Source organism: Viridibacillus sp. NPDC093762, assembly GCF_050279675.1.
Taxonomy (GTDB): domain Bacteria; phylum Bacillota; class Bacilli; order Bacillales_A; family Planococcaceae; genus Viridibacillus.
Genome location: NZ_JBNNUK010000016.1, coordinates 1 through 88,359, shown reverse-complemented (window position 1 = coordinate 88,359; position 88,359 = coordinate 1). Strand labels below are relative to the sequence as shown.

General features: G+C 34.0%; 80 protein-coding genes, 4 pseudogenes and 1 other annotated feature. Of the genes and pseudogenes, 54 read left to right on the top strand and 30 right to left on the bottom strand.

Annotated features, from left to right (window positions below; genetic code table 11):
• From ACQKM9_RS17100 to ACQKM9_RS17090, 3 genes are all read left to right on the top strand, one after another.
• Positions 1-522: purine-nucleoside phosphorylase (locus ACQKM9_RS17100; RefSeq protein ID WP_427735569.1), on the top strand; the 522-nt coding region annotated here is incomplete at its 5' end.
• A 124-nt stretch (positions 523-646) separates the two neighbouring features.
• On the top strand, positions 647-1,984 hold the full coding sequence (locus tag ACQKM9_RS17095; protein WP_427735568.1) for an MFS transporter: 1,338 nt from the start codon (positions 647-649) through the stop codon (positions 1,982-1,984).
• A 169-nt stretch (positions 1,985-2,153) separates the two neighbouring features.
• Positions 2,154-2,894, top strand: a complete 741-nt coding sequence (locus ACQKM9_RS17090; protein WP_427735567.1) for a GntR family transcriptional regulator — start codon at positions 2,154-2,156, stop codon at positions 2,892-2,894.
• 103 nt (positions 2,895-2,997) lie between these two features.
• Here ACQKM9_RS17090 and ACQKM9_RS17085 read toward each other — a convergent pair whose 3' ends face one another.
• Together ACQKM9_RS17085 and ACQKM9_RS17080 are read right to left on the bottom strand one after the other, a co-directional pair.
• Positions 2,998-3,366, bottom strand: coding sequence for a formate/nitrite transporter family protein (locus ACQKM9_RS17085; RefSeq protein WP_427735576.1), 369 nt, complete (start codon positions 3,364-3,366; stop codon positions 2,998-3,000).
• 226 nt (positions 3,367-3,592) lie between these two features.
• A complete protein-coding gene (locus ACQKM9_RS17080; protein ID WP_427735566.1) occupies positions 3,593-5,017 on the bottom strand; it encodes a DHA2 family efflux MFS transporter permease subunit in 1,425 nt (474 codons plus the stop codon).
• A 166-nt stretch (positions 5,018-5,183) separates the two neighbouring features.
• Between ACQKM9_RS17080 and ACQKM9_RS17075 the strand changes: the two genes are divergently transcribed.
• Positions 5,184-5,738 (top strand): TetR/AcrR family transcriptional regulator, encoded by a 555-nt coding sequence (locus tag ACQKM9_RS17075; RefSeq protein WP_427735565.1) that lies wholly within the window; start codon positions 5,184-5,186, stop codon positions 5,736-5,738.
• 85 nt (positions 5,739-5,823) lie between these two features.
• Here ACQKM9_RS17075 and ACQKM9_RS17070 read toward each other — a convergent pair whose 3' ends face one another.
• The 5 genes from ACQKM9_RS17070 to ACQKM9_RS17050 form a co-directional block, all read right to left on the bottom strand.
• Positions 5,824-6,474, bottom strand: coding sequence for a hypothetical protein (locus ACQKM9_RS17070; protein WP_427735563.1), 651 nt, complete (start codon positions 6,472-6,474; stop codon positions 5,824-5,826).
• 12 nt (positions 6,475-6,486) lie between these two features.
• Entirely contained in the window at positions 6,487-6,885 is a 399-nt protein-coding gene (locus tag ACQKM9_RS17065) for a permease prefix domain 1-containing protein (protein WP_427735562.1), read from the bottom strand.
• On the bottom strand, positions 6,882-7,211 hold the full coding sequence (locus ACQKM9_RS17060; protein ID WP_427735560.1) for a PadR family transcriptional regulator: 330 nt from the start codon (positions 7,209-7,211) through the stop codon (positions 6,882-6,884). The genes ACQKM9_RS17065 and ACQKM9_RS17060 overlap by 4 nt, the downstream gene beginning before the upstream one ends.
• A gap of 197 nt (positions 7,212-7,408) precedes the next feature.
• Positions 7,409-8,746 carry a PLP-dependent aminotransferase family protein gene (locus ACQKM9_RS17055; RefSeq protein ID WP_427735559.1) on the bottom strand — a complete coding sequence of 446 codons (1,338 nt, stop codon included), beginning with the start codon at positions 8,744-8,746 and terminating at the stop codon, positions 7,409-7,411.
• Between the two features lie 217 nt (positions 8,747-8,963).
• Positions 8,964-9,548: a LysE family transporter gene (locus tag ACQKM9_RS17050; RefSeq protein ID WP_427735558.1), complete on the bottom strand. Its 585-nt coding sequence runs from the start codon at positions 9,546-9,548 to the stop codon at positions 8,964-8,966.
• Between the two features lie 117 nt (positions 9,549-9,665).
• On the opposite strand from ACQKM9_RS17050, the gene ACQKM9_RS17045 reads away from it, so the two are divergent.
• Complete coding sequence (locus tag ACQKM9_RS17045; protein ID WP_427735557.1) at positions 9,666-10,223, top strand: helix-turn-helix domain-containing protein; 558 nt, start codon at positions 9,666-9,668, stop codon at positions 10,221-10,223.
• 161 nt (positions 10,224-10,384) lie between these two features.
• Here ACQKM9_RS17045 and ACQKM9_RS17040 read toward each other — a convergent pair whose 3' ends face one another.
• The gene (locus tag ACQKM9_RS17040) at positions 10,385-10,870 is read right to left on the bottom strand and encodes a barstar family protein (RefSeq protein ID WP_427735555.1); all 486 of its coding nucleotides are present in this window, start codon (positions 10,868-10,870) and stop codon (positions 10,385-10,387) included.
• Positions 10,871-11,062: 192 nt separating this feature from the next.
• On the opposite strand from ACQKM9_RS17040, the gene ACQKM9_RS17035 reads away from it, so the two are divergent.
• From ACQKM9_RS17035 to ACQKM9_RS17025, 3 genes are all read left to right on the top strand, one after another.
• The gene (locus tag ACQKM9_RS17035; protein ID WP_427735554.1) at positions 11,063-11,974 is read left to right on the top strand and encodes a DMT family transporter; all 912 of its coding nucleotides are present in this window, start codon (positions 11,063-11,065) and stop codon (positions 11,972-11,974) included.
• 343 nt (positions 11,975-12,317) lie between these two features.
• Positions 12,318-12,689: a hypothetical protein gene (locus ACQKM9_RS17030; RefSeq protein WP_427735553.1), complete on the top strand. Its 372-nt coding sequence runs from the start codon at positions 12,318-12,320 to the stop codon at positions 12,687-12,689.
• A 3-nt stretch (positions 12,690-12,692) separates the two neighbouring features.
• Complete coding sequence (locus tag ACQKM9_RS17025; RefSeq protein WP_427735552.1) at positions 12,693-12,926, top strand: hypothetical protein; 234 nt, start codon at positions 12,693-12,695, stop codon at positions 12,924-12,926.
• 114 nt (positions 12,927-13,040) lie between these two features.
• Here ACQKM9_RS17025 and ACQKM9_RS17020 read toward each other — a convergent pair whose 3' ends face one another.
• On the bottom strand, positions 13,041-13,772 hold the full coding sequence (locus tag ACQKM9_RS17020) for a DUF4184 family protein (protein ID WP_427735551.1): 732 nt from the start codon (positions 13,770-13,772) through the stop codon (positions 13,041-13,043).
• Between the two features lie 253 nt (positions 13,773-14,025).
• Complete coding sequence (locus ACQKM9_RS17015; RefSeq protein ID WP_427735550.1) at positions 14,026-16,620, bottom strand: Ig-like domain-containing protein; 2,595 nt, start codon at positions 16,618-16,620, stop codon at positions 14,026-14,028.
• Positions 16,621-17,032: 412 nt separating this feature from the next.
• Between ACQKM9_RS17015 and ACQKM9_RS17010 the strand changes: the two genes are divergently transcribed.
• From ACQKM9_RS17010 to ACQKM9_RS16980, 7 genes and pseudogenes are all read left to right on the top strand, one after another.
• Positions 17,033-17,362 carry a hypothetical protein gene (locus tag ACQKM9_RS17010; protein ID WP_427735549.1) on the top strand — a complete coding sequence of 110 codons (330 nt, stop codon included), beginning with the start codon at positions 17,033-17,035 and terminating at the stop codon, positions 17,360-17,362.
• Positions 17,363-17,961: 599 nt separating this feature from the next.
• Positions 17,962-18,120: pseudogene (locus tag ACQKM9_RS17005) on the top strand (IS66 family transposase); the annotation flags it as partial.
• A 261-nt stretch (positions 18,121-18,381) separates the two neighbouring features.
• Positions 18,382-18,729 (top strand): annotated as a pseudogene (locus ACQKM9_RS17000) (DDE-type integrase/transposase/recombinase); the annotation flags it as partial.
• A gap of 198 nt (positions 18,730-18,927) precedes the next feature.
• On the top strand, positions 18,928-19,584 hold the full coding sequence (locus ACQKM9_RS16995) for a glycoside hydrolase family 25 protein (protein WP_427735548.1): 657 nt from the start codon (positions 18,928-18,930) through the stop codon (positions 19,582-19,584).
• A 161-nt stretch (positions 19,585-19,745) separates the two neighbouring features.
• Positions 19,746-22,331 carry an N-acetylmuramoyl-L-alanine amidase gene (locus ACQKM9_RS16990; RefSeq protein ID WP_427735547.1) on the top strand — a complete coding sequence of 862 codons (2,586 nt, stop codon included), beginning with the start codon at positions 19,746-19,748 and terminating at the stop codon, positions 22,329-22,331.
• Between the two features lie 129 nt (positions 22,332-22,460).
• The gene (locus tag ACQKM9_RS16985; RefSeq protein ID WP_427735546.1) at positions 22,461-26,420 is read left to right on the top strand and encodes a S8 family serine peptidase; all 3,960 of its coding nucleotides are present in this window, start codon (positions 22,461-22,463) and stop codon (positions 26,418-26,420) included.
• 5 nt (positions 26,421-26,425) lie between these two features.
• A complete protein-coding gene (locus ACQKM9_RS16980) occupies positions 26,426-27,940 on the top strand; it encodes a hypothetical protein (protein ID WP_427735544.1) in 1,515 nt (504 codons plus the stop codon).
• A gap of 289 nt (positions 27,941-28,229) precedes the next feature.
• On the opposite strand, the gene ACQKM9_RS16975 is transcribed toward ACQKM9_RS16980, so the two are convergent.
• Together ACQKM9_RS16975 and ACQKM9_RS16970 are read right to left on the bottom strand one after the other, a co-directional pair.
• Complete coding sequence (locus ACQKM9_RS16975; RefSeq protein ID WP_427735543.1) at positions 28,230-28,373, bottom strand: hypothetical protein; 144 nt, start codon at positions 28,371-28,373, stop codon at positions 28,230-28,232.
• Positions 28,374-28,710: 337 nt separating this feature from the next.
• Positions 28,711-30,336: a PASTA domain-containing protein gene (locus ACQKM9_RS16970; protein ID WP_427735542.1), complete on the bottom strand. Its 1,626-nt coding sequence runs from the start codon at positions 30,334-30,336 to the stop codon at positions 28,711-28,713.
• Between the two features lie 1,237 nt (positions 30,337-31,573).
• Between ACQKM9_RS16970 and ACQKM9_RS16965 the strand changes: the two are divergent.
• Positions 31,574-31,681 (top strand): annotated as a pseudogene (locus tag ACQKM9_RS16965) (purine-nucleoside phosphorylase); the annotation flags it as partial.
• Position 31,682: 1 nt separating this feature from the next.
• Here the strand turns inward: ACQKM9_RS16965 and ACQKM9_RS16960 are convergent.
• A complete protein-coding gene (locus ACQKM9_RS16960) occupies positions 31,683-33,857 on the bottom strand; it encodes a DNA topoisomerase III (RefSeq protein ID WP_427735541.1) in 2,175 nt (724 codons plus the stop codon).
• 197 nt (positions 33,858-34,054) lie between these two features.
• Between ACQKM9_RS16960 and ACQKM9_RS16955 the strand changes: the two genes are divergently transcribed.
• Positions 34,055-35,170, top strand: coding sequence for a DNA topoisomerase (locus tag ACQKM9_RS16955; RefSeq protein ID WP_427735575.1), 1,116 nt, complete (start codon positions 34,055-34,057; stop codon positions 35,168-35,170).
• Between the two features lie 208 nt (positions 35,171-35,378).
• Here the strand turns inward: ACQKM9_RS16955 and ACQKM9_RS16950 are convergent, their stop codons facing one another.
• The gene (locus ACQKM9_RS16950; RefSeq protein ID WP_427735540.1) at positions 35,379-35,951 is read right to left on the bottom strand and encodes a TetR/AcrR family transcriptional regulator; all 573 of its coding nucleotides are present in this window, start codon (positions 35,949-35,951) and stop codon (positions 35,379-35,381) included.
• Positions 35,952-36,091: 140 nt separating this feature from the next.
• On the opposite strand from ACQKM9_RS16950, the gene ACQKM9_RS16945 reads away from it, so the two are divergent.
• Positions 36,092-37,537, top strand: coding sequence for a DHA2 family efflux MFS transporter permease subunit (locus tag ACQKM9_RS16945; RefSeq protein ID WP_427735539.1), 1,446 nt, complete (start codon positions 36,092-36,094; stop codon positions 37,535-37,537).
• Between the two features lie 125 nt (positions 37,538-37,662).
• Here ACQKM9_RS16945 and ACQKM9_RS16940 read toward each other — a convergent pair whose 3' ends face one another.
• A complete protein-coding gene (locus ACQKM9_RS16940) occupies positions 37,663-38,124 on the bottom strand; it encodes a hypothetical protein (protein WP_427735538.1) in 462 nt (153 codons plus the stop codon).
• Between the two features lie 389 nt (positions 38,125-38,513).
• Between ACQKM9_RS16940 and ACQKM9_RS16935 the strand changes: the two genes are divergently transcribed.
• From ACQKM9_RS16935 to ACQKM9_RS16895, 9 genes are all read left to right on the top strand, one after another.
• Entirely contained in the window at positions 38,514-39,980 is a 1,467-nt protein-coding gene (locus tag ACQKM9_RS16935; protein ID WP_427735537.1) for an aminoacyl-histidine dipeptidase, read from the top strand.
• Positions 39,981-40,084: 104 nt separating this feature from the next.
• On the top strand, positions 40,085-40,528 hold the full coding sequence (locus ACQKM9_RS16930; RefSeq protein WP_427735536.1) for a hypothetical protein: 444 nt from the start codon (positions 40,085-40,087) through the stop codon (positions 40,526-40,528).
• Between the two features lie 170 nt (positions 40,529-40,698).
• Positions 40,699-41,193, top strand: a complete 495-nt coding sequence (locus ACQKM9_RS16925) for a DinB family protein (RefSeq protein WP_427735535.1) — start codon at positions 40,699-40,701, stop codon at positions 41,191-41,193.
• 583 nt (positions 41,194-41,776) lie between these two features.
• On the top strand, positions 41,777-42,769 hold the full coding sequence (locus ACQKM9_RS16920; RefSeq protein WP_427735534.1) for an HAAS signaling domain-containing protein: 993 nt from the start codon (positions 41,777-41,779) through the stop codon (positions 42,767-42,769).
• A gap of 186 nt (positions 42,770-42,955) precedes the next feature.
• Positions 42,956-43,170 (top strand) — a binding site (T-box leader).
• A gap of 49 nt (positions 43,171-43,219) precedes the next feature.
• Positions 43,220-44,308, top strand: coding sequence for a glutamate 5-kinase (gene proB, locus ACQKM9_RS16915; RefSeq protein ID WP_427735533.1), 1,089 nt, complete (start codon positions 43,220-43,222; stop codon positions 44,306-44,308).
• A gap of 18 nt (positions 44,309-44,326) precedes the next feature.
• Positions 44,327-45,574, top strand: a complete 1,248-nt coding sequence (locus ACQKM9_RS16910) for a glutamate-5-semialdehyde dehydrogenase (protein WP_427735532.1) — start codon at positions 44,327-44,329, stop codon at positions 45,572-45,574.
• A 68-nt stretch (positions 45,575-45,642) separates the two neighbouring features.
• Positions 45,643-46,041 carry a DUF4279 domain-containing protein gene (locus ACQKM9_RS16905; protein WP_427735574.1) on the top strand — a complete coding sequence of 133 codons (399 nt, stop codon included), beginning with the start codon at positions 45,643-45,645 and terminating at the stop codon, positions 46,039-46,041.
• 283 nt (positions 46,042-46,324) lie between these two features.
• Positions 46,325-46,768, top strand: coding sequence for a hypothetical protein (locus tag ACQKM9_RS16900; protein ID WP_427735531.1), 444 nt, complete (start codon positions 46,325-46,327; stop codon positions 46,766-46,768).
• A gap of 187 nt (positions 46,769-46,955) precedes the next feature.
• A complete protein-coding gene (locus ACQKM9_RS16895) occupies positions 46,956-47,507 on the top strand; it encodes a tubby C-terminal domain-like protein (RefSeq protein WP_427735530.1) in 552 nt (183 codons plus the stop codon).
• Positions 47,508-47,543: 36 nt separating this feature from the next.
• On the opposite strand, the gene ACQKM9_RS16890 is transcribed toward ACQKM9_RS16895, so the two are convergent.
• The gene (locus ACQKM9_RS16890) at positions 47,544-48,230 is read right to left on the bottom strand and encodes a DUF981 family protein (protein ID WP_427735529.1); all 687 of its coding nucleotides are present in this window, start codon (positions 48,228-48,230) and stop codon (positions 47,544-47,546) included.
• 195 nt (positions 48,231-48,425) lie between these two features.
• On the opposite strand from ACQKM9_RS16890, the gene ACQKM9_RS16885 reads away from it, so the two are divergent.
• The 4 genes from ACQKM9_RS16885 to ACQKM9_RS16870 all read left to right on the top strand — a co-directional run bounded on the left by ACQKM9_RS16885 (position 48,426) and on the right by ACQKM9_RS16870 (position 51,500).
• Positions 48,426-48,902: a hypothetical protein gene (locus tag ACQKM9_RS16885; protein ID WP_427735528.1), complete on the top strand. Its 477-nt coding sequence runs from the start codon at positions 48,426-48,428 to the stop codon at positions 48,900-48,902.
• A gap of 4 nt (positions 48,903-48,906) precedes the next feature.
• Positions 48,907-49,719, top strand: a complete 813-nt coding sequence (locus ACQKM9_RS16880) for a DUF1835 domain-containing protein (RefSeq protein WP_427735527.1) — start codon at positions 48,907-48,909, stop codon at positions 49,717-49,719.
• 329 nt (positions 49,720-50,048) lie between these two features.
• Entirely contained in the window at positions 50,049-50,591 is a 543-nt protein-coding gene (locus ACQKM9_RS16875) for a hypothetical protein (RefSeq protein ID WP_427735526.1), read from the top strand.
• 189 nt (positions 50,592-50,780) lie between these two features.
• Positions 50,781-51,500: a nucleotidyltransferase domain-containing protein gene (locus ACQKM9_RS16870; RefSeq protein ID WP_427735524.1), complete on the top strand. Its 720-nt coding sequence runs from the start codon at positions 50,781-50,783 to the stop codon at positions 51,498-51,500.
• A gap of 109 nt (positions 51,501-51,609) precedes the next feature.
• Here the strand turns inward: ACQKM9_RS16870 and ACQKM9_RS16865 are convergent, their stop codons facing one another.
• Both ACQKM9_RS16865 and ACQKM9_RS16860 read right to left on the bottom strand, forming a co-directional pair.
• The gene (locus ACQKM9_RS16865) at positions 51,610-52,032 is read right to left on the bottom strand and encodes a DUF4395 domain-containing protein (RefSeq protein WP_427735523.1); all 423 of its coding nucleotides are present in this window, start codon (positions 52,030-52,032) and stop codon (positions 51,610-51,612) included.
• A 120-nt stretch (positions 52,033-52,152) separates the two neighbouring features.
• Entirely contained in the window at positions 52,153-52,554 is a 402-nt protein-coding gene (locus ACQKM9_RS16860) for a hypothetical protein (RefSeq protein ID WP_427735522.1), read from the bottom strand.
• Positions 52,555-52,928: 374 nt separating this feature from the next.
• On the opposite strand from ACQKM9_RS16860, the gene ACQKM9_RS16855 reads away from it, so the two are divergent.
• The 3 genes from ACQKM9_RS16855 to ACQKM9_RS16845 all read left to right on the top strand — a co-directional run bounded on the left by ACQKM9_RS16855 (position 52,929) and on the right by ACQKM9_RS16845 (position 54,747).
• Complete coding sequence (locus tag ACQKM9_RS16855) at positions 52,929-53,585, top strand: DUF4085 family protein (protein WP_427735521.1); 657 nt, start codon at positions 52,929-52,931, stop codon at positions 53,583-53,585.
• Between the two features lie 186 nt (positions 53,586-53,771).
• Positions 53,772-54,113, top strand: coding sequence for a hypothetical protein (locus tag ACQKM9_RS16850; RefSeq protein ID WP_427735520.1), 342 nt, complete (start codon positions 53,772-53,774; stop codon positions 54,111-54,113).
• Between the two features lie 253 nt (positions 54,114-54,366).
• Entirely contained in the window at positions 54,367-54,747 is a 381-nt protein-coding gene (locus ACQKM9_RS16845) for a hypothetical protein (protein WP_427735519.1), read from the top strand.
• Between the two features lie 65 nt (positions 54,748-54,812).
• Here ACQKM9_RS16845 and ACQKM9_RS16840 read toward each other — a convergent pair whose 3' ends face one another.
• From ACQKM9_RS16840 to ACQKM9_RS16820, 5 genes are all read right to left on the bottom strand, one after another.
• Positions 54,813-55,724 carry an ABC transporter ATP-binding protein gene (locus ACQKM9_RS16840; RefSeq protein ID WP_427735518.1) on the bottom strand — a complete coding sequence of 304 codons (912 nt, stop codon included), beginning with the start codon at positions 55,722-55,724 and terminating at the stop codon, positions 54,813-54,815.
• Entirely contained in the window at positions 55,699-56,772 is a 1,074-nt protein-coding gene (locus tag ACQKM9_RS16835) for an ABC transporter ATP-binding protein (protein WP_427735517.1), read from the bottom strand. Before ACQKM9_RS16835 ends, ACQKM9_RS16840 begins: the two co-directional genes overlap by 26 nt.
• Before the next feature lie 14 nt (positions 56,773-56,786).
• A complete protein-coding gene (locus ACQKM9_RS16830; RefSeq protein ID WP_427735516.1) occupies positions 56,787-57,731 on the bottom strand; it encodes an ABC transporter permease in 945 nt (314 codons plus the stop codon).
• Complete coding sequence (locus tag ACQKM9_RS16825; RefSeq protein ID WP_427735515.1) at positions 57,731-58,660, bottom strand: ABC transporter permease; 930 nt, start codon at positions 58,658-58,660, stop codon at positions 57,731-57,733. The genes ACQKM9_RS16830 and ACQKM9_RS16825 overlap by 1 nt, the downstream gene beginning before the upstream one ends.
• A 133-nt stretch (positions 58,661-58,793) precedes the next feature.
• Positions 58,794-60,452, bottom strand: coding sequence for a peptide ABC transporter substrate-binding protein (locus tag ACQKM9_RS16820; RefSeq protein ID WP_427735514.1), 1,659 nt, complete (start codon positions 60,450-60,452; stop codon positions 58,794-58,796).
• Positions 60,453-61,336: 884 nt separating this feature from the next.
• Here ACQKM9_RS16820 and ACQKM9_RS16815 point away from each other — a divergent pair.
• The 4 genes from ACQKM9_RS16815 to ACQKM9_RS16800 all read left to right on the top strand — a co-directional run bounded on the left by ACQKM9_RS16815 (position 61,337) and on the right by ACQKM9_RS16800 (position 66,411).
• Positions 61,337-61,579 (top strand): hypothetical protein, encoded by a 243-nt coding sequence (locus ACQKM9_RS16815; RefSeq protein WP_427735513.1) that lies wholly within the window; start codon positions 61,337-61,339, stop codon positions 61,577-61,579.
• 340 nt (positions 61,580-61,919) lie between these two features.
• On the top strand, positions 61,920-63,605 hold the full coding sequence (locus ACQKM9_RS16810; protein ID WP_427735512.1) for a methyl-accepting chemotaxis protein: 1,686 nt from the start codon (positions 61,920-61,922) through the stop codon (positions 63,603-63,605).
• A 222-nt stretch (positions 63,606-63,827) separates the two neighbouring features.
• Entirely contained in the window at positions 63,828-65,531 is a 1,704-nt protein-coding gene (locus ACQKM9_RS16805; RefSeq protein ID WP_427735511.1) for a methyl-accepting chemotaxis protein, read from the top strand.
• A gap of 508 nt (positions 65,532-66,039) precedes the next feature.
• The gene (locus ACQKM9_RS16800; protein WP_427735510.1) at positions 66,040-66,411 is read left to right on the top strand and encodes a hypothetical protein; all 372 of its coding nucleotides are present in this window, start codon (positions 66,040-66,042) and stop codon (positions 66,409-66,411) included.
• Positions 66,412-66,432: 21 nt separating this feature from the next.
• Here the strand turns inward: ACQKM9_RS16800 and ACQKM9_RS16795 are convergent, their stop codons facing one another.
• The gene (locus ACQKM9_RS16795) at positions 66,433-66,654 is read right to left on the bottom strand and encodes a hypothetical protein (protein ID WP_427735509.1); all 222 of its coding nucleotides are present in this window, start codon (positions 66,652-66,654) and stop codon (positions 66,433-66,435) included.
• Positions 66,655-66,783: 129 nt separating this feature from the next.
• Here ACQKM9_RS16795 and ACQKM9_RS16790 point away from each other — a divergent pair, with 129 nt between their 5' ends.
• The 13 genes from ACQKM9_RS16790 to ACQKM9_RS16730 all read left to right on the top strand — a co-directional run bounded on the left by ACQKM9_RS16790 (position 66,784) and on the right by ACQKM9_RS16730 (position 80,329).
• Positions 66,784-67,602, top strand: coding sequence for a Cof-type HAD-IIB family hydrolase (locus ACQKM9_RS16790; protein ID WP_427735508.1), 819 nt, complete (start codon positions 66,784-66,786; stop codon positions 67,600-67,602).
• Between the two features lie 127 nt (positions 67,603-67,729).
• Positions 67,730-67,936, top strand: a complete 207-nt coding sequence (locus tag ACQKM9_RS16785; protein WP_427735507.1) for a hypothetical protein — start codon at positions 67,730-67,732, stop codon at positions 67,934-67,936.
• Between the two features lie 201 nt (positions 67,937-68,137).
• The gene (locus ACQKM9_RS16780) at positions 68,138-68,950 is read left to right on the top strand and encodes a hypothetical protein (protein WP_427735506.1); all 813 of its coding nucleotides are present in this window, start codon (positions 68,138-68,140) and stop codon (positions 68,948-68,950) included.
• A 147-nt stretch (positions 68,951-69,097) separates the two neighbouring features.
• Positions 69,098-69,370, top strand: coding sequence for a hypothetical protein (locus tag ACQKM9_RS16775; RefSeq protein ID WP_427735505.1), 273 nt, complete (start codon positions 69,098-69,100; stop codon positions 69,368-69,370).
• Between the two features lie 1,674 nt (positions 69,371-71,044).
• Positions 71,045-72,235 (top strand): methionine adenosyltransferase, encoded by a 1,191-nt coding sequence (gene metK / locus ACQKM9_RS16770; RefSeq protein ID WP_427735573.1) that lies wholly within the window; start codon positions 71,045-71,047, stop codon positions 72,233-72,235.
• Positions 72,232-73,731, top strand: coding sequence for an aminotransferase class I/II-fold pyridoxal phosphate-dependent enzyme (locus tag ACQKM9_RS16765; RefSeq protein WP_427735504.1), 1,500 nt, complete (start codon positions 72,232-72,234; stop codon positions 73,729-73,731). Before metK ends, ACQKM9_RS16765 begins: the two co-directional genes overlap by 4 nt.
• A complete protein-coding gene (gene speD, locus ACQKM9_RS16760) occupies positions 73,732-74,163 on the top strand; it encodes an adenosylmethionine decarboxylase (RefSeq protein WP_427735503.1) in 432 nt (143 codons plus the stop codon). It begins immediately after the preceding gene.
• Complete coding sequence (gene speE, locus ACQKM9_RS16755) at positions 74,163-75,017, top strand: polyamine aminopropyltransferase (protein ID WP_427735502.1); 855 nt, start codon at positions 74,163-74,165, stop codon at positions 75,015-75,017. The genes speD and speE overlap by 1 nt, the downstream gene beginning before the upstream one ends.
• Positions 75,018-75,027: 10 nt before the next feature.
• On the top strand, positions 75,028-75,867 hold the full coding sequence (gene speB / locus ACQKM9_RS16750; protein ID WP_427735572.1) for an agmatinase: 840 nt from the start codon (positions 75,028-75,030) through the stop codon (positions 75,865-75,867).
• Between the two features lie 409 nt (positions 75,868-76,276).
• Positions 76,277-76,507, top strand: coding sequence for a hypothetical protein (locus ACQKM9_RS16745; protein WP_427735501.1), 231 nt, complete (start codon positions 76,277-76,279; stop codon positions 76,505-76,507).
• A 68-nt stretch (positions 76,508-76,575) separates the two neighbouring features.
• Complete coding sequence (locus ACQKM9_RS16740; RefSeq protein ID WP_427735500.1) at positions 76,576-77,091, top strand: GNAT family N-acetyltransferase; 516 nt, start codon at positions 76,576-76,578, stop codon at positions 77,089-77,091.
• An 824-nt stretch (positions 77,092-77,915) separates the two neighbouring features.
• Positions 77,916-79,151, top strand: coding sequence for a chloride channel protein (locus tag ACQKM9_RS16735; protein ID WP_427735499.1), 1,236 nt, complete (start codon positions 77,916-77,918; stop codon positions 79,149-79,151).
• Positions 79,152-79,612: 461 nt separating this feature from the next.
• Positions 79,613-80,329 (top strand): MBL fold metallo-hydrolase, encoded by a 717-nt coding sequence (locus ACQKM9_RS16730; protein WP_427735497.1) that lies wholly within the window; start codon positions 79,613-79,615, stop codon positions 80,327-80,329.
• Between the two features lie 423 nt (positions 80,330-80,752).
• On the opposite strand, the gene ACQKM9_RS16725 is transcribed toward ACQKM9_RS16730, so the two are convergent.
• A complete protein-coding gene (locus tag ACQKM9_RS16725) occupies positions 80,753-81,172 on the bottom strand; it encodes a hypothetical protein (protein ID WP_427735496.1) in 420 nt (139 codons plus the stop codon).
• A 792-nt stretch (positions 81,173-81,964) separates the two neighbouring features.
• Between ACQKM9_RS16725 and ACQKM9_RS16720 the strand changes: the two genes are divergently transcribed.
• Positions 81,965-82,891 (top strand): alpha/beta hydrolase fold domain-containing protein, encoded by a 927-nt coding sequence (locus tag ACQKM9_RS16720; RefSeq protein ID WP_427735495.1) that lies wholly within the window; start codon positions 81,965-81,967, stop codon positions 82,889-82,891.
• 119 nt (positions 82,892-83,010) lie between these two features.
• Here the strand turns inward: ACQKM9_RS16720 and ACQKM9_RS16715 are convergent, their stop codons facing one another.
• Both ACQKM9_RS16715 and ACQKM9_RS16710 read right to left on the bottom strand, forming a co-directional pair.
• Positions 83,011-83,163, bottom strand: a complete 153-nt coding sequence (locus ACQKM9_RS16715; RefSeq protein WP_427735571.1) for a tyrosine-type recombinase/integrase — start codon at positions 83,161-83,163, stop codon at positions 83,011-83,013.
• A gap of 4 nt (positions 83,164-83,167) precedes the next feature.
• A complete protein-coding gene (locus tag ACQKM9_RS16710) occupies positions 83,168-83,614 on the bottom strand; it encodes a tyrosine-type recombinase/integrase (RefSeq protein WP_427735494.1) in 447 nt (148 codons plus the stop codon).
• 300 nt (positions 83,615-83,914) lie between these two features.
• Here ACQKM9_RS16710 and ACQKM9_RS16705 point away from each other — a divergent pair, with 300 nt between their 5' ends.
• Both ACQKM9_RS16705 and ACQKM9_RS16700 read left to right on the top strand, forming a co-directional pair.
• On the top strand, positions 83,915-84,343 hold the full coding sequence (locus ACQKM9_RS16705; RefSeq protein WP_427735493.1) for a hypothetical protein: 429 nt from the start codon (positions 83,915-83,917) through the stop codon (positions 84,341-84,343).
• Positions 84,344-84,501: 158 nt separating this feature from the next.
• The gene (locus ACQKM9_RS16700; RefSeq protein WP_427735570.1) at positions 84,502-84,732 is read left to right on the top strand and encodes a DUF3953 domain-containing protein; all 231 of its coding nucleotides are present in this window, start codon (positions 84,502-84,504) and stop codon (positions 84,730-84,732) included.
• Positions 84,733-85,491: 759 nt separating this feature from the next.
• On the opposite strand, the gene ACQKM9_RS16695 is transcribed toward ACQKM9_RS16700, so the two are convergent.
• From ACQKM9_RS16695 to ACQKM9_RS16685, 3 genes and pseudogenes are all read right to left on the bottom strand, one after another.
• Positions 85,492-86,619 (bottom strand): PepSY-associated TM helix domain-containing protein, encoded by a 1,128-nt coding sequence (locus ACQKM9_RS16695; RefSeq protein WP_427735492.1) that lies wholly within the window; start codon positions 86,617-86,619, stop codon positions 85,492-85,494.
• Between the two features lie 698 nt (positions 86,620-87,317).
• A complete protein-coding gene (locus ACQKM9_RS16690; RefSeq protein ID WP_427735491.1) occupies positions 87,318-87,443 on the bottom strand; it encodes a YjcZ family sporulation protein in 126 nt (41 codons plus the stop codon).
• Between the two features lie 419 nt (positions 87,444-87,862).
• Positions 87,863-88,262: pseudogene (locus tag ACQKM9_RS16685) on the bottom strand (hypothetical protein).
• Between the last annotated feature and the right edge of the window lie 97 nt (positions 88,263-88,359).

Here is an 88,359-nt window from a genome sequence, read left to right as displayed (position 1 = left end):
GGTACAGGTATGGGAACAGCTAGCATGGGGATCTATTCATGGGAATTAATCAATGTGTTCGGCGTTAAAAACTTAATCCGTATTGGATCAGCTGGCTCAATTCAAGATAACCTGAACTTGTATGATATCGTGTTTGCAATGGGATCTGCGACAGATTCTAATTACGCGCACCAATTTAATCTACCAGGTCATTACTCAATTACTGCATCATATGAACTACTTGAAAAAGCTAAGAAGGTAGCTGATGAAAAAGGATATCCTGTTCGCGTAGGGAATGTTCTTTCTAGTGATGTCTTTTACAATGCTGATCCAACAGCAATGGAAAGATGGAGTAAAATGGGCATTTTATGCGCAGAAATGGAGTCTGCTGCACTTTACATGAATGCTGCACAAGCAGGTGTAAATGCCCTTTGTATCTTAACAATTAGTGACCATATCTTTAAACATGAGCAAACAACACAATTAGAAAGACAAACAGCTTTTACTAAAATGATGGAAATTGCATTAGAACTTGCTGAATAAATAAACGGTATTAACAATTAAAGTCTGTGGAAAGGAAGTTGTCTAATTTTCCTCAACCCACAGAATATTTCATCGTCAAAAAAATCTAAAAAATATTAAATATTTCGAGAAGGAGAGCGTTAAAATGGAAGCAATAAATAAAAATGCATCAGAAAATCAAAATTTTAATGCAAAAAAAGCCGTACCGGTTATTCTGGTTTTCTTCCTTTTTGCATTGATTATTGATAACTCGTTTAAACTCGTATCTGTAGACATCGCAAAAGACCTTGGGATTTCAGCAACTACAGTCAGTTGGCAAGCAACATTAGCTGGTCTAGTAATTGGTATTGGGGCAGTAGTTTACGCTTCGTTAGCAGACTCAATTAATATCCGTACGCTCTTAAGTGCAGGTATTATTTTTATCTGTGTCGGATCGATAATTGGATATCTATTTAAAGACAATTTTGCAATGATTCTTTTTGGACGAATTATTCAAACAGCTGGTTTAGCATCTGCGGAAACATTGTATGTAATTTATGTTACAAAACACTTACCTAAAGATGAACAAAAAAAATTCTTAGGATTGAGTACAAGTAGTTATGCAATGTCATTGTTAATTGGTTCTTTAACAGGTGGATTTATTTCTACTTACTTCCACTGGACAACTTTATTCTTAATTGCTTTATTATCAATCGCTATTCTTCCATTCATCTTGAAGTTATTACCTAAGGAAGAGTCTAGAAAGGTTAATGTTGACGTAATTGGATTATTCTTAATCGCAGCAATTGCTACAACAGTTATGTTATATATATCAGACTTTAACTGGCTATACCTAATTGGTTTTGCGGTTGCATTGGGTCTATTCTTAACCTACATCAGTAAGAGCTCAAAAGCATTAATTGATGTGACTTTCTTCAAGAACCAACGTTTCATTCGTACGCTACCAATTGTATTTGTTATTTACTCAGTACAATTAGGTTATATTTTCGTGTTCCCATTCTTTTTAGAAAGAATATATGATTTAAAACTAGATATGATTTCACTGTTACTAATCCCAGGATATGTGATATCAGTTATTATTGGTGCCCTTTCTGGAAAGATTGGTAATGTTTTAAGCAGTAAACAAGCAACGCTAATCGCATTATGTGGTATCGCAGTTGCACTGTTCATTCCAGGATTATTTACTGAAAGCTCTGTTGTTATTTATGTACTTTCTATGGTTATATTCTCAGGTTCATTTGCCTTGATGTATGCACCTTTACTTGATACTTGTATTAGTTCGATTCCTAAAGAAAAATCAGGTACAGCAATTGGTTTCTACAACTTAACAATAAATGTAGCTGGTTCTATCGGTATGTCTTACACAGCTGCAATGCTTGATAAAACCAACATTTCAACTATTTTAATTGCACTTACAGTTATTGTAGTAGTTGCCCTTGGATTATACTGGATGCTATTAGGGAAAATTTTAAAAGCAAATTAAGTTAGATCTTGTAATTGAATGTGTCACAGCTAAAACTGTGACACATTTTTTTCTAAATTTTTGAGGAATACAACGATATAATAAGCTTTAAATAAATGTTATAATACATATTAGAGGGAATAATTAGAAGATGCTCCATGATTTGAAAATAGTATAGGTGTGTGAAAAGATGGAATTCAAAATCGCAAACATGCAAGATAGGAAAAAACCGTTGTATATTACTGTGTATGATGAATTGTACAAGCTAATTATGAAGGGTACGTTTTTGCCAGAAAGCAAATTGCCAGCCGAGCCCGAATTAGCAAAAATGTTCAAAGTCAGTAGAATGACATTAAGGCAGTCTCTTTCTCTTTTACAAGATGATGGATTGGTGAAAAGGGTACACGGTAAAGGGAATTACATTACAAAGATTTCAACGAATTATCCGAAAATTGGCTTAGAGAAAATAGGGAATCCCATATATAAATCTCATACGAAACAAATTGATGATGTTGAAATGAGTTTTAGAATTGATTTGGATAGTGAATATACTCAGCAAGTATTATGTAGGAAATCTGCAGCAGTTGTTGCATTTGAGCGTTGGTATAAGAGTGAAGGGGAAGTTGTAGCTTATTCCTTTACTTTTATGGCAATTGAAGCAATATCCGAATTGAACTTAGATTTACAAGATAACGATCAATTATTAGAGATGCTTGAAACCCGAATTTATGAGCTTGCAAATAGAGCGACGATTGACATAAAGCGTTCCAGTTCTGTTCATACCGCATCACAGAAACATAAAGTAGTTGGTGGAGAAAACTGTGATTTATTGTTAGAGAGCGTTTTTATTCATGAGGAATATCCATTAGTATATAATAAATACTATATACCTAAAGAATTTAGTCATTTAAGAATAAATGCTGTAAAGTAGAATTTGTATTTGTTCCTACGTCAAGTTAGCCGCAGTACACATGTAGTAAAATTTGAATAAGAAAATGATAAGCCTCTGTAAGTAACTTAAAGAGGCTATTTTTTTATTCATCATCTTCCATAAAGGGTTTGTTTACATAATAGTACATGGAGGCCATAAACAATGTTTCTCCGATAAGATTTCCGATTGTGACAGGAATAATATTATGAACAATTCCAGCTATGGTAACTGCATCTGGATGTTGAGTTGCAATTGAAATAGAAAAGGTAACTAAATTGGCAATGCTATGTTCATATCCAGAAATAAAAAAGCAAAAAACAAATAATATCATCATGGCTATTTTGGGTCCATCACCCTTAACTGAATAAGGAAGGAAAAAGGCAAGGCAAACAAGCCAATTACAAAGAACGCCACGGAAGAACAATTCAAATGATGGCACTAATGTCTTTCCCTTTGCAACACTGAATAGTATCGAAATGAGAAATCCTTCATAAATAAAATATAAAGTCTTTCATGATTAACGGTGAAGAATTATCAATCGATCTATCTTTTTAGATATTTAGAGAACTCTATCGTGATGAAATAGTTTAATCAAAAACACCCTGTTCAAAAAAATTGAACAGGGTGTTTTTTGATATAGAATAATGTCCAAATCTCAATATCTATCCTTATATACAAGAAGCGGTTTTTTTAACATTTTATTTATTTTTTGATGGCGCAAATAGGGTGAAAACTAGCGCTATAATAGCTAAAATTGTCATGAAATAATAAGCATCACTTGAGCCTAAAATGGAAGCTGCTGTTCGAATCATATCAGAACTAGCTCCTGAATTCTCCTGCCCAATTGTAAGGGCATGGTCTGCAGACTGCGCCGTATAAATCGTAATTACTACCGCAGTTCCGATTGCTCCAGCTAATTGGCGAACGGTATTATTGACCGCCGAGCCATGTGTTCCAAGTTCTTTTGGTAAAGCATTAAGTCCTGCAGTATTCAAAGGCATTGTAAGAAAACTTAAACCGATGCGAAGGAAAATTGTCCGTATCATTAAATACAAATAAGTTGTGGATTCTGTTAAATCCGTTACAGCCCACATGGAAGGGATAATAAACATTAAACCAACAATAAACAAAGGCTTTGCACCAAATCGGTCATATAATTTACCTGTAACAGGTGACATAAAAGCATTCACAAGGGCTCCTGGTAATAACAATAGACCAGCATCAAATGCTGTGAAACCTCGGCCATTCTGCAAATAAATTGGCAGTAAAATCATATCCGCATACATTATTATCGTAATTAACACGTTGATCAGAGAAGTTGCTGTAAATACTTTATTTTTAAAGACAGTTAAATTTAACAGGGGATCCTCTGAATGGATTTGTCGAATACAGAAAAAAGCTGTAATAATTAATCCTAATACTAAGGAAAGAATAACAACGATATCGCTCCAACCTTTGCTACCAGCATTACTAAAACCGTATAGAATCAAACCAAACCCAATCGTTGATAAGATAATACTGAAAACATCAAGCTTCGGCTTAGATGTTTCAGATACATTCATTAAATATTTCAATGCAAGTAAAATAACGATTACTACAAGTACAGAAAGTCCAATAAATAACCAACGCCAAGAATAGTATTCAATGACAAAACCTGATAACGTCGGTGCAATCGCAGGCGCGAAAATTATGGCTAATCCTAATAGGCCCATGATACTGCCGCGTTTTTCAACTGGGAAAATAATTAATACGACTCCCATCATTAGAGGCATTATTATCCCTGCACCTGCAGCCTGGATCATACGTCCAGCTAAAAGCACGCCAAAGCTTGGTGCTGAAGCACAGATAATGGAACCAATTAATAAAAGTAGCATTGCGCTCAAAAATAATTGACGAGTCGTAAAACGTTTCATTAAATAAGCAGTTGTTGGTACTAAAACACCATTCACGAGCATAAAGCCCGTTGCAAGCCATTGTACCGTTGTGGCCGAAACCTTAAAAATATCCATTAAACTACTTAAGGCAACATTTAATAAAGTCTGATTCAATGTTGATAAAAAGCAACCAAGAATTAAAACCGTTAATAATATTCCTTTATTGATTTCTTTATTCGTTTGTAGCATTTATGAAATCCTCTCTTCATTGCTTAATTGACACATAGTCGATAAAATAAATGATAACAGTATTAAAATAAGTTGCCTATTCACACTATTAATGAATTTGTCGACTAAACAACGAAATGATAATTTTTGTTGATTAAATAAATGATAATCGATAAAGAGGGATAAAATGTCTATACAAAAAAAACAAGATCCACGGGCATTGCGCTCTAAAAAAATGTTGAAAGATGCGGTGTTTTCGTTACTTTCCGAAAATCAGGATGTTGCACAACTGACTGTACAAAAAATTACAAATCGTGCGGAGCTCAATCGTGCCACATTTTATTTGCATTATGAGGATATTAACGATCTGTTACGTCAAATTGTACAAGAAATCTTCGACGAACTGTCGTCGAAAACTGAACCATTACTCCAAATGAAGAATTTAGATAAGCAGGAATATTTGTTAGGATTTTTAGATTTTATATATGAATATCGGAAGATTTTTGCTGTATTTATAGAGCGCACCGAGTTTAAAAACAAATTATTTGAATTTTTGAAAAACGTAATACATATGCGACGGAGTGAAAGAAACATTGCCACTACAGAGAATACTGTAGCTTTGGAGATCATTGCAGCATCTCTTTTAGGAATTATTAATTGGTGGATAAAGGATGGAATTCAATATAGTTCAGAATATGTTGCTAAACAAATTACCTCAATGTACAAAAAGAAGCCGTTATAAGTGAAATACAATAATAAACAGTATATACAAAAAGGCGCCAAGTAAATTGGCGCCTTTTTAGCATACAGATTGTGATAGTCAATAATTAATGTTCATTAATATCTTTGTATATTTTCCTTTTATAAACATAAAAGTACATGCTAAGTGGCCACCACATCACTAAAAAGATTGGGTAAATAGCCCATATTGTTCCAGGGGAGGAGACAAAATTTACTGTTATGAAAAAGATACTAATTAGTATGCTTGCGTAAATAGAAAACGCTACGAAAGTTCTTTTCTTAGCATGATATAAAGCTAATGGCCACCACATTATTAAGAAAGCAGGGTAAATAGCCCATGGATATTGTGGTGAGAGTATAATGTTTAGAATTGAATAATAGATGATCGTGGTTGCACAGAATATAATTGAGATTTTTATAGATTTAGCTTTATCTCCTAAAAACATGAGGATAGGCCAACATAAAATTGGATAAACAGCGTACAAAAACCATAAATGATTTGGTGAATATAAATAATTTTCAATCATAAGGAAGGAAATCAACATAATACTACAGAAAATCGAATGTTGTTTGTACATTTTCTTAGACATGAAGTAAAGGGTAATTGGCCACAGTATAAGAAGTAAACTAGGATATATAAACCAGATATCATGTGGTGATGTTATATAATTGGTGATTCCTAAAAATAGAATAGTCATCATGCTTCCAGCTGCTGCAAAGCTAATGTAATTTTTCATTTTCTATTTACCTCATTTCTTACGTGACCATACGAAGTACATTGATAGAGGCCACCATAAAATAGCGAAGATTGGATAGATTGCCCAAATTGTATTTGGGGTATAGTACAGGTTGATAAAAATAAAAAAGACAATTATTAAACCACTTCCCCAAAAGGAAAACTCTAAATTTAATCTAGCCATGTTTTTCTTGGCAGGCTGCTTCACACCCAATTCTTTTTTTAATTCTTCAATATCTCCAAATTCAACTATGGCTTTATTAATTGCATCTTCTTCTTCTTTTCCATGTTCCATTAAATAGAACACTTTTTCTTCGAGGTTTTGTATAATTTCTTGCTTAACCATCTCTGTTTCTTTATTGCTAGGAATGTCTTTAAATAATTCATCAATATGATTTTTCAATTTCTTCATTCTAAACCCTCCATAAACAAGTTGATAATTTCCTTCACTTCAGTCCATTCGTATACAAGCTCTTTTAGATATGCCTTTCCTAAAGTGGTAATACGGTAATACTTTCTTTTTCCTCCATGGGAGACATCCCCATAATATGCTTCAATCAGTTCTTTTTTCTCTAATCGTTGAAACACGGCGTATAAAGTTGCTTCTTTAATTTGAAAACGATTATTTGTACGTAAACTAATTTCCTGAGATATTTCGTAACCATATCGATCTTTCTCTAGAATCAGACGTAAAATAATTGAATCCAAGTGTCCACGAATGATATCGCTTCTAACCATAATTCACCTGCTTAGATATTATTGTTCTACCTGATAGAGTAATGTTAGCAAAAAAGTACTCTATCTGTCAAAGTAATTTTAAAAAAACAATTTTTGTAGATGATTTCTATACTAGGAGTACTATATAAACAGGTTTTTTAACTGCGTATTATACAAAAAAACTGAAACAAAACCATGAAGGTATTGTTTCAGTATCGCTAAAAGTAGTTATCCAGATTGTTTAATGTATAAGCAATTTCTTTAATCCCATCATCAATTTTCTCATCTTCTATCGTTGATACATTGATTTTTAAAATACGCTCACGATAAAAGTCGGCTAAATAGTTATCGTCAATTGGGTTAAACAAAATTTGTTTGTGGCTTAAATATTGAATTATTCGATTCAAATCTACTTTTTTGGGGAAGATGATATGGCTATGCATGCATATTTCTGAAGAAGCTGGACACATAGGTAAATGTGTTTTTATCGAGTGTTGAAGAATTTTCCCGCGTTTATGATAGTTTTCATGTACTTGTGCACGATACCTTTCAAACATTCCACTTTTTAAATAAAGCTCAAGTGCAGCTTGTGAAATCATAGAGCTGTCAATATCGGTCGTGTTTTTATGTTGTTGAAAAATGTTGATTAATACATTCGGTAAAATGGCAAATCCAATGCGTAGTCCAGGAAACATGATTTTAGAAAAGCTTTTTAAATAGATGACCCTGTCATGAGTATCCATTGCGAACATTGGATCACGTTTGGATTTGTACTCAAAATCAGCTAAAAAGTCATCTTCAACAATATAGACATCATACTGGTTGGCCAAATGAAGAATCGCTTCTTTCTCCTTTTTACTATAAGAAGTACCTAAAGGGTTATGGAAACGTGGCATTGTGTAGAAAAACTTAATCTCATTCTTACGGAAGAGCTGTTCTAGTTCTGTTAAATCAATGCCATTTGTAGAGCGTTTTATACCGATAACAGGCAGATTGTATGTTTTTAGAAAATCCATATATAAATGATAGCTTGGTTGTTCTACTAGTATAGTTTTGCGGTTGTTAGGGAAGGGCATAAGGCTAAGCAAGGACAGTGCTTGTTGTACACCTGAAGTAATAAAGATATTGCTGTTATCTGTAAATACTTGATACGATTCTAATAATTTCTTTGCCTCTGAGATTAATGAGGGTAATCCTTTAGCTGTACCATATTTAAATAAATCTGTTTGATATGTATCAATGGCTTTGTTCATGCAATGCTGAAAATCTTGATATGGAAATGCATGCCATGTTGGTGATGAAGTGGCGAAATCCATTATATTAGTTGAAGTTGGTTTTTGTGCAATTTGATGGTCTACGACGTAATAGCCGCTTTTCGGAATAGCATAAATTAAATGATGGTCTTCAAGTTTTTGTAATGCTGTGAGAATAGTACTTTTACTGCAAGAAAACTGTTGTGCTAATTGGCGAATTGACGGTAACTTTGCACCAGATGGCAAGTCAGCATTATGTATCCTTGCGCAAAGATCATGATAAATTGATTCATATTTGAGCATGTTGTACCTCCTTGCATATTTGAACTTAACGAACAAAAAAGTTTTGAAATATATTAAAGTTATCAAAAATTGAAGAAGTAATATTGAAATTCCGCATTGTTTGTACGGTAGTTGAATATCTCTCGAATTTGAATAAACATGTAGTTAGCCTCTACCCCAAAAAAGCGACCGAATGAAATCGCTTATATATATGAAAACATATCATTCTACTAATATTCTATTTGATAAGAATTGAAAAAGCACTATATGCCAATAAAACTGCCATAGCTATATTATATTGTTGCCTGTATTGTAATAAGTGCTTTTGAAAAATCGAACCAAATAAACTCCAACTAAATGTACTCATTACACCGACCATTCCTAAAAATAATGAGAAAAGAAAGTAGCTGAAATACGAATTGTAATAAGGGATTATGAAAGTTGATACTACTGTAATGCCAAAAAGAATACCTTTTGGGTTAACAAATTGTAACAAGATACCTATGAAAAAACCGTTACTATTACCTTCATTATTTCCACCGTTAAGACCCTTATTAGTAAGGATTTTATAAGCCAAATATAACATATAAGCTACACCAAAAATCGTCAAAGGAAGTTCAATTATTGGCAAAGCACTTAAAAGGATGTTATTTAAAAAAGTACACATTAATGTGATGACAAAAAATCCAACACCTACTCCTAAACAAAACTTAAGGGTGTTTTTATAACCATGTTTATTCGAAAATGCCATTGCCATGATATTATTGGGACCTGGAGTGAAACTGGAAATAAAAACAAATAATAAAAATGAAAATATAGGCAATTAGGGACCTCCTTTTAAATTTGTGTGTTATAATGTTCGAAATAACCAATATAACGACTGTATGCTTTTTATTATACATAAAGGTCGTTATATTGTACATGAAATAGGAGTGAGTTTATGGAAGAAATACAACTTATTCTTGCAAAGAATTTAAAAGCAATCAGAGAGAAGGAAAAATTAAGTTTGGAAAAGGTCTCTCAACTAAGTGGAGTAAGTAAAACGATGATAGGACAAATAGAAAGAGGAGAATCAAGTCCAACTCTAACAACTATTTGGAAAATAGCTAATGGATTAAAGATATCCTTTACTTCACTAATAAATAATCCTCAACCAGATACTAAAGTTGTTTTAAAAAGTGAAATTCAAGTATTGTCTGAAGACAATGGACGTTATAGAGTCTATCCCTCATTTCCTTTCCAAGAGGATAGACGCTTTGAAGTTTACTCGGTTGAAATAGAACAAGAAGGGGCATTAAGCTCTGATTCTCATAGAGAGGGAACTGAGGAATTTATCACAGTTTTTGATGGAGAAGTAACGATAAGTGTAAGTGACAGTAGTTATATTTTAAAAAGTGGTGACTCAATCAGATTTAAGGCTGATAGACCTCACACATATTGTAATTCGGGGGACACTTTAACACGATTGAGTATGACGATTTATTATCCAACAACCTAACTAAGCTTTTTCAACAGAGCTTTAGTAAAGTAGACGTAACAACTTATTAGTATTTTTTCAAAATATTAGTTTTGAAAACTTTTTTGATAAATAATATTGTTGATATTTGATTAATAAAAAAAAGGACCAATTTAAATGGTCCTTTTTTAATTGAATATGTGTCACAGTTCTCTATTTTTTTCGAGCCACTCATCACTATTCCATTCGGGAGACATCCCGCCTACCGGTGGCATAGAGAAATTCCCATCATTTGATTGAACAAATCCCAGTAAAACGTTACCTTCAATAAGGTTTCTCCAAGCATTTAATTGGATAATATCTAAAATATCATAGGCAATGTCAGGATACCTATTCGTGAAAACATCATAATTTTTAAAAGTTAAAATAAAACCTGTTTTCTTAGGTACTATGTCTGATAAACAATCATTAAAAGCATTTAAATTTTCACCATAGTAATCAGGGAAATGAAGAGTACTTGCAAGCTCTTCGTGAAAATTTTTCTCATTCCAAAGGATGCAATCAAAACTATATATTTCAAAACCATCACGTTCTAATTGTTTTAAATTCCGCTCCAAAATCTTTGTATCCCAAAACAAAATAATACTGCCATTTTGTATAAGTTCACGCCATTTCTCCAGTTTACCCACTATTTTGCACCTACCAATTTCAATTTTTCTTCTTGGACTATCCGGTCTATGTTACTAAAAATTATTGTAGAATACTTTTTTGGTTAATTCAATCTGTATCGGTACAGATGTGTTTTTTTGTAGTCGTATAAATATGTGTTTTTTAATACGATAGTTGTACCGGCCGGACTAATCGAAAAGAGGTAATATCGTATGAAAGAAATGAAAAAAGCATATATCGCAGCAATTATATATGCCCTTATAATTGGACTTTCCTTTATGTTTGTCAAAATTGCACTAACGGTGGCAAGTCCATTAGATACACTGGCACATCGTTTTACAGTTGCATGGATTGTAGCAACGATTTTTCTGTTATTTAGTAAAAATAAATTACAAATTGGATGGAAGGATTTGCAGAGAATACTTCCTTTAGCATTACTTTATCCTATTTTATTTTTTGCTTTCCAAGTGTTTGGTCTAGCGCGTACTTCTTCTTCAGAAGCAGGCATTATTCAAGCTACCATTCCGATCTTTACATTACTGTTAGCTAGTTTAATCTTGAAAGAAAAAACTTCATTTAAACAGCTAATATGCGTTAGCTTATCAGTACTTGGGGTCATCTTTATTTTCATGATGAACGGGGTAGGGACAGCTAAGGTTAGCTTCATTGGAAGTGGATTTATCTTGTTATCAGCCATTACATCAGCACTTTATAATGTATTTGCAAGAAAGTTAACGCAACAGTATTCATTGTTTACTTTAACGTATATAATGACACTTTTTGGATTTATAGGTTTTAACGGAATAGCCATTAGTATGAATGTTATCAATGGTACTACGAAACAATTCTTCAAACCAATTATGCATTTAGATTTTGTTTTAGCCATTGTTTATTTAGGTATTCTTTCTTCACTTATTACTTCGTTTTTATCAAATTATGCCTTATCCAAAATGGCTGCATCTAAAATGAGTGTTTTCAGTAATGTTGCGACGCTCATTACGATTTTAGCGGGAGTTCTTTTTCTACAAGAGGAATTTCACTATTATCATTTAGTAGGAGCATTAGTGATCATAATGGGAGTCATAGGGACGAATTATTTTGGGAGAGTGGTAAAAAAGGATTGAGGTTAAAAAAGTGTATAGTAGGAGACATATGACCAGTACTAATAATTCAAACCTCAATCGGCTTCGTTGATATCAAAAAACTGTAAACTTTATCAATTATGTATCAATAACCTACTGATATAAAAATTTATAAAAAACAAGGTGGAAAATTGTAATTTCTTATTGAGCAGCGATATTATGTCGCTGCTCTTTTATATTCCAATCATTTTATACATATGATATCAACTATTGAAGCATAGTCTAATATGAGTAATTATCAATATTTCAATTATCTACAAAAAAATATGATGACATTAGCTTTTATGCCTTTGTTTAAAATACGTTTGAAAAAAGGGGAGTTTTATTGAAACGGAAAATGATAAATACCATCGTTTTCTTTTGCTTATCAATCATGTTATTCGGATGTGCTAGTGATGAAGAGCGTATTGATGTGTCATTTGAATTATCAAATGATATTAAAATAAATGTAACTCAAGTAGCAATAGATTATCTTATCAAAAATAATTGTGGAACTTCAGAAACAATCCAAGTTGGTACAGCCAGTATTACAGACTATTTAGTCGATGCATCGGATGAAATTTCTGATCCAAAAGATATTGGGCAAGTTGTATATAAAGTAACTTTCAAAAACAACTCATATGCCGTTACTGGTTTACCAGAAGTTTTGATTAACCAAGATAACAATCGTGTAGTTGGGTTTGTAGTAGGGAAATGAGCTATGTATATTACAATTAAATGTGTAATTGAGTTAAAACGTCTTGTAGAGGATGTTAACATGCTATCTACTTTAAAAGGCTTTAATATTACGGAAGATGCTTTAGAAGGACTTACAAATGATGCGATTGAACAAAAACGTATTCTAGCTAGAAGTCCACTATCATTGCTAAAAGAAGATATTTTAGCGATTTATAAATTAGCATTTGAAGGTGTTATTGTAGAGAAACAAAAGTAGTTTCAAAAGAACGGATAGATTATTAAAGAGCTTATTAGATTTAATGTTAAAAAGATGACTTCGGCTATCCGCCTGAGTCATCTTTTTTAAAAAGTATTTATATGGGAACGTTTCCTATTTTCTATACTTAAAATAGATCGAAACTATTAATAAGCTTAAGAAAGATGAATCTATTACTCGAACAACTAGAGTACCATAATTCTTGAAAGAAACATTATTCAGTATGTTCCACATTAAAAATAGGGCAAGTGTAGAAATGAAGATAAGTGTCCAATAACTAAGTTTGTGACGAACACTAATAAGTACGATTAAGTCACTTTTATTTAAATACGATTTTATAATAAATAAACCACTTATTAAAATTAATCCGAATAGTGTACTTGTATGTTGTATTACTTTGAAAATTGGAAAACTAAAACCATTAAAATTAATAGAATTAGTGAGCAAGGGAATCCTTGCTACCATGAATCCACTAATATGAGTAAATGAATCCCAAAGTACATGTGTTAGCATCCCAAATAGAGTCGAATAGATCCAAACAATGGGTTTGAATTTGTAATCAGTAACAATGTTTCTAGTATGAAATCCTTGTAAGAACTTAGGTAGATGAGTAGAAAAAGTTTGATGGATAAATAAGTGATATACAAGATAAACTACCAAAGCGAGAGGTAAATTAAAGTAGAAAAAACCTAAAAGGGTATGACCAATATCACCATATGGTCTACCTCTTAAAAAATATTCAAAATCTGGAGCCATACTTCCTATTACCATTGCTGAAAAATTAATATATTTATTATTCCTATAAAAGGGTAGTACAGCTGCTGGGTGAGCAAAAGTCAAAGGCATAAAATAAACACTTCCTATAAGATAATCAAGACCAAATCGTATCATGAATAACAAGTGAAGTATATTACTAATATTAGGAAGCAGGAATAGTTAAGTAGTTTTTCTATGGAAATAAGAGTTGCTAGAAAAAGCTTTGTAAATTATGAAAATTGTAAGTTTTATATCTAACTATCACAGTTCTTAAACAATAAGTAATCTCCACTAATAGAAGCAAGAAAAAAGGAAGTAATATATATCACTTCCTTTTTATGCGTTATTTTATTGTAAATTTCTTCACTTTACTTTTATTACCTACTTTATCTTTTGCATAGATCGATAATGTAGTGCCTACTTTTTGGCGAGGTATTTGTACACGTACATAGCCTGATTTTTTCGCTGTGGTTTTCTTCACTAACTTTTTGCCGTTATAAATGTATACTGTTGCACTGCTTTCAGATTTTACATTTATCATAGATGCCGATGTAATCGATATATTTGATACTGGGGGTGGCGTAGTATCCTTCACAATAATCGTTTTCATTTTACTTGTTTGCCCAAGTGGGTTTTTAGCATAAAATGTTACTTTTGCACCTGCTTTTTGTCGAGGAATGTAAAACTTGAATGTACCATCATCAGATGTCCATGTTACCATTGCTTTTTTACCAGGTATTTTTAAGACGAAATCTACATATGGTTCTGCTGTACCAGAAATCATTACATCCGCATCTCCAAGAGTATGAACTACTGGAGTTTTCGGTGCTTGTTTGTAAATATTAGAAACGGTATATTTATAGGTCTTTTTAAAGCCTGCATAATCTTCTGCAACGACTTTGTACGTGCCATTTTTTGTAGCAGTAAAAGTAGCAGTGCTAGATTTTAATATTGACCCATCTGGTAATGTAAGTTTTTTTATACCTACATTATCAGTTGCATTAATTGTTAATGTGACATTCTTTTTAGTTGGTTTTGTTGTGTTTGGTTTAACTGTAAGTGTTGGAGGTGCATTATCAATGTCGTTGACACAGATTTCTTCAGTTCGTACATTACCGAATAAATCTTCAACCTCTACAAAATAGCTCCCGTTTTTACTTACTGTAAATGTTGCTTTGTCACTGTTTACAACCTTATCATTCGGCAATGTAATCGAACGAATACCAATATTGTCTATAGCCTGAATGAAGACGGTGACGGTATTTAGATTTTTATCATAGCTAGTCGTTGTAGTTGTGATTTTTGGTAATTCATGATCTACAACAGTTATACTTTTCAATGAATAGGTGTCAGATAGATTACCAGAGTTTTTGCTACGTGCATCTACTTTAATAGTATAACTGTCTGAACGTGTAGGTTGCCAAATGAAGTTACGAGAACTGCTAAATGGTTGAACAACTGTATAATAACCTGATGTTGCAACCGAAAATTGATATTCGATGTTGCTTCCTTGTGCGGCAGATGCTGTGAAAATATATTTAGCAGGTGCAGCATCATCGTTCACTGATAAAGTTAGGCCTGATGTTGGTAATGCTTTTGTAGTGAAATGGTAGCTAGTAGTAGTGTCTTGTGTTGCACCTTGATAGCCTACTACTGCACCATCAGTAATGGTAAGTGTGTAATCAGTGAAATATTTCAGTTCTTTAGGTTGAACTGTTACGACATTCTTATTTACAGTGACAGTGTGTGGTACTTCTCCACTGGCATCTTTAAGTGTAATCTTGTCAGGATTGATTTCAGATATTTTTTGGTTGAAGTACATTTTAAAAGTGCTGTTTAGTGGTAAATATTTGGCACCGTCTTGCAAATTCTCAATAATAGTATTGTTATAGCTATTTTTAGCTTCAAATGTTGACTTTGTAATTGACATGGGATTGGATTGAAGATTTTCATTATAGAGAATGGAGTATTTAGCCTTGCCATCTTCTATGATTGCAATTAGTCCATCATTTACGAACACTTTTTTTACTCGCTTCGTACCATAAAGCGTATATAGGAAATCATTTGTATCATAAGCGTAAACATCAATCCCTGATGATCGACTTGCGGCAAATGTTAATTGGTCATTAAAGGCGAAATCGTCGTAACGTTCATCAAAGCCAAGTTTATATGTCATATCACCAGACTTGACTGATGTTAAACTATACGCAGTTCCTAGATTATATAGGCTTAATCCATCAGGAGTTAAATTTGATGTTTGATTTATTGCATAATCCCCATGATAAGGTGAGTCATAGCTTGCTGTAATAATCCCGTGATTTATTTCTTTCGCGTAGATATCAGTGGGTGTGATACCTTTAGAAATTGTATAAAGTTTCGATAATTCTTCATTGTAGACCACAGTCGATTGTTCATAAATAGCTGTGTTTTTTGTATTTTCCACACGCTGTTTTGTAGCTAAATTATATACGAGCATGTTATTATGTTGCCCTGAACCTGGGGTTATGTATAAATAGTTATCTTTATCTACTGCAATATCATATGGATCCGTTTCAACATCCAGGATATAATCAATTGTAAAATCGTTTGTCTTAATAGCGGCAATTGCTCCGGTATTTGGACTTCCTGTAGAATCTGTATGACTTTGTTTCATCTGTGTTACATAAAGTATACCGTTTCGTAATGTTAATCGTTCCGCTGCATAAGGGAGATTCAGCGACTTTATTTGCCCAGTTTTATAATAGTGTGCATAAATTGTTTTACTCCCCAAATCTGTCATGTAAAGAATATCATGATCTTTATCTAGTTCTGTATCAAAGGGTGTAAAATTAAGCTGTGTTACTTTTTCAGCTGCTTTAGCTTCATTATCTAGAGAAAACGTAAATATACATAATAGCCCTAAAAATGATAATAGAATAACTTTAGTAAAATATTTCAAATAATCTCTCCTCCATTTCACTTTGAAAATTATAACATTTAATAAGTAGAATTCCTTATAAATTATCAATTTATTATCATTTTATTTAAAAGATATGAAATCGACCTTAACACAAACAAAACAATATCACGTTCATTGTCATTCACAACAGAAGGCAAAGTATCGAAAATTATCGATAAAGTAACAGTGAAAAAAGCTACAACGACATAATGTTATGACAAAAGTGGTAACTAAGTTGGTATACCTAGAAATGGAAAATCCTCCAATGTTATAAAAAACTAAGACTCATTATTAATTTGCAAAAGGTGGTTATATAAAAGTAAGTAAAAAAAATAACTTCACAGGGCGTTAAATATCGTAAAATGAAGAGGATGCAATTTATCTAAATAAAGATATAATCGGGGGACTTATTATGACTGAAGAAAAAAGTTTTGATATCAATGCTCAAAAAGTGAAATTAGCTGAAACAATGCTATCAGTATCCACTTTTAGTATTTCGGAAGAAACTGTGGAGTGGTTGAAAACACAAGTTCAATTAACTTCTACAAATGAGATGGAGCTCACTGTTTTTCCTAAAGGAGATTATGGTTGGTTTATCCCTTTATTTGAAAATATCACGGAAGACAAAGATTTACCAAAAGACTTATTGTATTTCATTGGTTATGCAGAAGGAAAAAACTGTACATGGCTTCTGTTTGAACCAGTATCAGAAATCACGTCAAGGGTAGTACGTTACGAATAGTAACAGATTACTAGAATATAGGGATAATCCAAATTGGTGGCATTAAGTAGGTACCTCTTTTATATTTAGTGGAAAAGAAGTGGAACGCTGTTTCTATGGAAAAATGGAGGAAAGACATTCATCGTATACATAATAGTAAGAAGGCGCTTCAATTCAAGTTGCTTGAAAGACATATAAAAAAGAGTGGAACGCCTATGCATTCGCAATAAAAATAATTCACATTTCATGTATAAAAAAGGGTAAATTAGCACAGTATAATAAAGTAATTGTCTAATCCATCAATCAGCAAAGCAGTTAGTACTTTAACACGTCCGTGTGTCAAAATGCTTTTTGATTTAAGTACAATTGAGCCGTAACATATGATGTATTTTACTCCTGGTAAAAGGGCAGCCGGCTAACAAGCTATCGTTGCCTTTTTATTTTGAAAGCACATAGAGTTCTTTGGGCTGAAGATGACGACTAATTTGAAAAAGAACTTATTCGTGCGATTAAACAAAGTTCAGAGGTATTAGGAATAAAAAAATTAAAAGAACGTATTGTAGAAACTCAAAAGCGTTTCAAAAGTCATCCCACTTTTGAAACGTTTTTCTCTTTCTACAATAGCCGCGTTTCTGTGGAACGGTAGGATTGAAGTCGATAATAACCCGGCTGAAAATGCGATTCGTCCAAATGTGATCGGTCGTAAGAACTGGCTTTTCTCTGTTAATGAAGCAGGCGCTAAAGCGAATGCCATCTGTTTAAGTTTGGCTGAAACGGCATCGATTTCTACCAATACATAGTGACGTTAATGACAGGATTGCCAAATTTACCGATTCATCAGCAGCCAGAGATTTTAAATAATTAAATGCCTTGGTCGAAAAAAATCCAAGCCATATGTGCAAAATAGCCATCTATCCGAAAAAAATAGGATAGATGGCTATTTGTCGTGTGTACCGAAAAGGTGCGCTTTTCTATATTTCGGGCTTACTTAACTCAACTTTTCCACTAAGAATAAAAGATAAACAGTGCAGCCAATTGCTTTTTTAAAAGCCTTGTCTGTTTGCCATTCTACAACACCACGTGTCGTTACGATTGATAAAAACCCAGCATACCCTTTAGCGATTGAACAGTTGGAAGAGTAAAAGAGATGTCTGAAGGCGTCAAAATTAGGCGAATACGGTACCTTAACAATATTGCAGAACAATATCATCGTTTCATTAAGAAACGTGTGCGTTCTTTGTTGAGTTTTAATTCGTATGAAACACACTTCTATATTTAGTGGCATTGAAGCGATACATATGATGGAAAAAGGACAACTTCACCAACTGGTGAAGTCTGTTCAAAAAGAAATCAAATTCATATATAAGTTGTTTGGAATTACATCATAATCCATCATTGAACAGTCGATATGTCTCTATCATGTAATCAAAAGTTAAGAAATTCAAAAAACAATAATAATAATACAAAAACTGGGCAAACTAACTCAGATTTCACTGAAAAGGTCATTTAGTTTTTGAAGAAATGAAGTCATGATTAGAAGAAATAGTTTGGTTTGATAAAAAATAGTAGAAGGTAAGGTGAAAATAGTGCAATCACGAAATCTGAATAATATACAAGGGCTTGATGTTTCGCAACATCAAGGAAATATTAATTGGACTTCGGTATATGAATCAGGAAAGTCTTTTGCTTTTATCAAAGCAACTGAAGGGGCAACTCATAAAGATACTAAATTCGATTTCAATTATTCGGAGGCCAAAAATGCCGGACTTTATGTTGGTGCTTATCATTTTGCATATCCAGAATCATTAGATGACCCTATTTTAGAGGCAGATCATTTTGTTGATATTGTAACAAAAGCTGGAGGATGTGAAGATAATATATCTTTACCACCCGTACTTGATCTTGAAACAAATCAGGGTGGGTTGAGTAAGGATCAACTTTCTGAATGGGCAACAATCTGGATGGAATGTGTTATGGAAAAAATTGGTGTAAAACCTATTTTATACACATATCTAGATTTTGGTCGAAATAATCTTAATGAATTACTTGGGGAATTTCCATTATGGTATGCGCGTTATAATGTCCAACAACCAGAAGATTTTGCAGGATGGAGAGAATGGAAATTTTTACAATTTACTAATAGTGGACATGTATCTGGAATTGCAGGAAATGTAGATTTAAATGAATTTGATGGGACTATAGACCAATTAGAACAATTTAGAGCTGATAGTATGCTTTGGTAAATACCTTCGATAGTTGTTGGTTCTAGAAATTTGCATGGGGTATACATCTTATATTCTATATCAAACAATATCTAAAAGTAATTTTCTGAAAAAAGAATAAATTGTTTAATTGAATGAAAAATATGGAAGTTAATTAAGGGGTTTTCAGGAGGGATAAATCTATGGTGTTAAAAGATGAATTAGGAGTAGCAATGTCGGGAGTCAAGTGGGATATTGGTAATTTTAAACTATGGCAAAGCACAAGAGACGATATCATTTTATTTACACCTAAACAGCCTGTTTTAGCAAAAGGAGCGAATGGTCGATATCAAATTGGTGTGAGTAGCTATCGTCAGCAAACCGAAGGTACTTATAAAATAACGGGCGGGACAGCCATTTTTACAATCACTTCTGCTATACAATATGACGAACAGGAAATGGCAAATTTGAAAGAACAATGGAGATCAGTTGTCGTTGGTTCTGGAGACGCTCTAACTGACAACCCAAAATTTGTACCTCTCAATATTCGAAAAGGAGAGGCACAAGTATTAATTAATGAAGTATCAGGGGTTCAGGATAAAGCCCATAATGATAAAGAAGTAGGAACACCTGGTGGTACTAACTCTTTCTTAATAAAACTTACTGAACTAGGGGCACAAGAATGGACACAGGGAATTAAAAATAAAACAGCTATCCCAGCAGGGGTTAAATTTATGTATGAATATTTGCAATTGCTGCCTACGGTTGGTGCCACTGTAAAGTTACATGCTCAACGAGTTTTTGAACATATTTCAGCAGCTCTCAAGGTTAGTTATGACGGTTGGTTCTATGGAGGAAGTGCACAAATAGACGCTGTCTGGGAGAAGATGACACGTGAAGGGGTAATAGAAATTATTTTCGAGGGTACAGCATCTCCTGAAGTGGAAGCATTACGTGCACAATTGGTTACCGCCTTCTCAACACAGGCACAACAGGAATGGTTTAAAACTCTATTTGAACCAAAGCCGGATGTAAAGCCAGCGGAGGCAGGGAATACCAGCGGTTGGTTTGGAGGGGCAAATTTTGCTTTTAAATATAAAAAAGCAACAGAAATGATAGATCTTGAATATAAATTGAAGTTTGAAGGATGGACATGGCTTAAAGCTAGTATGGACGTTGATTTGGTTACATTGTTTAAAGATCTTGATGAAAGTTATGTAACCGAAGTAAATACACAACAATCCTTTCCAATATCAGTTGTTGTCGATTCTGATGAGATTCTTGAAAATGTACCAATGTCTATATCTGCTTCGGAGGGATTAATTCCCGCCGCACCTGTTTTTCAAAAAGTAGGAGGCACTAACACATTTATTTGTACTAGTCTGAATCCAGCAAATGTCATTGTGAATTACAGAGCCCAAATAAATTATGCAAATTCAAAATGGCCAATTATTGAAAAAACTGGTAGTAAAAAAGAAAGTGAAGGTGGAAACCAAATCGTTATTAAACCATCTGCATGGGTTGGTCGTCATAAGATTTTTATGTTTGTGCGTGAAGGAGATAAAATTGTTAGTCCTGATAAACTAAGTAAAGATGATTATATCGTGGTAAATGTTTCATATCAAGGGCCTCATTTATCGGAAACGTTGACAGAATCAGGAAAAATAACACCTTTGGAAATACTTGAATTTTCTTATCCATTGGACCCCAACGGACAAAAGGGACAAGCAAAATTTAGCGCTTTTGGTGTAATTGGTGGAAGTTTAGTTAGGGGAAATGAACAACCAATTAGTTTTGATGAAGAAGCAGTATTTATTTTAGCAGATAAAAATGGAATTCAATTAGTTTCAAAGGCTACTGTTCTCGGTGAGGGAGGAAGAGGAGGTTTACCTGAACGGTTAGTGAATAGATTTTCAGGTCGCAATCCAGGCACAATAATAGGAGAATCAACTCGTCCAAATAACCCAACAAGTAATCAAATTGTTGGTTATATTCAGGAAATAGAGTATGGGAAAGAATTGACTTTCCTCATTAAAGATGAGGATGGAACCATAAAACGAATAGGCTTACATGATAAAAAAATGGCAGAAGTGTTGAAAAATGCTTGTTCCAAAAAGGTTAGGGTAATACTAGACTCATCTGGAAAATTTGCCGAGAAGATTTCAATTCTTCTCTCATCTGATGATACAAAAAATGATAAAACGCATAGCATTGAGGGACCCATTCCTGTGAAAGATATAGTGGGTGAAAATGAAAGGTCAGGGGCCGATTATCCGTTGACCTCAAGATATGTTCCAGCTAAATATTACAAGGAGTCATCTTTACGTACTATTAATCGTATAGTCATCCATATAACAGATGGCGGTTCTAACATAGATGGAACCGTTGGCTGGTTTCAAAACCCTGTAAGACCAGATGGCACAGGTTTACCAGTAAGCGCTCATTATGTTGTAGGTCAAGATGGAGAAGTTGTACAAATGGTTAAAAATAAGGATATTGCTTATCATGCAAGTAGCGCAAATCCAGACAGTATCGGTATAGAGCATGTTGCACGTGCTCCTGGAGCGTTTGGTGCAAGTGACGGAGGTCTATCACCTACTGCTATTCAATACGCTAGTTCTGCTGCACTAGTTCGATGGTTATGTGAAGAGTATCAAATCCCAATGGAAAGGGATTATATTCTTGGCCACTCTGAAGCAGACCCGAATACATCCCATGTTCAATGTCCAAATGCTGTATGGGATTGGGATTATTTTATGGAGATGGTTACGACTGGAATGTCTTTATGAGATATAGCAAAATTTCACATGAAGTGGTGAAGTCGATCTTACCTAGTTTTGTTTAGTTTTAATCATTAGTGGGGGTATAATATTCTCCCCAATAATGATATTTTAACGATTAACAGAAAGGAAAAGTAAATGGAAACAAGAATTGTTATTATACCAAGGAATTCCTCTATTCTCTTTGATAACACTACGAAGGTACTGCATGAATATCAAAATGGAGAATTTTTGGTTCAAACCAATGCTGTTACAAGTGAATCTGATGCATCATTGGAAACAAAAATCAATCAAGGCATAGGGTTGGATGAAGAGCGAGAAAAACATTTATCTCATGCCCGTAATACTTTATATGGACTGGATAAACAGGAAACTATACTTGCTTATGTAGAGTTTATTGGTCCAATTGATTCACGGTGGATAAAAATGATTAAAGACAAGAAGGTTAATCCACTACGCTACCAACCAGAACATACGTATCTCTGTCATGGAACCGTCGCTTCTTTTATGGTTGTTGAAAAGCAATCATTTGTTTTACAGGTAACGCCTCTCATAGAATCGCTTAAACCTAAAAATGACATATTAGGCGAGGCACCTGAAAAGGTTTGGATTATTGTACTAGCTAATCGGGAAGAGGCTCCATTTATTATAAAAGAGCTAGGCGAGTTAACAAATGTAGAGCTTGATCAAAATCAAACATATGAAGTAATCGATTTTTATCTTCGCATTCCAGCATTTGTCGATTGGGGAGGTCAGGCTCAACTGCTAAAACATCCTCGGGTAGTAGCTGTAGAAAGCCGTCAGATAATAAGACCTGAAGACGAAGTGGCAGGACTCATTATTGCTGGAGGATATGATTCCAGTGATAAACCAAACGGTTCATATATAAAATTTTTAGAAAATGAAGGTATATCCGGAGAAGGCGTAACTATTGGTATAGTTGATGATGGCGTTGACGTCTCTCATGAAGCATTTGATAACCGGATTAAAGATCTCAACCCAGGAAATAAAGCTTGGCACGGAACTTTTGTTGCAGGACATGCTGCTGGGTGCTATTTAGTGGAAAAGGATAGTAATAATTTCATTTATGGTTTGGGTATAGCTCCCTATGCTAATTTGTTATCACAGGATAGAAACAAAGTCTCTTCAGTACCATCACAACTGTGTAAGGAAACAGTGACAGAAAAAGGCCCTAATGGTGCAGTAGGTTTGGTGCAAAATAACTCGTGGGGTACGGAACCGAGTAATCCAATGGATTATTTATCATCAGAGGCAGCTTATGACAGCTTTGTTCGAAACTCTGATCCTGACAGTCTAGAACCAAAGCCTCTTACTATTTGCTTTTCCTCTGGAAATATGGGGAGTGGTGGATTAACACGTCCAAAAGCCGCAAAGAACATAATAGTTACGGGGAATTCTGAAAATTATCGTCCAGAAGACCCAGGAAAAAGTGACAGCGATAATATAAACGAGGTATTCACTGGTCACGGTTCAAGCAGTCATGGAAATTGTGGGGATGGACGAATTCGACCTCATATAGTAGCTCCAGGAGAATGGACTGCATCGGCAGGATATGACATGCGTGAAGACGATTATATCTCTCCAAAACTTACCTGGGGTGGAGGATCTTCAGGGGCTAGTCCAAAGACAGCAGGAGCTTGTGCTTTACTCATCCAATGGTGGAGGCAACATACAAATGGTCAAAATCCGTCTCCAGCTATGTTACGAGCATTAATTGTAAACAGTGCTCAACCTATGAATTTTAGAGAATTTATCCCTAATAAATATGAAGGATGGGGAAGGTTAAATATTAAAAACGCCCTTACACAGGATGTACACCATACCTATGTTGATCAAACTATACTGCTCAAAAATCGGGGTGACCAAAAAGAATGGTTTATTCGTCCTACAGATAACAATAGACCGATAAAAATCACTCTTGCATGGACTGATCCACCTGGCCCAATCGGAAGTGGAAATCAAAAAGAAAATTCTGCAATTGTTAATAAATTGGCGTTGCATGTCGAGGTCAATGGAAAAACCTATAAAGGTAATAATTTCATAAACGGTTGGTCTACTCATGAGGAAGTGTCAGGAGCTCAAAAAGAGGGAACAGATAATTTACAAAATGTTTATTTAAAAGAAGGTGTGGCTCTTGATACCATTCGTGTTATTGTAAGTGCCATTGAAATAACAACCAACTGTATTACTGGAAAAATCGACACTCCACAACAAGATTTTGCAATGGTAATTACTAATGGTCAATTAGATCAAGGATACTCTCCGACAGATGTTTTTCTATTGGTTGACGAAGTAGCAAACGAAAATCCAAACTCAAAAAAACTAGGTGATTACTGGGGCGAGCAGCCAGAAAATGATGACTACAATGAACTTGGTACTACTCCGGCAGATAGTTTAAAAGATGCTAACAACATAGATATATCGAACGGAACTATAGATTGTAATACGTCAACAGGTGAGGATGAAAGCTGGTGGCAAGCCACAAATGCTATAAATTCAGAGTCAAATCGATCAACAAAGAAAAACTTATTAATAAAAAGTCAAGATTTTATAAAATCCTTACGTGATGGTTTAGATTTAGTTACTGCTCGACATGGTAACCGCATACTTATTCCATCAAAGAGTACAGTTGAAACTAATTCATTTATTAATATAATTAATTCTGAATCTATAAGGGGGCATGAGAACTTAGAGTCTGTTAGTAAGAGTACAGGAGAGCTCTCAAATTCATTGGAAAGTCTTATGAAAGAATGGGATAAATTTGGTGGTGCAAATGATAAATTACCTCTCATTCGCAGTCGTTCTGCAGTCCTTGTTGTAGGCTCAAGTACTCGTGTTTCTAGGAAAGATCTTAACATAATGAGGAAACTTGCTTTCATGGGCAACCTTTATTTGGTATCTTCTGAGCCCCTGATTCTCTCTTTTCTGGCTCAACGTATACATCGCCGGTTAGGGGTACAATACAGATTAGCAAGCAATACAGATTTAGGAGATGCAATAAAAAAAACACTTGCTGAAGCTAGTGGTGCACAACAGATTGAAGCTGAAACTACATATCAGTCTTCAGATGGTCTATATCACTCATGTAATTATTTCAGTCTAGTTGAAATGGACCGAATTATAGCTATTCGTGTAAACTGTCTATCAAATGATGAGCTTCCTCAAATAATACTTCAGCGTCCAGGTATGGCACCATTCATGCTGACACCTATCACAAACGATAAAGGATTTGAAATTATAATAAAGGAGAACGTTCTACAGATTATATTCTATGCCCCAGATAACAATCAAAACTGGACAGGGCAATGGGAACTCAAAATCAGTCAGAAAAAACCATTTGAACATGAAGAAACCGTCAATATATGGGGATGGAGTGGAATGAGGTTTAATATACAAGAAATAGAAAGTCGGAAAAGTGAGGCAAGTCGTGGTACTGATGAGACCATGGTTAAACTAATTGGTAATACAAGGACTACTTTTTCACGCTGTCAAATTGAGCCTCGTATAATTAGTATTGATAAGGAAAAAAGCACCATAAAGGAAGCGACGAGGATAATTAGTGGAACTGTTCGTCCATCGCGAATTGACTATGAAGCTTCCCTTATTTCGGGTACACCAAGGTCTGAAAATGAAAAAGGAACTCCACCTAGTGCATCTTCTATAGGTGTTTGGGTGCCTCATACAACGATTTCAGAAGAAGCTGTAGTTATCGATCTTATTGTTAATGTTGAAGGAGTAGATAATACAGGAAACATTTTTAAACGGAAATTACGTGATAACCTAATAAAACTTGAACCACGTTCAGAATGGAGAAAAAGAATAAACAATCAAAAAACAATTGTTCTCCATGATGCCCGGATTTCGGAAATAAACTTTGATTCAAGCGGTATGATTAAAAGTATTCTTCTTCAAAAAGGAATTTACGAACGTGAGGTTTATGTGTCGTACACAATAAATTCAGAACAATTAAGTTACGAGAACTTAATAGATAATAACCTGCTTTTCAAAGTGCAAGGAAATAGGTTGATTGGGGTTATTAGGAAATCAAACGACGAACCAACATGTGATGAGAGGTGATGCAAATGTATATCAATAAAATAGAACGATTAAAAGGTGAATCTGAACGTTTGGATCTAATAATGGTTCCTTCTGTATATGTAAAAAGAGCCTCAAAAAATTCCATTAAATTATCGCCTCACATAAATAATAGGATTGATGGTCCAATCATCGTAATAGATCCTGTACCAATAAATGAACTGGGAGGACCAGTAAAATCAGGAGATTTTTTATTATGGCCAGAAAAGAAGGGAAATGAAGCTTTCTTTACATTAGATAGCCCACGTTTACAGGACTTTACAATGACAGTACAGCGAGAAGCCTTTAACGAAACAGTCCGAATAACCGGTGCAAGTGTGGTTTTTGCTGTAAGTGTATATGATCAAGTAGACTTGATAGCGGTCGAAAATTACCGGGAGTCTTGGGATTCTACTCTTAAAGCTGCTGGATATGAAGCACAAAAACATCCTGTTATTGAAGATGATGGAACAACCTATGGAGGAGGCACAGGAAGTAGAATGTTACCTCAATGGAGATTCACTCCATTACATCTACGTAATTTGCAGGCGGCCGTAAACCTGCCACAAAACCATCTGAAAAGTGAACCCAAGGTCATTATTAACAATAGTTTAGGTACTGTCATTTTTATGATTGAACTGACTGAAATGGGTACCCAAATTTGGAAGGAAGCATTAGAACAACATTCTGGAAATATGATTCCAGGAGCATGTGAACTGAAGGCGTCCTATTATGCTCAGTTACAAGAAAAAATAGTTTCTATAGAACAAAACCTAAGTACAACTATTGGAAATTTAGTGAAGAATCTTGGACCTGAATCTGTTCGAGTTGTTAATTCCGAGCTTAGTGCAGAAGTAAAAGTTATTGTATCAGGTTATCCATCAATTGATAGTGTGGTTATCGAATTACGTCCAGAAAAAGGACATCCTATAAGCCAAATTTTTGGAGCATCTGGTGGTCAGTTTTCGACTTTAATCACAGGAAATGATTTACGCGAAGTTGAAGTTGATTGGTTTGCTAGAGTAAGTTACAGAAACTCTGGATGGCCTATTGTACAGGATTCCGGAAAATTATCCTTAGCAACAACTAATTCTACGGTAATTGTAAAGCCTGATATTTGGATTATTGAATATACGCTCCTTTGCATCTTACTTGATAGTAACGGAAACGTTTTAACAAAAAGTGAATCATCTGATATTGCTAATCGAATACAGTGTGACTTGATATATTCAGCACCCTTCCTTTCTGGGGTAGATTCCCTGCATTCAACCTTTGAAACAAGTAGTCAAAATATGTCTAAAATTGCTTTTCCGAAGCCCCCAGGACAACCTGCTGGAAGATTGAAACTATCCATTTTTGCTAAACGAGGAGAAAAAGATAGTTTTACAAATAGAATGCTTCAGCCAGACGAAAGGTTAGTTATTGTAAAGATAGATACTAATGCCCAGATAAGCATTGTAACCAATAAAGATCCCGTAAGTGAATCTTCGTTGGAATCGGGATTGTTTAACCTTATTAAGTAGTTTAAAGTAACGTACCATAATCCTTTCGTATTGAAGTGGTCCGAATCTTGAAAAAAGGACAGACTTCACCAACGGGTGAGGTCTGTCCTAAATGAAGTCAAATTTCATATATAAGTTGTTTGGTATTGCATCATAATCCTTCTAGGAATAGGCCTTTTCTGCCTTTTCTTTTCGGTTCTATAACTCCATCAAACAGTTTCTAAATTTTGCACCTATAAACCAAAATTTTTTGTTCTGGGGATTATCTCTTTTGTTAAGTTGATGGGTGTATGATACTACTCCTGGTAGTCTAAATTATACCTTCTAAATAATTGATAGAAACAGTTACCATACTGCCACGCTTGATGATTGTTCCCGCAGGTGTATTGATATGGACCACTTCTTCATGATCAAAAGACGGGTCATTTTGGATTACAATAAACTCTACCGTCAATCCTAGCTCCTCTGCACTTGGTCTTAAAATGCCCATGTCGTCTCCATAACATGTGCCACCAATCAGGTATGATGACGTAATGATATATCGCAATTGCGGCAGGGATAAGTTCCTATATATTTGGTCGATTACCTATATTCTGAGTACGAGGTCGTGTAGGTGCATCAGCCTGACGGGAAGTTAAACCTGTAACTCTAAGGAATTCTCTTTAACGTACGGAACCCAATGGAATTTCTCCAATATTGTGTATAATTCCTTGAATACAAGAAATGGCACCTACAACTATTGCTGCAGCACAAGCAGTTCCATCAAATCGATCTGTGTACCATAAGCAAAATCATCCTAAATAGTTGATAGAAACAGTTACCGTACTGCCACGCTTGATGATTGTTCCCGCAGGTGGAGTGATATGGACCACTTCTCCATGATCAAAAGACGGGTCATTTTGGATTGCAATAATCTCTACCGTCAATCCTAGCTCCTCTGCACTTGGTCTTAAAATGCCCATGTCGTCTCCATTACATACTTCCTCTTCGTTCCACCAATCAGGTATGATGACATAATGATATATCGCAATAGCGGCAGGAATAAGTTCCCGTAAATTTGGTCGATTACCTATATTCTGAGTACGAGGTCGTGTAGGTGCATCATTCTGACGGGAAGTTAAACCTGTAACTCTAAGGAGTTCTCTTACACGTTCGGAACCCAATGGATTTTCTCCAATATTGTGTATAATTCCTTGAATACAAGAAATGGTACCTACAACTATTGCTGCAGCACAAGTAGTTCCTTCAAATAGATCTGTGTACCATAAGTCCTCATTGTTGCCTCCCTGTAAATCACCATAACCGGAGGTGGTCACCTCTCTTCCCCAGCCTTGAGCATCAACAATAGAGCCATAATTTGAAAACTCGAGTCTAGATAGGTCAGGACCATGATCTCTATCATGCGTACCTGGAGGTGGTGCTCCTGCTCCTACTAAGATAGCTCCAGAATCCCTATGATTACGGTTGAACCTATTTTCATATAACTCATCATCTAAATTCGCTGCTCCATTCCCCGCAATTTCTACCACAATAATTCCCTTAGCGGTAGCAAATTGAATTACATCAAAATCATCTTGCCACCATTCAATAGGAATGAATACTTTGTGATCCTCGTCTGTTTGTCCACCGAATCGTGGTCCAGGCCGCTGTATACCAATGAGAATAATGTCCCCAGGATTTAGAGTATTAGCTGCTTGGAGAATTGCTTTAGAGGTATTTTTTCTAGAGGTACCTTGTTCAAAAAAAGAAATACCATTTACCTTTGCTTCCGGGCTAATCCCTGTAACACCTAATGAATTATCATTACCACTAATTACACCTAATACTGCAGTTCCGTTATTTCTCCATCCTATATCCGAAGAAGAAGTTCCCTCAATAACTTCACCTTGATTTTCTCTCAAATCTTCGTGTGAAAATCTCCATGCTCCTCCAATATCTATTATTTTTATTCCATTTCCTTTTCCACCAGGAAAACTCCAAGCGTATCGTGCATCAATTCCACCAGGAGCCTCGTCTAAATATCCCTGTCTAATACTAAAATCTGGAGTAGCTAATGGGGCAACATCTTTTATAGATTCTCCAGCTGTTAATCTGGCAAGTTCAGCAGCCGGTTTAATATAAGCATCTTCAACTAATTCATGACTACAAAGTTGTTTTACGAGTTCTTCTAATTTTTCATCAGGAGCATTCACTTCATAGTATTTAGAAAGATCTGGTAGTTCTGCTTTACTTTCGAAAGCTAAAGAATGGGCGGGCTGTATATGTTCCACTTCAAATAGCGGCTTAATCTGCACGCGTTCAGATGCTAATATTCCTACTAAGGAATCTGTATTTCCATTGTTAAAAGAAGTTTTTTCTTCATTTAAAATATCCAAATTGACATTTGTTTTAGCTATTACAATCAATTCTCGAGACATAAAAAACACTCCCTCAACTTATTAATGGTTTCTTCGTTTTTATCGCTGTTGACCGTTTATAATAGAACTTGTCGTACGAGCCCATTTGTTTAGAAGGGTCCCGCCGGCAGGCCTCTTTTACGCTAAGTAATCTTCGAGCACAAAAGAGGTGAAGAGGCTCAACACGTTTGTTCTAAATTCATGATATGATTGAGTAGAAAAAAGAATCAAGCTTTCTAGGACGGCATCAGACAACAAATCGAGCACAATAGTTCAGCTTGATCAGTTTAGGGATGAAGCGGCCCTAACCCCTCTGCACTTGGTTTTATTATGCCCATGTCGTCTCCATTACATACTTCCACTTCGTTTAACCACAGGTATGATGACGTAATGATTTAGCGCAATAGCAGTAGGGATAGTTTCCTGTGAATTTGGTCGAATATCTATATTCTGCGTACGAGGTCGTATAGGTGCATCTAGTCGTAACCGACTAATTCAGAGTTCATAGCAATGATTGCAAACAAGATTCTTATTGAAGTGTTATGGCTTAGTTTTTTGTAATAAAGTATTGAGTGGTTTGACAGTATGCTCAATAATTAAATACTAATCATTTAAATGATGTGATTAATCGAATTAAACTTATGAAGGTGATTTGAGGGCAATTTATAGCTCTCTTTTTGTTTTCTGAAGAAAAATATAACGATAGTATCTTGAATGCTATACGAGATTGTTTCGGCTACTTAGAGCTGTGGAGCAAGATAATGAAGTAGTGGCTTTCCATGTTGAGTTGGACAGTGGGTATGTGTAACTTATAGAATGGCATAATTGAGCGGTATTACCAAGAAACAAGTAGGTAATTAGCAAACAGCTATACTAAGTAGCGAAATGAGAAGGCTTTATTAGCACTATTAATTTTTAAATAAATGACTCAAGGAAGAGTAGGTTTGAGAGTTATTTAAATCGTCTGCAATCCTATGAGTGCAGTTATTCATTGGGGAGTCTTTTATATCAAGCTTGTCAGAGAGAATTTGTAAGCGTGTAAACCGAAAAAGCCTATATTACCTTTCCAGATTAGATTACACCAAATCTGACCAAAGTAAACGAGTTTACGAATCGTAAGAGTATATACAAAATGGACACCTGAATAATAGGTGTCCAAAGGTGTCTAAAATCGAGGTTGAAAAGTAATTAACTATACAGCTTTCGTTTGTTTTTCTGAAGATGTTGAATTGGAAAATGCCCATAAAACTTGATATATCAAGCACTTGCGGTCCTAACAGTAAGCGATCACATACTTACTCGTGAAGTAACTACTTCAGAAGAGCGTCAAATTACGTTTAACGACATGTTGAAAGTAGAATTGTAAATTACTTTGGAAATTTAAAATTAATCTTCCGTTCTTTTTCATCCCAAATAAGGTGAGCATTAAAAGTTTTCTCGCCTTTTTTAAATCCTTTTATCAAGTCTGTTTCACCAGCAGTCAAGAGTTTTTTCATATTTGCTTGTATAATGGTTTTACTTAGAATTTTCTTTGAAACTGAGAATTTACAGTTAGCAGCTTTATAATTTGAGCAACCGTAAAAAGTGCCGTGATCTATTATTGACCCATCGCAAAGTATACATTTTCCGATAACTGTTTTTTCTTTTTTATATTTTTTAGTATATGGATTATTTGCAGTGATTTTATCGACTGCATTTTGATTAAATGCCCATTCCTTTTCACGCTTGTTAGCATCTGAAATCAATTTGTCAGCAAGCTTTTTTACTTGTTCCATAAACGCTTTAGGAGAAGCGTTGCCTTCACCTATTTCAGATAGTCGTTGCTCCCATTTTGCAGTCATTGAAGGAGATGTTAAGATGCTTTCTCCAAGTGCCTCAATTAATAGCATGCCTTTAGTCGTCGCAAAGACTTGGTTTTTCTTAACTTCGATATAGTTTCGATCTTTAAGTGTACCAATAATTCCGGCGCGTGTGGCTTCAGTACCTAAACCTTCAGTTTTAGATAAAACCTTTTCTAATTCAGCATCTTCTAAATGTTTACCAGCTGTTTTCATCACAGTAATTAAATTACCTTCAGAATATCTATTGGGTGGCTGTGTTTCACTTTTTTTCACATTTGTTTTAGAAACTATTCCTTGCTCATTTTCATGAAGTAGGGGAAGCAATTCATCTTCGTCTGTAGATGAATTGTCTTTAGAATAATAAATAATCTTGCGCCAACCTTCTTCAATTTGCACCTTGCCTTTAGAAATGAACTCAGCACGTTTTTCTACAAGTGAATGAATTGTAGTGTAAGAAAAAATTGCATTGTTGTAATGAGCTGCAATGACTTGTCGAACAACTAAATCATAAATTTTTTCTTCTTCCGAGCTAAGTTTAGAAAAATTAGGAAACTGCTCTGTAATAATAATTGCATGGTGATCTGTTACTTTTTTTTCATTTACGAATCTTTTATTATTTAAAATTGATTTTGTTGGCGGTGGAAGAAGGTTTTTATATTTATCAATTTTACTCAAATTCTCTAATATATTTGGCAATGTTTTTGCTTCTTCGTTCGTCAAAAATTGTGAATCCGATCTTGGGTATGAAACTAAGCCCTTCAAATAAAGTTTTTGCAAAATATCGAGTGTATTTTGTGGTGAGAATTTATAGGCCTTGTTTGCTGTTGCTTGTAATGAAGAAAGGTTGAAAAACAATGGAGGAGCGTATTCCTTTGTTTCTCTTTTAATACTCGTAATTTCTACATTTTTATTGAGACAAAAATTTGCAATAGCAATCGCTTGTCGTTCCTCTTGAACCCTTAAAATGTTATCTTTATGCCATTTTGCATTTAACATTTTTCCATCAAAATTAAATTCTGCTTCAACTTCCCAAAAAGTTTCAGGTTTAAAATTAGCTATTTCATGTTCTCTTTTAACGATTAGTGCGAGTGTAGGTGTTTGCACTCTTCCTATTGAAAAAACATCTTTAACACCATTTTTTTTGAGTAGTACGGTATATAATCTTGATGTATTGATTCCGATTAACCAATCAGCGTATGAACGGCTTAATGCTTCGAAATAAATATCTTTCGTTTTCTCTTCTGGTAACAAGTTTGAAAAACCATTTTTTACAGCGTTTTCAGTTAGAGAGGATATCCATAAACGCTTCATCGTTTTTTTTACACCACATACTCTTAAAATTGTCCGAATAATTAATTCACCTTCACGACCCGCATCCCCACCAATTATGATTTCTTGAATATCAGGTCTTTTTACTAGACCTTTAATTACATTGAATTGTTTATATTTTGATTTCGTAACCTTATATTCGAATTGATCTGGAATAATCGGTAATGTTCCTAATGTCCATTTTTTCCATGTGGGGTTATATTCCTCAGGTGCTTTCAATTCACATAGATGTCCTATCGCCCAGGTAATAAGTGCTCCATCAGGAAAGTATGTGTTTGGCTTAACTTCAAAATAACCAGCTTTTTTTGTAAAAGAAAAGGGGGCAGCTAATTTTGCTGCTTGGTCTGGTTTTTCTGCAATTACTATTTTCATTTATCCTTCTCCTATTTATAATTTCAACATCTTGTATAATAATTATAAATTAAATTTAAGTATAACTGTTATAGTAATAATTATGTCCATCCATTTTTATAAATCTATTTTTGATGTCGTATAAACCGAGCTTTTATATATTTTAATTAAGTCCATTTTTATGTAGATAAAGATCAGATCAAGCCGAATATAGTTATCTGGCTGACAGAGTAGCGGATTATCAGAAAATCGTTGATAAACCATTCGAGATTGCAAATGCACGTCCTCAAAAACGTTATGTAGATAATGCACAAGTGGAAGAGCACTATGCCATCATCCCAACAAAAACAATTCCAACGGCTGCCAAAGTACAAGGCTTGTCACCAATGGAGCGAAATATTTACTTTGAAATCGTGAAGAGTGCACTAGCGATGTTCCATAGAGATCATGTATATGAAGAAACGACGATTATGACGTATGTGAAAGCAATCGATTTTAAAACAGTTGGTAAAGTGGAGCTAGATCCAGGATTCAAAACACTATGGAGTGGAAGCGAACAGACAAAGAAAAAGGATGAAGATCCATTATTACCTCCAGTAAATACGCATGAGGTAGTAGAGTCAAAAGTTGCTATTCATGAGGGGACAACCCAGCCTCCAAAGCCTTATTCGGAAGGACAGCTTGTACAAATGATGAAAACGTGTGGAAAGCTCGTAGATGATGAGAGCGCTAGCAATATTTTGAAGGAAGTGGAAGGGCTCGGTACTGAAGCAACACGTTCAGGCATTATTGAAACGATAAAACGTCATGGTTATATAGACGTGACCAAAAATATCGTGTCAATCACAGATAAAGGACGCGTATTATGCCAGACAATTGAAGGATCACTACTATCAAGTCCTACTATGACTGCGAAATGGGAGACTTATTTACGGAAAATAGGGAATGGTACAGGTTCAAAAGAAGCTTTCATCCAAAATGTCTGCAAGTTTTTAAATCATTTAATAGAAGTAACTCCAAAAATGGTAGAGAAAACGGATATTCAAGCAGCCGCTGCTAGTAGTGCATCCAATGAGCCACTTGGACTTTGCCCAGTGTGTAAAAAAGGTCAGATGTTATCTCGTAAAAGTTTTTACGGTTGCTCGAATTATAAAGCAGGCTGTAAATTTACTGTATCTAAAACAGTGGCAGGTAAAAAACTATCCCCGAAGCAAGTGTCGGATCTTTGTCAATTCGGTGTGACAAAGGAAATGAAAGGTTTTAAATCGAAGAAAGGAGCAATGTTTGGTGCGAAGTTGAAGCTAGAAGAAGGTAAGATTGTGTTTGAGTTTTAATCCAAAAATATGTATATAACCATTCAGAGCTACTTAGCATTAATCCAATAAAACAGACCATGCTACTATTATTGATGAAATGCTTCCTATTCCTACTTGATACTACTAAGCGTATGTAGTAAATTCACATTGTTTGAACTGTCATTATGGCTGTTCAAACAATGTCACTTAAGTAAGGCAGGATAGGAGAAGCTCCAATGAGAAGTATCTATTTTGAACTAGAGAAAAATTCTTTATTAATCATTTCATGAAAGTATTGATCCATTTGTTTTGCTGGAACTTTGCGTCCGTTTTGAACCCACCATGCACTAAGTGAGGAGAGCGCTCCTGAGTAAAATTCCACAATGATTTCAATTGGCACTGAAAAGTTTTCCCCGCGGTTATTTAGCTCTAGAAAATCGTGCTTTAGAGTTTCTTTATTACGATAATTCATATAGTTATTGAAAATGTCATCATTTTTATTTGATTGCATGATGTTATCTAGTAATTCTAAGTTTGGAACCATTTCGAAGGATTGGAATGGTTTTAAAACACGCTCTTCTAAGCTGACCTTCACATATTTTTCGTTAAATTGCTCAATTCCAAAATATAACAAGTCGTATTTATCCTCAAAATGCTTATAAAAAGTAGTTCGGTGAACCATTGCCTTTTCGCAAATTTGATTGACTGTAACTGAACTAAACTCTTGTCCGGGTTGTGAAAGTAATTCTTCAAGTGCCTCCCACAGTAGTTTATATGTTCTTCTAACCCTAAGATCGACCTTTTTATCATTAAAATTCATCTACATTCTCCTTGCTTTGTAGTTTATATAGATACTCAACTAAATTTGATTCTTTCAACATTAAAATCATATGTGTATATTATTTAGTATACATTTGTAGCTTTATCCTACAAGTGTAGCAAATAAATAGGAATGAGGAAATGAATTTGAACACTACTAAACAAATATCAACAAGTGATTCAATCGATTTATCGAATATAAAAAAAGGACCGATTATCATTGCTATGATTATTGGTGCTTTTGTTTCTATTTTAAATGAAACCCTATTAAGTAACGCATTGCCAGAATTGATGCGTGAATTTAATGTGACACCTACTACAATTCAGTGGTTAACTACTGTCTATATGTTAGTTGTGGGGGTGTTAGTGCCTGTTACCGCTTTGTTACAACAGTGGTTTACGACAAGGCAATTGTTTTTATCAGCGATGATTTTATTTTTAGTCGGTACAATCATCGCGGCATTTGCACCAGCATTTAGCTTTTTGCTTGTAGGGCGTATTATACAAGCATTCGGTACGGGTTTAATTATACCGATTATGATGAATACCATTTTAATCATCTTCCCACCGGAAGAACGTGGTGGAGCAATGGGTTTAATCGGACTAGTTATTATGTTTGCACCAGCCATTGGGCCGACGCTTTCAGGAGTAATTATTGATACTCTTGATTGGCGCTGGTTATTTTACATCGTAATACCACTTGCTCTAATATCAATTATTGTAGGGGCAAAGTATTTAAAGAATGTTTCGGAAATAACTAGACCAGCAGTAGATGTCTTATCAATTATTTTATCAACAATCGGGTTTGGAGGATTTGTCTATAGCTTTAGTAAGTCAGGAGAGCTTGGATGGGGAAATGCAGAAGTATATGGTACTTTAATAATCGGAGTCGCTTCATTAATCTGGTTCATTATAAGACAATTAAAAATCAAGAATCCAATACTCGATTTACGTACATTTAAGTATCCAATGTTTTCAATAACAGTTGTACTAATTGTCATTGTCATGATGGCGATGTTCTCAACTATGATATTACTACCGATGTTTTTACAGGGTGTACTTTTAGTATCAGCTTTTAAATCTGGTTTAATCATGTTACCAGGTAGTGTGTTAAATGGTTTCATGGCCCCAATTACCGGGAAGCTTTTTGACAAATATGGTCCTCGTACGATTATCATTCCAGGGATTTTGTTAGTAGCTGTTGCAATGTGGTTGTTTATCGGAATTGATGTTACAACGACAACAGGATATATTATTACGATCCATTGTATGCTATTAGTTGGGATCTCGCTTGTCATGATGCCAACACAAACACATGGCCTAAATCAATTACCTAAAGAATTGTATCCGCATGGTACAGCAATTTTTAGTACGTTACAGCAAGTAGCAGGAGCCATAGGAACGGCACTATTTATAAGTAAAATGTCATCTGGACAAAAAGATTATTTAACACAGTCAGAAAATCCAAATGATCCAACGGAAATTGTAGCTTCATTAACAGCAGGTTTTGATTCTGCATTTACACTAGGATTTATCATTGTTTTACTTGCTATAGTTGTTTCTCTATTCATAAAACGTACGAAATAGGAGATAGCGTGGTTGTTCTAAAAGGATAAAAACGATTCATATATATAATTGACAATTCATCATAATTGAATATGCAAAAGGGGCATCCGATAGTCGAGAAACTGACTTTTAGGATCGCCCCTTTTTTATTTATTCACATCTTCATTTTCTTTAGTTAATAATGTTTCTACAACATCAAAGAAGTCACTATCAGCAGCTTTATAATGTCTTCTACCCCAACTTTCAGTATCGCTATGGATAACCATCTCTTTTTCATCAACAAACAAGAATATAGTAATTTTGTCTAAGTCTGTTGTGAGAGTCATTATATAGTCACAATTAAACATATCGTAATCATCTTTTGTAAGACGTAGCTTTACCTTTTTAAGTGATATTAAAATCGAGGAATGATCATTATTAAAAGTATAGCTTTTTCCGAATTTTAATTTATTCATTTTTGTTACATCTATAGAGTTAATTTTACTATTATCTAAGTGTGTTAGAACATCCGTTATTGGTTTTTCTTTATACTTATTGTATTGAAAAATGCCATATGATCCAGCCACTAATACAGTACCGATAATGATGGTGATGAGTGCTTTTTTCATAAAATCTAACCATCCCCATTTCTTAAATGTCTTTATATAAGACTAGTGGGAATTAAATACAATTGCAAGATGTTATTTGAATTATTAGATTATCATTCTATTCACTTTACCTTTAATGAAGCTTTTATATAAAGTCGCGACATTTACCCCTCTGGTTATGTTTATCCAAGAGGGTTTTTTTATCTCCAAATGTAGAAGAATATCTGAAATTTGAAAATCAGATAGATTATTGCCAATCAGCACATAAATGTAACAAGAAATGATCAATCTTTTTTCAAAATCTACATACGAATATACTGACAATAGATAGTCATGACAACATCTTGTTCAAAAGTTGAGTTATAATAATACTAAACATTTCAAATATTGTTAAAGAAAAGGTGAATCGTATGTATTGTAGTCTAGAAGAACTAACAAATCATAAAGTATTTCATTATTTTGCAGAGATTTCTAAAATTCCAAGAGGTTCAGGGAATGAGAAGGCGATTAGTGATTATTTAGTTCGCTTTGCAGAAGAGCGCAATCTTGCAGTAATACAGGACTCCGCATTAAATGTCATCATTAAAAAAGATGCTACTAATGGATATGAAAATGTGCCCACGGTCATTATCCAAGGGCACATGGATATGGTCTGTGAGAAAAACCTTGATACAATTCATGATTTTGAAAAGGACCCACTTCAATTAAGAATAGAAGGGGATATGCTCTACGCAACGGATACTACTCTAGGAGCAGATAACGGAATCGCAGTTGCTTATGCGTTAGCGTTATTAGATGCAAATGATATCCCGCACCCTTCTCTAGAAGTGGTCATTACGACTGAAGAAGAGTCAACGATGAATGGTGCGCTTGCTGTAGACGCTGCCCATTTCAAAGGTGAAATACTGATTAATATTGACTCAGAAGAGGATGGTAAATTACTTGTCAGCAGTGCCGGGGGCGTACATGTTACGCAAGTACTGCCGATTAAATGGGATAATGCTACGGACCATGAAGTAGCTTATAGCATTGGAATTAAAGGATTAAAAGGTGGACATTCTGGTATCTCTATCAATAAAGAGAGAGGCAATGCTAATAAATTATTAGGAAGAGTATTACATGAACTATCATCTGAATTTCAATATTCTATCCAACAGATTAATGGCGGTTTAAAGCCTAACGCGATTCCGAGAGAAGCAGAAGCAAATGTCTTTCTTCATTTAGAAAATGTAGAGCAGATAAAAGAGAAAATTGATAAATACAATGCTATTTTGAAAAACGAATTACAGTTTTCAGATCCAAACGTATCGATTGTCTTTGAAAAAAGAGACATCAGCTCTACAAATGTATTCGCCAATGAAACGAAGCATAAAGCCATTACATCTTTACTGTTAATTCCACATGGTGTTCAAGGAATGAGTATGGCTATAGAGGGGTTAGTGGAAAGCTCTACGAATTTAGGAGTTGTGACGACAACAGATTCATCTATTACATTTGAAAGTGAAATAAGAAGCTCTATCAAAAGTGTAAAATCCAATATGGTCACCCAAGTAAGAACGATTGCAGAAATGCTTGAATGTGAAGTACTCATTGATTCTGATTATCCTGAATGGCCCTATAACCCTGATTCAAAAGCTAAGAAACTATTTGAAGCAACGTATAAAGAAAAATACGGTAAAGAGATGGAAGTAATTGCTGTGCATGCGGGTATTGAATGCGGTGTATTTATCGAGAAAATTCCCGGTTTAGATGCTATTTCCATTGGTCCAGATATCTTTCTAGTGCATACACCAGATGAGCATATCAGTATATCTTCAACAATCAATAACTGGGAATATTTCATTTATACTTTAAAGAGAATGAAAGAACTTCTGTAATGAAAAATAATGAAAGTAGCAGGCGCAGAAGTTTCTAAATCAAATGAAATTGAAAAGCTAATGCATTGATTCATATTGGTTTTTCTCAAAATAGGAGTGTAGAAATGGATTGGCAAACGTTAAGTACAGATGAAGACATTAAGACCTTCATGAATAATTTTGGCTATTTTCATGATAGTTGTTTGAAAGAAAGTCATGTTCAAACAAAAAGTTTTGTTGGAGAAAATTACGGTATGGCAATTGACCCTTCTACATCTGTACGTCTTTTTTTTCAAAGACAAGCTGGGCCAATTTCTGCTATTGAAATCATATTTGAAGAGATTATCCATTTTTGCATCAGCCCTTTTCCAGAGAGTTATTGTGCAGTAATTCTTGACTCGACGTTTATAAAACAAAATGGTATTTTCTATTGGGCTAATTGTGAAGGTTTTAATCCTGAAATCCTTAGTTTAGAAGAAGGACTAACTTGGATTTCCGCAAAAAATGTAAAATGGAGAGATAGAAGTAATTTGATGGGTGGACAATTGATTTATGGTGAAAAGAATTAACAAATGATTTGTTCAAGATTTAATTTTGTCTTCTATTAGAGCTGCTACTTCTCATTTAATAATATAGCATGTTTAAATATTGATCGTTTCCGTGAAGTCATTATCCAATATTTGGTGTTAATATTCTCATTGATAGACTAATAGTATAGGAAGTATTGGAGGGATATAAAATGGAACAGTATTTAGAACTTAACAAAAGCGTAAGAGAAGAATTATTGAATAGTGTAAGCAATCTATCGGACGAGCAATTAAATAAGGAAGTTGAAGAAGGTCGTTGGACGATTATGCAAGTACTTCATCATCTGCATTTAATTGAATCTGGAGTAACAAAAGCAATTCAATATACTTTGGAAAAAGGTGAAAAGCAGTCTGCTAAAGTGAAGCCAATTGAGTTAACAGTAGACCGTTCTACAAAAATAAAAGCACCTTCATTTGCAGATCCAGATGCAAGATTTATCACACTGCAAGAGATGAAAGATAAACTGAAAGAATCACGTCATGCTCTTCTTCGGGTTGTGTCAAATAGCAACAAGGATCAACTGAAGGAGAAAGCCTATCCGCAGGAAATATTCGGATTAATGAGTCTAGATCAGTGGGTTCAATTTATCGGATACCACGAAAAAAGACATATTGAACAAATAGAGGAATTAAAAGAAAAACTATAAATCAAGTACATTCATTAGAAAGTAGTGAAGCAACTCCATTGACAAAACTGCTTTTTCGTGAGATACTATTATTTATGCTGATTAGCTAGTTTATAAATGTTGGCATTCTACTAAATGTTTTTGTAGATACTTATTCACACTGGAGTGACTTTGGGGTCACAAGGACGCAAAAGAAGGTAGGGTTTGCGTTGCTTAGGTTAGAAAGCTAACCAGTGGAATTTTACCGCGGTACAGAAAGCTATAGGCTTTTGAGTAAATATTCCCCGGATGATCGGGTTGAAATTTGAATTTTATTAAAATTAGCTAATTATAAATTAAGGGGTACTCTCATGCTGAGGGTGCCCCTTGTCCAATTTTGGAAATGATTTTTTACATATAAAACAGATGATTAATGCAAATTGATATGATTAAGAAATGACTATCTCTACAAATAGATAGTCGTTTTTTTATTTGACTGTAGATAAAAATGAATGTGATGCATATAATACATTTGGCTAATATATGAAGTATATGTAATTAAGTGTTAAAAAAATGGGGGGATCCAAAATGCATCAATATGAGGTATACAAAGGGGAGGGTGCCAATGGAATTAATTGATAAATATATCCATGAAGTAACTCGAAGATTGTCTCAAAAAGATCGAGCAGCTATTGCTCTTGAATTGAAGGCGATTATTGAAGAAATGTTGCCATCTGGTTTTACGGAAGAAGACGTCAAAGAGGCGCTTGTAAAATTAGGTGATCCAGCAGTTCTTGCAAAAACCTATCTGGAAAAACCCATGTATTTAATTGGTCCATTATATTATCAATCCTATATATCTCTTTTAAAAACGATAGTTCCGATTGCAATGACTATTGCTCTTATTGCATTTGTCATAGAATTTGCTTTTAGTTATGAGGGAGATGAAGCCTTATTAATGGTAGTCCTCACTCTTGTTGGTAATGGTATTGGTATGCTGCTAGAAGTTGCGATTCAAGTATTCTTTTGGTTAACGCTAATCTTTGCGTTACTCGAAAGATTTGCCAAAGAGCCAAAAAAGGAACTTTTGACTGGTCTTGAAAAATGGACTCTTAATGATTTAAAAAAAGTGCAGCTAACTACTAAGCATAAATCTATTTCAAAGTATGCGTTTTTTGGTAGTTTAGTATGGACCGCTATTTGGGTTTCAATTTACTTTAATGCGGATCGTTTAATTGGAGTGTACTTGAAAAGAGAAGATGATCTCATTTTTAAATATCCAACATTTAATCAACAAATTTTAAATGATTTTTGGATTCTGATTGTGATTATTGCTGTCTTGGGTATTGCATTATCTCTCTTTAAACGAATCCAAGGGCAATGGACAAAAAAAGTTGTTGTCTTCCAAACGTTTTATGAGCTCATTGCAACTGCAGCTTTTATAATAATCATCACACGACCAAATATTATTGAACCAGAGTTTACAAAGTATTTATTGAATTTTATTGATATGCAGGAGGACAGATTTGTATTACTGATTGTATTAGCTACCATTGTTATTGCTGTTATTACATCAGCATTTTCCATAAAAGATGCTGTGAGCAGGTCTAGGATGTAACGATTTCACCAACTAACTTACAGGAAACGACTATCACTTTACGAATTGATAGTCGTTTTTACATGAATTATTCTAAGGTGTAAAAGAGTAAGAAGTATCACAAATAGAAGTGGAATTAAGCATTATTTCTTTATTTATGAAATGATTATTGACAGTTAAAAGAATCTGTTGCATGCTTATAATTAATATTTAGCGAAAAGAAGACTAGTATGTGTAATCTTACTGTATAAGAGAGCGATGTTCACCGGCTGCAAGGCATCGTAACAGCAAACACACGGAACCTACTTCTTAGCTCCTATGCAAACATAGGCGCAGTCTCAAGCGTTATGAGGTTGAGTGGGGTGCATTTAATGCATTCAACTAAGGTGGTACCACGAGAAGTAACCCTTTTCGTCCTTGATATATTCGAGGGCGAAAAGGGTTTTTTATGTTGCATTGGAGGCAATAAAGATGGATAAAAAACGAATTGTTGTGAAAATAGGTAGTAGCTCTTTAACGAATGCAAAGGGTGAGATAGATCAAGTTAAGTTTCAAGATCATATAAATGCAATTGCAACACTACGTAAGGCAGGGCATGAAGTGGTATTAGTATCATCAGGGGCTGTAGCATGTGGTTTTCGTAAGCTAGGGTACTCTTCAAGACCAGTTACGTTAAAAGGAAAACAAGCAGCTGCAGCTGTTGGTCAAAGCCTATTAGTACAATCATATACAGAACAATTAAGCAAACATAGTATTGTAACAGCACAGATTTTATTAACTAGAACAGATTTCTCAAGCAAGCATCGCTATAAAAATGCTTATTCTACATTGTCAGAATTATTGGATCGTTCAGTATTACCGATCATCAACGAAAACGATACGGTGTCAGTAAAAGAACTTACTTTTGGTGACAATGACATGCTATCGGCACTAGTAAGCGGGTTGGTACATGCTGATCAGTTAATTATCTTAACAGATATCAATGGATTGTATAACGCTAATCCATTTAAAAATCCAGATGCAAAACGCATTGATTATTTAACTGAAGTAACGGAAGAAATGTTGTCATTCACTAGTGGTGCAGGTTCAAAAGTAGGCACAGGAGGCATGGAATCAAAATTAATGGCAGCGAAAACGGCGTATGAACTAGGCGTGAAGGTATTTATCGGTAACGGTAAAGGTGATCGAAAACTATTGCAAGTACTGGAGGGTACAGGGGACGGGACGTATATAGAGAAAGACGAACTACCTGTTCTAAATAATAATAAGCAATGGATTTCGTTATTTTCAGCTGTTTCAGGTAAAGTTTTTGTGGACGAAGGTGCGGAGCAAGCACTTGTCTCGCAAGGTAGTAGTTTACTTCCTGCTGGTGTCTTTAAAATGGAGGGTGTTTTCCAAAAAGGCGATGTTGTTGAAGTTTATGGTAAAAATGGTGTAATTGGAAGAGGAGAAGTACTCTATTCCGCAGATGAACTAAAACAAGCTATGGGGAAACGAACAAACGAACTTATCGTATCAAATATTGAAGTCATTCACCGTGATAAGTGGGTAAAAGCGTAACTAAATGGAGGTAACACAATGAGCGAAGTAAACACAAAAGGTAAGTTAGCGAAAATAGCAAGTTATCATATGAACAGTAAAACAACACAAGAAAAAAATGAAGCATTACAAAAAATTGCAGAACAGCTACTGAAAGATAAAGAAACGATAATTGAAGAAAACAACAAGGATATTATAGCAGGTAGAGAAAAAGGCCTTTCTGAATCTGTTTTAGACCGCATATTTTTAAATGAAAAACGCATTCAAGATATGTCAGATGCGATTCTATTATTAGTATCATTAAATGATCCAGTAGGTGAAGTATTAGAGGATATTCAGAAAGAAAATGGTTTGCATATTCAGAAAAAACGAGTGCCACTTGGTGTGATTGGCATGATTTATGAAGCAAGACCAAATGTTACTATAGACGCAGCGACACTAGCTTTGAAAACAGGAAACGCTGTACTTTTACGTGGCAGTTCATCTGCGAAGTTTTCGAATATTGCACTAGTCGCATCTATCCATAAGGCACTTGAGCAGACAACATTACCAGTAGATGCAGTGCAGCTAATCGAAGATACAAATCGTGAAACGGCGAAGGAATTATTCCATCTAAAAGAATATCTAGATGTACTAATTCCTCGCGGTGGAAAAGCATTAATCGATACGGTTGTAAGTGAAGCGACAGTTCCGGTTTTAGAAACGGGAGCAGGAAATTGTCATATCTATATAGATGAAACTGCAAAACCTGATATGGCAACAAGTATTGTCATTAACGGAAAAACACATCGTCCATCTGTATGTAATGCAACAGAAAGTGTACTAATCCATGAAAAATGGTTTTCAGAGCATGGTGTTGCGTTATTAGAAGCTTTAGCAGCACATGGTGTTGAGATTATTGGAGATGACACTGTTTGTAATGCATATTCAGGTGCAAAGGTTGCTACAGAAGAGGATTGGGCAACAGAATATTTAGCACTAACAGTTAGTGTAAAAGTCGTGTCAGAAGTTGTAGAAGCAATCGAACATATTAATATATACGGTACAAATCATTCTGAAGCTATCTTAACAGAAGATGCGATTGCAGCAGCGCTATTCTTAAATGGCGTAGATGCAGCAGCAGTTTATCATAATGCCTCTACGCGCTTCACAGACGGCTTTGAATTCGGTTATGGTGCGGAAATCGGCATTAGCACGCAAAAGCTTCATGCAAGAGGACCAATGGGTTTACAAGCAATGACTTCGAGTAAGTATTTTGTATATGGGAATGGACAAGTAAGGGGCTAATAACTGATTGCAAAAAGAGTTGTGTATTAGCTGAAAAAGGAGAGATTATCTTGGATAAAACAAAAGTAATGGCTTATTTTAGTGCGTTTGGAGATAACTTTCCTTTGGAGGAAGTAACAAATATTCTGAATGTAGAACCTACAGAAACATACAAAAAGGGGGATGTTATAGAAAAACCTTTCGCTACTAAAATTTTACGTAGAAAAGAGACAAGTTGGACTTTAAGTACGGGCTATCAAGAATCTCTCGATATAAACGATCAGTTGAATGTAATATTAAAGTCTCTAGAAGAAAAAACAAAAGAATTAATACAACTAAAGAAGAGATATGGTTTACAATTTCAGTTTATGATTGTAATTGAAATAGAAAATAATGATAAACCTGCAATGTATTTGCAGAAAAATATCATAGACTTTTCTAGTTCAATAGATGCGGAAATTCAATTTGATTTATATGTATATAGCTAAAGAGAAAAAAGCTGTTAGTTTTAAAACTAACAGCTTTTTTGTAATTATGGTTATAACTCACTAAAAAAAGATAGGGCAATTTTTAGTTGACAGTTGAAATTGCTAGAATCATTTCATCGTATATTAAAACCTCCCAACTAAAAATGTCTTTTTTAATAAAGGGAAATTCACACCGAATATCGAAAGTGATATTGGCAATAGTTTACATATTTAAGTAATAATTTTGCTATGATTAGAAAAAAGAAAAAAGAAAAAAGAAAAAAGAGGTAATGGGGAGGGATTTATGCGTAAACGAAAAGCTTTTGTTATAACTATTGTTCTAGTCGTTTTAGTTGGGATGGGTTTATATATATATGGACAATACAAGTCTTTTGGTAGTGTGAAAGTTGATAAAACACCTTCAACTGAAAAGGTAAAAAAAACAACTTTATCTGTAAAGGATTTATTTTGGAGAATAGATTTTAATGAAAAAGATTCATATATAACAGTTAAAAAAGTTCATTCGTTGGCAACGGTTGAAATTTCGGAAGAAACACAAAAAGAACTACTAAAGGCTTTTGAAAATGCGAAATTTAAAGAAATGAAAATGGAGGATTCAAATATAGACCTACATTACAATTACATCATAAACATTTCGGTAAGTGGGTACTTTGCTTTGTTTGCGGATACATCTAATAAAATCATATACGTAGATGAGACACAAAAAAAAATATATAATGGTGGATGATAACGATTTTTTCGATATTTTAGAAAATGCTGTAAAGAAATAAAAAAGTGTATTTTTATTACCGATAGGAAGCTAGAACCAGTTGATGATGTCCTGTTATTGCATCGTTAGTACCTTTGAAAGTTTACTATAAAATCGTTTTAAGCCAGTAAGTGCGTTCCTGCCCTGAAAATGCTATAGTTTACTTATGAAACGTTTAGATTTAAAGGAGCAAATGATGCAAAGATATACTTACTTACACCCAAATTCGATTGAAACAACACCGAAAATTACGGTAGCTGATGAGTCAGGTCAGGCTATATTCACATTTCAACGCCACTATTCAAATAGTTTGAAGCGTATATTGGATAAAGTAATGGATTATCGTTATTTTTTAAGATATGACGTTTTTGATATGCAGGATGAGCCACTTTTCACGTGTAAAAAGGTCAATCGTAAAGGAAAAATTTTTTATGAAGCAAAAGATTTAAAACAACAAAAGAAATATATGCTTGCCTACGATGGTTGGAAGGAATTGATTCCAGACCTTGTGATCACAGATGGTCAAATGAAAATGATGATACATAAGGAAATGGAAGATTGGTCCCGCTTTGCACTTGATGGTGTAGATATTGCCCGTTGGAAGGCAACAGAAGGTGATGAGTTCTTGATAGAGCTAGTGATTGAAGAGGATTCGCCAATTCAAAATCCAGCCTTTTTTATCGCAATCAGTCAATGTGTTCTGTTTGTTGGTGCATAAATAAAAACGTAGTAGATATAATGTCTACTACGTTTTTTATTTGCCCATCGAATGGACTATTAGACCAATAGGTGTAAAATAATTCATCATGCCAATTAAAATAAAGGCAATCCCTGCGATTTTCCAACAAATGATCATGATTTTGAAGATACTCGGTTTTGCATATTGCTTTAAAGTAAAGGGTAACAATATTGCCCCAATGCCTATTATTGCGTATAAACCGGATATGAGGAGTCCTTCAATTAAAGGGTATTTGGTAAAGAAACTCGTAATTAGATCATCATCTAAAGTTGAGAATAATTGAAGACGGAGACTTGCAATGGCAATAGAAAAAAGAGCCAAACCTATAGCAAAAGTAAAGTAAGAAAGTGGTTTTAGCAATATTGGTGCTTCTTTCATTAATATTCGTGAAATAGTCATTGAATCCATATAATCAACGTTATTTTTCGCGAAAACATTAGCTTTTCTCCATAGAAGAATTGATACTGCTAACAATAAAACACCAAAAGCAAATGAAAGCTCGCCGAAGATAATATTATTATAAAGAAAATCTATTTTATATAATGGCGATTTTAAAGACATTTGCGCTCCAGTTATTGTTAAAATAAAACCTGGAATAGCAAACCCAATTGACCAGCCTTCCAATTGTCCAATTTTTGATCTCTTCAAATGTTTCATAAATCGAACTATTAACAGTAATCCAACACCGATTGTAATAGACATTATGGCACTATTATGAGATATCGTACTTAAATTTATAGTAATGTTCATCACTCCAAACAGAGAAAGAATGGACTTAGTGTCAACATTAGTGAGAAAAACATGCATACTTAGAAATATAAATGAAAAGCGTAAGAAACACTGTAGGAATGACGAATGAAAATGCAGTATCTATTTATTTTAAAAGGAGTGAGAGAATTGAAAGCGAGGGTGTTACCAATAGCTTCAATAATTTTATTGATAGCAGCTGTATATTTTTACATTAAAGCAAGGCGATATGAGTTTATAGATAATTTAGGAAGTTTTATAACAATATCAATTGTGTTATTAATGGGATTGGGAATCTATTATATATTGCAGCGACAAGGAAATCAGTATGCACACATTAGTTCTCGCTTAGGTATTTCCAGCATCATTTTCGTCCTAATATTACTTATTAGTTTTGAATTTTATAAACCAACATTTACACTTGCTGATGCTGAAGTGAAGATTGCTGACTATTATAGCGTAAAAGTAATAACAGAAGAAAGTGGTAAAATCAGTTATAACACGGATTCTTTTGCATTACATACAGATTGCTATTTAATTATTGGTAAAGAGGGCAAAAAAGAAAATCGCTATTTGTTTTATCCATACTCTGGTGAAATGACTAAAATAAATAGCGAACAGGAGTGATATTTTGAACAAAATACATATCGTATTTGGAGACTCAGCTGCTGGTAGTTTAAAACATGTACTACACTTGATGAAAAAAACAAAGGAGGAAAGGGTTTTTGTCGTTAGAGATATTTTTTCCATAGGACCATTAAATGATGCGCAGGCTCGTATAGAGTGGATGCAAGAACACATCATAAGAGAAGTGGAAAATTCGTATGATCCTTTACAAAGCGATCAGTTTAAAGGCATACAAGATGATGTACCTGTTTGTATATGGGTATCTGAAAGTGCGCATGAACAAATAGGGTTACGGTTTGTAATGAATGAATTAAATAATGCCCAAAATCTAATCGAAATAGTGAATGTTAGTACTCAATTAAAAAAGTTAGAACCGCTGTTTGTACCTAGGACTACAGGAGAAGTGGTTCCTGAAAAATTAATTAATATGACGTCATCTGGTGAGTCAGTTTCCAAATCGGATCAAGCTAGTTATATTAAAGAATGGCAGAAACTCTCAAAGACGATGAATGATCTACGCTATCTGGAAGACGGCATGATTATTTCTACAGAAGCTAATTATTATGATAATTTTATCATTGAATGTGCTAGATATTTACATAAAGAACTTCTGGGTAGGACAGAAGAAGAGCCTGGAAATTTTATGAAGGCAGCTAGGTTAGTTGGTGAAGCATTAGGCAATATTGAAAATCATATCGGTGATGCATTTATTGAGTATCGTTTAAGAGAGTTAATAGCAAACGGAATGTTTGAAGTAAAAGGAGACACAAGTGCTATGCGCTTATACAGCGTAAAATTAAAGGCTGCCTTCATGTAAAATGAAGCAGTCTTTTTTTATGAAGTTAAGATTAAGGTCTTAATGAAAGAATAGGAATAATGTCGACATTTATGGAGTAGAAAGTAAAAAAGTGGCATAACTATAAATAACAGGGAATTATTAGAGATTTAGAAGGGTATTATGGATTTATTGGATATAAGGTTAAAAAAATCAAAAAAAGGCGAGACTGATAAATAAGAATAAGTCTAAATTGTTACTATAGAATTTTATTTAGTAATTATTGATTATCCTTGTTGCTTAAAAATAGTAAAATAAATGCATTAATGTTAGAATTATGATAAAATAAAGATAACTTTAGGAGGCTATTCATGCGCAAATTTACTAAGCAAAAAACGCTTTCATTCCTCTCAGTATTGATGGCAGGATCTATATTAATAACAGGGTGTAGTAGTGATAAGACAGCCAAAAAGGTTGAAACTATTGGGGTTGTAGCTGAGGCCGATGCAAAAGTTTCAAATGACTTTCATAAAAGCATAGAAGCAGTATTAAAAGTGGAATTGCCAACATCTAAAGAAGAAATACACAGTGTTGTAAAAAGCATTATTAATGATGACTCCTATTTAAAGAATGCAGAAAATCGTGAAAAATTCCTGAAGTTAGCAAATCAGCAAATTGCGTATTTGAAAACTGTAGACCTATCGCCTAAGACTGAAGCTGAAAAAGAAATTCATCATGCCTTCAATAACTATATAGGTTATCAAAAAGGTATATACAATAGCTTGAAATCATATGCAGATGACCAAGATGAATTTTTTATGAATACGTATGCTACGAATAAGAGCATGTCCGAGAAGTACTTAAAAAACTTAGAAGAGGCACTAGCAAAGTATAATGTGTCAATAAAAAAATAAATAAGGATGATTTACTTTGACCATCCTGACAAAGACGATTAACTCAGTTTTGAGTATTAATCGTTTTTTTTTGACTTAATTTTGGGATATATTGTGTGTAGATTTTTGAAGTTTTTACTAGTAGTTTATTCTATCATTAGTTAATATGGAAATTAATATAAAAAATTCAATCAATCAGAGGTGATGATCATGGGAGATTTGACGAAAATAATTCCAATTGAAGCAGCACATCAATTTATCAATAAGAACTTTCCGAATTGTCAAGGAGCTGTGTTAGCTGGAAGTGTTGTCAGAGGAGAGGGAACAGATACTTCTGACCTTGACATAGTCGTATTTGATAAAAGTTTAAATTCAAGTTATAGAGAGTCCTTAAAAGAATTTGGATGGCCAATCGAAGTTTTTGTACATAGTTTAACTTCCTACAAACACTTTTTCGAACTCGATTACAAAGCTGCTAAGCCTTCTATGCAAAGGATGGTATGGGAAGGGATACTATTAAAAGATGAAGGAATTATTCAATCGATAAAGCTAGAAGCTAAAGAGATATTAGATAAGGGACCTGAAAGATGGACGAAAGAAATCATTACTACGAAGCGATATTTTATATCAGATGTATTAGATGATTTTATAGGTTGTAATAATCGTGCAGAAGAAATTTTCATAGCTAACGAATTAGCTGAGCTTATTCATGAATTTGTGTTAAGAACTAATAATCAATGGATAGGATCCTCAAAATGGATAATTCGGGCGTTAAAGAACTATGATGAAAAGTTTACCGAGGATTTTGTTGATGCATTCGATACCTATTATAAAACGGCTGAGAAAAGTAAAGTTATTCATTTAAGTGAAAAAGTAATTGAACCTTTTGGAGGTCGTCTATTTGAAGGCTTTTCAATGGGGAAAAGCTAAGTGAAATCATTAATTAAGGAATAGAAAAGAATAGAGCCATAGAAAGAGACCGCTATAAAGTGGTCTCTTTCTATGGCGTATTTATCGTAAATAATTATTTTTCATTAGATTAAGAATTACTCATTCGATACTTAAATTGTTTGAGTTGAAAAAGAATAAGGCAACCGATACAAAATCCTAAAATAGCTACAAAAGAAGCAACAGCGACCATGATCGTAAATGTATATGCAAGTACTGGCCAATTAGCTAAATAGCCATTTAAACCAAGAAATAAGCAAGAAATAGCTATACATGAATTAAACTTTTGCTGGGCAACATCTTCAGGTATATAAGCAGAAGGTTCTTTTTTCAAAAAGCGACGAGCAAATTTCATCATGGGATTATAATTAAAAATCAAACCAAGTAAATTTGCCACTAAAGGAATGGCTAAAATCCAAGGCTGACCTGTAATCCAAGTTAAAATAACGCTTAAAAGTATAGTCCATTGATTCACACGAACTAATGGTCTTGGAATAAAAGGAACGGTACTCAAATTAAAAACCAACCTTCCTTATGGGGATAGTTTTATTTTATACGAAATTGTTTAATTTGTGAAGACTGAACTACAATTAAAAGGAAAAAGCTGCACCAAATAGGTAGCAGCTTTACACAATTAATATTGATATTTCTTTGTGTCTGTAATGATTTTAAAGTGAATACCTTTAATTTCCTTCGTAATTTCCTCTTTTACATCATCCAGATTGACTAGTTTATTCGACCCTACATAAGTTGAAAGCTCATCCATTAAGCGATCAAATGAATTTGAAAAAAGGCTACGCATCGCATCGAAGTCTAAGTTTCGGAAGCTTCCATCAATCTCGTAAGCTTCGATTGAATTCATTTGCTTTGAAGCACCCGCAAAGCGATCATCATACACCGTATATGTTTCATCAGAAAAGGCAACGATATATAATTCTTCTCCCGTAATCGTATGTAATTCAAGATTGTTCTTATGTTTTTTGACATCTGTAATGCTGTGTATACCTTCGGTGTGTTTAATGTTAAATAAGCTCATAAAAAAACCCCCTAGAAATTAAACCCATATAGAATCTTGTCGATTGAAAATCACTATATGGTTACTTTCATCATATCACAATTCCTGATATTTGAATTTATGCGATATAAATTACTCATAACAATATCGGTTTTTTGTGAACGTCATACATAGTTATTTTACATTATTACCATAATTTAATAAATTTTATATTTACAAGGAAAATAAAGGATGTATAATAATATATGTAAATATAAAATAGAATTATAGACACCTCGATAGTCTATATAAAACCTCAGCATTTACTCATATCTTTCTTTAAGCTTTATCAATCACTTTATCTTTGTTTTTTTCACAAGTTTATAAAAGCTGTATTAATGGAAGGGACTGGATTTATGAAATATTTTACAAAGCAGTGGTTTGAAGAAAATCAATTATCTAATTACTTATTTTTCCTTGTTACCATGGGCGATTGGGAAGAGGAAAAAGCTTATTATAGAGAGTATGGCATAGATTTAGAACAAGAACGCAAAATGGAATTACAACGAGACCGAGATAAATTGTTGAAATTTTTACCTGAAGAATTCCATCCATATGTTCTAGATGGCTCTATTATTGAAGGGTCCCCAAGTAATAAATTGCGGGGCTTGGCAAAAAACTGGCTGGAGCATTTTGATGCTGTGACCAATGAAAAGTTCGAAAGTTGTGCAGCAGATTTTATTGTAGCCAAAAGTGAACTTTCTAAAACTGTAAGTGATCTATTTGTTAACTCATTTCATGATGCAATAATTCAAACAATAGAAAGTAATACTGACCAAACATGTACAATTAAGTTGAATTTAGAGAATACGTATCATGAAATGGATATGTTATCAATTACTTTCATTGGTGTTAGTGAATTTACTAGTACTGCACCAGTCAGAAATGGCTCTTGGTGGTTGTACGAAGAGATATCAATAGTTGAGGGCGGTTTCAGACTATGTGTTTTATTTGATAGCCCATTAGCTGAATTTTCTATCGTTGCTAAAGATGTTGTAATTGAATTGAAATAGTAAAGAAGAAAAGGCGTATGGCATTGAACTGTGACAATGCTGTACGTTTTTTTGTTTAGCCATGCATTTAATCAACTTATCCACTAACATTCTATTAATTAATGAACTAGTTAAATAAAATAAAAGACAAATTAATGACAATATTCTGAAAAACATGTAAAATAACTAATTATAGGAGGAGTAGATATGATAGGTTATGAAATACATGAGGATAAAGTAATGAAAGTAATTAATGTTGTCGTAAATGATAAAATGACATTAGAACAGGCTGAAAAATTTGCTAAAGATTATAAAATAATCACGAAACCAATCAATACTAAATCATTTCTCTTAGATATAGATTGTACTGATATGAAAGTTGTAACACCAGATCTCATAGATAACCTTGGTGATACTTTGAAAATGTATAAAGAAACTGGTTTCCACAAAGTGATTATGAGAGTAAGGTATAATAATATATTAAAAATGCAATTAACGCGGCTTTCACGTGAGGCAGAATTAACAAATGTTGAAATAATAAATGTATGATTTAGGCTACTAAAAAGGTAATTTATAGTATTGGTTCAAACAGTAAATCAAGCTTACAAAACCTCTGATGACTCATTGGAGGTTTTTTATATGAGTACATAAGGTATATTCATTATTAAATCCAAATAATATACAAATGGATTTGGTGAATTTCATACTTCGAGATATTGAAAAATTCACTTTATTAACGAAAATAATGTGATCTCATTCTACTGATTTTGATATACTAGAAGAAAACTAGGAGTTAGCTGTCATGTCCTTTTTAAAAACGAAACATATTTTTCTATTAAGTGGGTTAACTTTACTATTTGTAATGGATTATTTCTCACAATTGGAGATGTTTTCAGTAATTCCGAAAAAACCTATCGTAATTTTTATATTAATATTAATAGTCATTAGTTTTTTGCCAATTAAACAATCGAATAGAAATGTATTAGATGAATTTAAGTGGCATGCTTTTTTAGTTGGTTATATCATTTTAACAATAATAGTAATGCAACTGCTCGGTGGTGAATCATCAAGTGGTATTAGCTTCAACAATGGGTTTGTTTGGCTCGCATTACTTATAACTGTTTGGGAATTACGCTCAAAATGGCGTAAAGTGAAGCAGGTAACGGCTGTGAAAGAAAACTAATTCTATAGCTTCTAACATAATGAAAAACCACCGTTCATATAATGAGCGGTGGTTTTGTCGTGTTATTAAGCATTTTTCCATTTCTTTACGGAAGCAGCGGTACCATAAACGAAGTGTTTGTCAGCTACTTCATAAAATGAAGCGCTTTCATCTAGTTCTTCGTGTTCATAAGGAATTCGTGTGCGTTTTGATTCAGATATTGGATCTGGTAAAGGAATAGCTGAGAGCAAAGATTTCGTATATGGATGGACAGGAGAATGATAGATATCATCTGCTAACCCAATCTCAACGATTTTACCACGATACATAACTGCAATACGGTCACTAATATATTTCACCATAGAAAGGTCATGAGCAATGAATAAATAAGTTAAATTAAATTCTTTTTGAAGTTGTTTTAATAAGTTTACAACTTGTGCTTGAATCGATACATCCAGTGCAGAAATCGGTTCATCTGCAATGATAAAACTTGGGTTTAGACTCAGCGCACGAGCAATACCAATCCGTTGTCGTTGTCCGCCAGAAAATTCATGTGCATAGCGGTTTGCATGCTCCTTATTTAAACCAACAGCTTCTAGTAAGGATTCTACTTTTTCACGGCGTTCTTTTTTGTTCTTATAAAGACCGTGAATATCAAAGCCTTCACTAATAATTTCACTAGCTTTCATTCTAGGATTCAGTGAAGCGTATGGATCTTGGAAGATCATTTGCATTTGTCGATTAAATTGCTTCATCTCATTTGCTGATTTACTACTATGAACATCTTTGCCATTAAAGATAATTTCTCCATCCGTTATATCATATAAGCGAATAATAGAGCGGCCAGTTGTAGATTTACCACAGCCAGATTCTCCTACTAGTCCAAGAGTTTCACCTTCATAAATATCGAAGCTAATGCCATCAACAGCTTTTACAAGCTCTTTTGAAGAACCGAAATATTGAGTTAAGTTTTTAATTTCTAATAGTTTTTTTGCCATTTAGCATATTCTCCTTTCCTAAATATCCTGCAATTCGTTTTGCAACAGCCTCAGGAATTGGAATTTTAGGTGCATCAGGATGCAATAGCCATGTTTTAGCAAAATGAGTGTCGCTTACTTGGAACATAGGTGGTTCTTTTTCATAATCAATTGCCAAAGCAAATTCATTGCGAGCTGCAAATGCATCTCCTTTAGGAGGATTAATTAAATCAGGCGGTGAACCTGGAATAGTTCGTAATAATTCATCTGAATTACTATCAATATCTGGCATAGAACCGAGTAATCCCCATGTGTATGGGTGCTTAGGATTATAGAAAATTTCATTTACAGTTCCATATTCAACAATTTGTCCAGCATACATAACTGCCACTCGATCAGCAACATTGGCAACAACACCTAAATCATGTGTGATGAAGATAATCGATGTATTACTCGTCTCTTGAATTTCCTTCATAAGTTCTAAAATTTGTGCTTGAATTGTTACGTCAAGAGCAGTTGTTGGTTCGTCAGCAATTAATAGTTTAGGCTCAGCTGCTAAAGCAATAGCAATCACAACACGTTGTCGCATACCACCAGAAAATTCGTGTGGAAACTGTTTATAGCGTTTTTCAGGCATTGGAATTCCTACTTGATCTAATAATTTAATTGCGCGTTTTTTTGCATCAGACTTTGATACATTCTTATGTTTTAAAATTACTTCAGTAATTTGTCTACCGACACGCATAGTTGGATTCAATGATGTCATAGGATCCTGGAAAATCATCGAGATCTCATTACCTCGTACTTTAGACATTTCTTTATCTGAAAGGGGGATTAAATCACGACCGTTAAAGATGATTTCACCAGACTCATAAATGCCAGGAGGTTCTGGAATCAGCTTCATCAAGGCATTACTTGTAACACTTTTCCCCGAGCCAGATTCGCCTACAATGGCAAGTGTTTCTCCGGCTTTTAGTTCAAAATTCACACCGCGGACAGCTTGTACGACACCCGCAAACGTTTTAAAATGAATTCTTAAATCTTTTACTTGTAAAATTGGTTCACTCATTCTGTTCAACCTCCTTATTTACGTAATTTTGGATCTAGTGCATCTCGCAAGCCATCGCCAACTGCATTAAATGCAAAAATAGTCGTACAAATCATTATCGCAGGGAAAATTAGTCTCCAAGGCGCATTTGTAATAGCATTGTTCCCTTCAGAAGCCATTGTACCCCAGCTTGCTATTGGTGCTGATACACCAAGGCCAAGATAACTTAAGAAAGATTCTGTGAAAATAGCAGTTGGAATTGTTAATGTCATTGTTACTAAAATAGCACCTAATGCATTTGGAATTAAATGTTTAATAATTAAATGTTTCGTATTAGCTCCAAGAGTACGGGAAGCTAAGACAAATTCTTGGTTTTTGATGGATAGCACTTCACCACGAACTATTCGAGCCATATTAATCCACCCAGTGACAGAAAGTGCGATAATCATAGGTAACAAGCCATTTCCAAAAGCTCCATTTCCTAAAACTACTGATAAAACGATTACAACAAGTAAATAGGGGACCGCTGTTAAAACATCTGCAATACGCATCATAATATTATCTACACGTTCCCCAGCTAGTCCTGAAATACTGCCCCATACTACCCCGATAACTAAATCAATAATAGCAGCAGTAATGCCAATGAATAGAGAAATTCTTGCACCTTCCCAAACACGAACAAATACATCTCGTCCTAAATCATCTGTACCAAACCAATTGGCTGCTGATGGAGCCTTATTGTATAATCCAAGTTGTTCACTATAAGTATACTGTGAAAATATAGGTGCAAAAATAGCCATTAATAAAATAGTCATAAGTGCTATTAAACCGAAAATAGCTAATTTATTGTGAGCAAATCGAATGATAACCTCTTTCCAAAAAGACATAGATTTCTTTGCTAGCTTTTCAGTTTCTTCATGTCTTCCTCCGACAATTTCAAACATTTCTTTTTCGATTTTTTCTAATTGTTGTTGTGACATTATTTTTTCGCTCCTCTCAGCTTAATACGTGGATCGATAATACCGTATAAAATATCTACGATAAATACCGCAAGTAAAAGGATGATAGAGTAGAACACGGTAGTACCCATAATAACTGTGTAATCACGATTCGAAATACTCGTAACGAAGTGCTTACCAAGTCCTGGTATTGCAAAAATTTGTTCTACAATAAAACTTCCCGTCACAACACCAGCTGTTAAAGGTCCAATATATGTAACGACAGGTAACAGGGCATTACGTAATGTATGTCGGAAAACAATAGTCCATTTGCCAATTCCTTTTGCCCGTGCCATTTTGACATAATCACTATTATTTTGCTCAAGCATACTGGAACGTGTAAGTTTGGCGATAAAACCCATATGTGTCATGGCAATAGCGAATGCAGGTAAAATACTATAGCTAAAACCTTTCCAACCGCTTATTGGGAACCATCCTAGTTTTAAAGCTACGAAATACTGCAATAAACCTGCCAATACAAAAGAGGGGATTGATATTCCTACGACAGCAATTGTAGTAGCTAAATAATCGGGAAAGCGATTGTGATAAAGCGCTGAAATGACACCTAAAAGTATGCCTAGTCCCACAGCAAGTAGCATGGCTTCAATACCCAAAGTTAAAGAAATAGGGAATCCCTCAGAAATCATATCATTTGTAGAGCGCATTTTATATTTCATCGATTCACCAAAGTCGAACGAAGCTGAGTCGATAAGATAATCTTTATATTGGATATACCAAGGATTGTCTAACCCATATTTTGCATTTAACTGTTTCTCGATTTGAGGTGGAAAACTACGCTCACTTGCAAATGGACTTCCTGGGGCCAATCTCATTAAGAAGAAAGTGGCGGAAATAATGACAAAAAGCGCAAGCAAAATGTACATAAGTCTTTTTAAAATGTATTTAATCACATGAAACTCCTCCTTTTTTTCTTAGAGTTTAGTTTAAAAAAAGCTGTCTCATAAGCCGAGTAAACGACTATGAGGCAGCTCTTTGCTGTTGATAGAATATCTAACAGTTTATCCAGCGTGTACTGCGTGCGTATTATTCAGTGATATCTGCTCTTTTAAGCTGGATATTACCGATTGGATCAGGTTCCATACCTGTTACAGAATCCTTTTTAACAAAAAGGGTTGTGTAGTAGTAGATAGGTGCAACTGGTAGTTCTCCCATTGCAATTCCTTCAGCTTCTTTTAAAATTTCAAGACGCTTTGCAGGGTCTTTTTCAGCTACTGATTTCTTCATCAACTCTTTGTACTTTGGATTTTCCCATCCAGTATCATTGTTACCATTATCAGCAGTAGAGTACATTTCTAGGAATGTGTAAGGATCTCTATAGTCAGCGATCCAACCCATACGACCTACTTCATAATCTAGGTTAGTTAACTTATCTAAATATACTTGCCACTCAGAGTTATCAATTTTCACTTTGATACCTAAGTTCTTTTTCCAACCTTCTTGGATAAACTGTGCAATCGCATTATGTGCTTCACTTGTATTAATTGAAATGCCAATTTCAATGTCAGATGCTTTTTTAATGCCAAGCTCTTTCATACCAGCTTCAAGTGCAGCTTTTGCACCTTCAATATCATTGTCTTTCATATAACCGCGGTCTTCTTCAAAACCAGCAACAGCAGGAGGAACCATTCCTAAAGCTGGTGTTTGTTCACCTTTAGTTACATTTGAAATTAACTCTTGACGATTAATAGCTAATGTCAAAGCTTTACGAATATTAGCATTCTTCGTGAATTTACCTTTATTGTTTAATTTGTACCAATATACACCAGCTAATGGTTGAATATTTAATTGGTTGCTCTTTTTGAACTCATCAATTGAATCCAGTGCCACAGTTTGGAACGGAGAACCTAGATAATCAATTTCACCAGCTTTAAACTTACTAACAGCTGTCGCTTCTTTCTCTACCATGCCAATATTTACTTCGTCTAATTTAACATTTGCAACATCCCAATAATCAGCATTCTTTTCTAATTTTAGAGAGGCGTCATGTTGCCATTCAGCTAATTTGAATGGACCATTTGTAACGTAGTTTTCACCAGCATCTGCGTACCATTCTTTGTTTGCTTCAGCAACCTTTTTGTTAATAGGCATATATGTTTGGAATGCTGTTAACTCAAGGAAGTAAGGAGTAGGATTTGCTAAAGTAACTTCCAAAGTTTTATCATCTACAACTTTAATAGCAATGTCATCAGCAGAACCTTTACCAGTATTAAATTCTTCAGCACCTTTAATAGGATATAGCTGAGATGCATACTCAGATGTATTAGCTGGATCTAAAGCCCATTTCCAAGCGTATTCAAAATCACCTGCAACAACAGAATCACCATTTGTCCATTTAGCATCACGTAATTTAAACGTGTAAGTCAATTGGTCATCACTAATTTGAATATCTTCAGCCAATGCTTTTTCATATTTTGCATCTTTATCAAGTCTAGTTAAACCTTCAAAAAGACTTAATAAAATATTCCCAGAAGTTGTATCAGTAGCCAACTGCGGATTCATTGCAGGTGGTTCAGAAGCAATTACTAAATTTAGTGCTTTTTTCTTTTCTTGCACAGCACCTTCTGAGCCTTTGTTACCTTCGTCATCGTCTTTAGCAGTATCTCCCCCAAAATTACAAGCTGCTAAGACTAATGAAATAATTGCTAAAAGAGTAAACAGTACATACTTTTTCTTTTTAGCCATTTAAATCCCCCTTATCTAAAATAATAAGCCCTTGTGAAAAGCTTAATTTCAATATAACAAAAAAAGAATTCCATAGAAACAAATAAAATCCAATTATATAATTTATTAGGGAAATAACTTTTTAATAGTAATAATGATAGATTCAGTGCGTTGAATTACTAAAGTGAAATTGTGATATTTTTATGATAATAAAAATATCAATTAAATGTATTTGAAAGAAAACTATTATCGTGGATATTTTTTCATGTAATCAATTTAATAAAGAATATAATTTCAGAATATTAAAAATAGTGCAAAATAACTATGGATTTAATTACTGAATATTCTCTATAATTCTATCTATTTCTACATTAATATACTTTTTTCGTAAAATACTTACCGCTTTAATTATATGATTCAAAGAATTCATTTATGAATTAATGTATAATTTCAGATGTAACTGCATCTTTTAATTTGTTATTATAGAAGAAGAGTTCGTCACCTATTTTGGATAATACAAAACTTCTATTCTAATCATTACCTATCCATCTATGAACATGGTGAATTAGTTAGTGCGATTTCAAGTATAACTATTAGATAAGTTTTTATATTGGTGATAATAAGTTATCCAATTTACATACACCGTTATTGTTTTAGGAGCAGGGGACGCCAATTTATTGATTTTCTTGTATCGAGCAGTAATATTGAACGGTGGATTTACACCAAAGCTAATTGTTTTATGATTGCTTGTGTTCTTCTGATTTGTTTTGTCTGAACGAGATTCAAAATGTAAGTAAGTATAATGAAGGAACTACGAAATAGGGCAACAATAATAAGGTCCATTGCGCATTTTAAGCGCAATGGACCCTTACTTTTAAAAAATTAAATGTGGAAGTGGTGAGAATATGAATAATCATAAAGTAATGATCGTTGACTTTGCTCATAATGGACCTCAAACATGCTTTGTGAAATTTTCTGGTTACGATGATGAATTGAAAAGAGAATTTACAGGGATGGTACGCTTTGTAGGGGAATTACCGTATGGAGATGTCATTCATCCATCAAAAAGTGAGCTTTCTAATAGCTGTAGAGAATTTCTGGAAAATTATTTGATACAACGATATAATCAGGGATATTTTGATGAATAGAAAAAGTAGTTAAAAACAACAGCTATTATATATGAAGAGATTTATTATATTAATATGCAACGTTGTATCGATAAGAAAATGGATTATTACTACGAAAATTAAATAGAAACAATTTCCAATGTAAAATTTAACTTATTTATAATCTAAAAGATTTAGTTCTAGTCCTTCTGGTTAGAAAAAAATTAAGTATCATGGTCAATTGTTGGTTCAATTGAATCAGTAATTATGACTAATCATAATGCTATAGTTATGTTGGTGATATATAAGGATTCGATAGCTTTAGTCGAGTTCTTGTATATTAATATGTTTACTTAATTTTAGGATGCGAGGGGTTAGGCAAATGTCTATTCAAAAGAAAATTAGTTTAGGCTTTATTACGATGATTGTCATGATGCTAGTGATTTTAGTATTTAACTATAATCGTTTATCAAAGGTTGAAGATGCTTTCGATGAAGTAACGAAAGATCGTTTTGAAAAAATCCAATTAGCGAATGATATTCAATTCAATCTTGCTGCGCAAGGTTTGTTTTTACGTTCATATTTAATAGAAGGCAATGATACAGAAAAAAGGAATTTACAAAGTTATCAGCAAAAGCTTAATCAATCATTATCTGATTTAAATAGTAAAGAAATGTCGGAAAAAATGCATTCTTATATGTCTGACATCAATGCAAACAAAGAAAAATTTGATAATTCCGCAGATTTGGTCATTTCAGAATATGAAAAAGGCAATAAAGACGCTGCTAAAAAAGAATTGAACGAAGTTGGTTCGGTAGCAAATGGAAAGATTCTAGAATCTGCTATAGAAATTATGGACTTTCAGAAAAAAGAATTAGATAAAGCGAATGAAGGTGTTCATAAAATAGCAGAACAAGCTATGCTTCTAGCAACTATCATCTCTTTACTTAGCATAATTCTAGCAATTTTCTTCATCATATTCATTAAGAAAACGGTTGGTAATCCTTTAAGGGCAATTGTAAAAGGTTCTAATCTAATTGCAACTGGAGATTTAACACATTCGGATTTTGATGTTAAGAGTAATGATGAAATCGGTCAATTAGCAGTATCCTTCAATCAAATGAAGCGCTATCTAAAAGAATTGATTACTAGTATTTCAGATAATACAAGTCAATTAAGTGCAGCCATTGAAGAGCTATCTGCAAGTACAACTGAAGTTTCACAAGCTGCTGAAGGTGTGTCGAATAGCGTTGAGCAAACTTCTAAAGGATCTGTCGATTCCGTTGAAATAGCGAAGGATAGCTCCATTGCAATGCAAGAAACAGCAATCGGAGTAAGCCGAATTGCTGAAGCTTCACAATTGTTATTTGATCATGCAGTTGATACTACGAAAATTGCAAGTGAAGGTACAAAAATATTAGAAGTTGCCAAACAACAAATGCATGTTATTTCCAATTCGACAAATGAAACAAATGAGTTAATACAAAAACTGACTGCACAAACACTTGAGATTCAAAAAATGACAAAAGTAATTACCGATATTACAGATCAAACAAATTTACTAGCATTAAACGCTGCAATCGAAGCGGCACGTGCAGGGGAGCATGGTAAAGGATTTGCTGTGGTAGCAGAAGAAGTACGTAAGCTAGCTGAAGGATCTAAAGGGTCGGCATCACAAATTGTTCATTTAACGCAAACAATCCAAAATGATACAAAAACTGTTGCATCTTCAATAGAAGAAGGGCTAAAAAATGTCAGCCAAGGTGTTTACGTGTTGGATAATGCGAACGAATCGTTTGGACAGATTGTAAACTCTGTATCTCAAATGACAACGCAGCTGGAAGATATAACGGCAACTTCCGAGCAATTATCTGCAGGTACTGAAGAAGTAACTGCCTCTGTAGAAGAAATTGCGGCAAATGCCGAAATAGCTGCAATGCAATCTGCACATATTTCAGGTGCTGTAGAAGAACAAACTGCAACATTGCAAGAAATAAACAGTGTTGTACAAGAACTAAGTCAGCAAGCAGTAGAATTACAAACATTAACGCAACGATTTAAAGTATAAGATAATAAGTATTATTGAATACCTATCTCTTTTCCTAAGAGTGAGAGATAGGTGTTTTTTTATTGTCAAAATTATTCGAAAAACCTACTATTATTTATTGCCTGTTTACTATAATATATATAATTATCTAATAATTTGTATTTTTATGAAATTAATTAAGACCTTTATCATGTATTAAGCTCTAAAAAAATAAATTTGAAAGACATGACAGGAGAGGTTTTTTTGAACAAACTAAAGCATATTAAGATCGGAATGAAATTCAATGTGTTACAAGTTTTCGTTATTTTGTTTTTATGTATTCTGATCACTATTGTAGCGAAATGGGAGATTGAGAAGTCTCTGATGGAAACGTTTGAAGAACGAGCAATGCAGGCATCTACTTTAGGGGAGACTATAGTAAATGACCGATTTAAAGGCGATTGGACTATTAAAGATGGAGAACTGTATAAAGGAGAGCATAATTTTACGAATGATACGACTTTAGTCGATGAAATAGGCAAAACAATAAGTGGTGCGGTTACGATTTTCAATGGTGATACACGTATTGCCACAAATGTACAAGTAGATGGTCAGCGTTCTATTGGTACAAAAGCAAGTGAAGCTGTTGTTAATCAGGTTCTTAAGAAAGGTATTACTTATACTGGGGTTGCAGATGTAGTTGGTAAAAAATATGTAACAGTTTATCAACCGATTAAAGACGCCTCTGGTAAAGTGATAGGCATGTGGTTTATAGGTGAACCTATTACGAAAATCAATGAAATTACCATGAGTTTAGTGATGAAAATAGTATTGGCATTGTTAGTTGGAGGTACAATTGCAATTCTTGGTAGTATTTTACTAACTCGAGCACTTGTGAGACCCATTAAACAAATTAATCGTCAGTTAAAAGAAATCGCAGAAGGTGAAGGCGATCTTACACAAGAACTGATTGTTAAGACGGAAGATGAAACAGGTGAATTAGCGCATTCCTTCAATCAAATGCTAGAAAGTTTGCGCAAAATGATGAAGCAAGTGGCCGATTCATCAGTACATGTTGCAGCAGCTTCGGAGGAACTAACGGCTAATGCTGAACAAACAACTGAAGCGACGAGTCAAATTGCGCAATCGATTCATGATATTGCGGAAGGTGCTGAAATGCAAGAAAATGGGTCACATATTAGTTTCAGGTCAATTGAGACTGTTCGTTCTAATCTACAAAAAGTTGTGGACCAATCTACTACAGTTACACTAGTAGCGAAAGAAACAAGTCAAGAAGCATTAAATGGCAATGATACATTACAAAAAGTTATACATCAAATGGATGTTATTAATAATGCTACTACAAATGCTAGTCAATCTATCGACGAATTAGGTAAACAATCAAATGAAATCGGTAATATTGTAGCAGTTATTACTGCAATCTCTGAACAAACAAATCTACTAGCTTTGAATGCTGCAATTGAAGCGGCTAGAGCGGGTGAACACGGGAAGGGCTTTGCTGTAGTTGCAGATGAAGTTAGAAAATTAGCCGAACAGTCCAAAGTATCGGCATCTCAAATTACTGAATTGATTTTACAAACACAAAAAGGAACAGAAAAGGCTGTAAATGCAATTGAACTGGGTACTAAGGAAACAGCTTCTGGTATGATAGTTGTCGAGGAAACAAAACAAGGCTTTGAGAAAATCATGCAATCAGTGGGTCAAGTAACAGAGAGAATTGAAGAAGTTAACTTAATAGCGAAGAATATGTATGATGCCGTTAATAATGTATATACATCAGTAGAAGATAATTTGAGCATAGCAAAAAACTCATCAAGTAAAACGCATTTAGTTGCCTCTGCATCAGAGGAACAACTTGCTACAATGGAAGAAATCACATCATCAGCTGAAACGATGTCTAAAATGGCAGAAGAACTACAACTATTAGTGAGACAATTTAAGTATTAGTTTTCAGAACCCTTTACATCATGTAGAGGGTTTTGCAGTAATATGGAAGAAAGAAGGGTCGGTAAAGTGTCAACTAGAATTTTCATTAGCATTAAACCATCAATTTCAATCTGATAAAGTCACAGGAAAAGGTCAATGAGTTTCGATCGAAAATCCCGAAGGTAACAGTGGATCATTTCTGGATTTTTGAATCTGTACCAAGTTCATCTTTGAAATATTGTGCCATAGTCGGTTCACCGGTTCATTTTCTGGATAAAGTAAAAGAGGTTGGCTACGGTGATTAATCATTTAATGAGGGTAACTCAAAATATACATATGCCTAGCCCATTTTACAATTATATGAGTTAACTGAGGCTATTCCACTTAAAATAATAAAAGAAATGTACCAGTTTTCACCACCATAAGGGTTTGCTTATTGTGGAAGATATCCAAAATTAGATACTTATTTGAAAAATCAAGCATAATGGCGTGAGATTTCTTAACTGTACTATAAAAGGAGACTATTGAGATGAAAAACATAGAATATGATAAAAAGGTGAATCCGATCATTAAACCGTTGTACTTTCTTGGTATTTGTATAGTAATTGGAGGATGTATGGCTGGTGAAAAAACTACTGGTAATTCTAGTGAGCAAAGAATTATTGTAGAGAATGATGATGGTGGTTTTGTACAATCAACTTACGGTCCACTTTTAAATGAAGAGGAAGTTATAGAATACTTGGGTATTGATGGACCAACTTTATATACTTTAACAAGTAATGATGAAAGTAAGTACGAAGGTCTTCCTTACCTACAAGTAGATGAGATAAAATATTATCCTAAAGAAAGATTGGATAAATGGCTAAAGGACTTAGGTTCTTTTACGATTATCGGAAATTAAAAAGCTAGCATATGCTAGCTTTTAATCATTTTCAACTTCCCTAGTTTTTGACTTTAATCTGAATGCTTTTATTAAATAAAAGGCAAAAGTGATACATGCAATCGTGAGTATTAAGAATACAATAGCAAGGGGATAAGATTCATTGGCGTATTTCCCCAATGCTTGATTGCCGAATAGAATAATTAGTACGACAACGATGGTAATACAAAATGGATTTAACATATATGGAACAATTTTAGACATGATATCATGGGGCTCCTTTAACTATTCTAAATATGATTTAATTTTATCATACTAAAGGTTGTTCTAATATTGAAAACCTATGTAAGTCAATTCATTATTAATAGCAAAAATGGAATAGAGGGAAAAGAAATGCGTATTCAATTAATAGCTTTAGATATGGATGGTACTACTTTAACGCCATCATTACAGTTAACAGAAAGAACGATTGAAGCAATTAAAAATACAGTGGACCGCAATGTAGAAGTTGCTATTTGTACTGGGAGAACGCTAGATGAGTTAAAGGATGTGTTCATGGATCTGCCTTTTGTCAAATATGCAATCACCGGGAATGGCTCAGCAGTATGGAACTTGGCAAAACAACAAAAAATATACGAAGATACATTAACGCTTGAACAAACGCTACAAATTATGCAATTGCTTAAGCCAATAGATTTACGTATAGAAGCATTCGCGGATGGTAAAGCCTATATAAGTCAGCATTGTTATGATCGGCCAATAGAATACGGCGCAGGTGACTTTGCGGACTTTATTACCAAAACCCGCACTCCTGTACCGAATATTCATGATTTTATTACTGAACGAAATTTACCAATCGACAAATTTAATCTGTTTTTTAAGAATGTTGAGGAAAGGGCTGCAATGTGGGATCAACTAGAGAAACTTGGCTACAACGTTACAACAACGTTCCTGCAAAATGTTGAGGTGAACTCGAGTACTGCTAATAAGGGCAATGCATTAAGGGAGTTAAGCAATTCGTTACATGTGACAATTGAAAACGTCATGGCTATTGGAGATGCCATGAATGATTTGATGATGTTAAAATTTGCTGGTTTACCAATTGCAATGGGCAATGCGGTTCCCGCTGTTAAAGAAATAGCTCAACATATTACAGCTACAAATAGCAATGAAGGTGTTGCTAAAGCGATAGAGAAATTCATATTGAAATAATGATTAGCACTCAATGTAAAGGATTGAGTGCTTTTTTGTTTAAATAGAGCTAGTATTTATATTTTGGTATAATAATAAAAAAGTGTATTTTAAGGAGAAGAATATGCATATAACTGTATACATAATAATGGGCATTATAACTAGTTTTATCTCCTATTTAGCTCTCGGAAATTTAGCGATAGTAGTCGGTTTTGGTGTCATAGTTGGCATCATGATTAGAGGGCTATCTTTACTAAATGAAGTGAACAATAGACTGAAGAAACATGATTTTAAATTAGATAAGGATAAGACAGCTAAAGAGAAATATATCGAAGAAAGAGATTTGAATGTTTAGTGGAGCTTTAGGGAATTGAATGTCTGTTTTAAGATAGATGCGTCATAGATAAAACAAGGGTGTTTTGATTATTTCATGACATCCTCGTATTAATTGCTGATATGCTAAAATAAATGATTTAAAGAACTGTTAATAGAGCTAATATAAATCAAGTATTTGATCTATATAAAAGAGATGAAGTTATTTCATTGGAGGGGTAGTATGGAGATATTTTCACTTAGTGGACCAAGTGGAACAGGGAAAAGTACGATTGCACTTGAGTTTGCGCATACACATCAAATCGAAGCTATTATTGATGATGGACTACTTATCGTGAATGGTGAAAAGGTAGCAGGGATATCTGCGAAATTTGAGAAGTCTCCTTTTAAAGCTGTGAAACGTGCGATATTCATGGATGAAGATCATTTAAAAGACGTTCAAGAGGTAATAGCTCAACATCAACCGCAGAAATTATTGCTTATTGGCACTTCCGATAAAATGACAGTGCAAATTGCTAAGAGACTTGATTGTGGGAGTATAGCTCATTTTTATTATATTAGTGATTTACGTTCGTCAGGTGAGATGAAACTTGCGCAGTTTATACGAAAAACAGAAGGTAAGCATATTATGCCGATTCCATTGAAGCAGGTTGAACAAAATTTCTTTAAACGCTTTATACAAAAGGGTGTAGTAATTTTCACATCAAAACGTGAAAAAATAGGAGAAACCACGATAGTTCAACCAGATTTTCATGATGAAACAATCACTATTCAAAAAAGAGCATTTACAGATATAGTGAAAATTACTTGCGATCTCAATTCTTATATTGAAAAGTCTTACAAGATTCACTATCAGCAATTACCTTTACCATCTGTACATTTAACAGTAGCTTTAAAAGGTCCGATAGATTACTCTATACCAGATGCTATGGTGGCTTTGCAAAAAGATATCGCAAAACAATTTTGTACTCATTTTGACCTGGAATTAGCAGAAATACGAATAACGGTTAATCAGATACAAATGATTGGAAGTTAAAAAATGAATTATAATATCTTGGTGAATATAGGTAGACTGATTTTGCTTGTTTTATTATCGATTATCTTTACTTCAGCACTAAGTATATGGTTAAAGATTGTTTTTAGCATAATATTATTCCTGATTTGTTTCAAAATAGATAATATTTTGGATAAAAAACAAGAACACAGACTACATAATGAATATATATTTTTAAATGGATTAGAAATAGGGGAACTCGTTCGAATTCAATTGAAAAATGGTAATCAAATAGGTCCTGCAATATTTTTGATGAATCATTATAAATTGGGTAGCCTTTCTGTCACACCTGCACCTTATTATAATGATTCAGATCATTTCCATGAATTAGGTGAAGCGAAGGAAGTTAAATTTCGTGAAATTGATTCAATTGAATTAATAGATTGGGAAATACCTGAGTGAAAGCTACTGGAATTTTAAGTGATGGTTGTGCACGTAATGGGAAAATGGACTTTTTCTACTTTCTATCCTCAGAGGTTGTTTTTGTTTAATGATAATTATGATTGCAATGATACAAGGTACCAATATTAAACCTTTGATATTGATATCAATCATTTAACCTGTAGAAGTTGTATGTATAGAGCAAATCATGATAGCATTAGAAATACAGAAGGAAATGATTTTCTTCAATAAATTTTTTATTTAGCGTTTTAGGTTCCTTTCTAAAAAATTGTTACGTTAATTAATAAGGAACTCTAAAAAAATCCAATTAACTAAATACATAAAATGTGAGGATTAATAAGTATGGTTTACAAATTATTAAGTATTATTGGCACTTTACTAGTCGCAAGTTTAGTATTTGCAGTAATTGATGCGTCAATAAGCATATGGTTGAAAATAATTTTCATTATTTTGATAGCATTATGCTATATATGGCTTTATATTAAAGTGGAAATGATGAGGTCAAAACGCAAACAAGACTAGTAATTACTAATACGCTTGTTATTCGAAGTGAATATTAAATATGGAATGATCAAAGAAACACACTTTAAGATGATAAATTCTTAAAATGTGTTTTTATTTTTTCTGAAAAGACGGTAACTATTATAGGAATTAAATTGCATTTGTTGGAATGTTTAGGTAGGGTTTTGGCTAAGTCGATTGGTACTCTACATTTAAGTGAAGTCTTAGTATAGATAAAAGACTAACAAAAGAGGTACTTAGTTGAGAGGGAAATATAGTTTTTATTTATACTTGAAACCATAATTTTTGCATGAATATAGTTAGTCAGTTTAATCATTTGTAATGAAAAGGTAGAAGGAATTCCGATTGATCAACAAGGAAATTTAAAAATGATAGAAATTGTAGAATTGTAAATTTACTAAAAATTGTAATTTCAATATCAGATTAATTTTGTGAATTTAGAATTTTATAGTATAAAGTATTAGTCAAACACAAGAAATGTAACTCGCTTATTTTATTGGTTAATAAACCATATTACGTGTACTTTTATAGCTTAATAGCAAATAAATATAATAGATACAGCTTTATTTATTTGAATTGATTAACGGATCTAATCAATAAGTTTGTTTTTAGTTTTCTTATTGAGTTGGAAAAAATTGAATATGACTTCAAGGTTAAATCTTTACCTAGAGGTTTACTTGGTTTTATAGATATGAGCTACTTTTTTTCACTTCAAAATGGAATTACAAAAAGTATTGAATAGATTATGTGGTTGAAAACAGTTACGTAAATTGATTGGCATTCTTTAAGGTTTTAGGGGATTTAGAGATTCCGAGATATCCCTTAAAACTTTTTTTGGGGTATTTAAAGAAGATTCTTTTTCCACTAAAAAATCTAAAAAAAATAAATTGACATGATAATTAAAATCTATTAACATTAGCACCATCATAAATAAAGTCATCTTATTAATAGCCGTTGAGACGAGGGGTCGAAGATACGGTGGCAAACCAATTTGGTTCGGAGTGAATCAGATCATGGGTGCCCAACCTGAGCGCAAAGTTTAACTTTGTGAACGATAAGAGGATAAGCAGCTGATATTTATCGAAGCTTTCCTTTGGTTGGAGGAGAGCTTTTTTTATGCCTAAAAATAAATTTATTTTACAGGAGTGGTTAATATTGGTTGAAAAAATTGTATTTACTTCCGAATCTGTATCAGAAGGGCATCCAGATAAAATTGCAGATCAGATATCTGATGCAGTATTGGATGCAGCGCTTGAGCAAGATCCATTTTCTAGAGTGGCGTGTGAAGTGTTTGACACAACAAACACAGTAATTGTAGGCGGTGAAATTACGACTACAGCCAAATTAGATATTGAGAAAATCGCGCGAGATACATTGATCGAAATTGGTTACATTGATGAACGTCTAGGAATCAACGGGAATACTTGTGATATACAAGTATTAATTCACAGTCAATCACCTGACATTGCTATGGGTATCGATTCTTCAAGCGATACTCAAGCAATTGGAGCTGGAGACCAGGGAATTATGTTCGGATATGCAACGGATGAAACGAAAAACTTGATGCCATTACCAATCGAAATGGCACATACGCTAGTAAAAAAAGCATCTCAACTTAGAAAAAGTGGTGCTTTTAAATGGGCAAGACCAGATATGAAATCACAAGTAACAATCGATTATACAAATCCAAGTACACCAATTATTGATACTGTGTTGATGTCAATTCAACATGATGAAGATTTCAATAAAGAATTATTTGAAGATTACGTAATTGAAAACGTTATTAAAGAGACTGCTAGAGAGTTCGGATTAAATCAAACATTCCGTATCTTAATTAACCCAACAGGACGCTTTGTTGTTGGTGGACCACATGGTGATGCCGGATTAACGGGACGTAAAATTATTGTAGACACATATGGTGGAGCTGCACGTCATGGTGGCGGAGCATTTTCTGGTAAGGATTGTACGAAAGTCGATCGTTCTGCGGCTTATGCTGCTAGATATGTGGCAAAGAATATTGTTGCAGCAGAGTTAGCAGAAAAATGTGAAATTCAATTGTCGTATGCAATTGGTGTAAGTGAACCAATTAGTATTGCTGTTGAAACGTTTGGAACTGAAAAAGTGTCACAAGAGGAATTATTACGTGCAATTAGAAAAACTTTTGATTTAACACCAGCTGGCATTATCAAGATGTTGGATTTGCGCAAACCGCAATATAAACAGGTTGCAGCATATGGACATTTCGGCAGAAGTGACTTAGATGTACCTTGGGAAAGAACAGATAAAGTGAACGAACTGGAACAACTTGTATCCAGCTTTGGATTTGCTGGAGTCGGTCAATGATGAACGACATACAAGTGCTTGCTACCGAGAGAAAAACATTTGTAGAGCAGGACAAAATGCCTTTATTTGAGGCATTAATCCAATATGCTCAGCAAGATGTTACACCATTTGATGTACCTGGCCATAAAATGGGTGCACAAATGAATCCTTTGAAAATAGCACTTGGTGAAATGACTATGCGCATGGATGTTAATTCCATGAAAGAACTAGATTTATTAAGTCATCCTCAAACTGTTATTAAAGAAGCGCAGCAATTGGCTGCGGAAGCTTTCGGAGCGGATCATTCTTATTTTTTAGTAAACGGTACCACCATAGGAATACTGGCAATGATTATGGCAACTTGCAAGCCAGGTGATACTTTGTTGGTACCGCGAAATGGTCATAGATCGGTGATGGATGGACTTATCATAAGTGGGGCAAAACCTGTATTTATACAGCCCGAGGTCGATCATCATTTTGGAATTACACATGGCATTTCTGTTGAGAATGTGAAAAACGCACTGCATGAACATCCAGAAACAAAGGCTTTGTTGGTAACATATCCAACATACTTTGGTTCTATGAGTGATTTGCAAGAAATCTGCCGTCTCGCCCATGAGCGTGATATTACGGTTATTGTCGATGGCGCACATGGTGCCCATTTAGGGTTCATGTCTGATGACATCATAGACCCAATTGCTGCTGGGGCAGATGCAGTTACTATAAGTATGCATAAGACAGGTGGATCACTGACACAAAGTTCTTTGCTACTTCTTAAAAATGACAAAATCGCACCAGAGCACATACAAAAAGTATTAAACATGCTACAAACAACGAGTGCAAACTACTTACTAATGAGTTCGTTAGATGTGGCTAGAAGAGAGCTGTCTATATATGGTGAAGAGCGATTTGCTGAGTTAAAACCAATTATTGATGACGCAGTAAGAACAATTGAATCGGGCTCACGTTATGAAGTGTTGACAGCAAAATATGTACAAGCACATTTTAACCAATCGTACGACTGGACAAAATTAGTGATACGGGTCAATGATCTTGGATTAACTGGATTTGAGATGTATTCAATTTTAAAAGAAAAGTACGGGATTCAAATGGAGTTAGCAGAAGGTTATGTAGTGATGGCAGTCATTACGAGTGCCGATACGAAGAATTCAATTGACAAATTAGTTTTTGCTTTAAAGGACATTGAAAAGAGAATAGGAAAGAATACGACGATTCGATCACCTTATGTAACAGCCAATCAAGTGAATGAACTGGTTTTATGTCCACGAGAAGCATTTTATGCAGAACATGAATCAATCGCAATTGAAGATGCAGTAGGTCGGATAAGTGCAGACTCGTTGATGATCTATCCTCCAGGTATTCCCCTTGTTATTCCGGGAGAATTGATTTCTCATGATGTTCTCCAGCAATACCAATATTATTGTCAGACATTAGGGAATGTTCTGATAGAAGCGAAAGAAGCAAACCATATAACTGTAATCAAGGAGGAAGCGTAAATGGGTATAGAATTATCAACTTTAGGAAGACATGTTTTAATTGAGTTTTACGGTTGTCCAAGTGAGGTAATTGAAAATAATTCAATGATTGAAAGATTTATGAACGAGGCAGCAGAATACTCAGGAGCAACTATTGTTGAATCTGTTTTCCATCACTTTAATCCGTACGGAGTTTCAGGAGCTGTTATTATTGAAGAGTCACATTTGACAATTCATACATGGCCGGAATATGGATTTGCTTCTGTAGATGTATATACTTGCGGCGATTCAGTAAATCCATGGAAAGCGGCTGACTACTTATCTGAAAAACTGCATGCTACAAAGACGGAATCTTTTGAAATTCCGCGTGGTATGGCTGATAAAATCCGCCAATTTGCAGAACAAGAAATTGATCAAATTAAAGTGAAAATAGAATTAGAAGGTGTGAAATAATGGCTTGGTATACTGAACAATGGAGCAATGAATGTAAATTTTCAATTGCTTACGACAAAGAACTATATAGTGAAAAAACCCCATTTCAACAAATTGATTTTTATAAAGGCGAAGAATTCGGTACATTTTTCACTTTAGATGGCTTAATGATGGTTAATGAGAAGGACGAATTCGTATACCATGACATGATTGTACATCCTGCATTTGCAACAAATCCTTCAATTAAAAAAGTATTAATTATTGGTGGGGGAGATGGCGGAACAGCGCGTGAAGTGTTGCGTTATCCAACAGTTGAAGAAGTAGTAATGGTGGAAATTGATGAACGTGTTTTCCGTTTATGTCAAGAATTCTTACCAGTAACTGCTAATGGTGTTGAAGAGGATAGCCGTATGAAGTTACTTTTTGATGACGGTTTGGCATATGTGAAAAATGCACCTGATCAATCCTTTGACTTAATTCTTGTGGACTCTACAGATCCGATTTCAGTTGGTGAAGGACTATTTACAACAGAATTTTATAAAGAATGCTATCGCGTTTTAAATGAAAATGGTATTTTAATAAACCAACATGAATCACCTTACTTTGCAGAATATGCTGCTAATATGAAAAAAGCACATAGAAAGATTAAAGACATATTCCCGATTACTCATGTTTATCAATATCATATGCCAACATATCCTTCAGGTCATTGGCTATTTGGTTTTGCATCTAAAACCTTTGATCCTCTAAAAGACTTGAATGCTGAAGCTTGGGAAAAGTTTGGACTGAAAACTAAATACTATAATACGAATTTACATGCTGGAGCATTTGGTTTGCCGAGTTACGTAAAGGAGGCTCTACAGCGTGGTGAATAAAGCATTAAATATGAACACTTTTATAGGGTGTGAGAAATCTTATAATGAAGCAGAAACGGTATTGTTTGGTGTCCCATTTGATGGCACAACTAGTTTTCGACCAGGTACACGTTTTGCTATGCAAGCGATTAGAAATGACTCGTTTGGATTAGAAAGCTATTCACCTTATTTAGATAAAGATCTTGAAGATGCTGCAATTTTTGATGGTGGCGATTTGGATTTGCCTTTTGGCAATACTTCCAAAGTGTTAGATCAAATTTTTGACTACTGCCAAGAAGTTTTGAAAGATGGCAAGAAGTTTTTAATGGTAGGCGGCGAGCATCTCGTTAGTTTGCCTACCATTAAAGCAGCGTACGAAAAAAATCCAAATTTGCACCTAATCCATATCGATGCTCATACTGATTTACGTGAAGATTATTTAGGTGAAAAATTGTCTCATGCTTCTGTGATTAGACGTTGTCATGAATTCCTTGGAGACGGTAGAATTTTTCAATTTGGAATTCGTTCTGGTCTAAAAGAAGAATTTGAATGGGCAAAAGAGCATACTTATATGGAACGTTTTTCTCTTAATACATTAAAAGAGAAAATAGCTGAACTACAAGATGTTCCGGTCTATATTACAATTGATTTAGACGTACTTGACCCTGGTGTTTTCCCTGGAACAGGCACTCCAGAACCAGGTGGAATTACGTATCGTGAATTATTAGAAGCAATCAACCAATTTCAAACACTAAAACAAATTGTAGCTGCTGATGTAGTAGAACTATCACCACAATACGATTCATCTGGAGCATCTACTGCGATGGCTTGTAAAACAATTAGAGAACTATTACTAACACTTGATAAATAGAAAGCTAGATTAGATAGTTTTGGAGAAGCATAATATTGCATGTGAATGATATTCTGTATTTTGATTATTAGCTTTATGAGTGAAATATAGAAATTAATAATATATAGAAAGAATCCATTTTGAATATGTTTTCAAAATGGATTCTTTTTTATTTTCCTCATAAATATTGCTTTTGGAAGTATCGAATCGGACATTTATTTGATGTTACAAAGGAAGGAAGTATAATTAAACTCTCATAAAAAGGGTTGCTCATAGCTCTAGTAAAGGAGCTATGAGCAACCCTTTAATATTATTGCGAATTTACAGAGTTACTTCTAGTGAATCGTTATTATTTTATTCTATATTTTAGTAATATTTAGAAAAATATGATATTATATTCATGCATATCATCCTATTTGGAGAGTGAAATATGGAAGATTTTGATGCGTTGTGGGATTATGAACACCCTGAAAAAACTGAACAAAAATTTATTAGTTTGTTAACTGAAGCAGAAGAATCCGGAAACATTGGATACAAAGCTGAACTACTGACGCAAGTTGCATTTACTCAGGGATTGCAAGCGAAATTCGACATAGAACATGAGACATTAGATCACGTTGATAGCTTATTGAACAATGGTTTAGTCGATACTTGTAGGTGATGATTAATTCCTGAGGTAGATAGATTTTTGCTTATCAGAGAACATTTATATTTTAAGAGGTGAATATATTGGAATGGATTTTACAATCTGATCGACTTGGATTTAGGAAGATAACCAAAGATGATTTTAACGATTTATGCGTTTTTCTGCAAGATATCGAAGTAATGTATGCTTGGGACCACGCATTTTCAGATGAAGAAGTGAACGAGTGGATAGAAAAAAATTTAATTCGATATAATCAAGATGGCTTTAGTTACTTTGCAGCAATTGAAAAAGAAACTGGGAAGTTCGTAGGTGTAATCGGGCCAATGATAGAGTCAATTGAAGGTGATTCCTATATTGAGATTGCCTATATTCTTGATAAAGCATTTTGGGGCAAGGGCTATGCTATCGAAGGTGCGGAGGCGTGTATGAATTATGCCTTTAATGAATTAAAGGCAGAAAAAGTTATTGCTCAAATTAGGCCTGATAATTTAGCATCATGTAAAGTTGCCGAAAAAATTGATATGAAAATTGAGAGAGAATTTATGAAGCATTATCGTGGTAGAGACATTCTTCACTTAATTTACAGTCGTTCACAATGATCAAAATACTCCAGAACATATCAGTAGAAGAAAGGTACATAAATTGCGGTAATCTATAACTTAACTCATTCGTGTAGTTTTTTCTTATAGTTTGATAAAAATCACCTCTTTAGTTCATCTTAGAGGTGATTTTTAATTGAATCTTTACGTTTAAATTGATGCGAAGTTTGTGAAGGAGTGTACTTAAACAAACTGTAGCAAGCAAAATCAATTGAATTTAAACCAATTAAATAATGTATTGTTAAACTAGTGAGGTGCGTTGATCCAAGAAGGATTAACGCATTTTTTTGAAAGAAAAGAAAGTATAAAATTTGTTGTTCAACAAACGGGGCAGGTTAGTTGAATAACAAAATTAATTTTAATAGATAAGTTTACGAGAATAAGCAAAAATAACTCCAATGAAGCTGCTAATTATAGTGCTATTTCACTTGTGATCTAGCCTTTGAGCTTCTAAGATATCCTTAGAATGTCTTCACCTGCTCGTAGATGTGGCGGAATTGGTGAATATTAAAATGAAATAAGGCATCACTTTCATCTGAAATCTTTTTTTATATTAGCCATGTAGACAACTTAAAAGTGTTTAAGTTTAAAATTTTTTTGGTATATAAAATTCATTGGACGATAATCATTTACGAAAAAAACTAGGTGGTCTATTTATTAGTTTATGTAGATACAGATTTAGATAGGAAAATACTAGCATTTTCACTGAAAAGTCTAGTATAGTTATATCGACATGATTAAAATTACTTGTATTTCAAAAGAATATAGGTACTTAATGCAACAAGAGAGTCTTAATATACATTTAAAAAGTGGTGAATTTTATTTTGAATGAAAAGTATTTTAAAATAATCGGATTACTTGTTTATGGCTTAATTCTAAGTGGGATAATCGGTTTTATTTCTTCTGTTTTTTTAATTTTAGTTAATGGCTTGACAGATTTTTTGTGGACTGACATATCCAATAAATTAAAGGTAAACTCCATATATACATTATTGTTATGTATTTTTGGTGGTATTTTAGTAGGTTTTAGCAGGTATAAGTGGGGGAATCTACCTAAAACAGCTAATGATTCTATTGTTGAATTAAAAACAACTCAAAGAATTGACTATTCATCTGTATTTCTCAATTTTTTAATTGCTCTTTTAATTTTAATCTTTGGTGCAAGTGTAGGTCCTGCAGCAGCCATATTAAGTTCTGTTATTGCGTTATCGGTATGGCAGGGAGATAAAATGCGTTACTATTATTTTTCCTACAACGAATGGAAAAAGGAATCTTGGTTAATTAGACTAAAAAAATTGGCTATACCTCATAACTACCTTATTCCCTATAATCCTGATCGGGCTCCTAAAGAGAAAAAACTTCTTTTATTTAAGAAATTATTATATACATTATTTATCGTTAACGGTATGGTGACCTTTATATTTTTAATAAAAATATCAGAACAACCCCCTTTTGTGACAAAGTTAGGGGAAACTAGTTGGGGGTTGGATGAATTATTTCTTTTTATTCCATTTGTTTTGTTTGGTATTTTGTTTAGTAAACTTTATGAACTAATGGAAGGAGCAATGAATAAGTTCTTTTCTAAAATGAACAATAAAATTATTTTAAGTGCTGTTATAGGTGGTGTTGGTATTGGTTTGATGTCTTTAATCGCTCCTAATCTACTTTTTTCTGGTCAACTTTCTATGCGAGATTTACCTAGTTTAATACCGACACTTTCGATTGCTACTTTAATTTTGGGTTCTGTTTTAAAATTTGTTTTTTTGGAGTTTTGTTTAAAGTCAGGTTGGATTGGTGGAAATATTTTACCAGTAATATTTGCTTCCATTTTACAAGGCTACGCTATCGCGACTTTTTTTCCACAACTAGATATGCTCTTTATTGTAGCTGTTATAGGTAGTAGTACTTCGATCGCTATTTTAAAGTCACCTTTACTAGTAGGACTGTCTCTAATGCTATTTTTCCCTAAAGAGTTAGCCCCGGTTATATTAATGATTGTGGTATTATTTATTTGGTTAAGTAAAATGAGTAAAAAATTTCCGCAAAAAGTAACTACTTAATTTTAGACGGAGACGCTGGTTCGAACCAGTCTGGATTATAACGAAAACTTGGATAAAAGTGGAATAGTAATATAGCTCAATATTCACAAAGTGATTGCAAATCAAGAGTTATTAGTAGTGCAGTTATTTATATAAATAAAAACAGAAAGAATTATCAATAAAACGATAGTTCCTTTATTCCTTTTTTACATAAAGAAGTTAGCTGTTTGTGAAGAACAGTACTTAAGCCAACGGGGTGCATTAGTAGAAGATCTTGGAGCTGTTCAGACAGCTCTTTTTTTATTCAACTAACGAGGCAGGTTAGTTCAATGATTAAAAGATAACTCCGAAAATTACTATTTACAAAAATTTATATTTATGGTAAAATTATAAATTTATTTATTGATTGTATTCTCCTTGTGTGGTAAATTTTCCTAAGTAATACTTAGAAAAATTTACATTTAAAATTAGGAGGAGATTAAATGAGAATAAATAAAGGATTAGCAATGTTAGAATTAAAAGTTCAGGGTTTCGGATTAAACCCAACACTGTTATGGGATGATGAATTGGCTATATTAATTGATACTGGTATGCCTGGACAATTAGAGCAAATACAACTTGCCATGAGTGAAGTCGGAGTCTCCTTTGATAAATTGAAAGCAGTAATTTTAACTCATCAGGATTTAGACCACATAGGTTCTCTTCCTGAAATTCTAAACCAATCCAATAACGACATTGAAGTGTATGCACATGTGTTTGACAAACCATATATTGAAGGAACGTTGCCTCTTATTAAAACGGACCCGAATCGAATGAGTAAAGAAGAATGGGCATCCTTACCAGAGCAAATGCAATTCTTATACAAGAATCCTCCGAAATCAAAGGTACACAAGACATTAGAAGGTGGTCAACAACTTTCATATTGTGGTGGTATTCAGGTTATCTTTACACCAGGTCACGCTCCTGGTCATATAAGTCTTTATTTGAAGCAAAGCAAAACTCTAGTTGCTGGTGATGCTATGGTAGTCGTAGATGGCGTTTTACGGGGACCTATTCAACAAACAACGTTGGATATGAAAACTGCAATAGACTCTCTGGAAAAATTTTTGGACCTCGATATTGAAACAGTGATTTGTTATCACGGAGGTTTATGTAAAATTAATGAGAAAAAACAACTTGAAGACTTATTGGTAAAGTAACCAATGCAACTGATATGTGTAAGCAATATGAAAATATAGCGTAAGATACACTCTTCTTCAACTAACAGGGTGCTTTACTTGAAGATCATTGAGTTGCCTAGGCAGCTCTTTTTTATTATTGAACTAACGGGACAGGTTAGTTGAAGAGTATTGTGTAACTTGTATTCAACAATCGGGCGCTTTAGTTTAATAAGCAACAGTAGAAGAATGATAAGAAAAAAAGGACTCGATTCCACTAAATTGGAATCGAGCTTTAATAATTAAACCCACCAGCACCAATGTGTTGCCACATCCACTCGACACATTGTGAGGCTGTCGCGTGGTTGGAGTTAGTGTAAGTAAATAAAAAATAGCTGTGTTGAATATCCGTATGTGAATCTCAGCCTCTTTGCTTTTTTTATATAAACTTTTAATTGGCTAGTTTTATTTATTCAATTCCTTATATAAAACATATTTTAAAGCAGAAATTTCATCTTCAGACAGTTTACCTTCAATTTCGGATAATACTTCATCCTTACTAATTGAACCGTTTTGCACTTGTTCCTGAATATCAAGTAAACGATTAACGCCCACTTTTTTTATTAAAACACGTGTCGCTTCTTCCTTAGTTTGGAAGGGAAGAGTATCCGGATTTGTAGTTGCTGCCTCGCTTACAATTTCTTGAACCTTCGAATCGTTCTCGATATAGGATTTTACTTCTTTTAGATTTTCGTCATCTAAAGTAGATTCCACTTTTTCGATTATTTTTTCGGAAGCGATATTTGTCCCAAAATGCCACACAGCATAGCCAGCTGCTCCGAGTAAAACAAGAATTATTGCGGTAATTGTTAAAAACTTTTTCATCAACTCACTCCTGACACTTTGAATATAGCACAACTTCTCAAAAACCACGAAGAAAAGATGTTTTCTATAATTGGTTTAATTACAATTATTTGTGAACCCAGAGCAGATAAGTTTTCACTCTAATATATAGATAGCATAATTTATCTATTGTAGGTACGTCTATATTTCCATCTGGGTACTTGTTCCACAATCGGGCGCGATTGTGGAATAAGCTTCACTTTTCTTCTTCAACTAATGGGTGCTTTAGTTGAAGATCTATGAGCTGTTCAGACAGCCCTTTTTTCTTATTCTACAAAAGGGGCAGGTTTCACCACGGCAAACACATACACAAACTTAACCTTGTAGTGCTATACAGTGTGGGCAGGTCCCCTGCAAGTACTTCAACCTCTTGAGGTCTTCCCGTTTTCATAGTGTCCGCATTTGACCTCACTTCCAGTTGTTGGTACAGTTTAGGAGTTAACGGAACATCCTTTACTTTCGCCTTTTGCTACATCCAGACCTATGACTGGATTCATTATTAATCTCCTCCTAAAATTTTATCAACCAGTAACCACTAATCCTTCTTGTAGTCATTTAAAGGCAATTAGTGAAATTATTAAAATGCTAAGTAATACTTTAAAAGGCATTGTAAATATAATAATATAATTGAAAGGAAAATTTAAAGCCTCCGTTCAATTCAAGACCTTTTATCTAACTTGTTACAGACTTCTGATAAAGAGACACACGGCTATTATAAATCATTCCGTGTAATGAAACAGGATGAACAGTAAAAATGATTAAAGGAGAGAAAAAATGAGTGTAGAAATTTTTAACGGAGAACGTTCTGAAGAAAGTGTTCAATTTGAAAAATGGTTAATTTCCCAAAGTAATAAAGAGAGTTTTTCAAGTATTGAAAATACCAAACGGTTTGTTAAGCAAAGGGGAACTGAAAATATTCAGCCCTATGTTATTGGGGATGATGTTGAATTTTCAAGTGATGTGAAGGAGGAAGCATTCGAGGGAATACAGGTTTTCGCTTTAAATGACCAAAAGTCTTTAAAACAAAAAGTTATTTTCTATATACATGGTGGTGCTTGGACGAATCAACCTTTAAATTTACATTGGTTGTTCATGGATAAAATGGCACAATCTTTAAATGCGAAAATTATTGCTCCCATTTATCCTAAAGTACCTCATTTTAACTATAAAGATACTTATCCAAAAATCCTCAACTTATATAAAGAAATTCTTGGAACCATTGAAAGTTCCAATCAATTGACTATCATGGGAGATTCGGCTGGCGGAAATATAACACTTGGTCTGGCCCATCTTTTGAAGATGAACCATTTGCCTCAACCGAAAGATATTATTTTATTATCTGCATGTGTTGATATGGGTTTGGAAAATCCTCTTATACCTGAATATGAAGAAAAGGACCCGATGTTAGCTAGTGAAGGAATGGAAGTAATTACAAAGATATGGGCAGCTGATAAAAATTTAAATGACCCATTGATTAGTCCGATTTACGGTGACTTTAAAGGACTTGGGAAAATTACTCATTTTATTGGAACACACGAAAGTTTATATCCAGATGCAATAAAATTTGATGAGAAACTAATAGAACAAGGAATTGAAATCAATACCTTTGTGTATCCTAAAATGAATCATGTGTTTGTTGTTATGCCAATCCCTGAAGCCAAAGACGCTCAACAGAAGATTATTAAAATAATTAGTAACTAAGTGTTGTTTTATATTTTAATAGGGCAGGTTAGCAGGATTGTGAAGAATTGTACTGGGGGCATTAGTAAAAAGGGCATCGTCATATAGACGTTGTCCTTTATTAATTAAAAGTACTATTGCTAAAACTCTTTTCTAAGTTTCTCGCTTAATTGAGCATTAATCCGAGTGGTTTCGCTTTTCTTATATCCCATCAGACTTTGAATGACTTCAATAGGTGCATAATTGTTTAATAAATGAGTGGCGTAACTATGTCTGAGTTGATGTGGATGTATCTCTTTATTTATTCCGGCACGATTTGAGATTCGTTTGATTATATATCATTTGGGCGACACTCATTCTATAAGGATATACTTCAGTAACGAAGATGGCTGGATCAGTGCCATTTCGATTGTCAATATAGCGTTTAAGCCATATTTCAATTCGAATATTAATATAAACTTCGCTCACCTTGTCACCCCTCCCTTTTACTATCGCAGATCGATTGGACAAATTAATGTCGTTCTTTTTCAACGAAACAATTTCTCCAATTCGGCACCCTGTAGAGAACATAAACTCAAACATCGCTTTCTCCATTGCAGAATGACAGGCTTCACGAAGAAGTTCAATTTCCTTTTCAGATAAATACTTTGGTATTCGTTTTCCCACTTTAGGCTCTTTAATTTTGGAAGCGGGATTCATCTGTAGGTAGCCTTCTTCATGAGACCAACGAAACAAAGATTTCATAAAGCGATATGTGAAAGGCTAGATGGTTTTAAATGCTTCCCATTCTTTTGACAGTAGCATTATTTCTACCTCCTAAATAGTTATTATTAAAGGGATTATTGCCAACTCTATTGAAATATAGACATATTGATATTTTACTAAGGGGGCAGGTTAGTTGAAGAAGGAATTTGTTACATCACGTGTTGAAAAATCATCTCACGTATCAATTCCTTAAATTCATTCCGCTAACGCTACTGTTGACGCATTAAATGGATTTTTTTATAACGAAGTTCAACTTATTAAATAAAAAGGGGAGTTCATATGAAATTTACAAAGACATTATTTGTTGCATTAGCAATGATTTTATTTGTTATTACAGGGTGCTCTAATGGAATTGAAGACGAGGGAAAAAATATAGAAGTTGAAAAGCGTATTGGTAATGAAAATAAATATGAAGAATTTAAAGAAATTACTGATAATAAGCAAGTTCAAAAGGTGAAAGATATATTAGATGAGGTTGATTGGGAAAACACCAAAGTAGATATGGAACGTCCTGCTGATTACAACTTTTGGTTTCGATTTAAAAGTCCTAACATGGATGCGAAAGCAGTGTTATATGAAATTTGGATAAGTCCAAATAAAGATAAAGTAGAGATCGTGAGAGGTGATAATCAGTATGTTCAACTAAACGTGGATAACTCTACTGATTTATTTGAAATATTAACAGGAGAAAAGCTTTCTGATTTATGAATGGATAATACGAATATTTAAAAAGAATTGGAAGGAGATTTTGAATTTTAATCCTACTTCAACTTACTTGGCAGTTTAGTTTAAAAAAGGTATCTTTTGAAGATGACAGATTTTCATTGGGAGGTATAAAAAATGGAAGAAAAAAAGTTGATATTTTAATGTTATTTCAAATAATTTTTGCAATCCTTGTTATGTTAATTGGTATTTTCGGTAAGGTTACCGAAAACTACAATTTTCAACCATTGATGTTAATGTTTATGAGTGTAATGTTACTTATAATAGGATTAAGAGAATATAAAAGATCTCAGAATTTATTGTGGGGAATCTTTTATTTATGCACTTCGTTATTCATTTTATTCGTTGCGATTGAAGGCATTATGATAAATTAAATAGACGTAATATTCAACTAACCGGCGGGCTTTAGTGGAATAATATTGAGCTGTTCGGATGTCTTTTTTTTCCTATTCAACTGAAGGGGCAGGATACTTCAAGAATAATTTCAATTTAATAGCCATAATTAAAAGGTTTGCAGAAAGCGACAATTGTTAGTTGGGGAATTTTTGCTAAGAGCGAAACTCGGGAAGTGAGATCCACGTTTACATTACTCATTAAATTAGGTGTTGGTACAGAAGGCTAGTATTTGTAGATTGGTGAAGAAGGGAAAGTCGGTTTTTGGGTCGGGTCTGGTACAAAAATCTGATGAACAAATAGATACAGACAAATAACCTGAAAGGATCTAATATCCTCTTTTTAGCTGTTTTACATACTCCTTGAATCAATTACTACATCTAAGGGTCACTTTTTCCTTCAACTAACAAACCCTTTTATATCTAAAAAAGTAAAAAAAGAAAGTTATTTTACATAAACACTCTTAAACGAACAAAAAAAGAAAAAAAAAGCCCTTTTTCCTTCATTAAGGGCTTTTTCCTGTTCATAAAATGTACCTGTACGAACGATATTACTATAAAAAAGAATGATCTTAAAGTGAAAAGAATCCAATCAAACTGTTCACAAGCGTATCAACTATCAATGTTTTTTTAAAGTGACATCTTAGAACTCTCCAAGTTTTGAGTAAATAATTATTCTTGAAATTTACCTGACATAGATATAAGGGATAAGATTACAAGGGATTTCACATCACCGTGTGTTTATGCTACGGTTCTCGAGTTGATTTTCTGTTTCCGTTTGCTCTTGTTCTTTTTCTTATACCACCACATATAGACACCAGTGAACATCAGTATAGATGGAGTTAGACCACCGATAGCATACAAAATTTTAGTAAATAAGCCACCAAAACTACCGGTATGTAATGGAAGGTGCCATGTTTGATACATAAGCCCACTATTAACATGTGGATCAAGCTTGCCCACTACTTTTCCGCTATACTGATCTAACCATACTTTTACATTTCCATTCCCTGGATCGTATGAATCGCTGAAACGAAATTCCATTGCTCCTTCTGGTGTTCCTTTTTCCACCTTTTCGGGCATTCTAACTTGCATAAGTGTTCCCTGAGGTACTGCTTTTTCAGCCTTACTAAACAATTCATCGAGGGGAAGCTTACCACTAGGAAGGGCTTTTGAGATAAGCTGCTCTTCTGGAGGCATGACCTTTGCTTTTGCACCGAACCATCCAAAAATCATTTCATCATACGCAAAAAGTGCGCCTGTTAACGAAACGACCAATAAAAATGGAATGGAAACTGCACCAACGACTTTATGTAGATCATATTGCCGTACATAGGGGTTGGCATTACGTCTTAAAATAAACCCTCGCGCCCATTTTTTAATCCCCGGCCACCATAAATATAATCCTGATAATGTAATAAAAAAGAAAATAAATCCAATCGTACCTATGATTTTCTCACCATTGAAATCTTTTAACAGCAGCTTTTCGTGAAACTCCGTTATTAGATTAAATAATGCTTTATCTCCTAATGTTCCGTTTATGTATCCTGTTCCTGGATCGACAAATATGTTTTGTTGTTCTTCTCCTTCTTTAAGGCGAAATAGGAAAACTCCTCGAGCATTAGGTTCACTTGGAGTGTATACACGGTCAATTTGACCATTTGGATGTGATTCTGATACAACCTGCAAGGCTTGCTCGTACGTAACTTTTTTTCCTTCAGTTACTTTATACAAATTAGGATGCAGCATGCTGTTTAGTTCAGGTTCAAAGACTAGCAAACTTCCTGTTAAGCCAATCAGTACTATAAAAACCCCTGCTAGCATACTAAGCCATAGATGAATTTTTGCGATGATTCTACGTGTTTTCAATGAAATGCCTTCTTTCCAAAAGTTGTATGAAATTATGAATGTAATCAATAATATAAAGAGAATGATTATCATTGTCAATAAAGCTAGTAAAAATATGATATTTTATTTAGCAACATTTACATTTTATAGTTATAAATGTTCAAATAAACAATTAGAGAATTAGTAAATTAGTAGCAATCACGTTGATTTCATTAGGTTGAATATGCTTGGTCACAAAAACCGTTCTCCAATTACATTACTTTTTCTTCAGGTTATAATTTATATAGATTGGGCGAGTCAGATTTTTTTAAGAGGTTTTAAACTCAATGATAATTTATCTACGGATTAACCCATTTAAGCCACAAGGACTATAATTAATAAAATAAAAATACACAACTCATTCTTCAACTAACGGGGTGATTTAGTAAGAAGATTTTTGAGCTGTTTAGACAGCGCTTTTTCTTATTCAACTGACGGGGAGGTTAGTTGAATAAGAAGGGGTAGAAGGTTTTTTTGAACAGATATACCAAAGTGGAATTTTTAAATTTCATCATTATATTGAATGAATATCTGAAAGAAAATGTGCAGTAAGTGAGTTGTGAACTAAATATGTATATGAGGAAAGAAACTATAAAAAGGGCCACTCGGCGGAAAGTGACCCTTAACAAAAAATCTGAAGGAGGTGCCTAGCTACAATTATTTATTGACTATCATAGCTATCAACAGTGCGATCTATCATGCATGAAACTAGTACCGACAATAATTAGAAGAATGAACAGTACAACGATTAAAGCGAATGGATTTCGTTCGCGTCGCTCTTCGCGAAATTCTCCACCGTATTGCATAAAAACCCCTCCTTTCTATACTCTATAATATGTATAGTGGTAAAAATGAGGGGTGACATTAATCTAATCAATATTTTCTTTTGCAAAATAAATAATCATATTACGTAATTTAAGGGATAAACGATAAAATGCGAAATAGGAGGTTTTCTGCTCTTGAAGAAAAGACAGAAAAGGAAGGATTATAAAAACATTTAATAGCTCTTGCTGATGATGGCTCTAAAGAAGCGAAAGAAGCATGGATAAAAGACACGTATACTGGTATAGGAACAACTTATACAAAGTATTATTTGAAAGGTTTTAACTAACGGGGACGATTGTTCAATAGAACAGTCGCATTTTTACTGACGGGGCAGTTTAGTTCAATAATATCAAGTAGTTTTCTTTCTATTTAAGTAAAAACCGCCAATGAAATTGGTGGTTTATTTATAAGGATTGTCGTATATATGATAACTATTTCCACCCATAAGTTCGACTTTTGTTTCAGCGTCTATCACAACGAATTTATGGAACTCTTCTGTTTCATTTTGGTGAAAAGATGCCAAGAAATATACTTGTCTTTTAGGGTGAACAGCAGTTTGATTTTGGAGATTCATTTTTTTCCCTTATGATGAGTTTTAAAATTGAATAACATTGCAACATCCTGCACATCTTTAAAAGAAATTTTTTGACGCATACTAAATGCAGCGTTATTATACTCTTCGTAGATATTTCTATCTAAGGTGTTATAAAATTCATCTTCGCCAATAAAAGATTTAATTTATTTTCAGGGTAAATTAGCTTTGGAAGTTTCGAGATTTCATATGGCGTTCTTGTGGTGATTGTGAATCGGCTACACTAAGTTGGACATAAAAAATAAGGGCTAGTACACTTAGACTACCAACTTAAAGGAGCGTGCTATTATGTCACGTCAACGTCG

Bases quoted from the DNA above. Each gene is read 5' to 3' on its own strand.
- ACQKM9_RS17095 (WP_427735568.1), top strand. From the start codon at position 647: ATGGAAGCAATAAATAAAAATGCATCAGAAAATCAAAATTTTAATGCA.
- ACQKM9_RS17090 (WP_427735567.1), top strand. From the start codon at position 2,154: ATGGAATTCAAAATCGCAAACATGCAAGATAGGAAAAAACCGTTGTAT.
- ACQKM9_RS17080 (WP_427735566.1), bottom strand. From the start codon at position 5,017: ATGCTACAAACGAATAAAGAAATCAATAAAGGAATATTATTAACGGTT.
- ACQKM9_RS17075 (WP_427735565.1), top strand. From the start codon at position 5,184: ATGTCTATACAAAAAAAACAAGATCCACGGGCATTGCGCTCTAAAAAA.
- ACQKM9_RS17070 (WP_427735563.1), bottom strand. From the start codon at position 6,474: ATGAAAAATTACATTAGCTTTGCAGCAGCTGGAAGCATGATGACTATT.
- ACQKM9_RS17065 (WP_427735562.1), bottom strand. From the start codon at position 6,885: ATGAAGAAATTGAAAAATCATATTGATGAATTATTTAAAGACATTCCT.
- ACQKM9_RS17060 (WP_427735560.1), bottom strand. From the start codon at position 7,211: ATGGTTAGAAGCGATATCATTCGTGGACACTTGGATTCAATTATTTTA.
- ACQKM9_RS17055 (WP_427735559.1), bottom strand. From the start codon at position 8,746: ATGCTCAAATATGAATCAATTTATCATGATCTTTGCGCAAGGATACAT.
- ACQKM9_RS17045 (WP_427735557.1), top strand. From the start codon at position 9,666: ATGGAAGAAATACAACTTATTCTTGCAAAGAATTTAAAAGCAATCAGA.
- ACQKM9_RS17035 (WP_427735554.1), top strand. From the start codon at position 11,063: ATGAAAGAAATGAAAAAAGCATATATCGCAGCAATTATATATGCCCTT.
- ACQKM9_RS17025 (WP_427735552.1), top strand. From the start codon at position 12,693: ATGTATATTACAATTAAATGTGTAATTGAGTTAAAACGTCTTGTAGAG.
- ACQKM9_RS17020 (WP_427735551.1), bottom strand. From the start codon at position 13,772: ATGCCTTTGACTTTTGCTCACCCAGCAGCTGTACTACCCTTTTATAGG.
- ACQKM9_RS17010 (WP_427735549.1), top strand. From the start codon at position 17,033: ATGACTGAAGAAAAAAGTTTTGATATCAATGCTCAAAAAGTGAAATTA.
- ACQKM9_RS16990 (WP_427735547.1), top strand. From the start codon at position 19,746: ATGGTGTTAAAAGATGAATTAGGAGTAGCAATGTCGGGAGTCAAGTGG.
- ACQKM9_RS16985 (WP_427735546.1), top strand. From the start codon at position 22,461: ATGGAAACAAGAATTGTTATTATACCAAGGAATTCCTCTATTCTCTTT.
- ACQKM9_RS16980 (WP_427735544.1), top strand. From the start codon at position 26,426: ATGTATATCAATAAAATAGAACGATTAAAAGGTGAATCTGAACGTTTG.
- ACQKM9_RS16970 (WP_427735542.1), bottom strand. From the start codon at position 30,336: ATGTCTCGAGAATTGATTGTAATAGCTAAAACAAATGTCAATTTGGAT.
- ACQKM9_RS16960 (WP_427735541.1), bottom strand. From the start codon at position 33,857: ATGAAAATAGTAATTGCAGAAAAACCAGACCAAGCAGCAAAATTAGCT.
- ACQKM9_RS16950 (WP_427735540.1), bottom strand. From the start codon at position 35,951: ATGAATTTTAATGATAAAAAGGTCGATCTTAGGGTTAGAAGAACATAT.
- ACQKM9_RS16945 (WP_427735539.1), top strand. From the start codon at position 36,092: ATGAATTTGAACACTACTAAACAAATATCAACAAGTGATTCAATCGAT.
- ACQKM9_RS16940 (WP_427735538.1), bottom strand. From the start codon at position 38,124: ATGAAAAAAGCACTCATCACCATCATTATCGGTACTGTATTAGTGGCT.
- ACQKM9_RS16935 (WP_427735537.1), top strand. From the start codon at position 38,514: ATGTATTGTAGTCTAGAAGAACTAACAAATCATAAAGTATTTCATTAT.
- ACQKM9_RS16930 (WP_427735536.1), top strand. From the start codon at position 40,085: ATGGATTGGCAAACGTTAAGTACAGATGAAGACATTAAGACCTTCATG.
- ACQKM9_RS16925 (WP_427735535.1), top strand. From the start codon at position 40,699: ATGGAACAGTATTTAGAACTTAACAAAAGCGTAAGAGAAGAATTATTG.
- ACQKM9_RS16920 (WP_427735534.1), top strand. From the start codon at position 41,777: ATGGAATTAATTGATAAATATATCCATGAAGTAACTCGAAGATTGTCT.
- proB (WP_427735533.1), top strand. From the start codon at position 43,220: ATGGATAAAAAACGAATTGTTGTGAAAATAGGTAGTAGCTCTTTAACG.
- ACQKM9_RS16910 (WP_427735532.1), top strand. From the start codon at position 44,327: ATGAGCGAAGTAAACACAAAAGGTAAGTTAGCGAAAATAGCAAGTTAT.
- ACQKM9_RS16905 (WP_427735574.1), top strand. From the start codon at position 45,643: ATGGCTTATTTTAGTGCGTTTGGAGATAACTTTCCTTTGGAGGAAGTA.
- ACQKM9_RS16900 (WP_427735531.1), top strand. From the start codon at position 46,325: ATGCGTAAACGAAAAGCTTTTGTTATAACTATTGTTCTAGTCGTTTTA.
- ACQKM9_RS16895 (WP_427735530.1), top strand. From the start codon at position 46,956: ATGAAACGTTTAGATTTAAAGGAGCAAATGATGCAAAGATATACTTAC.
- ACQKM9_RS16890 (WP_427735529.1), bottom strand. From the start codon at position 48,230: ATGTCTATTACAATCGGTGTTGGATTACTGTTAATAGTTCGATTTATG.
- ACQKM9_RS16875 (WP_427735526.1), top strand. From the start codon at position 50,049: ATGCGCAAATTTACTAAGCAAAAAACGCTTTCATTCCTCTCAGTATTG.
- ACQKM9_RS16870 (WP_427735524.1), top strand. From the start codon at position 50,781: ATGGGAGATTTGACGAAAATAATTCCAATTGAAGCAGCACATCAATTT.
- ACQKM9_RS16860 (WP_427735522.1), bottom strand. From the start codon at position 52,554: ATGAGCTTATTTAACATTAAACACACCGAAGGTATACACAGCATTACA.
- ACQKM9_RS16855 (WP_427735521.1), top strand. From the start codon at position 52,929: ATGAAATATTTTACAAAGCAGTGGTTTGAAGAAAATCAATTATCTAAT.
- ACQKM9_RS16850 (WP_427735520.1), top strand. From the start codon at position 53,772: ATGATAGGTTATGAAATACATGAGGATAAAGTAATGAAAGTAATTAAT.
- ACQKM9_RS16845 (WP_427735519.1), top strand. From the start codon at position 54,367: ATGTCCTTTTTAAAAACGAAACATATTTTTCTATTAAGTGGGTTAACT.
- ACQKM9_RS16840 (WP_427735518.1), bottom strand. From the start codon at position 55,724: ATGGCAAAAAAACTATTAGAAATTAAAAACTTAACTCAATATTTCGGT.
- ACQKM9_RS16835 (WP_427735517.1), bottom strand. From the start codon at position 56,772: ATGAGTGAACCAATTTTACAAGTAAAAGATTTAAGAATTCATTTTAAA.
- ACQKM9_RS16830 (WP_427735516.1), bottom strand. From the start codon at position 57,731: ATGTCACAACAACAATTAGAAAAAATCGAAAAAGAAATGTTTGAAATT.
- ACQKM9_RS16820 (WP_427735514.1), bottom strand. From the start codon at position 60,452: ATGGCTAAAAAGAAAAAGTATGTACTGTTTACTCTTTTAGCAATTATT.
- ACQKM9_RS16815 (WP_427735513.1), top strand. From the start codon at position 61,337: ATGAATAATCATAAAGTAATGATCGTTGACTTTGCTCATAATGGACCT.
- ACQKM9_RS16810 (WP_427735512.1), top strand. From the start codon at position 61,920: ATGTCTATTCAAAAGAAAATTAGTTTAGGCTTTATTACGATGATTGTC.
- ACQKM9_RS16800 (WP_427735510.1), top strand. From the start codon at position 66,040: ATGAAAAACATAGAATATGATAAAAAGGTGAATCCGATCATTAAACCG.
- ACQKM9_RS16795 (WP_427735509.1), bottom strand. From the start codon at position 66,654: ATGTCTAAAATTGTTCCATATATGTTAAATCCATTTTGTATTACCATC.
- ACQKM9_RS16790 (WP_427735508.1), top strand. From the start codon at position 66,784: ATGCGTATTCAATTAATAGCTTTAGATATGGATGGTACTACTTTAACG.
- ACQKM9_RS16785 (WP_427735507.1), top strand. From the start codon at position 67,730: ATGGGCATTATAACTAGTTTTATCTCCTATTTAGCTCTCGGAAATTTA.
- ACQKM9_RS16780 (WP_427735506.1), top strand. From the start codon at position 68,138: ATGGAGATATTTTCACTTAGTGGACCAAGTGGAACAGGGAAAAGTACG.
- ACQKM9_RS16765 (WP_427735504.1), top strand. From the start codon at position 72,232: ATGATGAACGACATACAAGTGCTTGCTACCGAGAGAAAAACATTTGTA.
- speD (WP_427735503.1), top strand. From the start codon at position 73,732: ATGGGTATAGAATTATCAACTTTAGGAAGACATGTTTTAATTGAGTTT.
- speE (WP_427735502.1), top strand. From the start codon at position 74,163: ATGGCTTGGTATACTGAACAATGGAGCAATGAATGTAAATTTTCAATT.
- speB (WP_427735572.1), top strand. From the start codon at position 75,028: ATGAACACTTTTATAGGGTGTGAGAAATCTTATAATGAAGCAGAAACG.
- ACQKM9_RS16745 (WP_427735501.1), top strand. From the start codon at position 76,277: ATGGAAGATTTTGATGCGTTGTGGGATTATGAACACCCTGAAAAAACT.
- ACQKM9_RS16730 (WP_427735497.1), top strand. From the start codon at position 79,613: ATGAGAATAAATAAAGGATTAGCAATGTTAGAATTAAAAGTTCAGGGT.
- ACQKM9_RS16725 (WP_427735496.1), bottom strand. From the start codon at position 81,172: ATGAAAAAGTTTTTAACAATTACCGCAATAATTCTTGTTTTACTCGGA.
- ACQKM9_RS16720 (WP_427735495.1), top strand. From the start codon at position 81,965: ATGAGTGTAGAAATTTTTAACGGAGAACGTTCTGAAGAAAGTGTTCAA.
- ACQKM9_RS16710 (WP_427735494.1), bottom strand. From the start codon at position 83,614: ATGAAATCTTTGTTTCGTTGGTCTCATGAAGAAGGCTACCTACAGATG.
- ACQKM9_RS16705 (WP_427735493.1), top strand. From the start codon at position 83,915: ATGAAATTTACAAAGACATTATTTGTTGCATTAGCAATGATTTTATTT.
- ACQKM9_RS16700 (WP_427735570.1), top strand. From the start codon at position 84,502: ATGTTATTTCAAATAATTTTTGCAATCCTTGTTATGTTAATTGGTATT.
- ACQKM9_RS16690 (WP_427735491.1), bottom strand. From the start codon at position 87,443: ATGCAATACGGTGGAGAATTTCGCGAAGAGCGACGCGAACGAAATCCA.